This window comes from Actinophytocola xanthii, assembly GCF_001921205.1.
Classification (GTDB): Bacteria; Actinomycetota; Actinomycetes; order Mycobacteriales; family Pseudonocardiaceae; genus Actinophytocola; species Actinophytocola xanthii.
Map to the genome: position 1 here is coordinate 56,668 of NZ_MSIE01000029.1, position 92,505 is coordinate 149,172.

Here is a 92,505-nt window from a genome sequence, read left to right on the forward strand (position 1 = left end):
TCGGTGGCCATCGTCCGCACGCCCTCGGCGAGTGCGTCGGCGCTCGCCGCCGCGAGCCGGCCGTAGCCGCCCACCCAGGCGGCGTCGAACTTGATCCCGGTCACGGGCGCCCCTCTCCCCACTGGTGTGGTCAACACCTCACGTGGTGAAGACGATAGGCGCACGGCGACGGTTCCGGCCGCGACTCCGAAAGTTGTTCACGACTGCTAACCGCCGCCCTGCGGCCGGGCCTGCTCGGACTCCGTCGGGTACTCGCCCCGGTCGTAGGGCACCGAGTCGAAGCTCTGCTCGACGTCGTCGACCGACAGCGAGGCGCCGTCCGGCAGCAGCTGGATGATGTTCTGCGGGGCCGGGAGCTGGTTGTCCAGGCCGAGCGCCGCGGCCGTCGTCGCGTCCGGCACGCCGTACTTGACGCCCCGGTCGGAGATCAGCGTGATCTGCCCGGTGTCGAAGTCCGCGTTGGAGGTGGCCTGGCGCACCACCGCGCCGCGGCCCGGCGGCATGTAGAAGTAGTCGATCCGCACCCCGTCCGCGCTCGGCGAGGAGATCCGCACGGGCGTGGGCCTACCGGGGACGGTCTTGCCGATGTGGACGGCCGTGCGCGCCTCCCGGTTGTCCCCCTCACCGACGGTCCTCCAGCTCAGGCAGGCCACCGGGAAGTTCTCCGCGGCGAGCACCTCGGTGTTGCGCTCGGGGAACGTCGAGTCGTCGATGTTGTTGACCTGCCGGATGTTGGTGATCGCGTCCGGGGTGACGGCGGTGATCTCGGGCGCGCCCGGGTTGTCGTGGTAGCGCAGCAGCTCGGCAGTGGTCTGTTTGACCTCCTCGATGCCGTCCCGCTGCAGCACGTAGAAGCGCGAGGTCTCACCCGCCCGGTCGACCTGGAACACCTCGCCGTTGCGGACGATCCCGAACTCGTCCAGGTCGTCGACCCGGGAGGCGTTGCCGAGCGAGTCGATGTCCGGCGTGGCCAACGCCGCCTTCTCCGGGATGGCGTTGAGCAACCCGACGCTGATCTCCCGCGGTTCCGCGCGCTCCAGCCCGAGGGCGGTCGTCACGTCATCGCGGGACAGGTCGACCTCCGCCCGGACCGCGCTGGTGTTCGGCAGGTTCGCCGTGCCCGGCGTGCGGTAGACCAGGTACGCCCGCTGGTCGTCGGGCGACTGCCCCGGCGCCTCGACGTCCAGGCGCACGAGCAGCGACTCGTTCTGCGCCAGCTGCGCGCCCAGGTCGGACACCCCGGCCATCACCGTGGTCTCGGCGTTCTTCCGGTCCGGCTGGTTCTCGTCGGGGTCGGGCAGGTCCCGGTTCAGCTGTGCCTCGTCGCAGACCGTCCAGGGCGGGCCGACCCGCTGGTCGGCGCTGGGCAGCAGGTCCGGCCCGTCCGGGATGCCGACCTTCCGGTCCTTGGGGATGTCGCGGAGCTCGTTGTCGTCGACCACCTTCGGCGCCTCGACCTTGACCGCACCACCCCCCGAACCCGGGCCCTCCGCGTTGCCGACCGGGTTCGACTTCTCGTCGCCGCCCTCCTTGCGGGCCTGGAGCAGCAACCGCGCCGAGGCGAGGTTGAACACCGGTATCAGCTTCCGCTGCGGCTGTGCGACCAGTACGTACACCTGGCCGGACGGCTTGCCGATGACGATGCCGTCCTTGGTCGGAGCCGTCGGCTTGGGCGCGAGGATTCCCCAGATCAGGAACCCGAGCAGGCCGAGCCCGGCGAGGCACACCCCGACGATCGTCGCGCGGGTGTGCGTTCGCATCGGGTCGTGCAGCATGACCGCGTCCTTGCGGACCAGGGCGGACTGCATCCTGCGCAGCACGAAGCGATACGCCTGGACTTGGGACTTGGTCGTCGGTGTCGATGGCATTCGGGCCTCTGCAGCTCCCCACTCGCGGTACCGTTCCGCAGGATAGACCTACCGGTGTCGGCTGCAGGTTGGTTCGTACGGATCGGCACAATCGAAGGTGTCGGAGCACGCGACGAGGGGAAGTTTCGAGCGGATGTCGGTGAGCACGCCTCCACGGCAGGGCAGCACGCCTCCACCCGGCCAGCCGCCGCGCCCGCCGGGGCCGGGTGGACCCGGGGGCCATGGACCCGGCGGGCCGAACGGACCCCAGAACCCGCAGGGCCCGCCCCAGGGGCCCGCACCGGGCGGACCGGAGGCCGGTCCGCCGCCGCAGCCCCCGCGGCGCCCCCTGTCGGTGCGCCGTCGCACCAACGGCGCGAGCCTGGGCGCGCTGCCGGTGTCCAACCTCGTCGTGCTCGAGGTCGCGGTGGCGATCGGGCTGGTGCTGCTGGCCATCGACAACGGCGACGTGATGGCCTACGTGGCCATCGGCATCGCCGTGGTGGGGCTGGCCGTCGCCGCGATCCGCTGGCGGGGCCGCTGGTTCACCGAGTGGGTCAAGCTCACGCTCAAGTACGCCTTCCGCAACCACGCCAGGGTCAGCAGGCCGACCAACCCGATCAGCATCGAGTCGATCGCCGCCGAGGAGGGCACCCCGGTCACCGGCCCCGACGACCCCAGGGTCAGCCTGCTGCGGCTGGCCGTGCCCGACCTCGTCGTCGCGCACGGGGTCGACCACGAACGCCGCCCGCTCGGCCTCGCCTGGCACGACGGCACCTGGACCGCGGTGCTGCTGGTGGACCCGGCACCCGCGCTGGTCACCCAGGTCGGCGGCTCGCCCAACCTGCCGCTCGGCGCGCTCGCGCCGTGCCTGGAGGACCGCGGCGTGGTGCTGGACGCCATCCAGGTCATCTGGCACTGCTACCCCGGCAGCGCGGCGCTGCCGCCGAACTCGCCGGCGCTGGCCTCCTACATGGAGGTGCTCGGCCCGCTGCCGGCCGCGGCGCGCCGGACCACCTGGGTCGCCGTCCGGCTCGACCCGCGCCGCTGCCCGGCCGCCGTGCGCGAGCGCGGCGGCGGCGTGCTCGGCGCGCACCGGGCCCTGATCGGCGCGCTCTCGCGGGTCCGCAACGCGCTCGAGTCCCGAGGCGTCCCGACCCGCCCGCTCGATCCGGACGAGCTGCTCAAGGCCGGGATCTCGGCCGCCGAGCTGACCGCCGTGGCCGGCTCCGAGCAGCGGGTGGCGCTGCGCGAGCGGTGGACCGGCGTGACCGCGGCGGGTGTCGGGCACGCGAGCTACGCGATCACGGGTTGGTCGCGGGGCAAGGCCGCGCAGAGCCTGAACGCGCTGACCGGTGTCCGCGCGCTGTCCTCGACGGTGGCGGTGTCGATCTCCCCCGGCGGGGAGGACAACAAGGTCGGCCTGCGCGGGCTGGTGCGGGTCAGCGCCAGGACGCCCGGCGAGCTCGAGTACGCCGACGAGCGGCTGTCGGTGATCTCCGGCCGCCTCGGGATCACGCTGACCCCGCTGCGTGGCCTACAGGTCGCCGGTCTCGCCGCCACGCTGCCGCTGGGAGGCCGGGCATGAGCGGGTCCAGCCGACTCCTCGACACCCAGAACGGGACGGGTCTGAGCGAGGAGTTCCTGGTGGAGGCCGAGATGCTGGACGCGGTCAGCCCCAGCGGCGACCGCGGCGGCATGATGCTCGGCTCGGGCCTGCAGGGCGAGCCGCTCACGATCTCCGCACTGCGGCCGGCGCCCACCAGGATCGTGCTGGTCGGTGGGCTGTACCTGGCGCGCCAGGTGGCCCTGCGGGCGATGGCGGTCGGCGCGTGGGTGGTCGTGGCCACCGGGCGGCCCGCGGCCTGGCAGGCCCTGCAGAAGGCCGCCGGCACCGGCCCGGACGGCCGCCCGGCCCCGCTGGTGCAGATCCGCCGGCTCAGCCCGGTCGAGCTGCCCCGCCCCTCGGAGGACGGCCCGCTGCTGGTCGTGCACGACGGTGGTCCGACGCCCCAGGAGCTGTTCCCCCCGCGCTCACCCTGGCAGACGACCGTCTACGTGCTGCCCTACATGCACCCCCAGGCCGGCGCGACGGCCAACGCCGCAGACCTGGTGCTGCTACAGCGCCTGCCGGTCGGCCAGGCCCAGCTCGCCGCACGCATCTGGCGGCTGCCGCCGCCGATGGTGCACCAGCTGACCACCCTCGCCGACGACCAGGTCGTCGCCCTGGGACGCAACCTGTGGAAGCCCCTCCGCCTGGTCACCACCCAGAAGGAACAAGCCATCCTCGGCCCAGTCCGCCGCGGCGACTGAGAGGGCTAGTCCGCCTCCCCGCAATTCAAAGTGTTCGTTGCGACCCAGCGCGGGTGCGGGGTGGCGAGGTGGGTCGTGGCTGCGTCGCATCACGGTCCCCCGAGGTTGCTGTTGGGCAGAGGCGGGCCCCGTACAAAGACGACATGGGCTGGGCCTGTTCGGGTCGTGGCAGTTGGCGGCAGTTGCTGGGCCTGTCGGTCGATTCTGTTCCCAGTCTTGTCCCTGTTGTTCATAAGTCGCGGAGCGAACGCGCTCGACTCTCTTGCGTGACCACCGTCCAACCCGGAAGGGTCTGAGGTGTTCGCTCGCGAACACGTCCATCTCCCTCCGCATGCGACCCCTGTGAGGGCTGGGGTCCATGCGCCCTGCACACGAGGAGAGCGGTAAATGGGACAGTTCCGGGGCAAGTCGGTCAGACGTCTTGCCGGAGTTGGTTGCGCCACGGCAGCGGCCGTCGGTCTCGCGGTGCTCGCCGCCGCGCCGGCGTCGGCGGCGGAGGGTCCGGTGCTGGGCACCGACTCGGCCACCGCCATCGAGGACAGCTTCATCGTGGTGTTCAAGGACGGCAGCACGGCCCGGCCGGACAGCACCGCGGCGAAGTACGGCGCGAAGGTCGACATGCGGTACACGGCGGCGCTGAACGGCTTCGCCGGCACGATGAGCGAGCAGACCGCCAAGCGGATCGCCGCCGACCCCGCCGTCGAGTTCGTCCAGCAGAACCAGACGGTCTCGATCGCGGCGGACCAGCCCAACCCGCCGTCCTGGGGGCTGGACCGGATCGATCAGCGCAACCTGCCGCTGAACAGCAACTACACGTACGAGACCGGCGCGAGCAACGTGACCGTGTACGTCATCGACACCGGTATGGACTTCGACCACCCCGACTTCGGCACCCGGGCCACCTCCGGCTTCGACGCGGTCGACGGCGGTGCGGCCGACGACTGCCACGGCCACGGCACCCACGTCGCCGGCACCGTCGGCGGCACCGCCCACGGCGTGGCCAAGGAGGCCCGGCTGGTCGGCGTGCGGGTGCTGAACTGCTCCGGCGGGGGCACCACCGCCCAGGTCGTCGCGGGCATCGACTGGGTCACCAACAACGCGACCGAGCCGGCCGTGGCGAACATGAGCCTCGGCGGCGGCGTGGACGCCGCGATCGACGCCGCGACCTCGCGGTCGATCGCCTCCGGCGTCACCTACGCGATCGCGTCCGGCAACTCCAACGCCAACGCCTGCAACACCTCCCCGGCACGCGTGCCCGAGGCGATCACCGTCAACTCCTCCAACATCGGCGACTCCCGGTCCTCGTTCTCCAACTGGGGCACCTGCACCGACATCTTCGCCCCCGGTGAGAGCATCACCTCGGCGTGGCTGAACGGTGGCACCAGAACGATCAGCGGCACCTCGATGGCGTCCCCGCACGTGGCGGGCGCGGCGGCGCTCTACCTGTCGGCCAACCCGGCTGCCTCCCCGCAGGCCGTCCGGGACGCCCTAGTCGGCAACGCGACGCCAAACAAGATCCCCAACCCGGGCAACGGCTCGCCGAACCTGCTGCTGTTCACCACCGAGGGCGGCGGCGGACCCGACCCGGACACCTGCGCGGCCGTGTCCAACTCGACCCGCGTGTCCATCCCGGACGCCGGCAGCGCGGTGACCAGCCCGATCACGATCTCCGGGTGTGAGGGTGCCGCCTCCGGCACCGCGACCGTGGCGGTGAACATCACCCACACCTACCGCGGCGACATCCAGATCGACCTGATCGCGCCGGACGGCTCGTCCTACCGCCTGAAGAGCACCAGCACCTCGGACAGCGCGGACAACATCGTCGCGACCTACACGACCAACCTGGCGTCCGAGACGGCCAACGGCACCTGGCAGCTCAGCGTGCGAGACGTCTACTCCGTCGACACCGGCACCCTGAACAGCTGGACTCTGGACCTGTAGCGAGGAGGCCGGACGTGGACGGCGGCGTGCCCCTTGGGCACGCCGCCGTCCACGTCAGGGTGCGGTCCGGACGTTCCGGGTGAGCGCGGCTCGGGCGGCCAGGTGCTCGTCGGCGGGGTAGTCGACCTGTACGAGGGTGAGACCGTGCGCCGGGGCGACGGTGACCTCGCTGGAGCGGCTCCTGGCGGACAGCAGCGTGCGTGGCCACTCCGGCGGCCGGCGGCCCTCGCCGACGGCGATGAGGGCGCCGACGAGGCTGCGGACCATCGAGTGGCAGAAGGCGTCGGCGCTCACGTGGGCGGACAGGACACCGTCGGCGTCGCGGGTCCAGGCGAGGCGTTGCAGCTCGCGGACGGTCGTCGCGCCCTCCCGGCGGCGGCAGAACGCGGCGAAGTCGTGCTCGCCCAGCAGCCCGCGCGCGGCCTCGTCGAGGGCCGCGAGGTCAAGCGCCCTGGGCCAGGTGACCGTGTCGCGGCGGCGCAGCGGGTTCGCCGCCCAGGGGGTGTCGCAGACGCGGTAGACGTAGTGGCGCCGCAGGGCGGAGAACCGCGCGTCGAAGGTCGGCGGCGCCGGCTCGACCGAGGTGACGCGAACGTCGGGCGGCAGCGCACGGGCCAGCCGGGCACGCAGGTCGCCGGGGGGTTCGATGTCGCAGTGGGCGACCTGGCCGGTGGCGTGCACGCCGGCATCGGTACGGCCGGCCACGGTCAGGCGCACGTCCTGGCGTAGGACCATCGACATGGTGTCCTCGAGCACCCCGCAGACGGTGCGACGGTCGGGCTGGCGGGCCCAGCCGGAGAAGTCGGTGCCGTCGTAGGCGATTCCGAGGCGGAACCGGACGAGCCCGCCGCCCCCGGAGGGGACGACGGGCTCGTCGTGGGGAGCTTCGCTCAGGACTCGTCCTCCTGGGACTCCTCCTGGGACTTCGGCAGGCTGAAGCCGGCCGACTCCGCGTCCTCCTCGGTCTTGAACCACACCTCGGCGACCGTGCGGTCGTAGAACTGGCTGCCGGGCACGTGGTACAGCATCGAGTTGGCGTTGCCCTTGATCGGGAAGCCCTCCGGCTCGGAGCCGTCCTCCAGCGCGGCGTGGCTGCCGGCGCCGTAGGGGTGCTCGTCGTCGGACTCGCTCTCCTCGACCTCGACGTCGGACGCCGTCGCCGGAGTGGTGGTCTCCTCATCGACAGCGGACGACTCGGCGGGCTTGTCGGCCTTCTTCTCGTCGGCGGCGAACCGGGTCTTGCGGGCCGCCTCGGCCTCGGCCGTGACGGTCTTCTCCCGCACCAGCTCGATGATCGCCATCGGCGCGTTGTCGCCCTTGCGCGGCAGCGTCTTCATGATCCGGGTGTAGCCGCCGTTGCGGTCCTCGAAGAACGGACCGATCTCGGTGACCAGGCGGTGCACGACCTCCTTGTCCCGGATGACACGCATGATCTGCCGACGGTTGTGCTGGTCGCCACGCTTGGCCTTGGTGATCAGGCGCTCGGCGTAGGGCCGCAGCTTCCTGGCCTTGGCCTGGGTGGTGGTGATCCGGCCGTGGGTGAACAGCGAGGTGGCGAGGTTCGCCAGCATCAGCCGCTCGTGTGCCGGGGAGCCGCCCAGGCGGGCGCCCTTGGTTGGCGTGGGCATTACAGCTGCTCCGTCTCCGCGTAGTCCTGGCCATCGTCACTGCCGGCATCGCTGACCGAGTCCGACCAGCCCTCGCTCGCGTAGTCCGTGGCGGCGGTGGTGGGGTCGAACCCGGGCGGGCTGTCCTTCAGCGCGAGGCCGAGGCCGACGAGCTTCATCTTGACCTCGTCGATCGACTTCGCACCGAAGTTGCGGATGTCCAGCAGGTCGGCCTCGCTGCGCGAGACGAGCTCACCCACGGTGTGGATGCCCTCGCGCTTGAGGCAGTTGTACGAACGCACGGTGAGGTCGAGGTCCTCGATCGGCATCGCGTAGGCGGCGATGGTGTCCGCCTCCTGCGGCGACGGACCGATCTCGATCCCCTCGGCGTCCACGTTGAGCTCGCGGGCCAGGCCGAACAGCTCGACCAGGGTCTTGCCGGCCGAGGCGACGGCGTCCCGCGGGGTGATCGACGGCTTGGTCTCGACGTCGAGGATCAGCCGGTCGAAGTCGGTGCGCTGCTCGACACGCGTCGCCTCGACCTTGTAGGTGACCCGCAGGACCGGCGAGTAGATCGAGTCGACCGGGATCCGGCCGATCTCGGCGCCGGCCTGCTTGTTCTGGACGGCCGGCACGTAGCCGCGGCCGCGCTCGACGACCAGCTCGATCTCGAGCTTGCCCTTGCCGTTCAGGCTTGCGATGTGCAGGTCGGGGTTGTGCACGGTGACCCCGGCCGGCGGCACGATGTCCCCGGCGGTGACCTCGCCCGGGCCCTGCTTGCGCAGGTACATGGTCACCGGCTCGTCCTCCTCGGAGCTGACCACGAGCTCCTTGAGGTTCAGGATGATGTCGGTGACGTCCTCCTTCACGCCCGGCACGGTGGTGAACTCGTGCAGCACGCCGTCGATGCGGATGCTGGTCACCGAGGCGCCGGGGATGGAGGAGAGCAGCGTGCGCCGCAGGGAGTTGCCGAGGGTGTAGCCGAAGCCGGGCTCCAACGGCTCGATGACGAACCGGGACCGCGTCTCGTTGACCGGCTCCTCGCCGAGCGAGGGCCGCTGGGAAATCAGCACTTTTGTTGTTCCTTTCCTTGGGCGCCCGCCATATGACGCCACTGGAATGACCGGGAGGCGGCGTCGCGCCGCCTCCCGGGTCGATCACTTCGAGTAGAACTCGACGATCAGCTGCTCCTGCACTGGCACGTCGATCTGCGCGCGCTCGGGCAGCTGGTGCACGAGGATGCGCAGGCTGTTCGGCACGACCTGCAGCCAGCCCGGGATGGGCCGGTCACCGAAGGACTCCTTGGCCACGACGAACGGCAGCGTGTTCAGCGACTTCGGCTTCACGTCGATGATGTCGAACTTCGACACCTGGAAGCTCGGCACGTTGACCTTCTTGCCGTTCACGGTGAAGTGGCCGTGGCTGACCAGCTGCCGGGCCTGCCGCCGGGTGCGGGCCAGGCCCGCGCGGTACACGACGTTGTCCAGCCGCGACTCGAGCAGCTGCAGCAGCGCCTCACCGGTCTTGCCCTTGGTGCGGGCGGCCTGCTCGTAGTAGCGGCGGAACTGCTTCTCCAGCACGCCGTAGGTGAAGCGGGCCTTCTGCTTCTCCTGGAGCTGGAGCAGGTACTCGCTGTCCTTGATCCGCGCACGGCCGTGCTGGCCGGGCGGGTAGGGACGGCGCTCGAAGGAGCGGTCGCCCCCGACGAGGTCGACCCGGAGACGGCGAGACTTACGGGTGATGGGGCCGGTGTAACGAGCCATGTCTGTCTAGTCCTCCCCTTCCCCTAGACCCGGCGCCGCTTGGGCGGCCGGCAGCCGTTGTGCGGCTGCGGGGTCACGTCCTGGATGGTGCCGACCTCGAGCCCGGCGGCCTGCAGCGACCGGATCGCGGTCTCCCGGCCGGAGCCGGGGCCCTTGACGAACACGTCGACCTTGCGCATGCCGTGCTCGGCGGCCTTGCGGGCGGCGTTCTCGGCAGCCATCTGGGCGGCGAACGGGGTGGACTTGCGGGAGCCCTTGAAGCCGACGTGGCCGCTGGACGCCCAACTGATCACGTTCCCGTTGGGGTCGGTGATCGAGACGATGGTGTTGTTGAACGTGCTCTTGATGTGCGCGTGGCCGTGGGAGACGTTCTTCTTTTCCTTGCGCCGGACCTTCTTGACCCCGGCGCCCTGACGGGACTTGGGTGGCATGGGTGTGCGGTGCTCCTGTTAGCGGGAGGTCTGGGAGGGGCGGGACGGCGTGTGGACGTCCGCGCGGCGGATCGAGCCGGCGTCGCGGTAGAGGTCCCGGAGCGCCTGTGGCCGGGCGGTGCGGTGCGCCACCTGCAGGGCCACGAACTGACGGTTGCGCCGCCGCTGGGCGACGACTGGTACGACCGCGCTCACTTCTTCCCAGCCTTCTTCTTGCCGGCCACCGTCTTCTTGGGGCCCTTGCGGGTGCGGGCGTTGGTCTTGGTCCGCTGGCCGCGCACGGGCAGGCCGCGGCGCCACCGCAGGCCCTCGTAGCAGCCGATCTCGATCTTGCGACGGATGTCGGCGTTCACCTCGCGGCGAAGGTCACCCTCGACGCGGTAGTTGCCCTCGATGAAGTCGCGGAGCTTCGTGACGTCCTCGTCGGACAGATCCCTCGCCCGCAGGTCCGGGCTGATGCCGGTGGCCTCGAGCAACTCCTTGGAGCGGGTACGGCCGATGCCGTAGATGTAGGTCAGCGCGATCTCCATCCGCTTTTCGCGGGGGAGGTCGACGCCAGCAACGCGTGCCATATCTCCTCGTTCGACTACTCGTCCAGGTCTTCTCCCCCACCGTCCCGGACGTGAGTCCGGGCCCCGGCCTGGTCCGGGGGCGAACCGAGCCCGTGTGGCTCGGCAGGTATGGGGAGGGCCTCTTGTGGTACGCCGCGATCGGCGGCGGTGATCAGCCCTGGCGCTGCTTGTGGCGCAGGTTCTCGCAGATCACCATGACCCGCCCGTGACGGCGGATCACCTTGCACTTGTCGCAGATCTTCTTGACGCTCGGCTGGACCTTCACGTCCCTGTCTTTCTCTTTGGACCTACTTGTAGCGGTAGACGATTCGGCCGCGGGACAGGTCGTAGGGCGACAGCTCCACGACCACTCGGTCCTCCGGCAGGATGCGGATGTAGTGCTGACGCATCTTGCCGCTGATGTGTGCGAGGACCTTGTGTCCGTTCTCCAACTCGACCCGGAACATCGCGTTGGGGAGCGGCTCCACCACACGGCCTTCGACCTCGATGGCCCCGTCCTTCTTGCCCATGTCCTCCGCGTTTCGCTTGCTGGTCGTACGCATACCGCCACCCATGACCCTCGCGGGTGATAAGCATGGCGGAACGGGCGCAAATGACTGCGCCACCGATCTAGTGTACGCGCCTGGTCGCGGACGCCCGAATCCGGGCCACCCGATCAGGCGTCGGCGACGTGCCACAGTGACGAAGATGACCCTACGCGGGTCGGCCACTGCGCCGAACGGGCTGCTCCGCGGCCTGCCGGCCGCCGGCCCGGTCGAACCGGGTGGCCAGTACCGGTCGAACCGGGAAGCCAGTACCGAGAGCAGGTCCCTCGATTGTGCCGGACCCCATGCCCTCTCCGCGAGCGCGGCAGCGATGCGGGATCGAACCCGCAGCCCTCTCGACCAGGCGTCAGCGACGTGCCGTCGTGACGAACGTCCGCCAGGCGTGAGGCTTGAAGGTGAGCCTGGGCCCAGTCGTGTTCTTCGAGTCACGCAGGGCGACCTCGGCCGGGGCGAGTGCCACCTCCACACAGTTGCCGTCAGGCACGGAACTGAAGCTGCTCTTTCGCCAGGTGCGAGGCATCGGGAGGAACCTCCGGTCGATCGAACCTGTTCGCCATCGCGGCGAGCATGTCCCTCGATTGTCCCCAACTCAGCGCCCGGTGGGAGATGTCGACGATAGTTTCGTAAAATTTCGCCACGTGCGACTCGTGCTCGAGAAAGACTCCCAGAACGCCGTGATCCAGGTAGACGAGCGGTCGGTGGCCTTCATATCGGAACAGCACGAACTCGCCGCCGAGCGCTGAGCAGGCTCCAAGCACTCCTGGTACGACGCGGATGGCAATCAGCGGGTGTTCACTGGCCAGGACCAGCTTGAGCAGCTGATCGTTCATCACGCGGTTGCCGCCCACCGGCAATCGCAAGGCCTGCTCGTGCACGAAGAACTCGAATGGCCGGTTACGGAGCACGCTTTGCCGCTCCATCCGCAGCCGCACCAACTCGGGGCGATCGTCGCCGATCAGAGCGGCGGCATACTCCTCGGTCTGCAACAGCCCTGGCACCAACAGTGGGTCGTAACTCGTTGATGAGGTCGCCGTCGTCTCATGGAAGATCAGCGCGCTGGACCGTTCGGACAGCCAGTATCCCGAGGTGCCCGGTTCGCGGTGCAGCTCGAGCAGCCGGTCCACCTCTTTCGAGGGCAACCCGCAGTAAGCCACGTAGCGCACGAGGTCGACCTCGGTGACGCCGAGGATGCCGTTCTCGATTCGGGAGACCTTGCTGGCCGACCAGCCCAGGCGGTCCGCAAGCTGCTGGCCCGAGAGGCCGGCCGCCTGTCTGTGGTTCCGCAGTTCCTCACCCAGCTCGCGCACTCGCGCGGTGACCCTCCGTAGAACCATGGCGGGGACGGTAGCGCCGCAGCGAGGGCGGCCGCCGGAACTCTGGCCAAGACCACCCCATCTGGGGCAGGGCTTGCACGGGGTGCACGAACTCAGGGGGCGGTGAGCACCCAGGGGCCGTCCTCGGTCACCGCGACCGTGTGCTCCCAGTGGGCTGCTCGGGAGCTGTCGGCGGTGACTACCGTCCAGCCGTCCTCGAGCTCGACGGTCTCCTCGCCGCCTAACGTCAGCATCGGCTCGATGGCTATCGCCATGCCGACGCGCAGCCGCGGGCCCTTGCCCGGCTTGCCGTAGTTGGGCAGGAACGGCTCCATGTGCATGGCCCGCCCGATCCCGTGGCCGCCGTACTCGCGGATGATGCCGTAGCGCCGGCCGTCGGCACGCTCGGCCTTGTGCACGGCGGTCTCCACGGCGTGGGAGATGTCGGTCAGGCGACCGTCTGGGCGAACGGCCTCGATACCGGCGAGCATCGCCGCGCGGGTGGCCTCCGACAGGGCGCGGTCGGTGGCGGACTGGGTGCCGACCGGGACCGTCACGGCCGAGTCGCCGTGCCAGCCGTCGAGGATGGCGCCGCAGTCGATCGAGATCAGGTCGCCGTCGGCCAGGACCTGGGTGGGCGACGGGATGCCGTGCACGATCTGCTCGTTGACCGAAGCGCAGATGCTCGCGGGGAAACCGCGGTAGCCCTTGAAACTCGGCACCGCTCCGGCGTCGCGGATGGTCTGCTCGGCTATCTCGTCCAGCTCGGCCGTGCTCACGCCCGGCCGCACCGCCGCGGTCATCGCCGACAACGCCTTCGCCACCACCAGGCCGGCGGCTCGCATGGCTTCGAGCTCCGCAGGGGCCTTGAGCTCGATCATCCGACCCCGCCACGACTGGATGGACAGCCGTAGACCCCCAAGCAGACCACCGTGTGTCACGTCCGATCGCGCAGGGCGTTCAGCACGCGATCGGTGATCACCCCGACCTCGCCGACTCCGTCGACCTTCACCAGGATGTCGCGGTAGTACTCGAGCAGCGGGGCGGTCTCTGACCGGTAGACACTCTGCCGGCGGCGGATGACCTCCTCGTTGTCGTCCGCCCGGCCCCGGGAGAGCAGTCGCGAGACCACGACCTCCTCGTCGACCTCCAGCTGGACCACCGCGTCCAGCTGGCGGTCCACCTCGGCGAGGTACTTGCCCAGCACGTCGGCCTGGCCGATGTTGCGGGGGAACCCGTCGAGCAGGAAGCCCCCGTCGGTGTCCGGCTCACCCAGCCGCTCGATCACCAGCTGGTTGGTCACCTCGTCCGGCACGAGCTGGCCGGAGTCGAGGAACTGCTTGACGCTGCGCCCCAGGTCGGTCTGGTCGTTGATGTGAGCGCGGAACAACTCCCCGGTCGAGATGTGCGGGATCGCCAGCTTCTCGCTCAGCACGCCCGCCTGGGTGCCCTTGCCCGCACCCGGCGGACCAACGAGGAGAAGACGCGTCACTTGAGGAACCCTTCGTAGTTGCGCTGCATGAGCTGGCTCTCGATCTGCTTCACGGTGTCGAGACCGACGCCAACCATGATCAGTACGGCGGTTCCACCGAACGGGAAGTTCTGGTTCTGACCGTCCCCGGTGATGTCCAGGAAGAAGTTCGGCAGCACAGCGATGATGCCGAGGTAGATCGACCCGGGCAGGGTGATGCGGCTCAGCACGAAGCTGAGGTACTCGGCGGTCGGCCGGCCCGGGCGGATGCCCGGGATGAAGCCGCCGTACTTCTTCATGTCGTCAGCACGCTCGTTCGGGTTGAACTGGATGCTGATGTAGAAGTAGGTGAAGAAGATGATCAGCGCGAAGTAGGTCAGGATGTGGACCCAGTCCGACTGGCTGGTCAGGTGGTCGGCCACGAACCGGGACCACCAGCTGTTCGTGTCGCCGGCGAGCCTGGTGATCAGGTCCGGCAGGTACAGCAGCGACGACGCGAAGATGATCGGGATGACGCCGGCCTGGTTGACCTTCATCGGCAGGTAGGTCGAGGTCCCGCCGTACATACGGCGACCGACCATCCGCTTGGCGTACTGCACCGGGATGCGGCGCTGGCCCTGCTCGAGGAACACGACGCCGACGATGATCAGCAGGCCGAACACGCAGACGATGGCGAACACGAGGCCGCCGGCGTTGCCCAGGATGTTGCCGCCCTCGGCCGGGATGCGGGCCGCGATGTTGACGAACATCAGCAGCGACATGCCGTTGCCGATCCCGCGCTCGGTGATGAGCTCACCGAACCACATGATCAGCGCGGTGCCCGCGGTCATCGTGATGACGATCATCGCCAGGTTGAACGTGGTGCTCTGCGGGATGATCGGTTCGTCGCACTCACCGAACAGCTGGCCGCGGTCGGCCATCGCCACGATGCCGGTGGCCTGCAGGATCGCCAGGCCGATGGTCAGGTAGCGGGTGTACTGCGTCAGCTTGGCCTGGCCGGACTGGCCTTCCTTGTGCAGTTGCTCGAAGCGCGGGATGACCACGCGCAGCAGCTGGATGATGATGCTCGCAGTGATGTACGGCATGATCCCCAGCGCGAACACCGACAGCTGGAGCAGCGCGCCGCCGCTGAACAGGTTCAGCAGCTGGTAGATGCTCTGGTCGTCGACATCCTCGATGCACTTCTGGATGTTCGGGTAGGAAACCCCTGGCGACGGCAGCATCGCGCCGACCCGGTAGACCGCAATGATCAGGAGGGTGAAAAGGATCTTGCGGCGCAGGTCCGGCGTCGCGAGAGCCGAGCGGAAGGCGCTGAGCACGCAAGGACCTCCTCGGCGTCACCGGCATCCTGCCGATGATCGACTTTGCCGGCTGTTACCCCGGCCGGGACGTAAATCTGGTAACCGGCGTACCGGCAAGCCAGTGCCGCGTCGGGGGGCAGACCTCCCGAAGCGTGTCAACGACTCTAACAGTAGGGCGTGGTGCCCTTGCACCCCCTCGCACCTTTCCGCTGGCACCCCGTGCAACCAGTCGGGTGATGCGAACGCATTCGGCCCCCGGAGTGGGTGATCCGGGGGCCGAACGAGTGGCGAAGGTGCTACAGCGTGGTGGCGGAACCGCCGGCCGCGCTGAGTTTCTCGCTCGCGCTCTTCGAGAAGGCGTGCGCCGTGACGTCCAGCTTCACGCCCTCCAGGTCGCCGTCTCCGAGGACCTTGACGAGCTGGTTCTTGCGGACCAGCCCACGCCCGACGAGCTCCTCGACGCCCACCGAGCCACCCTCCGGGAACACCCGGGCGATGTCGCCCAGGTTCACCGGCTGGTACTCGGTGCGGAACCGGTTCTTGAAGCCCCGCAGCTTGGGCAGGCGCATGTGGATGGGCATCTGGCCGCCCTCGAACGCCGCCGGCACGTTCTTGCGTGCCTTGGTGCCCTTGGTACCGCGACCAGCGGTCTTGCCCTTGCCGGAGCCGTGACCGCGACCGACGCGGGTCTTCTCGGTCTTGGCGCCCGGAGCCGGCCGCAGGTGGTGGATCTTGATCGTCATCAGGCGTCGACCTCCTCGACCGTCACCAGGTGGCGAACCGTGTGGATCAGGCCGCGGACCTGCGGGGTGTCCTCCCGCACGGTGGTCTGGCGGATACCGCGCAGGCCCAGCGTCCGCAGCGACTCACGGTGGTTGCGCTTGGTCCCGATCGTGCTGCGGACCTGCGTCACCTTGAGCTGTGCCATGGCGCAATCACACTCCCTGACCAGCGACTCGGGCACGCAGCATGCCGGCGGGGGCCACATCCTCCAGCGGCAGGCCGCGGCGGGCCGCGACCTCCTCCGGACGCTGCAGACCCTTGAGCGCCGCCACGGTGGCGTGCACGATGTTGATCGCGTTGTCGCTGCCGAGCGACTTGGACAGCACGTCGTGCACACCCGCGCACTCCAGCACGGCACGCACGGGGCCGCCGGCGATGACACCGGTACCGGCGCTCGCCGGACGCAGGAGCACGACACCGGCGGCACGCTCACCCTGGATCGGGTGCGGGATGGTGCCGGCGATCCGCGGGACCTTGAAGAAGTTCTTCTTGGCCTCCTCCACGCCCTTGGCGATCGCGGCCGGCACCTCCTTCGCCTTGCCGTAGCCGACACCGACCATGCCGTCGCCGTCACCCACCACGACCAGCGCGGTGAAGCTGAACCGACGACCACCCTTCACGACCTTGGCGACCCGGTTGATGGCCACCACGCGCTCGATGTGCGGGGTCTTGTCCTGGGCCGCCCCGCCACGGCCACCGTCGCGCCGGTCCCTGCGGTCCCGGCGGTCACCGCGGTCGCGGTCACCGCCCTGCTGACCGCCCTGACCGCCGCCGAACTGCCGCGTACGTCCCGGCATCAGGCGATCCTTCCCGTGTTGTGCGTCTTCATGTGTCTCAGAACTCCAGCCCAGCCTCGCGGGCGGCGTCGGCGAGAGCCGCGATCCGACCGTGGTAGTTGTTGCCACCGCGGTCGAACACGACCTTCGTGACGCCCGCGCTCTTGGCCCGGTCGGCCACCAGCGCGCCGACCCGCGCCGCGCGGGCCTTCTTGTCGCCGTCCATCGCCCGCACGTCCGCCTCCAGGGTGGACGCCGAGGCCAGCGTGCGACCGGCCAGGTCGTCGACCAGCTGGGCGACCATGTGGCGGGAGGACTTGGTCACGACGAGCCGGGGCCGCTCCGGGGTACCGCTGACCTTCTTGCGGACCCGGAAGTGCCGGCGCGCCTTGGAGACCCGACGCCGGGTGGAGATGTCCTTGCCGACGGGCTTCCGCTTCGTCGCAGTCGCTTCGCTCATGTCACTTACCCGTCTTTCCGACCTTGCGGCGGATCTTCTCGCCCGCGTACCGCACGCCCTTGCCCTTGTACGGGTCGGGCTTGCGCAGCTTGCGGATGTTGGCGGCGACCTCACCGACGCGCTGCTTGTCGATTCCCTGGACGGAGAACCTGGTCGGGCCCTCGACCGCGAACGTGATGCCCTCCGGCGGGGCGACCTTGACCGGGTGGCTGAAGCCAAGCGAGAACTCCAGGTCCGAGCCCTTCATCAGCACGCGGTAGCCGACGCCGTGGATCTCGAGCTTCTTCTCGTAGCCGTCGGTCACGCCGGTCACGAGGTTGGCCACCAGCGAACGGGTCAGGCCGTGCAGCGCGCGGTTGCGGCGCTCGTCGTCCGGGCGCCGGACCTCGAGCGTGCCGTCCTCGGCGCGCTCGACAGTGATCGGCTCGGCGATCGTGTGCGCCAGGGTGCCCTTCGGGCCCTTCACGCTGATCTCCTGGCCCTCGATCTTCACCTCGACGCCGGACGGGACCGGGATCGGCAGCTTTCCGATGCGAGACATGTCGTGCTTCCTCCCGTCACCAGACGTAGGCGAGGACTTCCCCGCCCATCCGCTGCTTGCCCGCCTGGCGGTCGGTGAGCAGACCCGCGGACGTGGAAATGATCGCCACGCCCAGGCCGCCCAGAACCTTCGGCAGACTGGTCGACTTCGCGTACACCCGCAGACCCGGCTTGGAGACCCGGCGCAGGCCCGCGATGCTCCGCTCGCGGTTGGGGCCGTACTTCAGCTCCACCACAAGGTTCAGGCCCTTCTCGCCGTCCTCGCTGCGGTAGCCGGAGATGTAGCCCTCGCGCTGCAGGATCTCGGCGATGTTCGCCTTGAGCTTGGAGTGGGGCAGAACGACCTCGTCGTGGTACGCCGAGTTCGCGTTGCGCAGACGCGTCAAGAAGTCTGCGATCGGGTCGGTCATCGTCATGGTGACCTGTCAACCTTTCTCGCCATGGTTCCCAGTCCTGGAGTGGGCGGGCCTGTGGCGATTCCTTTACCAGCTGGACTTGTTCACGCCGGGCAGCTCGCCGCGGTGTGCCATCTCGCGCAGGCACACCCGGCAGAGGCCGAACTTGCGGAACACCGCGCGGGGCCGGCCGCACCGCTGGCACCGGGTGTACCCGCGGACCTTGAACTTCGGCTTCTGCGCGGCCTTGTGGACCAGGGCTTTCTTGGCCATTCGCTCAGTTCTCCCTGAACGGGAAGCCCAGCCGCCGCAGCAGCGCCCGGCCTTCCTCGTCGTTGATCGCGGAGGTGACGATCGTGATGTCCATCCCCCGCTGACGGTCGATCGAGTCGGGGTTGATCTCGTGGAACATCGACTGCTCGTTGAGCCCGAAGGTGTAGTTGCCGTTGCCGTCGAACTGCTTGGGCGACAGACCGCGGAAGTCCCGGATACGGGGCAGCGCGATCGTCAGCAGCCGGTCGAGGAACTCCCACATCCGGTCGCCGCGCAGGGTCACCTTGGCGCCGATCGGCATGCCCTCGCGCAGCTTGAACTGCGCGATCGACTTGCGTGCCCGGCGCACCTGCGGGCGCTGCCCGGTGATCAGCGACAGGTCGCGGACGGCGCCCTCGATGAGCTTGCCGTCGCGGGCGGCATCGCCGACACCCATGTTCACCACGGCCTTGACCACCCGCGGGATCTGCATCGGGTTGCCGTAGGAGAACTCCTCCTGCAGCCCGGCGGCGATCTCCTCGCGGTACCGCGTCTTGAGCCGCGGCACGGTCCTCTCCTCGGTGGTGGTCATCAGATCTCCTTGCCGGTCCGGCGCGAGATCCGCACCTTCCGGCCCTCGTCGTCGAACGTGTAGCCGACGCGGGTCGGCTTGCCGTCCGAGTCGACCAGCATCACGTTGCTGACGTGGATCGACGCCTCCTGGGTGACGATCCCGCCGGTCTGCGCACCGCGCTGGGTCTGGCTGATCCGGGTGTGCTTCTTGATCCGGTTCACGCCCTCGACCAGGACCCGCTCCGTCTTCGGGTAGGCCTGGATGACCTTGCCCTTGGCGCCCTTGTCCTTGCCGGCGATCACCAGGACGGTGTCACCCTTCTTGATCTTCATTTCAGAGCACCTCCGGAGCCAGCGAGATGATCTTCATGAACTTCTTGTCGCGCAGCTCGCGACCGACCGGTCCGAAGATGCGGGTACCCCGCGGCTCGTTGTCCGGCTTGATCAGCACGGCGGCGTTCTCGTCGAACCGGATGTAGGAACCGTCCGGCCGGCGCTTCTCCTTCTTGGTCCGGACGACGACCGCCTTCACGACGTCGCCCTTCTTCACGCCTGCACCGGGAATCGCATCCTTGACCGTGGCGACGATGATGTCGCCGATGCCCGCGTAGCGACGCGCCGAGCCGCCGAGCACGCGGATGCAGAGGATCTCCTTCGCACCCGTGTTGTCGGCGACGCGCAGTCGCGACTCCTGCTGGATCACTTTGCCCTCTCCAAGATCTCCACCAGCCGCCAGCGCTTGGTGGCCGACAGCGGACGGGTCTCCATCAGCAGCACGCGGTCACCGACGCCGGCCGAGTTCTCCTCGTCGTGCGCCTTGACCTTGGTCGTGGACCGCAGCACCTTGCTGTAGCGCGGGTGCTTCTTGCGGTCCTCGAGCGAGACCACGATCGTCTTGTTCATCTTGTCGGACACGACCAGGCCCTCGCGGACCTTGCGGCGACCACGCGCCTTCTCCCGGGCCGGCGTGGCGCCGGTCGTGCCGGTCTCAGTTGTCTCGCTCATGCGGCACCCTCATCACTGGAATCCTCGTCCGGCGACACCGAAAGACCCAGCTCCCGCTCGCGCATCACGGTGTAGATCCTGGCGATGTCGTGCCGGACCATCCGGAGCCGGCGGTTGTTGTCCATCTGTCCGGTGGCCATCTGGAAGCGGAGGTTGAACAGCTCCTCCTTGGACTCCCGCAGGCGCAGCACCAGTTCCTCGTCGTTGAGCTCGCGCAGCTCGGATGCCTGAGTTCCCGCGGCCATCAGAAGTCACCACCCTCACGCGTGACGATGCGGCACTTCATCGGAAGCTTGTGGATCGCACGGGTCAGCGCCTCGCGTGCCACGGTCTCGTTCGGGAAGCTCAGCTCGAACATGACCCGGCCCGGCTTGACGTTCGCGATCCAGTACTCAGGCGAGCCCTTGCCGGAACCCATGCGGGTCTCGGCGGGCTTCTTGGTCAGCGGCCGGTCCGGGAAGATGTTGATCCAGACCTTGCCGCCACGGCGGATGTGCCGGTTGATGGCGATACGAGCGGACTCGATCTGCCGGTTGGTCACGTAGGCCGGCGTGAGCGCCTGAATCCCGAAGTCCCCGAAGGTGACCTTGGTGCCGCCCTTGGCAGCACCACCGCGCTTGGGGTGGTGCTGCTTGCGGTGCCTGACCTTGCGTGGGATGAGCACTGCTCAGCCCTCCCCGTTTGCGTTGGAACCTGGGGCCTCGCCGGAGCCGTTGGCCGACGGGCCCTGCGCGACCGGCTCGGTGGCCTCGGCGCTGCCGGCCTCGGCCGCGGCGCGGCCGGCCTCGGTGCTGGTCGCGGTGGTGCCGGAGGAGCCGGAACGGCGCGCCCTCGTCGGACGCTCACGCCGCGGCGCACGCTCCTGCGGCGCCTGCGAGCGGGCCTCGACCTCACGGCGGCCGCCGACCACGTCACCCTTGTAGATCCACACCTTCACGCCGATCCGGCCGAAGGTCGTGCGGGCCTCGAAGAAGCCGTAGTCGATGTCGGCACGCAGCGTGTGCAGCGGCACCCGACCCTCGCGGTAGTGCTCGGAGCGGGACATCTCGGCGCCGCCGAGGCGTCCGCCGCACTGCACCCGGATGCCCTTGACCTGCGGGCTGCGCATGGCCGACTGGATGGCCTTGCGCATCGCGCGACGGAAGGACACGCGGTTGGACAGCTGCTCGGCGGTGACCTGGGCCACCAGCTGGGCGTCCGCCTCCGGGTTCTTCACCTCGAGGATGTTCAGCTGCACCTGCTTGCCGGACAGCTTCTCCAGCTCGCCGCGGATCCGGTCGGCCTCCGCGCCGCGGCGGCCGATGACGATGCCCGGCCGGGCGGTGTGGATGTCGACCCGGACGCGGTCGCGGGTGCGCTCGATCTCCACCTTCGAGATCCCGGCGCGCTCCATGCCCTTCGAGAGCAGGCGGCGGATCTTGACGTCCTCGCCCACGTACTCCGCGTACTGCTTGTCGGCATACCAGCGGGACTTCCAGTCAGTGGTGATCCCGAGCCGGAAGCCGTGCGGGTTGATCTTCTGACCCACTAGCTGGCACTCCTCTTCGCACTGGACTTGCGACCGGCCTTTGATTTCGCAGTCGCCTTCTTCGGCTCCGGCTTCGGCCGCGACTCCACCTCGACGGTGATGTGGCTGGTCCGCTTGCGGATCCGGTACGCACGGCCCTGCGCCCGCGGGCGGAACCGCTTGAGCGTGGGGCCCTCGTCCACGTACGCCGCGCTGACCCAGAGGGTCTCCGGGTCGAGGTCGAGGTTGTTCTCGGCGTTGGCCACGGCGCTGGCGAGCACCTTCGCCACGGGCTCGCTGGCGGCCTGCGGCGCATACCGCAGGACGTTCAGCGCCTCGTCGGCGCTGCGTCCCTTGATGAGCTCGACCACGCGGCGCACCTTCATCGGCGTGGCGCGGACGTAGCGAGCCCGAGCCATCGCGCGCGGGAGTTCCTCCTGCGCGAGGGCGTCGTTGCGGGCGTTCATCGCTTATCCCCTATCTCTAGCGCCTACGCGCCTTGCGGTCGTCCTTCACGTGGCCCTTGAAGGTCCGGGTCGGGGCGAACTCGCCCAGCTTGTGCCCGACCATCGACTCCGAGATGAAGACCGGGACGTGCTTGCGGCCGTCGTGCACCGCGATCGTGTGCCCCAGCATGTCCGGGATGATCGTCGACCGGCGGGACCAGGTCTTGATCACGGTCTTCTTGCCGGACTCGTTGAGCGCGTCCACCTTCTTGAGCAGGTGGTCGTCGACGAACGGGCCCTTCTTCAAACTCCTAGGCATCTGTCACTCCCTCCTGCTCTTAGCGCTTCTTGCCGGTCCGGCGACGGCGGACGATCATCCGGTCGCTCGGCTTGCCCTTGCGGCGGGTGCGGCCCTCCGGCTTGCCGGCCGGGTTCACCGGGTGCCGACCACCGGAGGTCTTGCCCTCACCACCACCGTGCGGGTGGTCCACCGGGTTCATCGCGACACCGCGGACGGTGGGGCGCTTGCCCTTCCACCGCATGCGGCCCGCCTTGCCCCAGTTGATGTTCCCGTGCTCGGAGTTGCCGACCTCGCCGACGGTGGCCCGGCAGCGCACGTCCACGTTGCGGATCTCGCCCGAAGGCATCCGCAGCTGGGCGTTGGGGCCCTCCTTGGCGACGAGCTGCACGCGGGCACCGGCCGAGCGGGCGATCTTGGCGCCGCCGCCCGGCCGCAGCTCGATCGCGTGCACCACGGTGCCGACCGGGATGTTGCGCAGCGGCAGCGCGTTGCCCGGCTTGATGTCCGCGCCCGGGCCGTTCTCGATCCGGTCGCCCTGGCGCAGCTTGTCCGGGGCGATGATGTAGCGCTTCTCGCCGTCGGCGTAGTGCAGCAGCGCGATCCGCGCGCTCCGGTTCGGGTCGTACTCGATGTGCGCGACCTTGGCCGGCACGCCGTCCTTGTCGTGGCGGCGGAAGTCGATCAGCCGGTAGGCCCGCTTGTGCCCGCCACCCTTGTGCCGGGTGGTGATCTTGCCGTGCACGTTCCGGCCGCCACGCCCATGCAGCGGGCGCACCAGCGACTTCTCCGGCGTCGTCCGGGTGATCTCGGCGAAGTCGGAGACGCTCGAGCCACGACGCCCCGGCGTCGTCGGCTTGTACTTGCGAATGCCCATCTCTACGCAGTCCTCTGGGTCTCTACTCGCCGGCTCAGGCCGGTCCGCCGAAGATCTCGATCGGCTTGCTCTCGGCGGAGAGGGTCACGATCGCTCGCTTGGTGTCCTTGCGCTTGCCGTACCCGGTGCGGGTCCGCTTGCGCTTGCCCTGCCGGTTCAGCGTGTTCACGCTCACCACCTGGACGCCGAACACCTTCTCGACCGCGATCTTGATCTGGGTCTTGTTGGCGTTCGGGGCGACGACGAACGTGTACTTGTTCTCCTCGAGCAGCCCGTAGGACTTCTCGGAGATCACCGGCGCGAGCAGGACGTCGCGGTGGTCGGGGATCACTTGTCGTCCTCCTTACGCTGCGAGTCCGCCTGGTCGGTGGTCTCGACCTCGATGGCCTCGACCTCGACCTCCACCTCGACCTCGATCTCGCCGGAGCGGGCGGTCGCCTTGACGGCGCGGCCCCTGGCCGGCCCGGCGAGGAACGCGTCCAGCGCGCTCCGGGTGAACACCACGTCGTCGTTGACCAGCACGTCGTAGGTGTTGAGCTGGTCCGGCCAGATCGTGTGCACGTTCGGAAGGTTGCGCACGGACCGGAAGCCGATCTCCTCGCCGCGGGTCAGCACCACCAGCAGGTTGCGTGCCTCGCTCACCGTGGCCAGGAAGGTGCGGGCCGACTTGGTGGACGGCGTGTCGCCGTCGATCAGGTCGCTGACCACGTGCACCTGGCCGGCGCGGGCCCGGTCGGAGAGGGCACCGCGCAGGGCGGCCGCCTTCATCTTCTTGGGGGTGCGCTGGGTGTAGTCGCGCGGGGTGGGGCCGTGCACGGTGCCGCCGCCGGCGAACTGCGGGGCGCGGGTCGAGCCCTGACGGGCGCGGCCGGTGCCCTTCTGCCGGTACGGCTTCTTGCCACCGCCACGGACCTCGCCGCGGGTCTTGGTGTCGTGCGTGCCCTGCCGGGCGGCGGCCAGCTGGGCCACCACGACCTGGTGCATCAGTGCGACGTTGGCCTGCACGTCGAAGATCTCGGCGGGCAGCTCGACGGTGCCGTCGGTCTTGCCGGCCGGGGTCCTCACCTCAACGGTGGTCACTTGGCATCACCCTCACGCTTGGCGGCGGTCCTGAGGAACACCACGCCGCCCTTGGGGCCGGGGATCGCGCCCTTCACCAGGATCAGGCCGTCCTCGGCGTCCACCCGGTGCACCGTGAGGTTCTGGGTGGTGACCCGGACGTGGCCGGTCCGGCCGGCCATGCGCAGGCCCTTGAACACGCGGGCCGGGGTGGCGCAGCCACCGATCGAGCCGGGCGAGCGGTGCTTGCGCTGGGTGCCGTGGGAGGCGCCGAGGCCCTTGAAGCCGTGGCGCTTCATCACACCGGCGGTGCCCTTGCCCTTGCTGGTGCCGGTGGCGTCGACCACGGCGCCGGCCTCGAACACCTCGGCGGTGATCTCCTGGCCGAGCTCGTAGGCGTCGGCGTCGGTCGTGCGCAGCTCGGCGAGGAAGCGACGCGGGGTCACGCCGGCCTTGTCGAAGTGGCCACGAGCCGGCTTGTTCACCTTGCGCGGGGCGATCGCACCGAAGGCGAGCTGCACCGCGGCGTAGCCGTCGTTGTCCTGGGTACGGATCTGGGTGACCACGTTCGGGCCGGCCTTGACGACGGTCACCGGGACGATCCGGTTGTTCTCGTCGAAGACCTGGGTCATCCCGAGCTTGGTGCCCAGGATCCCTTTCATCTGCCGGTCAGACATTGGTGCTCAGGCCTCACTGAATGTTGACGTCGACGCTGGCCGGGAGATCGATGCGCATGAGGGCGTCGACCGTCTTCGGCGTCGGGTCGAGGATGTCGATCAGACGCTTGTGCGTGCGCATCTCGAAGTGCTCGCGCGAGTCCTTGTACTTGTGCGGAGACCGGATGACGCAGTACACGTTCTTCTCGGTGGGCAGCGGCACCGGCCCGACGACCCGAGCGCCCGTGCGGGTTACCGTCTCCACGATCTTGCGCGCGGACGCGTCGATCGCCTCGTGGTCGTAGGCCTTGAGCCGGATGCGGATCTTCTGTCCCGCCATGGTGGCTTGCCGTCCTTGTCTTTAAGACTCGTGCCGCTCCGGTCCACGCGGTCGGGTGTGTCGCGCCCTACGCACAGACCGGCCCCTTGGACTTGAGTCCTACGGGAGTGGTCATGATGGCCCGCCGGGCGAGCCGCGGCTCGAACGCGGGTGACCGCGACGAGCAACCTGTCAAGGATGCCACACGGAGATATGGCATCCCAAACCGGGGGGCCCCAGGTACGCGACCTGGGGCCCCCCGAACGGGTGACTACTTGATGATCTTGGTGACGCGGCCCGCGCCGACGGTCCGGCCACCCTCGCGGATGGCGAACCGGAGACCCTCGTCCATGGCGATCGGCTGAATCAGCTTGACCGTCATACCGGTGGAGTCGCCGGGCATGACCATCTCGGTGCCCTCGGGGAGGGTCACCACGCCGGTCACGTCCGTGGTGCGGAAGTAGAACTGCGGACGGTAGTTGTTGAAGAACGGCGTGTGCCGGCCACCCTCGTCCTTGCTCAGGATGACGACCTGAGCCTCGAACTCGGTGTGCGGCGTGGTGGTGCCGGGCTTCACGACGACCTGGCCGCGCTCGACGTCCTCGCGCTTGATGCCGCGCAGGAGCAGACCCACGTTCTCACCGGCCCGCGCGTCCTCGAGGATCTTGCGGAACATCTCGACGCTGGTGACGGTGGTCTTCTGCGCCTTCTCGCGGATGCCGACGATCTCGACCTCCTCCATCGGCTTGAGGACACCGCGCTCGACGCGACCGGTGACCACGGTGCCGCGGCCGGAGATGGTGAAGACGTCCTCCACCGGCATCAGGAACGGCTTGTCAACCTCGCGGGTCGGCTCGGGGATGTTGTCGTCCACCGCGTCGAGCAGCTCGATGACCTTGGCGCCCCACTCGGCGTCGCCCTCCAGCGCCTTGAGCGCGGAGACACGCACGACCGGCAGGTCGTCACCCGGGAACTCGTACTCGGTCAGCAGCTCGCGGACCTCGAGCTCGACGAGCTCCAGGATCTCCTCGTCGTCAACCATGTCGGCCTTGTTCAGGGCCACCACGATGTAGGGCACACCGACCTGGCGAGCCAGCAGCACGTGCTCCTTGGTCTGCGGCATCGGACCATCGGTCGCGGCGACCACGAGGATCGCGCCGTCCATCTGGGCGGCACCGGTGATCATGTTCTTGATGTAGTCCGCGTGACCCGGGCAGTCCACGTGGGCGTAGTGCCGCTTCTCGGTCTCGTACTCGATGTGCGCGATCGAGATCGTGATACCGCGCTGCTTCTCCTCCGGCGCCTTGTCGATCTCGTCGAACGGCGTGAAGGGGTTCAGGTCCGGGTACTTGTCGTGCAGAACCTTGGAGATGGCCGCGGTCAGCGTGGTCTTCCCATGGTCGATGTGACCGATGGTTCCGATGTTGACGTGCGGCTTGGTCCGCTCGAACTTCGCCTTCGCCACTTCTCTCGTCCTCCTGGACTTGTTTCTCTCCGCCGTCTTGCTTACCGACGACAGCTTTTTGGGTCAGTTGTGCGGAACCATAGAGGGCGCTACCCACGCAGCCCGCACCGGATTGAATTACTCGCCGGTTGCCTTGGCGATGATCTCCTTCGCGACGTTCGTGGGAACCTCCGCGTAGGAGTCGAACTGCATGGAGTAGTTCGCCCGGCCCTGGGTCCTGGACCGCAGGTCGCCGACATAGCCGAACATCTCCGACAGCGGCACGAGCGCCTTGACGACGCGGGCACCGCTGCGCTCCTCCATGGCCTGGATCTGGCCACGGCGGGAGTTCAGGTCACCGATGACGTCGCCCATGTACGCCTCGGGCGTGGTCACCTCGACCGCCATCATCGGCTCGAGCAGCACGGGGCTGGCCTGCCGCGCGGCCTCCTTGAGCGCCATGGAACCGGCGACCTTGAAGGCCATCTCGGAGGAGTCCACCTCGTGGTACGCACCGTCGAGCAGGGTCAGCTTGAGGCCGACCAGCGGGTAACCGGCCAGCACGCCGTACTGCATGGCGTCCTGGGCGCCGGCGTCCACCGACGGGATGTACTCGCGGGGGACGCGGCCGCCGGTGACCTTGTTGTCGAACTCGTACAGCGCGCCGTCCGTGGTGGCCAGCGGCTCGAGCTTGATGACGACCTTCGCGAACTGGCCCGACCCACCCGTCTGCTTCTTGTGGGTGTAGTCGTACTTGTCGACCGTCTTGCGGATCGTCTCGCGGTACGCCACCTGCGGCTTGCCGATGTTGGCCTCGACCTTGAACTCGCGGCGCATCCGGTCGACCAGGATGTCCAGGTGCAGCTCGCCCATGCCGGCGATGATCGTCTGACCCGTCTCCTCGTCCAGGTTGACCCGGAAGGTCGGGTCCTCCTCGGCGAGCTTCTGGATCGCGGTCGACAGCTTCTCCTGGTCGGCCTTGGTCTTCGGCTCGATGGCCACCTGGATGACCGGCTCCGGGAAGGTCATCGACTCGAGGACGATCTTCTCGTTCGGGTCGCACAGGGTCTCGCCGGTCGTGGTGTCCTTCAGGCCGATCACCGCGTAGATGTGGCCGGCGAGCGCCTCCGTGACCGGGTTCTCCTTGTTGGCGTGCATCTGGAAGATCTTCCCGATGCGCTCCTTGCGGTCCTTGGTCGAGTTGATGACCTGGGAGCCGCTGGCGACCTTGCCCGAGTAGACCCGGACGTAGGTGAGCTTGCCGAAGAACGGGTGCACGGCGATCTTGAAGGCCAGCGCGGAGAACGGCTCGTCGGTCGACGGCTTGCGGAACGCCGCCGTCTCCCCGTCGGTCAGCGTGCCCTCGACCGGCGGCAGGTCCAGCGGCGAGGGCAGGTAGTCGATCACCGCGTCGAGCATGGGCTGGACGCCCTTGTTCTTGAACGCGGAGCCGCACAGCACCGGGTAGGCGGTGCCCTCGTTGACGATCTTCCGGATACCCTGCTTGATCTGGTCGACGGTGAGCTCCTCACCGCCGAGGTAGGCCTCCATCAGCTCGTCGTCGGTCTCGGCGACCGCCTCGATCAGCTGCTCGCGGTACTCGTTGGCCCGCTCGACCAGGTCGGCCGGGATCTCCTCGATGGTGTAGTCCTCGCCCTTCTGGACCTCACCACGCCAGGTCAGGGCGCGCATGTTCACCAGGTCGACGACGCCGATGAAGTCACTCTCGGCGCCGATCGGCAGCTGGATCGGCAGGGGCTTGGCACCGAGGCGCTCGGAGATGGTGCGGATGGTGTAGTAGAAGTCCGCGCCGAGCTTGTCCATCTTGTTGACGAAACAAATGCGCGGGACGTCGTACTTGGTGGCCTGCCGCCAGACCTGCTCGGACTGCGGCTCGACCCCCTCCTTGCCGTCGAACACCGCGACCGCGCCGTCGAGCACCCGCAGGTTGCGCTCCACCTCGACGGTGAAGTCGACATGCCCGGGGGTGTCGATCAGGTTGATCTGGTGGTCCTTCCAGAAGCAGGTCGTCGCGGCCGACGTGATCGTGATGCCGCGCTCCTGCTCCTGCTCCATCCAGTCCATGACGGCGGCGCCGTCGTGCACCTCACCGATCTTGTAGCTGATCCCGGTGTAGAACAGGATCCGCTCGGTCGTCGTGGTCTTGCCCGCGTCGATGTGGGCCATGATCCCGATGTTGCGGACCTTGGCCAGGTCGGTAAGCACGTCCTGTGCCACGGGTGTCTTCCCCTGTCTTGAATCAGCGGTGGTGCGGCCGGGAGCCTGTTTGGCCGCGGGCCGTCACCAGCGGTAGTGGGCGAAGGCCTTGTTCGACTCCGCCATCTTGTGCGTGTCCTCGCGGCGCTTGACGCTCGCCCCGAGGCCGTTGCTCGCGTCGAGCAGCTCGTTCATCAGGCGCTCGACCATGGTCTTCTCCCGGCGCTGACGCGAGAAGTTGACCAGCCAGCGCAGCGCCAGCGTCGTGGAGCGGCCCGGCTTGACCTCGATCGGCACCTGGTAGGTGGCGCCACCGACGCGGCGGCTCTTCACCTCGATGGTCGGCTTGACGTTGTCCAGCGCACGCTTGAGCGTGACCACCGGGTCGGTGCCGGTCTTCTCGCGCGCGCCCTCGAGGGCCTCGTACACGATCTTCTCGGCGACCGAGCGCTTGCCGTCCCGGAGCACCTTGTTGACCAGCTGGGTGACCAGCGGGGAGCTGTAGACGGGGTCGGAGATCAGCGGGCGCCGGGGCGCGGGTCCCTTGCGGGGCATCTCAGCTCTTCTCCTTCTTCGCGCCGTAGCGGCTGCGAGCCTGCTTGCGGTTCTTCACGCCCTGCGTGTCCAGCGAGCCGCGGATGATCTTGTAGCGCACGCCGGGAAGATCCTTCACCCGGCCGCCGCGCACCAGGACCATCGAGTGCTCCTGCAGGTTGTGGCCCTCACCCGGGATGTAGGCCGTGACCTCGATGCCGCTGGTCAGCTTGACGCGCGCGACCTTGCGCAGCGCGGAGTTCGGCTTCTTGGGGGTGGTGGTGTACACGCGGGTGCACACGCCACGCCGCTGCGGGCTTCCCTTGAGGGCCGCAGTCTTCTGCTTGGCGACCTTGTCCTGGCGGCCCTTACGGACCAGCTGCTGGATCGTGGGCATGGACCGGCTTTCTCTACTGGTGTAGCTACTGCTTGTGGTCGGTGCTGCTTTCGCGTCCCGCCGCACCTCGCCGTATCACGAGGTCGGGCGTGTCGCCCTTCCTCATAACGCTCGGGCAGGATCAAATCATCCCTACGAGGCTCGGAAGGAACTCCGCGGTTACTGCCGGGTGTCCACTCGGGTGGACCTCCGCGCACAGGCACGCGGATCGACCCGACCTGGGCCGGGCGCGAGTACCAAAGATACCCGGCGCTCCAACGAGGGTCAAAACCGGGGTACCCGGCGCTCGAGCCGGCATCGACGCCTGCAAACTACGGGCCTGCTATATCCACCCCCGTGCCGCGAACGGCGGGCTCTTCCGCCCCGTCACCGGCGCCCCGCGACCCGGCCGGTGGCCGCCTGACGCCGGTTCGTACGGTACCCGCGCCCCGGCGACGTCGCACGGCGGCGCGCTACCCGGTCGCGCCCACGTCGTGCAGGTGGTGGACGGGGTCGTGCAGCAGGTAGCGGGCGAAGGTGTCGATGGTGAAGCGGGCGCCGTCGCTGCGTGAGCCGGGGCGGGTCCAGTCGTCGACCCGTTCGAAGGCCGCGGCGAGCGTCTCGGCCGACTCGACGAGCTCGGCGGCGACCGTCGCCGGGTCCTGCTCGCCGTAGCGGTCCCGCACGGCCGTCTCGTCCTGGTCCCAGTTCGGGTAGTGCGGGTCGTCCTCGGTGCGCATGAGGTGCAGGCGTTCGGCGAACACCCGGAAGACGTCCCGGACGTGGCAGCCGTACTCCAGCGGCGACCACCGGTCGGGCTCGGGTCGGCGGCGGGCCTCGGGGGCGGCGAGCACGGCCGGCCAGGCAGCGGCGTTGCGCCGGAGCAGGGCCGGGACCTCCGGTCCGCTGACCGTGTTGCCGTCGTACCCGCACTCCGGGCACGGCCGCTCGATGACCCAGGTCCAGTCCTTGGTGTCCGGCTTCAGCACCTCGCAAGCATCCCCCGCGGCTCCGGCGGACACCAGCCAGCGTTGCTAACGCCGGGTTAAGCGTTGCTTGCCCCATCGGGATAATGGGCGCACCGGGGCCTTGCAGGCCGTAACTTGCCGACTGGGGAGGCAACACGGAGCGCCGCAACAACTTCCCGCCGCGGGTGGTGCAGATCCTGCGCGACGGCGATCGGCGGATCCGGTCGCTCCCACCGGGTGACCACCACCTGCGGTACGACTACCTCCGCGCGACCATGGCGAAGATCGCGCAGGTCGACGCGTTCTATGTCGGCTTCTACCGCGACGACGAGAACATCGCCTATCCGTACGCCTTCGACCTCGAGGAGTACGACACCCCGAGCGTCGCGACCTACGGCCCCAACGGCCTGGGTGCCTGGCTGCTCAAGCACAAGAAGACCTACACCTACTCGATGGACCAGGGGCGGCTGCTCAACGCCGGGCACCGGTTCGGGGACACGACGCGGTCCTGCCGCGACGTGGTGACCGTTCCGCTCATCGAGGAGAGCACCGGCGTGGCGGCCGTACTCGGCATGGCCTCGATGCAGTCCTACACCCCGGACGTCTACGACGAGCACGCCGTGCTGGCCTTCGAGTGGTTGTGCCGCACGATCGTCGCGCTGATCCGCCGGGAGCACGAGGACGCCCAGAACCAGCGCAACCTCGACTTCCTGCCGGCGGAGGGCGAGGGCGTCGGCCCCACGTTCGCCGACGTGGTCGTCGACTTCACCGACCGGCTGGGGGCCGTGCGCTCGGCGCTCGCCAGGGTGCGGGAGACCGCGCTGGCCGGCGGCGACGTCATCGGCGGCATCGAGGAGGTGGACCAGCTGTGCATGCGCGTGCAGCAGGAGACCTTCGCGGTGCTCACCCGCCCCTCGGTCGACGCGATGGAGCCCCTGGCCCTGCTCACCACGCGCGAGCGGGAGATCGCGGACCTGATCGGGGCGCGGATGAGCAACCAGCAGATCGCGGAGACGCTCACGATCTCCCTGCCCACGGTGAAGTCCCACGTGTACAACATCATGCGGAAGTTCGAGGTCAGACAGCGTTCGGAGATCGCAGCCAAGCTACGGCCGTTCGGCTACTCAGACTTGGTATGAGCCGGGGGGCGGACAACTCCAGTCCCCCGGCCCATGGCCCGCGCACCCCCGTGACCGAATACTGCGTACCGTCCGGTTTCCTGCCCCCTGTCGTGACGGGCGGTGAGCGTGCGTGTCGCTGTTCGGCCACCACCAGAAATGGCACGAGAGTGCCGTTCGCGACGCCGAGGCCGGCGGCAAGGTCTGCCTGGTCCGCCTCCCCAGCCTGACCGAGCAGGAGGTGGCCGCGGCGATCGCGGCCTATGAGGAGTGCGGCTGGAAGGTCGACCGGCTCGCCGCGACCGAGGTCCTGCTGCCCACCGAGGAGACCCCGGCCGACGAGCACCCCGAGGAGCCCCGCACGGCGGTGACCTACCACCTGCTGTTCCGCCGGTCCGAGGACGAACCACCGGGCACCTGAGTTCCCTCCGGGAAGGGAAAAGACGACGGGCCCCGGGAGCTGGTGCTCCCGGGGCCCGTCGTTGCCTGCGCGCCCTCGACTACCGGTAGTCGCGACCGAAGTCGTAGTCGTCCAGCGGAACAGCCGCACCGGTGCCCGTACCGAACACGTCCGGGGTGTAGTAGCCGTCGTCGTAGGACGGGATCGCGTACGCGGCGACCCTGGCCTCCTCGGTCGGCTGGACCTGGATGTTGCGGTACTTGTTGATGCCCGTGCCGGCCGGGATCAGCTTTCCGATGATCACGTTCTCCTTGAGGCCGACGAGCCGGTCGGAACGGCCGTTGATGGCCGCGTCCGTCAGCACGCGGGTGGTCTCCTGGAAGCTGGCCGCCGACAGCCACGAGTCCGTGGCCAACGACGCCTTCGTGATACCCATCAGCACCGGTCGACCCGAGGCGGGCTCACCGCCGGCCGCGACGACACGGCGGTTCTCCGACTCGAACTCGGCACGCTCGACCAGGGCGCCGGGAAGGAACTCGGCGGCGCCCGAGTCGAGGATCGTGACCCGCCGGAGCATCTGGCGGACGATCACCTCGATGTGCTTGTCGTGGATCGACACACCCTGGGCCCGGTACACCTTCTGGACCTCGTCCACCAGGTGCAGCTGGGCCTCACGCGGACCCATCACGCGCAGCACCTCGTGCGGGTCGGGCGTGCCCTCGAGCAGCTGCTGGCCGACCGACACGTGGTCGCCGTCGGACAGCGGGCCGTCCGGGGTGACCGCGAGCCGCTGACGCTTGGACAGCTTGTCGAAGATGATCTCCTCGCTGCCGTCGTCCGGGATCAGCGTGATCTTCCAGAACCGGTCGCCGTCCTCGATCCGCACCCGGCCGTCGACGTCCGCGATCGGCGCCTTGCCCTTCGGGATACGGGCCTCGAACAGCTCCTGCACACGCGGCAGACCGGTGGTGATGTCGTCTCCCGCGACGCCACCCTGGTGGAAGGTACGCATCGTCAGCTGCGTACCCGGCTCACCGATGGACTGCGCCGCGACGATGCCGACCGCCTCGCCGACGTCCACCAGCTGCCCGGTCGCCATGGACCGGCCGTAGCAGGTGGCACACACACCGACGGCCGACTCGCAGGTGAGCACGCTGCGGACCTTCGCCCGGGTGACCCCGGAGGTGACCAGCTTCTCGATCGCCGGGTCGCCGAGGTCGTCACCGCGGTTGAGCAGGACGTTGCCGTCCGCATCGGTGATCTCCTCGGCCAGCGTGCGCGCGTAGACGCTGGTCTCCACGTGCTGGTCGCGGATGACCAGACCGTCCGGACCGGCCGCGCCGATGGTCATGTTGATACCGCGGCTGGTGCCGCAGTCGACCTCGCGCACGATGACGTCCTGCGAGACGTCCACCAGACGCCGGGTCAGGTAACCCGAGTCGGCGGTCCGCAGCGCGGTGTCGGCCAGACCCTTGCGGGCACCGTGCGTGGCGATGAAGTACTCCAGCACCGACAGGCCCTCGCGGAAGTTGGACTTGATCGGCCGCGGGATGTACTCACCCTTCGGGTTGGACACCAGACCACGCATACCGGCCAGCGACCGGACCTGGGTCATGTTGCCCGCCGCACCCGACTTCACGATCATCGGGATCGGGTTGTCGTCGGGGAAGTTGGCCTCCATGGCCTCGGCGACCTCCTCGGTCGCCTGGCCCCAGACCTTGACCAGCTCGTTGTTGCGCTCCGCGTGGGAGAGCTGACCGCGCTGGTACCGCTTCTCGACGGCGTCGGCCTTCTGCTCGTAGGAGTCCAGGATCTGCTGCTTGGTCGGCGGCACCACCACGTCGGAGATCGCGATCGTGACACCGGACCGGGTGGCCCAGTGGAATCCCGCGTCCTTGAGCTTGTCCAGCGTCCGCGCCACGGTGACCATCGGGTACCGCTCCGCGAGGTCGTTCACGATCGCCGCCTGCCGCTTCTTGGGCATCGGCTCGTTCATGAACGGGTAGTCCTCGGGCAGGAGGTCGTTGAACAGCACCCGGCCCAGCGTGGTCTGCGCGAGCCACGGCTGACCCGGCTCCCAACCCTCCGGCTTGTCCGCCGAGTTCGGCGCGCGGTCGGTGATCCGCACCTTGATCGGCGACTGGAGGTCGATCACCTTGCGGTCGAAGGCCATGATGGCCTCGGCCGGCGAGGAGAACGCCTGCCCGGCACCGAGACCCTCCTCCTTGAGGCGGGTCAGGTGGAACAGACCGGTCACCATGTCCAGTCGCGGCATGGCCAGCGGACGACCCGAGGCCGGCGACAGGATGTTGTTCGACGACAGCATCAGGACCCGAGCCTCGGCCTGGGCCTCCGCCGACAGCGGCAGGTGCACCGCCATCTGGTCGCCGTCGAAGTCGGCGTTGAACGCCTCGCAGACCAGCGGGTGCAGCTGGATGGCCTTGCCCTCCACCAGCTGCGGCTCGAAGGCCTGGATGCCGAGGCGGTGCAGCGTCGGCGCGCGGTTGAGCATCACCGGGTGCTCGGTGATGACCTCCTCCAGCACGTCCCACACCGCCGGCCGGGCGCGCTCCACCATCCGCTTGGCCGACTTGATGTTCTGCGCGTGGTTGAGGTCCACGAGCCGCTTCATCACGAACGGCTTGAACAGCTCGAGCGCCATCGCCTTGGGCAGACCGCACTGGTGCAGCTTGAGCTGCGGACCGACCACGATGACCGAACGGCCGGAGTAGTCGACGCGCTTGCCGAGCAGGTTCTGCCGGAACCGACCCTGCTTGCCCTTGAGCAGGTCGGACAGCGACTTCAGCGGCCGGTTGCCCGGACCGGTGACCGGACGGCCGCGGCGGCCGTTGTCGAACAGCGCGTCGACGGCCTCCTGCAGCATCCGCTTCTCGTTGTTCACGATGATCTCGGGCGCGCCGAGGTCGATCAGCCGCTTGAGCCGGTTGTTCCGGTTGATCACGCGGCGGTAGAGGTCGTTCAGGTCCGAGGTGGCGAACCGGCCACCGTCGAGCTGGACCATCGGCCGCAGGTCCGGCGGGATCACCGGGATGCAGTCGAGGACCATGCCCATCGGCGAGTTGTTCGTCTGCGAGAACGCCGCGACGACCTTGAGCCGCTTGAGGGCGCGGAGCTTCTTCTGCCCCTTGCCGTTGCGGATCGTGTCGCGCAGGTTCTCGGCCTCGGCCTCCACGTCGAAGTCCGCGGCCAGCCGCTGGATCGCCTCGGCACCCATCGAGCCGGTGAAGTAGTCGCCGTAGCGGTCGATCAGCTCGCGGTAGAGCACCTCGTCGGCGATGAGCTGCTTGGGCTCCAGCTTGGTGAAGGTGCTCCAGATCTCGTCGAGCCGGTCCAGCTCGCGCTGGGCCCGGTCGCGGAGCTGGCGCATCTCCCGCTCGCCGCCCTCCTTGACCTTGCGGCGGACGTCGCTCTTGGCGCCCTCCTCCTCGAGCGCGGCCAGGTCGGCCTCGAGCTTCTGGGCCCGGGCCTCGATGTCCGCGTCGCGGCGGTTCTCGACCTGCTTGCGCTCGACCCCGATCTCGCTCTCCAGGGTCGCCAGGTCGTTGTGCCGCAGCTCGGGGTTCACCGAGGTGATCACGTAGGCGGCGAAGTAGATGATCTTCTCGAGGTCCTTCGGGGCCAGGTCGAGCAGGTAGCCCAGGCGCGAGGGAACGCCCTTGAAGTACCAGATGTGGGTGACCGGCGCGGCCAGCTCGATGTGGCCCATCCGCTCGCGGCGCACCTTCGCGCGGGTGACCTCGACGCCACAGCGCTCACAGATGATGCCCTTGAAGCGGACGCGCTTGTACTTGCCGCAGTAGCACTCCCAGTCCCGGGTCGGACCGAAGATCTTCTCGCAGAAGAGTCCGTCCTTCTCGGGCTTGAGGGTCCGGTAGTTGATCGTCTCGGGCTTCTTCACCTCGCCGAAGGACCACTGGCGGATGTCGTCCGCGGTCGCCAGGCCGATGCGAAGCTCATCGAAGAAGTTCACGTCCAACACGTGGGGTCTTCCCCTTTTTGTTTGTTGAAGCCTTGGTACTAGGGAGTCGAGTTCACAGTCGGCGGCTAATTCACTACGTCGTCGACGCTCGGGGACTCGTTGCGGGACAGGTTGATGCCAAGGTTGGCAGCCGCCCGCTCGAGGTCCTCGTCGTCACCGTCGCGCATCTCGATCGCGGCGCCGTCGCTGGAGAGGACCTCCACGTTCAGGCACAGCGACTGGAGCTCCTTGAGGAGCACCTTGAACGACTCCGGGATACCGGGCTCCGGGATGTTCTCGCCCTTGACGATGGCCTCGTAGACCTTCACGCGGCCGAGCACGTCGTCGGACTTGATCGTGAGCAGTTCCTGCAGCGTGTACGCGGCGCCGTAGGCCTGCATGGCCCAGCACTCCATCTCACCGAAGCGCTGGCCACCGAACTGAGCCTTACCGCCGAGCGGCTGCTGGGTGATCATCGAGTACGGGCCGGTCGACCGGGCGTGGATCTTGTCGTCCACCAGGTGGTGCAGCTTCAGGATGTACATGTAGCCGACCGCCACCGGGAACGGGAACGGCTCGCCGGAACGCCCGTCGAACAGCGTCGCCTTGCCGTTCTCGCCGACCATCCGCTCGCCGTCCCGGTTGGGCCGGGTCGAGCCGAGCAGACCGGTGAGCTCGTGCTCCTTCGCGCCGTCGAACACCGGGGTCGCGGTGTGCGTGCCGGGCGCGACGTCGTAGAGCTCCTCGGGCAGGTCCTTGGCCCACTCCGGGTTGCCCTCGATCTGCCAGCCCTGCGAGGCGAGCCAGCCGAGGTGCAGCTCGAGCACCTGGCCGATGTTCATCCGTCGCGGAACACCGTGGGTGTTCAGCACGACGTCGACCGGGGTGCCGTCCGGCAGGAACGGCATGTCCTCGGCATTGAGCACCTTGCCGATGACGCCCTTGTTGCCGTGCCGGCCGGCGAGCTTGTCGCCGTCCTGGATCTTGCGCTTCTGCGCCACGTACACCCGGACCAGCTCGTTCACGCCCGGGGGCAGCTCGTCCTCGTCCTCCCGGGAGAACACCCGGATGCCGATGACCTTGCCGGTCTCACCGTGCGGCACCTTGAGCGAGGTGTCGCGCACCTCGCGCGCCTTCTCACCGAAGATCGCGCGGAGCAGGCGCTCCTCTGGGGTCAGCTCGGTCTCGCCCTTGGGCGTGACCTTGCCGACCAGGATGTCGCCGTCGCCGACCTCGGCACCGATGCGGATGATGCCGCGCTCGTCCAGGTCCGCGAGGACCTCCTCGGAGACGTTCGGGATGTCCCGGGTGATCTCCTCGGCGCCGAGCTTGGTGTCACGGGCGTCGATCTCGTGCTCCTCGATGTGGATCGAGGTGAGCACGTCGTCCTGGATGAGCCGCTGCGAGATGACGATGGCGTCCTCGTAATTGTGGCCTTCCCAGGGCATGATCGCGACGAGCAGGTTCTTGCCGAGCGCCATCTCGCCGTTCTCGGTGCACGGACCATCGGCGATGACCTGACCGGCCAGGACCCTGTCGCCCTCGGAGACGATCGGCCGCTGGTTGACGCAGGTGCCCTGGTTGGACCGGCGGAACTTGTGCAGGCCGTAGGTGCGGCGGCTGCCGTCGTCGGCCATCACCGTGATGAAGTCGGCGGACAGCTCCTCGACGACACCGTCCTTCTCGGCCACCACGACGTCACCGGCGTCGACCGCGGCACGCAGTTCGGTGCCGGTGCCCACCAGCGGGGACTCGCTGCGCAGCAGCGGCACCGCCTGGCGCTGCATGTTCGCGCCCATCAGGGCGCGGTTGGCGTCGTCGTGCTCGAGGAACGGGATCATCGCGGTCGCGACCGAGACCATCTGCCGCGGTGAGACGTCCATGTAGTCGACGTCGAACGGCTCGATGAACTCGACCTCGCCGCCCTTCTTGCGAACCAGCACGCGGTCCTCGACGAAGTGACCCTGCTCGTCGAGCGGCGCGTTGGCCTGCGCGATGACGTGCCGGTCCTCCTCGTCGGCGGTCAGGTAGTCGATCTGGTCGGTGACCTGGCCCTCGATGACCTTGCGGTACGGCGTCTCGATGAAGCCGAACGGGTTGACCCGCCCGTAGCTCGACAGCGAGCCGATCAGGCCGATGTTCGGGCCTTCCGGCGTCTCGATCGGGCACATGCGGCCGTAGTGGCTGTGGTGGACGTCGCGGACCTCCATGCCGGCACGCTCACGGGACAGACCACCGGGGCCGAGCGCGGACAGGCGGCGCTTGTGCGTCAGGCCCGCGATCGGGTTGGTCTGGTCCATGAACTGCGACAGCTGCGAGGTGCCGAAGAACTCCTTGATCGCCGCCACGACGGGACGGATGTTGATCAGAGTCTGCGGGGTGATCGCCTCGACGTCCTGGGTGGTCATCCGCTCGCGGACGACGCGCTCCATGCGGGACAGGCCGACCCGGATCTGGTTCTGGATCAGCTCGCCGACCGTGCGCAGGCGGCGGTTGCCGAAGTGGTCGATGTCGTCGACCTCGACCGGCACCTCGTTGCCCTCGATCGTCATCGTGGTCTCGCCGGCGTGCAGGCGGACCAGGTACTCGATCGTGGTGACGATGTCTTCCTCGGTGAGCACGCCCACGTCGTTGGCGGTGGTCAGGCCCAGCTTCTTGTTGACCTTGTACCGGCCCACCTTGGCCAGGTCGTACCGCTTGTCCTTGAAGAACAGGTTCTCCAGCAGCGTCTGCGCGGACTCCTTGGTCGGCGGCTCACCCGGGCGCAGCTTGCGGTAGATGTCGAGCAGCGCCTCGTCGGTGCCGGCCGTGTGGTCCTTCTCCAGGGTGGCGAGCAGCGTCTCGGAGAAGTGGAAGCGCTCGCGGATCTGCTCGGTGCTCCAGCCGAGGGCCTTGAGCAGCACCGTCACCGGCTGGCGACGCTTGCGGTCGATCCGGACACCGACGGTGTCGCGCTTGTCGACGTCGAACTCGAGCCACGCGCCGCGGCTCGGGATGACCTTGACGCTGAAGACGTCCTTGTCGGTGGTCTTGTCCACGTTGGTGTCGAAGTACACGCCGGGCGAGCGGACCAACTGGGAGACCACGACACGCTCGGTGCCGTTGATGATGAACGTGCCCTTGTCGGTCATGACCGGGAAGTCACCCATGAACACGGTCTGGCTCTTGATCTCGCCAGTGCTGTGGTTGGTGAACTCGGCGGTGACGAACAGCGGGGCCGCGTACGTCATGTCCTTGTCCTTGCACTCCTCGACGGAGGCCTTGACCTCGTCGAAGCGCGGGTCGGAGAAGGAGAGGGACATCGAGCCGGAGAAGTCCTCGATGGGTGAGATCTCGTTCAGCACCTCTTCGAGGCCGCCAACGGGGTTCTCGTCACCGGCGTCGACACGGCGCTGGAACCACGCCTCGTCACCGGTGAACCACTGGAACGATTGGATCTGCAGGTCGAGCAGGTTGGGCGTACCCAGGGGCTCCCGGATCTTCGCGAACGAGACCCGGAGAGGCGCTCCGGGGATACCCGAGTTCGACATGGTGGAGTTGGTCGCAGCAGTGGCCTTGGTCGCGCGGGAGACTGCCAAGATGCGTCCTTCCAGGACTATGTGCGGTCGAGCAGCCTGGTTAGCAACTGTAACTAAGCTGGTCAGGGGTGCGGTCGTGCCCAACAGTCTAGGGCATGCGAAAGTGGGCAGCGCAAAGGGGCAGTCTAGCCGTGAAGTCGGCGACTGTCTAGGCCCGCACTCAACCGTCCTCCCCGCCGAAGGCGCGCTCGGTGAATAGCGTGACCCGGGGGCGACTTTGAGTCAAGATGGCGCGCCAGGAAGCCACCCTGATTCCACCGCGACGTCAGCCACGTTTCAGCACTTGGGAGCCGGTTGGCCGGTGAGCAGCTGCTGGTCGAACATGTTGAACTCGGTGATCTTCCAGCGGTTGTCCTCGCGGTGGGCCAGGACACCGAACTGTGCCTCCCCCGCGACCGACTTGTTGGTGTCGACGCGGGTGGAGCTCTGGTCGATGAAGACGAGGGCCTCGGCGCGGTCCCCGTCCAGCCGGACCAGCGCGATGCTGCGGACCGCGGTGGCCATGATGATCTTCTGCTTGGGGGCCAACTCCTGGACCTGGCCGAAGAGCTGGTCGTACTCGCAGCGGGCCTTGCCGGTGAGCACCGCGTCCACGGCTCGCTCGGTGCTGGCGAGGTCGGTGTAGTTGTAGCTGAAGGTGTCCTCGACGGCCGACGTGAGCTGCCCGATGACCTCGCTGGTGGTGGCCGGGTCGGTCAGCGCGGTGTTGGCGTCCCCGCTGGCCAGCGCGTTCGCCTCGCCCCGGAACCAGACGGCCAGACCGACCAGGACCACGGCCACGAGAGCGAGCACACCGGCGACCGCGAGCCGGTTGGCGCGGCGGCGGGGGGTGGTGGAGGTGGGGAGGGGGGCGAGCGCGGCCTCGGCCTCGGCGGCCGAGAGGTCCTCGGGTCGGGCCGTGCCGGCCGTGCGGCGCTTGCCGGCGGGGCGGGAGGGTTTGGGAGCGGTTTGGGTTTCGGCGGTGCCTGGCTCGGTGTCGGTGGTGGGCTTGTCGGTGGTGACCTTGTCGGTGGTGGGCTCGGTGCCGGCCCTGGTGGCGGCGTCGGCGGGCTCGGTGGTGGGCTCGGGACCGGTGCCTAAGTCCACGTCGGCGGTCTGCTCGGTCCAGCCCTGGGACGGTGCGCCCGCCGCGACGGTGTCATCGGCGGTGTCTCCGGCGGTGTCGTCGGCCTCGCCGGGGCGGGGCTCGGGCATCTCCTGGTCACCCGCCGACCGTCGCGGCGGCGGCAGGGTGGGCACCGGCCGGGGACGCCGGTCGCGTGGTGCCGGCAGGCTCACTCCGCTCGAAGGCTTCTCCCGGCCCTCGGCCCGCGTGGACTCATCGGCCAACGCGTCCCCAGGAGCAGCGTCCCCAGGAGCAGCGTCCCCAGGAGCAGCGTCCCCAGGAGCAGCGTCCCCAGGAGCAGCGTGGCCGTCCGCGGCGTCGGCACCAGCCGAGGTGGTCTCCTCCGGCGGTTGGGGAGAGGGGTTGTCCGCCGGGTTGGGGTGGGGGGCGTCGGGGCGGTTGCGGAGGCCGGCGACCCTGGGGCGGCGGGGCTGCGCGGACGCGGGGGTCGGGCGGCGGCGTGACGGTGGCACTGCTCGACGTCCTTTCGGCGGTGGGGACCTTCGAGGTGAGGACTGCTACTGGCCGGGCTGCGCGTAGGGGACCTTCCCGATGCCGTCCAGTTTCCAGCCGGCTTCCTCGGTGCGGACGAGGCTGGCCTCGATGCGCTGGTACTTGTCCACCGGCTCCCCGCCGCCGGTCGACACGGTGATCTTCACGGCCGCGATCACGACGGCCTTGCCCGACCGCTCGTCCAGCTCGCGCACGGCCGACGAGCGCACCTGGGCCGACGTCACCGACTTCGCATCGCGCAGCTGCTGCTTGTTCTCCTCGGAGAGCTTGCTGATCTCGGCGTGCAGGGCACCGGTCGTCGCGTCTGACCAGTCGGCCAGGCCCTGGTCCAGCTTCCGGTAGTCCAGCGTGTTCATTGTCTGGATCGCGGCCCTGGCGACGCGGTCGACCTCGTCACGGGTCCTGGAGTACTCCAGGCCGTCGTCGTTCGCCGCGTTGAACCAGGACACGCCGAACCAGACGGCGACCGACGCCGCGGCGACCAGCAGCGCCACCGCGGCACCCAGAGCGATCGTCGGCAGCCTCGGCGGGGGCTCGGGCGGCGCCTCGGCGGTGCCGGTGTCGTCGACCTCGGTCTCGGTGTCGGCCGCGGAAGTCATAACTCTCCAGGGTAGGCGGGGTCAGCCGGGCAGTCCCAGCAGGGCGGCGAGGCTCGGCTGGCGGTCGGTGCCGGGGAGCCCGAGGGTGCCGGGCAGGACCTCCGGCATCGGGCCGGTCTGGGCGGTCTGGTCCGGCGGCGCGGGCCTGGTCCCCGGGCGCTGCGGGCTCGGGGGCTGGCCGCCGAAGGGGGCGTTGGCCGAGCCGCGCACGTTGATCGGGCTGCCGGGCGGCTCGGCGCAGTAGGTGTTGGGCGGGACCGGGCTGCCGGTGCTGGTCTCGTCGGTGCCGTCGTGGCGGTCGGTCCGCTCGTAGCCGCGGGTGCACGGCGGCGGGTTGAACAGGTTGAGCACGAGCCCGAGGTGCACCTGCCCCGGGTCGTCGCCGAGCAGGCCCTGCCCCGCCGCGCTGAACAGCGGGTAGGACACGAGCATGTACTCCAGCCCGTCGGCCCGCCTGGCCAGGATGTCCGAGGTGGTCAGCAGGTTCGCGAACAGCACGGACAACCCCGGACCGGACTCGCGGAGCAGGTTGGTCACCGCGGTCGCCGCCCGCGGTGTCGCCGCCACCAGCCGACGCAGGTCCGGGTCGGAGTTCTTCAGCTGCTCCGACAGCGTCGCGAGGTCGCGGGCGAAGGAGGTGATGTTGTCCGCCTGGGCGTTCTGGGTGTCCAGCACCGTGCCGCCGTCGTTGATCAGCGCCACCGTCTGCGGCAGGTGCTCGGTGGCCATCCTGGTGAACTCGGCCGTACTGTCCAGCAGGACCTGCAGGTCGTCACCGGTGCCGGCGAACGCGAGGTCCAGCTCGTCCACCACCGTGCGCAGCGAGTCGGTCGGCACCGAGCTCGCCAGGCTGTCCAGGTCGCGGATCACCGCGTCGGTGGAGACCGGGGTGCTCGTCCGGTCCGCGGCGATCACCGAGGAGCCGGACAGGAACGGCTCGCCGTCGCGGCGGGGACGCAGGTCGACGTACTGCTCGCCGACCGCCGACCGGTTGGCGACGACCGCGTCGAGGTCCGCCGGGATCGGCGGCGCGTCCGGGTCGATCTCGAGGTCGACCCGCAGCCCGTCCTCGGTCAGCCGGATCTCCCCGACCCGACCCACGTTGAACCCGCGGTAGGTGACCTCGGCATTGGTGAAGATGCCACCGGACTCCTCGAGGTCCATCCGCGCGGTGTAGCCGTCGACCCCGAAGACCCGACCGAGGTCGGCGAACCGGAACAGCGCGTAGACCACGGCCACCACCGCGATCACGAAGAACGCGACGAGCTGCAGGCGCACCCGCTTGGTCAGCATCAGCGACCTCCCCCGAGGATGCCGTCGAGGATCCCGGCCAGGCCGCCGCCGCCGGACGAGCCACCGGAGGGCAGCTCGCCGACCGGCGGCGGGTCGCCGAGGACCGGCAGCGGCAGCTGCGGGAGCGCGGGCCCCTCCTCGCCACCGACCACGTCACCCACCACCGGCACCTCGCCCACCAGGTTGCCGATCGGGTTGTTCCGGCTGCGGGAGAGGTTGTCGAGGATCGTCTGCAGGTTGAGGTCGATCTTGGCGTAGAGGTTGAAGTAGTCCCCGTGCACGCCGTTCACGGCCTCGTCGGTGAACGGCAGGGTGAACAGCAGCTCGAGCGACTTCGGCAGGTCCGCACCGGCCTCGCCGAGCTTGCGCAGCGACGGTGTCAGCGCCTTGAGGTCGGCGACCAGGTCCTCCTGGCTCGCGTCGACGGTGCGGATCGCGACGTCGGACAGCGCCTGCAGCGACTGGAGCATCGTGACCAGCTGGCTCCGCTGGTCGGTGAGCACCTTCAGGCCCGGGCCGAGGTTGTCGATCACACCCGCGAGCCGGTCCTTCTCCTCGTTGAGGGTGCCGGCCAGCCGGTTCACCCCGTCGATGGCCCGGGTGATGTCCGACTTGCTCTCGTCGAGTGTCGACACGAGGGTGTCGACGCTGTCCAGCGTGCGCCGGAGGTCGGCCTCCTTGCCGGACAGGGCCGCGTTGAGCTCCTGGGCGATGCTCTGCAGCTGCTCGATGCCGCCGCCGTTGAGCAGCATCGACAACGCACCGAGCACCTCCTCGATCTCGGTGTTGCGGTTGGTGCGCTCGAGCGGGATCAGCGCGCCGTCGGCGAGCCGGCCGGCGGCCTTCTCCGGGGGCGGCGGGGAGAGCTCGACGTACTTCTCCCCCAGCAGGCTGGACTGGCGCAGCATCGCGAGCGCGTTGGCCGGCAGCTCCACGTCGCCGTTGACCCGCATCGTCACCTCCGCCGTCCAGCCGTCCGGGGCGAGCCGGACGTCCTCCACCCGGCCGACCGGCACCTCGTTGACCTTCACTCCGGACTGCGGGACCAGGTCGAGCACGTCGGCGAACCGGGCGCGGACAGTGAACGGGTGGTCCCCGAGGTCGGCACCGCCGGGCAGCGGCAGGTCGTAGATGCTCGTGAAGTCCGAGCACCCGGACAGCGCCAGCGATCCGGCGAGGACGGCGGTGAGAAGGGCCCTGCGCATCAGCTCCCACCTCCCTGTGGGCCGTAGAGCTGGGCCAGTGGCAGCGGAAGCGGCGGCAGCTGCCCGGACTGGAGCGCGGTCAGCACCTCGGCTGCCGAGGGCAGCGGTACCAGGCCCTCCACCACCGGCGCCAGGCCGTCGCAGGCGTCGGCGAGCACCGGCGGCAGCTGCGCTGGGGTGCCCTGGCGGACCAGGTTGCAGATCATCACGATCGGCGGTTGGGCGAGCTCGTTGAGGTCGGCCCGGGCGTCGAGCGTCCCCGAGGAGCCGTTGTAGCTGTTGATGATGTTGGACAGGGCGACCGGCGCGACGTCGAGCACCTCCGACAGGGCGGCCCGCTGGTCGACCAGCACCTGGGTGACCGAGGCCAGCTTGTCGACGTTGGACCGGAGCCGGGCCCGGTTGTCGTCGATGAACTGCTGCACCGCGCCCAGCGCGATCCCGAGCTGGCGCACCGCGGCGGCCAGGTCGTCGCGCTCGTCGGCGAGGAAGCGGCTGACCTCGGCGGCCTGCTCGTTGAACCGGCTCACCTGCTCGTCGGAGGCGGCCAGTGCCGAGGTGAACCGCTGGAGGTTGTCGACCGTCGCGAACAGGTCCTCGTCGCTGCCGGAGAGCGTCTCGGCCAGCTGCGAGAGCTGGGTGACCGTGGCGTTGAGCGAGGCCCCGTTGCCGTCGAGGTTGGCCGCGGCGGTGTCCAGCAGGTCGGACAGCGCGCCGTTGGCGTTGGCACCGTTGGGCCCGAGCGTCCTGCTCACCCGGTTGAGGCTCGCGTAGAGGTCGTCGACCTCGAGCGGGGTGGCGGTGCGGTCGGGCGGAAGCACGGTCCCCTCGGCCATCACCGGCCCGCCGGTGTAGGCGGGGGCGAACTGCACGTACCGGTCGCTGACCAGCGACGGCGCGACGATCGCCGCACCCGCCGTCGCCGGGATCCGCACCGAGCGGTCGACCAGCACCTCCACCCGCACCACGTCGCCCCGCGGCGCCACCGTGTCGACCTCGCCGACCCGCACGCCGAGCACCCGGACGTCGTTGCCCTCGTAGAGGCCGACGACGCCGGTGAACACCGCGACGTAGCGGCGCTGGTTGGCGTCGACCAGCAGCCACCACAGCGCGGCGGCGACCACCAGACCCATGACGACCGCGATCGTCGCACCGCGGGTGAGGCCGCGGCCCAGCCGGGACGCCCTCATGCCAGGCACCCCGTCGGGTTGACCGAGGCGGTCGACGGTGGGAGCAGGCCGCAGATGTAGTTGTCGAACCAGTGCCCGTTGCCCACGGCGTTGTTGAACAGCCGGATGAACGGGGCCATGTTCTGGATGCCCTCGGCGAGCGCGTCCTGGTTGCGTTGCAGCATGCCGGTCAGCTGGTCCAGGCTCGCCAGAACCGGTGCCAGCTGCTCGTTGTTGTCCTTGACCAGGCCCTGGAGCTCGGTCGCCAGGGCCTGCGTCCCGTCGAGCAGGGCGGTGATCGCGTCGCGGCGGCGGCTGACCTCGGCGAGCAGCAGGTTGCCGTCCTGGAGCAGCCGGACCACCTCCGCGTCACGTTCGGCCAGCGTCCTGCTGATCTGCTGGGTGTTGTCGAGCAGCGCGGCCAGCTGCTCGTCGCGCGAGGAGATCGTCTTCGACAGCGCCTGCAGCCCGGTCAGCGCGCCCCGCACGTCGTCGGGGGTGTCGGCGAAGGTCTCGGCGATCACCTCGAAGCTCTGCGCCAGCTGGGCGGTGTCGATCTGGTTGGTGGTCTCGGCGAGTCCGCGGAACGCCTCGACGACGTCGTAGGGCGCGGTCGTGCGCTCCCTCGGGATCCGGTCGGCGGGGTCGAGTACGTCACGGCCGGCCGGCTCGAGCGCGAGGTACTTCTGCCCGAGCACGGTCTTGATCTTGATAGCGGCCGAGGTCCGGTCCCCCACCCAGGCGTCCTTGACCTTGAACGTGACCACCACGCGGTCGCCCTCGAGCTCGATGTCGGAGACCTTGCCCACCTTCACCCCGGCGATGCGCACCTCGTCGTCCGGCTCGAGCCCGGCGGCCTCGGAGAACTCGGCGCTGTAGCTGGTGCCGCCGCCGATGATCGGCAGGTCGTCGCTGAACATCGCCACGGTGAACGCGAGGGCGAGCACGACCAGGCCGGCGATCCCGATCGGGATCGGGTTGCGGGAGCTGAACGACCTCATCGCGTGCACCTCTCCGCGCTGGCCGAGGAGATCGGCACGTCGATCGGCTGGGTGATGATGCCGGGGATGCCGACCGAGCCCTCCGCGGAGCAGAGGAAGAAGTTGAACCAGGAGCCGTAGCTCACCGTCCGGGTCAGCTTCGCGGTCTTCTCCGGCAGGAACTGGATGAAGTGCTCCACCACCTGCTCGCTGTCGTTGAGGTTGCCGACCAGCCCGCCGAGCGCGGCGATGTCCTGCTTGAGCGGCTCGCGGGCCTCGGTGAGCAGTCCCGCGGTGGTCTCGGCCAGGCCGCCGAGGGCCTCGACCGCGTCGCCGATCGGCTCCCGGTCCTGGGCCAGGCCGGACACCAGCTGCTGGACCTGGACGACCAGTGTCGACAGCTGGTCACCGCGGGCGTTGATCGTGTCCAGGGCGCTGTTGAGGTTGCCGATGACCTGCCCGATCACCTGGTCCTTCTCCGCGATCGTGGCGGTCAGGGAGGCGGTGTGGGCGAGCAGGGACTCGACGGTCCCGCCCTCCCCCTGCAGCACCTGGATGATCTCGTAGGAGAGCTGGTTGACGTCGTCCGGCGAGAGGGCCCGGAACAGCGGCTTGAACCCGTTGAACAACTCGGTCAGGTCCAGCGCCGGCCGGGTGCGCTCCAGTGGGATGGTCTCGTCGGGCTCGAGCACGTCGTTGGGGTCGCCGCCGGTGCCCTGGCCCAGCGTCAGGTAACGCTGGCCGACCAGGTTGCGGAACTTGATCTGCGCGGTGACCGACGCCGGGAGCCTGCGCCCGGACTCCACCGAGAACCGCACCTCGGCCTGGGTGCGCTCGACGATCGCGACCTCCTCGACCTGCCCGACCCGCACCCCGGCGATCCGCACGTCGTCGCCGGGCAGCAGCAGCGTCGCGTCGGTGAACCGGGCCCGGTAGCTCGTGGTCGACCCGAGGTCGACGTTGGCGATGCTGATCGCGAGCACGGCGGTGGCGCCGACCGTGACCAGGGTGAACACGATCAGCTTGACCAGCGGCGCGACGAGCCCCTTCACCGGAACCGCACCTCCGCACCGCGGTAGAGCGGCCCGACCAGCAGGCTCGACCAGGCCGGAACGCCCTCCGGCTCGACGCCCAGCCCGGGAGCCAGGATCTGGGCGAGGAAGTCCCGCTCGGCCGGTGAGTTGGGCAGCGAGTCGGACCCTGGGGCCGGCGCGGCGGACGGGCTGGTCGTGCCGGCGCCCGGCAGCAGGCCGTCCTGGGCCGTGCGGTTCGCCGGGCCGCGCGAGGTGCCGTCGCGCAGCTCCCCGTCCGGCGGCTGGTCGGGGAACGGGGTCCCCAGCTGGTCGGGGTCGTAGCAACGCGGGCCGCGGTGCTCGTCGAACTCGGGCTCGTCCTCGCCCGGCCGGTACGGGCCCTTGTCGACGACGACCTCCAGCGTGGCGTGCAGCCCTGGCTGGTCGGTGCCCGCGCCGAACACCGGGTCGGCCGCGTCGACCAGCCGCGCCATCTGCTCCAGGAAGCAGGGGTAGGACGGCGAGTACCTGGCCAGCAGCTCCAGCGTGCCGCGAGAGCTGTCGGCGAGCCGGATGAGGTTGTCGGAGTTGGCCCGCAGGAAGTTCTCCAGATCGCGGCTGGAGGTGGTCAGGTCGGCGAACAACGCACGCAGGGTGTCGCGCTGCTCGGCGATGGTGCGCGAGGTGACCGTGAGGTCCTCGAGCGCGGCCACGAAGTCGGGCACCGCCTCGGTGTAGGTGTCGCTGACCTGGACCAGGGCCCGCAGGTCGTGGGTCAGCTGCGGCACGTGCGGGTTGATCTCCTCGACCAGCCGGCCCAGCTCGACGAGGGTCTCACCGAGCCGCTCGCCACGGCCCTCGAGCGCGGTGGAGATCGCGGTCAGCGTCGTCGAGAGCTTCTGCGGCTGCACGGCCTGCAGCACCGGCAGCAGGTGGTCCAGGGCCTGGGAGAGCTCCACCGCGGGCGCCGAGCGGTCCTGCTCGATCCGGTCGCCCTCGGCCAGGTGCGCCGGGTCGGGCGCGGGCGGGATCTGCAGCGCCACGTACCGGTCGCCGAACAGGGTCTTGGGCACGAAGCGGGCGGTGACGTTGCGCGGGATCAGGTCGACCTTGTCCGGGTCCAGCGCCAGCTCCAGCTCCGAGCCCCGCTCGGTGGGTGTGATCGACCGGATCTCGCCGACGATCAGCCCCCGGACCTTCACGTCGCCGCGCACCTGGAGTTGGTTGCCGAGCTTGTCGGTCGCCAGGTGCACCCGCACGACCGGGGTGAACACCTTCGCGTACACGGCAACGGACAGGCCGACCAGCCCGGCGATCACGACGAGGAAGCCGAGGCCCAGCAGTCGGCGGCGGATCGTGGCCATGACCGGGGTCCTCATCCGCCGATCCTCACCGTGACCGTGGTCCCCCAGACGGCGAAGCCGATGAAGAAGTTCAGCAGCGCGGCGGTGACGATCGTGGTCCGGACCGAACGGCCGACCGCGACACCCACCCCGGCCGGCCCGCCGGAGGCCCGGTAGCCGTAGTAGCAGTGCACCAGGATGATCACCACGGCGAAGATCAGCACCTTGCCGAAGGACCAGAACACGTCCTCGGGCGGGAGGAACAGGTTGAAGTAGTGGTCGTAGGTGCCGGCCGACTGCCCGTAGAAGTAGACGACGATGGTCCGCGACGCGAGGTAGGAGCTGAGCAGGCCGATGATGTAGAGCGGGATCACCGCGACGAACCCGGCGATGATCCGCGTGGTCACCAGGAACGGCAGGCTCGGCACCCCCATGACCTCGAGCGCGTCGATCTCCTCGGAGATCCGCATCGCGCCGAGCTGGGCGGTGAACCCGGCGCCGACCGTCGCCGACAGCGCGAGCCCGGCGACCAGCGGTGCCACCTCGCGGGTGTTGATGTAGGCCGAGGCGAACCCGGAGAACGCGGCGGTGCCGATCTGGTCCAGCGCGGCGTAGCCCTGCAGGCCGACGACCGTGCCGGTGAACACGGTCATCCCGATCATCACGCCGATCGTGCCGCCGATCACCGCCAGCGCACCGGAGCCGAAGCTCACCTCGGCCAGGATCCGCATCGTCTCGCGCAGGTAGCGGCGCAGCGTGCGCGGGATCCAGGCGAGCGCGCGCAGGTAGAACGACAGCTGGTCGCCCAGGGTGTCCAGCCAGGTCAGCGGGGCTGAGGCCACCCGCCGTGCGGTGTCGGTGAAGGAGGGCAAGCTCAGCTCCCCTTCTGCGGGACGACCGAGAGGTACACGGCGGTCAGCACGAAGTTGACGAAGAACAGCAGCAGGAACGTGATCACCACGGACTGGTTGACCGCGTCGCCGACACCCTTCGGCCCGCCCTTGGGGTTCAGGCCGCGGTAGGCCGCGACCACCCCGGCGATGAAGCCGAAGATCAGCGCCTTGATCTCGCTGATCCACAGGTCCGGCAGCTGGGCGAGGGCGGAGAAGCTGGCGAGGTAGGCACCCGGCGTGCCGCCCTGGAGCACCACGTTGAAGAAGTAGCTGCCGAGCACACCGACGACCGACACCAGGCCGTTGAGCAGCACCGCGACCACCATCGTCGCGAGCACCCTCGGCACGACCAGCCGCTGGATCGGGTTGACGCCGAGCACCTGCATGGCGTCGATCTCCTCGCGGATGGTCCGCGCGCCGAGGTCCGCGCAGATCGCCGAGCCGCCCGCGCCGGCCACCATCAGGGCGGTCACCAGCGGCGCCGCCTGCTGGATGATCGCCAGTACCGCCGCCGCGCCGGTGAACGACTGGGCGCCGAGCTGGACGATGAGGTTGCCCAGCTGCAGGGCGACGACCGCACCGAACGGGATCGCGACGAGCGCCGTCGGCAGGATCGTCACGCTGGCGATGAACCAGCACTGCTGGATGAACTCCCGCACCTGGAAGGGCCGCCGGAAGGTGTTCACCACGACGTCCAGGGCCAGGGCGAACAGCCGGCCGGTCTCCCGCAGCGCCCCGGCACCGGGGAAGGAAGCCTGTGCCGTCCGAGCCGTCATGCACCACCACCGGACCCGTCCGGCGGGTCGGTACGCCAGTTCGACTTCGGCAGCCGGGCGATCTCGGCGGGTGCCTCGCCGGCGACCGCCTCCGGGGGATGCCATCCGTTGTCCCTGGGGCGAGGCGAGGGACTCGGCCGGCGGGCTACGCCGTAGCGCTCGCGCTCCTCGGGGGTGAGCGACTCGATGATCCCGTCGCGTGCCTGCTGGGGCAGCGCATGGATGATCCGCATGACCCGGTCCTTACGCCGGCGTACCGCCTGGCGTTCTGGCAGGCCGGGGGTGGGCTCGAGCTGGGGCACGATGCCGCGCAGATCCTCGTCGAAGCCGTCGGCATGGCCGGCCGCGGCATGCGCGGCCTCAGCGTCCGCGGTGGCCTGGTCCTTCTCCTCGCTCATCCCGATCGGGCCGATCCGGCGCCCGTTGAGGAACTGGGAGACGACGGGCTCCTCGGAGGTGAGCAGCACCTCCCGCGGCCCGAACATGACCAGCTCCCGGCGGAACAGCATCCCCAGGTTGTCCGGAACCGTCCTGGCCACGTTGATGTTGTGCGTCACGATCAGGATCGTCGCGTCGATCTGCGCGTTCAGATCGATCAACAACTGCGACAGGTACGCCGTACGCACCGGGTCCAACCCCGAATCCGGCTCGTCACACAGAATGATCTCCGGGTCCAGCACCAGCGCACGCGCCAGGCCCGCCCGCTTGCGCATGCCGCCCGAGATCTCGCCGGGGAGCTTGCGCTCGGCCCCGGCCAGGCCCGTCATGTCGAGCTTCTCGAGCACGATCCGGCGGATCTCCGCCTCGGACTTCTTCGTGTGCTCACGCAGCGGAAACGCCACGTTGTCGTACAGGTTCATCGACCCGAACAACGCACCGTCCTGGAACAACACCCCGAACAGCTTCCGGATCTCGTAGAGCTTGCGCTCCGAGCAGGTGACGATGTCGACGCCGTTGATCTCGCAGCGTCCCCGGTCCGGCTTGAGCAGGCCGATCATCGACTTGAGGAACACCGACTTGCCGGTACCCGACGGACCGAGCATGACGCTGACCTCACCGGGCGGAAGGGTCAGCGTGACGTCCCGCCAGATGGTCTGCCGTCCGAAGGACTTCGTCAGGCCTTCGATGACCACCTCGGCGCCCATCGAACCTCCTGCTGGTCGGGTTACATCCAGGTGCAACGAGCGGAGAGGACGTAGGTTACTGCCGAGTTAGGTCCGGGGTGGAACGACGTCAGGGCCGGCACCCAGCGTGGGTACCGGCCCTGACGAGGTCGTTCAGCGGGAGGTCACTTGACGCTGACCTTCGCGCCGGCGCCCTCCAGCTTGTCCTTGGCGGCCTCCGCGGCGTCCTTGGCGACCTTCTCCAGGACAGCCTTGGGAGCGGCCTCGACCAGCTCCTTGGCCTCCTTGAGGCCCAGGCCGGAGACGATCTCGCGGACGACCTTGATGACCTGGATCTTCTTGTCGCCGGCCGACTCGAGGACGACGTCGAACTCGTCCTGCTCCTCGGCGGCGGCGGCGCCACCGTCACCACCGGCGACGGCGCCGGGGGCGGCGACGGCGACCGGGGCAGCCGCGGTGACCTCGAAGGTCTCCTCGAACTGCTTCACGAAGGCGGACAGCTCGAGCAGCGTCATCTCCTTGAACGCGTCGAGCAGCTCGTCAGTGCTCAGCTTCGCCATGATGGCGTTCCTTTCTCAGGTGGGGTTTTCAGCTCTCGGCGGGGGCCGCTTGCTCGGTGGGCGCGTCCTCGGCGGACGCCCTCTTCTCCTGGAGCGCGGCGGCCAGACGGGCGACCTGCGAGGCCGGCGCGTTGAACAGGCCGGCGGCCTTGGCCAGGTTGCCCTTCATGGCGCCCGCCAGCTTGGCGAGCAGCACCTCGCGGGACTCGAGGTCGGCGATCCTGTCGACCTCGTCGACCGTGAGCGGGCGGCCATCCATGTAGCCGCCCTTGATGACCAGGCCCTTGTGCTCCTTGGCGAAGTCGCGGAGCGCCTTCGCGGCGTCCACCGGCTCACCCTCGACGAACGCGATCGCGGTGGGCCCGACGAACAGGCCGTCCAGGCCCTGCACGTCGGCGTCCTGCGCGGCGCGCTTGACCAGGGTGTTCTTCGCGACCCGGTACGTCGTGCCCGTGCCGAGAGCGCGACGCAGCGTGGTCAGCTGGGACACGGTGAGACCGCTGTACTCGGTGACAACGGCAGCCGAGCTGTTGCGGAACTTGTCCGCGATCTCGGCGACGGACTCAACCTTGCCTGCCTTCGCCATGTCGCCTCCTCTCGTGGCTTGGACCGCCGGCGAGGACCCCATGAGACGACGAACGCCCCGGCGCAGGGCACGGGGCGTGAACGAGCGCGTGAGCGCTCGAGACCTCGTTCTCCTGCGCGGGCCGCCCGGCGGTGCCGGAGCCTTCGTCCGCTCCCGGTTGCCCGGACGCGGAGACCAGCGGTCTTCGGTAGAACCGTGGACCAGAATACGTGGTGGTCCGCGGGCGGTTCACATCGCCCCCGTACCCGGTACGGCATGATGGAGTCCGTGGCCGACAACGAGCACCAGGCACCGGGTGGGCACCCGGCCCCGGGACCGGCCAACGGACCACACCTCTCCCCCGCCGGGAGCAACGGGCTGGGTGACGCGCCGACCCCGCCCAGCGGGGAACTGATCATGCCGGCTCAGCCACCGCCGGCCGTCCTGCCGCCGAACCAGGCCGCCCCGCTCGACCCGGAGCAGGTTCGCCAGTTCCAGGAGTTCCAGCAGTTCCAGCAGCTGATGCGGCAGGCCAAGGAACAGGGCTTCCCCCAGGGGCAGCCACCGCCACCCGGCTTCCTCCAGCCCTGGGGTCCCCCGCCGCCCAAACGCGGCCCGGTCCGGCGCGCGCTCAGCGCCGTCGTCGGCAAGATCGTGACCGCGGTCATCGTGGTGCTGCTGCTGGTCGCCGCCGGCTACTTCGCCATCGACTACTTCCTCGGCGGCCCGCCCGACCAGCCGAAGGCGTCCGAGATCGGCGGGGGCCAGCAGAAGACCACGCTGCTGTTCGAGGAGAGCCCGCGTGCCGCCGTCCAACGCATCTACGACGACGTCGCGCAGGGCGACCCGGAGGCGGCGTGCGGCCGCTTCACCGACGACGCCCGCGCCGAGTTCACCTCGCACTTCGGGTCCTACGGCGGCGACTGCCGGGAGATCGTCGCGGCCCTCAACGCCGAGGTGGTGCCCGGGCAGAAGTCCGAGTACGCCAACCCCGCCAACATGACCTCGGTCAGCCGCGTCCCGGCCACCGACACGGTGACCATCAGCTCCTGCACCCTCGGCGTGCGCGGCGGCCCGCTGCTCGGCCGGCTCACGGTCAGCCGGGACCGCGGCTCGCAGGGCGGCAACCAGTGGATCGTCACCGCGCACGAGCAGGAAAGCTGCACCGAGACACCGAGCGCGGCGCCCACGTCCTGAACCGCTTCCCGGATCTCCTCGTATAACGAATCGGAACCAGTTCGCCCGATTCCCATCCCGAGGAGGTCGCGAATTGCGCGCCAAACACCGACCGACCAGCCGAAAAGGCCTGATAGCAGGGGCCGGCGCGGTGGCGGCGGCCGCCCTCGTCGCCGTCCTGCTGCCGCAGGCCCAGGCCGAACGGAGCGAACCGAGAAGCACCCGCACCTCCACCGCCATGGCGACCCTGACCGAGCTGCGTCAGGACCGCATCCCCGGCACGGCCTGGGCCACCGACCCCCGCACCGGGCAGATGGTCGTCACGGCCGACACCACGGTCACCGGCGACACCTGGGACACGCTCGAGACCACCGTGCGAACCCTGGGCGAGGACGTCGCCCGGCTCCAGCGCTCCCCCGGTGAGCTGCGGCTGTTCGCCGAGGGCGGCGACGCCATCTTCGCCGGGAGCGGGCGCTGCTCGCTCGGGTTCAATGTCACCACCGAGGACGGCACCCCCGGCTTCCTCACCGCCGGGCACTGCGGCGTGATCGCCGCCCAGTGGTCCGACCAGCAGGACGGCGACCCCATCGCCACCGTCCAGGAGGCCGTCTTCCCCGGCGAGGGCGACTTCGCACTGCTCACCTACGACGACCCCGCCACCGCCCCGGAGAGCGTCGTGGACATCGGCGACAACCGGTTCGTCCCCATCGACCGGGCCGCCGACGCGGAGATCGGCCAGCAGGTGTTCCGGATGGGCAGCACGACCGGCCTGTTCGACGGCCAGGTCACCGGCCTCGAGGCCACCGTGAACTACCCGGAGGGCACGGTGACCGGCCTCATCCAGACTACCGTCTGCGCCGAGCCCGGCGACAGCGGCGGCTCGCTGTTCACCGAGGACGGTGCCGCGGTCGGGCTGACCTCCGGTGGCTCCGGCAACTGTGACAGCGGCGGTGTGACCTTCTTCCAACCGGTGACCACCGCTCTCGCCGCGGTGAACGCCCAGCTCTGAACCAACCCACCGAACGAGAACGGCGCCCCCGAGGGGGCGCCGTTCTCGTGTGAAGGTCTTGCTCAGGCGACCGGCTCGTCGGTCAGCAGGTTCCTGGTCCGCGCCGGGTCCACCGGGATGCCCGGGCCCATGGTCGTGGAGAAGGTGACCTTCTTCAGGTACCGGCCCTTCGCTGCCGACGGCTTGGCCCGCAGCACCTCGTCCAGCGCGGCGGCGTAGTTCTCGACCAGCTTCTCCTCGCCGAAGGAGGCCTTGCCGATCACCAGGTGCAGGTTGGCCTGCTTGTCGACGCGGAAGTTGATCTTTCCGCCCTTGATGTCTGCCACGGCCTTGGTGACGTCCGGGGTCACCGTGCCGGTCTTCGGGTTCGGCATCAGACCGCGGGGGCCGAGGATGCGAGCGATCCGACCGACCTTCGCCATCTGGTCCGGGGTCGCGATCGCGGCGTCGAAGTCGAGCCAGCCACCCTGAATGCGCTCGATCAGGTCCTCGGCGCCCACCTCGTCCGCACCCGCGGCGACGGCCTCGTTGGCCTTGTCACCGGTCGCGAACACGATCACGCGGGCGGTCTTGCCGGTGCCGTGCGGCAGGTTCACCGTGCCGCGCACCATCTGGTCCGCCTTGCGGGGGTCGACCCCGAGCCGCATCGCGACCTCGACGGTCGCGTCCAGCTTCACCTTGGAGGTCTCCTTGGCGAGCTTCGCGGCCTCGAGCGGCGAGTACAGCCGCTCCCGGTCGATCAGCTCGGAGGCCTGACGATAGGCCTTGCTGCGCTTTGCCATAACACTTCCTTACGAAAGCCAGTGGTAACGAGCCGCGCCCAGCTCTCCCACACGAATTGTTCTGGAGTTACTCGACCGTGATGCCCATGCTGCGGGCAGTGCCGGCGATGATCTTCGCCGCCTGGTCGATGTCGTTGGCGTTGAGGTCGGACTTCTTGGTCTCCGCGATCTCGCGAACCTGGTCCCAGGTCACCTTGGCGACCTTGTTGCGGTGCGGCTCGCCGCTGCCCTTGTCCACGCCCGCGGCCTTGAGCAGCAGCTTCGCCGCCGGAGGGGTCTTGAGCTTGAAGTCGAACGAGCGGTCCTCGTACACGGAGATCTCGACCGGCACGACAGTGCCCCGCTGCGACTCGGTCGCGGCGTTGTACTGCTTGCAGAAGTCCATGATGTTGACGCCGTGCTGACCGAGCGCCGGGCCCACGGGGGGCGCCGGGTTGGCCTGGCCTGCCGTGATCTGCAGCTTGATGATCGCGGACAGCTTCTTCTTCTTGGGTGGCATGACTTTCCCTGCTTGTTTCGTGTCTCGGCAACCGTCAGATCTTGGAGACCTGGCTGAACGAGAGCTCGACCGGCGTCTCCCGGCCGAAGATCGACACCAGCACCTTGAGCTTCTGCCCGTCCGCGTTGACCTCGCTGATCGTCGCGGGCAGCGTCGCGAACGGGCCGTCCATGACGGTGACCGACTCGCCGACCTCGAAGTCGACCTCCACGACCGGGCCCTTGGACGGCGTCGCCGCCGCGCCCTTGCCCGCCGCCGCCGGCTTGGCCTCCTCGGTCTGCGGGAGGAGGAACTTCAGCACCTCGTCGATGGTCAGCGGCGACGGCTTGGACGTCGCCCCGACGAAGCCGGTGACCCCGGGGGTGTTGCGCACCGCGGACCACGAGGGGTCGTTGAGCTCCATGCGGACAAGGATGTAACCGGGCAGCACCTTGCGCTGGACCTGCTTGCGCTGCCCGTTCTTGATCTCGGTGACCTCTTCCGTCGGCACCTCGACCTGGAAGATGTAGTCCTCCATGTCCAGGGTCTGGATACGGGTCTCGAGGTTGGTCTTGACCTTGTTCTCGTAGCCGGCGTAGGAGTGCACGACGTACCAGTCGCCGGGCGCGCGGCGCAGGGCCTCGCGCATCTCGGCGGCCGGGTCGCCTGCCTCGTCCTCGCCGTCGGCCGTGGCGGCGGTCAGCTCACCGGCACCGTCGGCAGCCGGGTCGGCGTGGCCGTCGGCGGAGTCCTCGGTCGAGTAGTCGTCCCCGGCGACGTCCTCGGCCGGCTCGGGGGTGCCGTCCAGCGTGTCATCGACGGACAGCGCCGCCTCGGCCTCGTCGTAGCTGGTCGGCTCCTGGCTGCCGGTCGCGCCGTTCTCGGAGCTCACTGTTCGGTCTCGCTTCCTTTCATAGATCACGTGTCGCAAGTCAACCTGCTGGCCCGGTCGGGCGCAGCTCAGCCGAACAGCGCGGACACGCCCTTGGCGAGCGCGAGGTCCAACCCCGCGATCAGGGCAACCATGAAGGCCACGAAAACCAACACGACAGCCGTGTACGTGATCATCTGCTTGCGGGTCGGCCAGATGACCTTGCGGAGCTCGGCCACCACCTCGCGCAGGAACCGGAAGATCCGGGCGAACAGGCCCGGGGTGTCCTTGCGGTCCCTGGTCGGCGTCGCCCGGCCCTTGTGCTCGCCGGTCTTGCTCTCGGCGGCCTTGGCCTTGGCCCTGGGCCGCGCCTTGTCACCGGCCTTGTCGTCCGCCTTGCCCGACTTCGCCTTGTCGTCGGCGGACGTCGTGTCCTTCCGCGCGGCAGGGCGAGCGGAAGCGCGGCGCTCACGCCGCGCCGCGGCGGTGACCGGACGAGAAGGGCGCTCCCGCTCCTTGTCCCGCTCCTTGTCGCGGTCGTCAACCACGCCAGTTCCTCCGCTCGATGGATCCGCACCTTGCGTCTGACGCAGGGGTGACAGGACTTGAACCTGCAACCTGCGGTTTTGGAGACCGCTGCTCTGCCAGTTGAGCTACACCCCTACGCGGTGTCGATCGCTCGACGCCACACTATTCGGACGCATTCGACCTACCCCACAGTGCAACGTGGGGTGCGGTCGGCAACTTCCAAGTCCCAGAGTCTACGACAAGGCCGGGAGCACTCTGCAACCGCGCCCGTCAGAGGGCCTCCGATGTCCGGGACTTGGCCGGTCTGGGACGATTCCAGCATGGCCGAACACAGCTCCGTCAGCAGGATCTCCGCCAGGATCGGCGGCATCGCCGAGTCCGCGACGCTCGCCGTGGACGCCAAGGCCAAGGCCCTCAAGGCCGCGGGGCGCCCGGTGATCGGCTTCGGCGCCGGCGAGCCGGACTTCCCGACCCCGCCGGCCATCGTCGAGGCGGCGGTGGAGGCCGCCAGGGACCCGCGCAACCACCGCTACACCCCGGCGGGAGGCCTGCCCGAGCTCCGCGAGGCGATCGCGGCCAAGACCGCCCGCGACAGCGGCTACCAGGTGGCGGCCAACCAGGTGCTGGTCACCAACGGCGGCAAGCAGGCCGTCTACCAGGCCTTCGCCACCCTGCTCGACCCGGGCGACGAGGTGCTGCTGCCCGCCCCGTACTGGACGACCTACCCCGAGTCGATCGCCCTGGCCGGAGGTGTGCCGGTGCCGGTGGTGACCGACGAGTCCACCGGGTACCTGGCCAGCGTCGAGCAGCTGGAGGCGGCACGCACCGAGCGGACGAAGGTCCTGCTCTACTGCAGCCCGTCCAACCCGACCGGGGCCGTCTACCCGCGGGAGCAGGTCGAGGCGATCGGCCGCTGGGCCGTGGAGCACGGCATCTGGGTGGTCGCCGACGAGATCTACGAGCACCTCACCTACGACGGGGCCCGGGCCGACTCGATGCCGGTCGTGGTGCCCGAGCTCGCCGACACCTGCGTCGTGGTGAACGGCGTCGCCAAGACCTACGCGATGACCGGCTGGCGGGTCGGCTGGATGGTCAGCCCGGCCGACGTGACCAAGGCCGCGGCGAACCTGCAGTCGCACCTGTCCTCGAACGTGGCGAACGTGTCCCAGCGGGCCGCCCTGGCCGCGGTCGCCGGGCCGCTGGACGCCGTCCACGAGATGCGCGAGGCCTTCGACCGGCGGCGGCGCACGATCGTCAAGCTGCTCTCGGAGATCCCCGGGGTCGAGGTGCCCACCCCGCAGGGCGCCTTCTACGCCTACCCGTCGGTCAAGGCCCTGCTCGGCAGGGAGATCCGCGGTGTCCGGGCGGAGACCAGCGTCGACCTGGCCGCCTTGGTGCTCGAGCATGCCGAGGTGGCCGTGGTGCCCGGGGAGGCCTTCGGCACCCCCGGCTACTTCCGCCTCTCCTACGCCCTCGGCGACGACGACCTCGCCACCGGCGTGACCCGCATGGGCGACCTGCTGCGCGAGGCGCGGTAGAGCCGCGCCGTCCGGGGCCGGTCAGCCGGTCGCGCCCCGGACGGTCGCCGGGTTCATGCCGTGCAGGCGGAGCAGGTTCCCGCCGAGGATCTTGCGCTTGGCCTCGTCGGTCAGCTGCGGGTAGCCGTAGCCCTCGCACAGGTCCTGCGGGATCTGGAAGTCCATGAACGCCCGCAGCGCCCACCGCGGGTGGAAGATCGGCGCCTCGCTGCCGTACACGATCTTGTCCTCGCCGCACCAGAAGAGCAGCTTGCCCAGGATCTCGGCGAACATCCGGGGTGCGCGCACCAGGAAGTTGATCGTGGCCGCGAGCGAGGCGTAGAGGTTCGGGTAGCGGATGAGCTGCCAGCACGTCTCGTCCAGGAACGGCAGCCCGACGTGGAAGATCACGAAGTTGATGTCGGGGAAGTTGGCCGCCGCGCCGTCCATGTCCCAGGTCTGGGTGTGCTCGATCGGCTGGGGTCCGAGCGGCACGCCCTTGTGCACGCCGATCAGGTTCACGCCGAGCTCCTGGGCGCGCTCGAAGACCGGGTAGGCGACCTGCGGGTCGTCCATCCGCCACGGGAAGGGCCGGCCGTAGTCGTAGCGGACGTTGTAGAACTTGAACGCCCGCGCCCCGAACTCCTCGACCTGCCGGGTCATCAGGTCCAGCGCCCTTTTGCCCTCCAGCGGGTTCACCGTGCCCCAGAAGACCGTCCGGTCGGGGTCGCTGCGGGCCAGGTCCGCGCACTCCTCCCAGGGTGAGAGCCCGTCGGCGAACAGGTCGGTCAGCGGCAGCGGCATCGCGACCAGCATGTCGGTCTCCGACTCGTCGAAGACCATCCGGTGGACCTCCTCGGGGGACCAGTCGCGGAGGAACCGGTCGGCCGGCAGGTGCTCCTCACCCTCCGGGGTGAGCGTCGTGTGGAAGGCGTAGAGGTGGTTGGCGAACAGCTGCCCGGGCGGCCCGAAGGCGTTGTCCGGAGCGAGGTTGAACGGGTGCGCGACACCGTCGAACACGAAGACGTCATCGATCACGGCAGGCCTCCCCGACGGTGGGTGGTGACGTACTGGTCGCGATCGCCCACCGCGACCGGGTCCGGCAGGAACCGGAGCCGGGCGCGCGCGGAGTCCGAGAGCCGGTCGGTCGTCCAGGGGGTGTGCCAGACGACCTCGACCTCCGCGCTGTCGACCTCGGGTAGTGCCTCCATCCGGTCCCGGACCTCACCGAGCACGGCGGCGGCGAACGGGCACCAGCCGGAGGTCAGCAGCAGCTCGACCCGGGCGTGCCGCCCCTCGACCGAGACGGAGTGCACCAGGCCCATGTCGACGACAGAGATGCCCTTGTCCCGGCAACAGGGATCGAACACCGCCGCCAGCTGGCGCAGGTACCGCTGGGGAATCGCGTCCATCCCCCGAACCTAGCGGGAATGTGCCCTAGATCACATCAGGCAGGCAGGCGAACGATCGCGACGGCCTTGCCGAGCACGGCCTTGCCCTCGAAGGTGGCGGTGACGTCGACCCGTGCGGTGCCGTCCTCGCGGACCTCGCGGATCTTGCCACTCAGCTCGACCAGAGCGCCGGTCTCGTCGTTGGGCACGACGACCGGGCGGATGAAGCGCGCACCGTACTCGAGCAGCGCGCCGGGGTCACCGAGCCAGTCGGTGACCAGCCGGCCGGCGATGGCCATGGTCAGCATGCCGTGGGCGATCACGCCGGGAAGACCCACCTCGTCGGCGGTCTTCTCGTTCCAGTGGATCGGGTTGAAGTCGAGCGCGGCCCCGGCGTAGCGGACCAGGTCGGCGCGGGTGACGCGGACCGACATGGGGGGCAGGGCGCTGCCGGCGGCGACCTCGGCCGGGCCGGTGCCGCTCACTGCTCACCCCGCACGACGAGCTGGGCCCTGGCGACGACGACGCGCTCGTCGTCATCGGTGTCCACGTCCACGCGCAGGTTCAGGAAGTCGTTCCCGGCGCGGTTCATCACGCTCTCGATGTGGGTGACGAGGGTCAGCCGGTCGCCGGCCCGCACGGGGCGCTGGTAGGCGAAGGACATGTCACCGTGCACCATGCGGCCGTAGTCGAGCCCGAGTGCCTCGTCCTCGACCAGAGCCGCGATCGAGAACTTCCCGAAGAGAAGAACGGGGAACGTCGGTGGGGCGATCACGTCCGGATACCCGGCTGCGGCGGCGGCCTCAGGGTCGCGGTAGACCGGGTTGGCGTCGCCAATGGCCTCCGCGAACTCCCTGATCTTGGCCCGGCCGACCTCGTACACCTCGGAACGCGGGTAGGCGTGCCCGGCGTACGCGGGGTCCAGCGGCACCTAGCGGGTTTCCTTGTGCAGGCGGTGCGTGCCACAGTTCGGGCAGAACTTCTTCATCTCCAAGCGGTCCGGGTCGTTGCGCCGGTTCTTCTTGGTGATGTAGTTGCGGTGCTTGCACTGCTCACACGCCAGGGTGATCTTCGGTCGCACGTCGCTGCCGGCCACGGCCTTGCCTCTCTCTCCTGCTTACGCGTAGCGGTGGCCGGACTTGAACCGGCGACACAGCGATTATGAGCCGCTTGCTCTACCGACTGAGCTACACCGCCCTACCCTGACCCTCGCGCACCGGTGCCAGGGGGCCTGCCCCCAGTATAATTGCGAGCCCCAATACGGAATCGAACCGTAGACCTTCTCCTTACCATGGAGACGCTCTGCCGACTGAGCTATTGGGGCGTGCTCGGCCTTCTCGCTTGAGCCGTGATGACTGTACACGCCCCCGATCGAGCCCGCGAAACCGGGCTCCTCGCCACCGAGGCACCCTGTCGCGGCGCCTGCTCGACGACACTGCTAGTCCATTGGCAGGAGGCCGATCAGCAGGTCGACCAGCTGCTCGCCGGTCGCCTGCCACTTGTGTTCCAGCAGGTGCCCGCTGATCTCCAGATGGGTGACGCCGTGCGCACTGCTCAGCAGCAGCCCGCCGTACTGCCGGGCCGCCCCCTGCCCGACGACCGCGGCGACGATCTCCAGGAACAGGTCCTGCGTGCGTTCCGCGGCCCGCACCACGACCGTCGGGTCCGCGGCCGGCGCCGCGAACATCAGCCGGTACAGGTGGGGCCGGGTGCGGCCGATCTCGACCATCGCCAGCAGCGCCTGCCGCAACGCCTGCTCGGGCCGGGCGGCCGGCTCGGCGACCAGCGCCTCCAGCGCGTCCCCGACCTCGCTCCACGCCTCGGTGGCGACCGCGGCCAACAGGCTCTCCTTGTCGGCGAAGTGCCGGTACGGCGCTGAGCGCGACACCCCCGCCCGCGCGCCGACCTCGCGCAGGGTCACAGCGTCCGGGCCGCCCGCGTCGAGCAGCGCGCCGGCGGCGTCGACGAGCGCACGTCGGGTCGCGGCCGCGGTCTCCACTCTGGTCACCATGCGGACAGCATAGAGTTGACAGTGTCAACCGGATCGGCCTACCTTGTTGAGATGACAACGTCAACTGAAACTGTCGCCCTCGCCGTCGTGACCGGGGCCTCGACCGGAATCGGTGCCGCCACCGCACGCGAGCTGGCGCGGCGCGGCTTCCACGTCCTCGCCGGGGTGCGCCGGGACGCGGACGCTGAGGCGCTGCGTGCCGAGCGCATCGAACCCGTCCGGCTCGACGTCACCTCCGAGGCCGACGTCGCCGCGCTTGCCGAACGGGTCGCCGGCGACCCCGGGCGCCGCCCGCTGCGCGCGCTGGTCAACAACGCCGGCATCGCGGTCAACGCCCCGGTCGAGGCGCTGCCGGTGGCGCAGTGGCGCCGGCAGTTCGAGGTCAACGTGTTCGGTCAGATCGCGACGACCCAGGCGCTGCTGCCGGCGTTGCTCGCCAGCTCCGGCAGGGTGGTCAACATCAGCTCGATCGGCGGCCGGGTCGCCCTGCCCGCCTACGGCGCCTACGCCGGCTCGAAGTTCGCGCTCGAGGCCGTGAGCGACGCCCTCCGGCGGGAGGTGGCCGGGCTCGGCGTCACTGTCGTCGTGGTCGAACCGGGGGCCGTGGTGACCGAGATGGCGGGGCGAGGTGTCGCCACCGCCGAGAGCCTCGCCGCCGCGATGACCGGCGAGCAGCACCAGCGGTACGACGCGCTCATGGGCGCCGTCACCAACCAGGCCAGGTCCTGGGCCAGGGACGGCGTGCCGGCCGAGCAGGCGGCGCGAGTGGTCGCCGAGGCCGTCACCAGCCCTCGTCCGCGCACCCGGTACACCGTCGGCCGCGACGCGGCGATCCTCGCCCGCCTCGCCCGCCTGCTCCCCGACCGGCTCCTCGACCGGGTGGTGCACCGCTCGCTGCGGCCGCACTACGCAGCCCGGCGACCGGTCACGAGACCAGCGTGAGCACCGTCTCGTCGCGCAGGCCGCGGGCCCGGGTGGTCCTGGCCTGCAGCCACGCCTCGAGCCGCTCCTCGGACAGCGGCCGGGAGATCAGATAGCCCTGCGCCACGTCACAGCCCATCTCGGCGAGCTGGTCGCGGGCGGCGTCCTCCTCGACGCCCTCCGCGACCACGACGAGGCCAAGGGAGTGGCCGAGCTCGACGATCGAACGCACGACGGCCAGGTCGCCCAGGTCGCTGCCCATGCCGAAGACGAAGCTCTTGTCGATCTTCACCTCGTCCACCGGCAGCTGCCGCAGGTAGGCGAGCGAGGAGTAGCCGGTGCCGAAGTCGTCGACGGCCAGCACCACGCCGAGGGTGTGCAGTGCCCGCAGCACCGGCAGGGCGCGCGCCGGGTCGGCCATCACGACGGACTCCCCGAGCTCGAGCGTGAGCAGCTCGGCCGGCACGCCGTACCGCTCCAACGAAGCCTGCACCTGGTCGGGGAAGTGCTCGTTGTTCAGGCTGCGCACGGACAGGTTGACCGCCACACCGATCCGCAGGCCCTGGTCCAACCACTTGCGGATTCGGGCCAACGCCTTGTCCAGCACGAAGTCGGTCAGCACGTCGACCAGCCCGGCGGCCTCCACTGCGGGCACGAACTCGTCGGGGGCGAGTCGGCCGAACTCCGGGTGCACCCAGCGCACGAGCGCCTCGACACCGAGCACCTCGCGGCGCGGCAGCGCGACCTTCGGCTGGTAGTGCACGCTGACCTGGCCGTCCTCGAGCGACTGGCGGAACTGGGTGACCAGCTGGAAGCGGCGGAGGAAGATCTGCCCCATGCTCGGCACGTAGGACTTGGCCTTCTCCCCGCTCGCGCGCGCCGACCGCAGGGCGACGTCGGCCCGCTTGAGCAGCTCGTCGACGTCGGGCTCGCCGACCGCGCCGTCGCGGGGCGCCCCCGCGGCGTCGGAGAACATCACGCCGTCGACGACAACCGACGAGGAGTAGCCGACGACCGCGCCGGCCTCGACGGTCAGCCGGTCGACCGAGTAGGGCGTGGACAGGCTGGCCGACAACCGTTCGGCGACCTCCTGCGCCCGGTCGAGGTCGGCGTCGACGAGCAGCGCGGCGAACGCCCCGCCCTCGAGCCGGGCGAGCGGGGTCTCCACGCCGAGCACGTCACGCAGGCGCCGGCCCGCGGCGATCGTGATCCGGTCGATCCAGGCAAAGCCGAGGGCGTCGCTGACCGCGGACTGCACCTCGAGGTCGATCCGCATCATCACCGCCCCGGGCCGGTCGGCCAGCAGCTGGGTGGCGAGCTGGCGGAAGCCGGGTCGGTTGTGCAGGCCGGTCAGCGGGTCGTGGTAGGCGTCGTGGCGCAGGGTGGCGAGCAGCCGCCGGTTGTCCAGCGCCGTCGCGAGGTGGCTGGCCGTCGTGCCGATCATGCGCAGGTCGGCCTGGCCGAAGCCGCGCCAGCGGGACAGCTTGTCGTGCGCCTCGACGACGCCGAGCAGGTGGCTCGCGCTGCGCAGCGGCACGACCAGCGCCTCCTGGGCACCGCGCCGCATCAGCGCCTGCCGGATCTCGGGCAGCGCGTCGATCCGGCGGAAGTGGCGCACGTGCGAGCCGGGCAGCCGCAGGAGCGCGTCCGCGCGACCGCCGGCGGGCTCGACGTCGACGACCTCCTCGGGCAGCTCGTCGCCGGCGACGACCGTCTTCATCGGCGCCTGTGGGTCGACCCGCAGCCGCAGCACGACGCGGGCCGCGCCGAGCTGGTCCCGGATGCGCTGGGCGACGCCGAGCCAGTCGTCGACCTTGATCGAGTTCGCCGTGTCCTGGCCGGTCGCCGGCCGAGCCGCCGCCCGCCGGCCCGAGCGGGCGACGATCAGGCTGACCTCGGACAACGCCTCGAGGTCCCGCTGCTCGCGGAGCAGGCCCGAGTAGGCGAAGTAGAGCGCCGAGACGCCGCCGAGCAGCGGCAGCACCAGCGGCCAGCCGTGCTCGACGTGGGTGACGACCTCGTAGCCGACGACGCCGACCGAGGCGTTGACCAGCCCGAGGACCAGCGTCCGCGAGACGAGCTTCGTGGCGGCGCCCAGCCGCATCCGCCGGCCGAGGACGTACACCGCGGCCAGGGCGAGCAGCGTGCTGGCGACCGGCGCGCTGAGGGCGCCGGCGAACACCGCGAACCACGGTGGGCCACCGCCCTGGACGACACCGCCGACCACGGTGAGGACGGTGAAGGCGGTGGAGATCTCGAGGATCTCGGCGCCGGTGTTGTAGAGGAGGCGGTCCTGGACGCGCCGGACGAGCAGGGTGCCGACGCCGGCGACCAGGTGCGCGGCGAGCACGACCTGGAACGGCGCGACGAACAACCCGATGGCCAGCGGGATCTCGGTGAACGAGATCGTCCAGGACACCCCGCCCCGGACGTCGATGTTGACCGAGAGCTGCTCGACGACGAGGAAGGCGAGGACGAGCAGGAGGCCGGTGCCGATGAGGTCGGCGGAGGGGGTGAGCGGGAGCCAGAACGAGACGAGCACCGCGGCCGCGATGCCGGTGAGGAGGATGAGCACCGAGAACGCGCGGAACCGCCGGTCGACCGCGGGGTCCGGGTACACGTCCGGGATGCGCTCGTGAGCCGCCGATGCCTGGTCGGGCATGCACTCTCCTCGGCCGTCGCACAGTGACGGCGCCCCGAGCGGGCACCTCACGGTCGCGCTACTGTACCCCCTCGGAGCAAGGAATCCGACTGTGCTATTAGGACATCCGGCACGAGGCGGGCCCGCCGACCCGCCTCGAACGGTCGCGACGTGAGGGTGATCACCCCTTCAGTCGGAGGTCCCGGGCCGGTCGGTCCACTCGGTCCCGGTCCCGGTCGGGGGTTCGACCCGGACTGTCCGATCTCGTCCCCGCCGACGGCCGGCGAGCAGCGCCAACGCGCCGAGCGCCAGCAGCGCGACCGCGACGGAGAACGTGCCGAGCGCCGGCACCCCGGTGGAGGCGAGGCCCGGTGCGAGGGAGCCCTGCGGGGTGGTGCCCGGGCCGCCCGGGCCTCCCTCGTCCGACGAGGACTCGACGACCGCCACCCGCGCGGACGCGAGGTCGTTGTCCGGGTTGTCGTCGGGCTCGCCGTCGGCCAGGGTTACCCGCATCTCGATCGTCGAGGCCGTACTCGGCCGGGTCCCGGAGGCGGTCACGGCGATCGGCGTCGCGCGGTCGCCCGGGTCCAGGGCCTGTTCGGTTTCGCAGAAGACCGCCTGGTCACCGCTGTCGACGTCGTCGACATCGTCGGCGAAGACGCGACAGGTCCAGCCCTCCGCGGTCACCTCTCCGACGACCAGGCCGCCGTCGAGCACGAGGAGCACCATCGCGCCGACCACCGGTTGGGTGCCCTTGTTGGTCGTCCTCCCGGTGACCGTGAACCGGTCGTCCACGCCGACCCTGGCCGGGTCCGCCGTGATCGCGGCCGAGAGGTCACGGAGCAGGCCGAGCAGGCCGGCGTCAATCTCGTCGAGATGGGTGATGTCGTCGCCGGTGACCTCGATCGTGATCGGCATGTCGACCGTGCCGTCCTCGTCGAAGTCCGAGTCGACGGGTTCGGGGCCGGCGTGGACCCGGCTCAGCGAGGCCGGCTCGGGCAGGGTGATCACCAGGTCGTAGGTTCCGACCCGCAGGTTGCCGAACCGGTACCTGCCCTCGGCGTCGGTCTTCGTGGTCCGGTCGTCCTCGACGCCGCTGAGGTCGACCAGCGTCAGGGTGACCCCGGGCACGCCGGGCTCGCCGGCGTCCTGCACGCCGTTCTCGTCGAGGTCGGACCAGACGAAGTCACCGACCGAGCCCAGCTCCTCGCCGAAGTCGATGCAGTCGTGGTCGCCGACGCCGACGTCGACCGGGAGGACGTTGGGCGTCGTCGAGCCGTAGCCGGCGGGCTGGGTCTCGTACACCCGGTACTCCCCGGCGGGCATCGTGGGGAACTCGTAGTACCCGTAGTAGTTCGTGATCCGGACGAACAGGACGTTGTCTTCGGCGTCGGTGAGGGTCACGGTCACGCCCTCGATGCCGCCCTCACCCTCGTCGAGCTGGCCGTTGGCGTCGGTGTCGAGGTAGACGTAGCCCTCGATCAGGCTGCCCAGCTCGGCGAACAGGTACCCGCTCCCGGTGCCGCCCACGGGGACGACGATGCCGGTGACGGAGTCGGGGTCGACAGGGGTGCCGCCGAGGGTGCCGGCGCTGTCCTCGCCGTCCTGGTAGGCCTCTGGCTGGGTCTCGGTCAGCGTGAAGGTGCCGCCGGGCAGCCCGGCCAGCTCGAACTCGCCGTCCGAGGTGGTCACGGCGGTTCTGGTGACAGGATTGCCGTCGAGATCGGTACCGGTCAGGGTGACGGTGACGCCGCCGATGCCCGGCTCGGCCGTGCTGTCGGCGTTCGGCTCGCCGTTCTTGTCGCGGTCGAAGAAGACGGTCCCGGACAGCGTCGCGGCGATGTCGACGAAGACATGTCCGGTCGAGCTCTCCCCCGCGGCGAGCACGATGTCGCCGATGACGTTGGGGTTGACCACGGAGCCCTCGTCGCCCGCGATCGCGCCGACGTCGGTGAAGGCGGTTCCGGAGGCCTGGGTGAGGGTGTAGCTGCCCGGGCGGACGTCGGCGAAGGCGAAGCCGCCGCTGGCGTCGGTGGTGGTGGTCCGGTTGACCGCGCCGAGGTCATCGGTGCCGGTTAGCGTCACCTCGACGCCGGGGATCGGATCGCCGTCCGGAGTCCGGACGGTTCCGGCGATGCCGTTGGGCAGGACGTCGCCGAAGAGGTAGCCGGTGCCGGCGGTTCCGGTGAGCACGATGCCGGACACCGAGTCCGGCGGGGCGAGGGCTCCGCCACGGGTGCCGACGCGGTCCTGGCCGTCCAGGTAGCCGGTGGGTTGGATCTCGGTGAGCGTGTAGGTGCCCGGCGGCAGGACGTCGAAGGTGTAGTCGCCGTTGGTGTCGGTGGTGGTCGTGAGGGTGGTCGGCCCGGTGAGGGTGAGGGTGACCGCGGGGATGCCGGTCTCGCCAGGGTCGGTCACGCCGTTGCCGTTGTCGTCGGCGAAGACCTGGCCGGACAGGGCGGAGGTGCCGCGTTCGGTGAAGTCGTTCCCGGCGCTGACCGCGTTCGGGGCGAGGACCACGGTGAACGAGCTGGGCGTCAGTGCCGTCGCCCCGGGGCCGGCGACGAACTCCCCCTCCGCGAACCCGGAGGGCTGGGTCTCGGTGACCGTGAAGGTGCCCGGGCCGAGGGAGGTGAAGGAGTAGCGGCCGGCGCTGTCGGTGTTGGTGGTGGCGACGGCGTCCCCGCTGACCGCGACGGGCACGCCGACGACCGGGCTGTCACCGGGGTCGAGGACGCCGTTGGCGTTGCGGTCGTTGTAGACGGTCCCGGAGATCGTCTCGCCGGCAGCCTGCCTCGGCGCTGACGTGGCGGCGGAAGCCGCTCCCGCTCGCTCGACCGCGTGGGCGACGGACAGGCCACTCACGCAGATCGAGGCGGCCAGAACCGAGGCCAGCAGGGGGCGGGACAGGGATCCGGCCATGGGTCTCCTCGAATGAGACGGATAACCCTCACCGTGGTGCCCCCGCCCCGACCCCGCACAGTGGAACCACCGCCTTCACCGAATCGTGTTCGGCGCGATCTCTGTCCTGTCTGGACTATACAGTGTCCAATGCAGATTCCCGTGCGCTTTCCCGACCTGCTTGCTTTGGTTCTCGTGCTACCGTCGATTTCGGTCGTGTCGGCACGGCCCCGGACGAGCGCGTCGTACCCGGTCAGGCGAAGACGGCGCAGTGATGCACCTTCATTGCTGCCGAGGAGTCGTCATGGCGTGGTTGGCGCTTGTCCTGTCCGGTCTGTTCGAGGCGGTGTGGGCCGCGGCGCTCAGCGCGTCACGCGGACTTTCCCGGTTGGGGCCGAGTGTCGTGTTCGGCGTCGCCCTGGTCATCAGCATGGGCGGGCTGGGTTTCGCGCTCCGAAGCGTCCCGGTCGGGACGGGCTACGCGGTCTGGGTGGGGATCGGCGCGATCACCACCGCGCTCTACGGCATGGTCGCCCTGCACGAGCCGGCGTCGGTGGGGCGGATCGTGTGCCTGGTGCTGATCGTCGCGGGTGTCGTCGGACTGAAGGTGTTCCAGTGACCGCGGGGCTCCCCGTGCGAACGTGGCGCCGTCCAGGGCGAGGGTGCCTCTGACCTCGGTGCGGTCGAACCGGGCGTCCTCGCGGAAGTGGGCACCCTCGAACCCGGCGCCCCCGCCGAACCGCGTCCCGCTGAACCGAGCGGCCCGAACGAATTCGGCCCGCTCGAACCGCGCCCGCTGAGCGAGAACCGCCCCGCCGAACCCGGCGTCGCCCCCGAAGACGGCCTTGCCGAAGTCGGCGTCCCCCCGGAGCTCCGCCCGGCCGAACCAGGCCACCCGCGCGAACCTGACCTTCGCGAACTCGGCCTCCCGCGCGAACACGGTCCTTCCGAACTGGGCGTCCCCGTCGAACGTCGCCCCGCCGATCCGGGCGTCCCCGCGGAACTCGGCGGCGCCGAACCGCGCGACGCCGCCGAAGGAGGCTCCTCGAAACCGCGCCTCCCGTCCGAAGACGGCCTTGCTGAACCGAGCGGCACCACCGAACCCGACGCCGCCGAACCCCGCGAGACCGTCGAACGTCACCTCGCCGAACCGCGCGACGCCCGCGAACTTCGCGCCGCCGAACCGGGCGTCCCCACCGAACCGCGCCCCGCCGAACTCCGCGTCGCCGCCGACCACGATGCCGCCGAACTCGACGTCACCCCCGAACTCGACACCGCCGAAGTCGACGTCACCGACGAACTCGGCACCTCCGAACGCCACGGTGTGGCGGAACTCGGCACCCCCGAAGCGGGCGGCACCACCGAACACGGCCTCGCCGAACTCCGCCTCGCCGGTGAACTCGGCGCCCCCGAAGTCGACGTCGCCGTCGAAGGTCGCCCTTCCGAACCGCGCCACACCCCTGACCAGCGCGCTCGACATCCGGACGTCCTCGAAGCGGCACCCCTCGAAGTCGGGCGCGTCCAACACCGTCCCTGACAGGTCGAGCACGAGCCCCGCCCAGTACCCGTCGCCCGGCGCACCGACCCGCGAGTGGCTGGCGAGGATCCGCTGAACCGCGACCCGGACCTCCCGCTCCTGAACCCACTCATCCTGGCCAGCCCCCGGCAGCGTGAACGGCATCCGGAGGTAGGCACACAGCAGGTTGACGATCGTCTGCCGCTGCCCCGGGTTGTCCTGCGCGACCCGCTCGAGTGCGAACAACCCCGCGAGCCGCACCGGCGCCCTGTCCGACCCGAGCTGGTCGGCGGCCTTCGTGTAGAGGTCGGTGATCCTTCGCTCCGCCGCATCCCTCTCGGTCGAGGCGGCGACCCGCTCCTGCTGAGCGAGCGCGTCCTCCGTCGACCGCTGCCGCCGCCACGCGAGATACAGCGCGACGACGCCCCCACTACCCACCCCGACGCTGAGCCCGATCCGCAACGCGTCGAACCGCGCCGTCACCAGGTCCCGCCCGGACAACCCGCTGGTGCCCGGCCACCACAGCAACACCACCACGACGGCCGTGAGGACCACGACTCCCGCGGCGGTCGCGACCAGCGCCCTGCCGGACAGGCGCTTGCTCGACGGTGGACGGGCTCCAGGTTCGACCACGACGTGATCATTACCCATCCCGCTCACGCTGTCACCGATCCGGGGCCTCTCTCCACTGCGCCCTCGGCTCTCCCGTCTCACGCTGCTTGCTGTGTTTTGGCGCTACTCCTCGGCAGAGGGGACGCCCCGGATGATCCGTGTCCCCGGCGCCAGGGGTGTCACCAGCCGCGGGTGGTGCAGCCGTTCTTCCCGGTACAGCACTATCCGGTCGCCGAACTCCCTCGACACGTCCGCCTCGAGCGTCCCCTCGACCACCGTGACTCCGACCGCCACCCGGTTGTGGCGGGGGTCGATTGACCAGGACGTGCGCGTCCCGGCGGTCCGGGAGACCCAGTGCTCGCTGGTCGTGAACTCCACCATTACCGCCCGCAGCTCAGCGGTGCTGTACGGCACCTCGTGCACCACGACGTTCACCGCGTTCCGCGCCCCGGAGTCAACACGGATCGCATTGCGAATTTTTTCCAGCGCGGAATCCTTGGCGTGATCCACCACATTGACGTGCAGCAGGTCCGCGTCTTCGTCGAAGTAAACGCCGCCGAACGCGTCGTCGTCGCCCTCGACCACATTCACGAGCTCATCGACGGTGGACACGTCGTCCTGCCGCAGAATGACTGGATAGTGGTACACGCCTACTCCAGCTCTCGACCAAGTCGAAAAATTTTACCGGACAGAGTCAACAGATGCAAGAGACTTTCGAGACCTGGCGGCGAGCCGCAAAAATTCACCCATCCGGAGGTATCGCCCGCTCCTGAGAGTTGCCAGAGTGGCGTTCGCGCAGACCGTGCGTCTGCAGCACTGGGGAAGCAATGTTATTGGGGGATAACATGCGAAGAGTTAATCGTCGTGCTCTTCTTCTGTCTCTCGGAATGCTCGTTCCATTGTCGTCATTGGGGACGCCCGCCATGGGCGAACCGGCCTCCGCGACCTCCGTCGCGGACGTGGCCCTCCAGCGACTGGTCGAAGAGCACCCGCGGGACTTCGGCGGTCTGTACCTGGACCTGCCCAGCGGCACGGCGCATGTCAACGTCGTGGGTGAGGCCACGTCCGCACCCGTCGAACGGGCTCGCGAGATCGAGCAGGTGACGACCCGGTCCCTCGGCAGGTCCGCCGGCGGTCTGGACGTGCGGGTGCACGAGGTGAAGCACAGCCTGGCCGACCTGCAGGCCGTGGCGAGCCGGATCAAGGTCGCGCAGCCGTGGGCCGAGGTCACCGAAGGCCTGCTCACTTCCTGGGCGGTCGACCCGATCACGAACAGCGTGCGCGTCGGGCTCACCACGATCACTCCGGAGGTCCGCGCCGCCGCGCGAGGCGCGTTCGGCGACACGGTCACGCTGTTCGCCGAGGAGCGGTTGCAGGCGATGACGAAGGTCACGCCGCTGCCCGAGGGCGCCAGGGTCCCAGTCGACGTCTCGAGAGACGCCAAGGCGGTGACGCCGGCCGAGAGGTCGCGCCTGCCGGGACCACCGCTGATCGACTTCGCGCCCTACGTCGGGGGTGACCGCATGTGGCGGCTCGTCCGACAGGAGACCGCCGTCATGCAGTGCACGGCCGGGTTCATGTGGCACAACGGCGGCACCGTCTACTCGATGTCCTCTGCCGGTCACTGCGGCCGGGTGAACTACCCGTGGACGCAGGGGTACTTCGACCAGGCGGCGAACACGTTGTACGAGACCGGCCCGATGGGCACCCCGTATGTCTCCGCGCACGTGGGCAACGGCGGCGTCGACGCGATGCTCATGGACAACGGCGAGTGGATTCCCTACATCTGGGAGAACACCTTCGGCGGGAGCCACAACCTGACACCGGTCACGTACCTGCACAACGCGATCGTGGGGCAGCGAGTGTGCTTCAACGGCTCGTTCACCATGACCAAGTGTTCCGGAACGGTGCGGAACAGCGACGCCTGCTACGAGATCCTCGACACCAACCCGGACACCGGGCAGTCCTACACGGTGATCAGCTGCAACCTGGTCAGGGTGGAGTCCCCCGAGCGGATCGTCCAGTGGGGTGACAGCGGAGGCCCCGTGTTCTACGGCGACCCCCGCGACGGCGGCGTGGGGGCCACCGGAATCATCAGCGCGGGCAACTCCGCCGGAACCGTCGGGTTCTACGCGAACCGCAATGGGATCCGGAGCCACTTCGCGGGCGACTTCGCCCGGGCGAACCAGGTCGGAGCGCCAAGCAAGACCGGCTGACCGAGCTGCCACTTCCTGAGGAAACAGCTGTCCTCTCTTGGCCGTTGCCGAGAGAGGACAGCTGTTCACGTCTCTGACCAGGTGCCCAGGGCGGCCATGGCGGCGTCGATGAGGGTGGAGTCGATCGGAGCGCGCTCGATGGTGCTGCGGTAGTACATCGGTCCGATGGCCATGGCTGCCGCCTCCCGGCTGGGGAGCGTGAGGACGATCTCGCCACGTGCTTGGGCGTCGTCGAGGGCGGCCGCGAGTCGGTCGGTGAGGATGCCGGCGAACCGCGCACGCCGGGCGTCCATGGTCTCGTCCCACAGGGCGGCGTTGGCCAACGTCGTGGACACGGCCCGGACGTCGTCGAGCTCGAGCTGGCTGGCGATCGCGGTCAGTTCTCGTCGTAGCCAGTCCTGGGTGGGCGCGGTCGGTTTGTCGAGGAACGGCATCGGGACGGTGGCCATGGCCTCGAGGAGGAGAGGTTCGGTCTGGGGCCAGTGGCGATAGACCGTCGCGCGTCCCACTCCCGCGCGTTCGGCGACCTGTGCGTGCGTCACCGCGGTGGGGCCGCTGCCCAGCAGCAGCTCACGGGCGGCGTTCAGGATCGCTTCTCGGCTTCGCAGGAATCGGGGGTCTGTCTCGCTGGGCACGCCGCCATTCTATGAGACAACTTGACTCGTAGCGAGGTCCGTGTGCATCCTGGAGATATGAGACATGATGTATCACAGAAGAGGGTGGCGGTCCTCGGCGCGACAGGCGCCACCGGACGCCAGGTGGTGTCCGAGGCTCTCCGGCGCGGACACAATGTGGTTGCGCTGGTCCGCCGGCCGGGGACGTTCGCGCCGAGGGAACGCCTCAACGAGGTGACCTGGACCGAGGTCACCGACGTCTCGGCCCTCACGCGTGCCGTGACGGGCACGGACGTGGTGATCAGCGCGCTGGGCGGAGCGGACAGGGGGCCCACGACGGTCTGCACCGACGGCATCCGGTCCGCGGTCACCGCGATGACGGCGGCCGGCGTGTCCCGCCTGATCGCCGTCAGCGCGCACGGCGTGCTGGAGACGCGCGACAGGTCGCTGTACTCCCTGGCGGTGTGGGCGAACGTGGCCGAGCGGATGCGCGACAAGGAGACGATGGAGCCGCTCATCACCGCCTCCGGTCTGACCTGGACGATCGTGCGGCCACCGAAGCTGTCCGGCCACAAGGCGATCGGGAAGTACCGGGCGGGGACTGACCTGCCGATTCGTCTGTGGAGCTCCGTCGGACGAGCCGATCTCGCCGCGTTCCTGGTCGACGAGGCCGAGAGCCCGCGGTACGTCCACGCCCACCCGCGGATCACCCGATGAACGGCAACGTCCCCGAGCTGACGGGGAAAGTCGCCGTCGTCACCGGCGCGACCGGCGGCATGGGCCAGATCATCGCCGCCGATCTCGTCCAGGCGGGTGCGCGAGTGATTACCGTTGTCCGCAACCCCGCTCGCGTGGACGCTCTCCGCGCACGCGTCGGCGCACGGGCGGCGGACCGGCTCGACGTCATCACCGGAGACCTGTCCCAGCGCGCCGACGTCATAGCGGCCGCGAAGACCATTGTGGACCGTCACGACCAGATCCACATCCTGATCAACAACGCCGGCGCGCACTTCTCCGAACACCGCCTCACGGCCGACGGCATCGAGATGCACATCGCCCTCGACTACCTAGCCGCCCATGGCCTCCTAACTCTGCTGGGCAAGCCACTGCGACGCGGCCGGGCCCGCGTGGTGAACGTCGCCAGCGACACCCTCAACGACACCCGGCAGATCAAGCTCGCCGGCAGACCCCGTCCGGCGACCCTCGACCTGAGTGGGATCACCGATCTCGCGGAACTCAATCCCGCCGCCGGCTTCGCGCCGTTCGAGGCCTACGCCCGCGCCAAGCTCATGACGGTCACCGCCGGCTACGCCCTCGCCCGCGACCTCGCCGCCGACGGGGTGACCATCAACGCCCTGCACCCGGGGATCGTCGCCACCAACATCATCGACGACCTCGTGCCCCCACTGCTGCGTCCCGTGCGGCCCCTCATCCGCCGGGCCATGCTCACCCCCGCCGAAGGAGCGAAAAGCGCGACGCGCCTTGCGACCGATCCCGAGGTCGCCGGTGTCACAGGGCGGTACTTCCGCCGGGACAGGGAATCAAGCACTCCCCCGGTGTCCCACGACCTCAGCACGCAGCGGAGACTCCTCGCCCTGAGCCAGACCCACTGGTCGAGCCCGGCGTGACCGAACGACGCGGAGATGGGCGTCTCGGTCTCGTCCGCTTGAACAGCACCAATCGCCCAAGAAATCGGCTAACAGGATCGCTCGAGGCGACTTGCGCCTGGAGCTCCCAATGCGCGGCGTCCGGCCAAAGCTTCCGGCTTCCTGTCCGATCCCGAGGCCGCGGTGCACATCGGCATTGCCAAAAGCAGGTGGCGCCAGCAACTCGCGGGGCATCGGCCGGCGCCCTCGCCGTGGAGATGGTGACCCGTTCCCTGCCGACGACGAGCCACCGGAACAATAGCGAAGCTCCTTTCGCGACGCTCAGCGACTAATCGGTGGCAACAAGATCGACAGCGCGATGCTCCAAGTTCGCAAGGCGCTCAAAGAAGTCACGGCGTCCAGTAGCTGGAGCTAACCGAGCAGCAGAAGGGCAAATGACCGTCCCGCCGACTAGCACCTGGGCATGGATCCCCTCGGCACTGGAAGGCCAGGCCGGCGGTACATTGCACGAGGACGCGGGCATCTGCGCCGAGGCGCAGTATGGAACGGCTGGAGACGAGGATGGTCGATGTGACAGAATCGTGCCAGACTGTAGCCACGATCGATGGTCGGGTGCCGTAGGGGACTCTGCACTGGGGCAAGGGATGTGATGGCGCTCGCGAGCCTGTACGCGGATGCATTTACTCGGGCGCAGTTGGGACCTTCCGGGCTGGTGGAGGTCAGCCGGAACTTGTGGGCGCGGCAGTGCCAGACCTGCGGAGAAGAGTTAGGCGAGGAAACGCCCGCACTGGTGGTATTTGAACAGCCCGAGGTTATCGAAGCCACCCTCCACCATCCACGGTGCTGTCCACCCCAATGGACACATCTTCCCCAGCCGCTGAAAGCATCGCCGACGACCGACAGCATCCGGATTGTGGGGCTCCCACAACCCCTGGGCGGCATGTTGCCGGTGTTGTTGATCAATCCCGCACTCGAGCGCGTTGGGCTGCGTTGCGATCCACAGTTGGGATGGTCGACAACCACTATCGACATCTGGACGGCCCAGGGGCTGAGCCCGCCTGATTCGGAGGGCGAGGTCGAATTCACGGCACGGGCCAGCCGTGTGGACGCCTGGCACGTCGACGGCGACCTGGTCGTGCGTGCGGGAACGACGCTCTGGACGCTGTCCGTCAGAGATGAGCGCCCCGAGATCACTGACGCGCTGGCTGAGCTGGGTGGTGTCGCTGTTCTGGTCTCCACTGCGCTCGACCCAGCAGCTCTCGTTGACCTGTTGCCGGTGAATCGCGTGGTGACCACAGGCGACGCTGCCTGTGGCTTCGCCCCGTTCAACACCACTGATCCCGTACCTCGCGGCAACGATCCGCGCTACGCACAGGGCCTGTTCCGCAGCAAGCAGGAAGATGAGATACCGGTTCAGCCCTACCAAGGCCCCAGCTACGACGTCACGACTGGCGGATTCAGCTTCGGCCAGGATGCCTATGGGAACCACGGTCACTGGTGGCTGCATGCCCCGGAGGGACCACTGCGCAATGGCTTGGTGGCCGGACCTCCCGAGTGCGGCAAGACCAACTCGCTAAGACTGGTGGCAGTAGAGGCCGCCGCCTCTGGACGTATCGTGCCGATGCTCGCCGACCCCCAGGACCGCAACGGTCATGCGGAGGGTATCGGGATGCACCTACCTCCCGAGCAGTTTGCCAATGATGTCGCCGGCACCGTCGACCTGCTACACCGGTTGTCCAGCATGATCGAGCATCGCCAAGGCGGCGAAGGGTTCACCACGCCCACTGAGGAGGAGCCAGGCGTCCTGTTGTTACTGGAAGACGCGCACACGATCTTCAACGATCCTGTACTGGCCGAACTAGGCGAACGGATCGCGACAGTCGGTCCGTCGGTGTGCATAGCGATGGTGGTGACTACTGAAACGATCAGTCAGGAGGCGTTCGGTGGGCACAGCAGGCTCATCGTCGCTCTCGCCGAGCACAATGCACAGCTGTTCTCCGAACAGGTGTTTGCACAGCTACGCATCTACCGCAGCCGTACCTGAGGGTCCGCACGGGTGGCTGGCGGTTTCGGTTAGCGACTCACGGATTCCTGAAGATGTCATGCGTGCCGACACGACGCCAGTACACGTGGGTTTCACCCTGGCGTCGCTCGTCGCCGTATTCGAACGTAGCGCGGCCATCTTCTGCCCAGGACATCTCCCAGACTCCTTGGACGGACCTCACTCGCTTTACGCGCAGATGCGGTGGAAACTGTCGGGTATTGACCGCCTCGATGAACACCTTGAGTGCACGCTTCCACTGCGTGTATTGCTCCTGCGTAAGCTTCGCAACATCACGTTCGAACCGAGGGTGGGTCTCGAACGTCGGCATCACGAGGAACCGTGAAGCTCATCCATCCGAGCCAGGAAGTCGTCACCTGACTCGTATACCGTCGTCTCGCCAGCCGCACGCGCACGGGTGGCTTCGCGCTCTCCCTCCTGCCACTCCTCAGTCCAGAACCATTTCTGATCAGCTGGGATTGTGGTCATCCCGCGGAGCACTACGTTCCCGTCCTCTAGGACGGTGAAAGTCACCTCATCGCCTTCCTCGATGTGCAGCACGCGTCGAACCTCGGCAGGCAGCGTCAGTTGACTCTTGCCCCGCACCTGGGCGCGACCCACCACAGTCCCCTCGTCCCCCGTGTCCTGCGGCGTCATGTCCCAACCCTCCTCAGCCCCTGGTCGGAGCGCCTCTACCCCATCATGACGGGCGTGGTAAGAAATTCCAACTTTCAGAGGCGCATACCACACCGGCAGTGATGAACTGGCCGAAGTTGGACACGCAGCGTAACAGGAGCCGGCTTGTTCAGCGGCTGTCTATCCAGCGGTACCTGTCAACGTGGAGCCGGGTAGGGCGGTCCCGGCTGCGCGGCTCCAGTCAAATACGTGCTGGTCAGTGCGCCTCAACACGACTTGTTCGGCCCATGCGCGCGCCTCGGGCTCGGTGGCAAAGCCGTCACCACTGATGCGGGAGAGCACCGCTAGAAGCTTCCAACCATCCTCGTGCTGCCGGACGAAATAGAACCGCGCTGCCAACGGGTCGAGCAGATACCAGGCGGCCGGATCCTCCTCAACTGGGCGCCACTCCACCGGCCACTGCGGCGTCTCGGCGAACAACTGCTCCGTGGCCCAGTCGAAGGCCCCAGATTCGCTCAACGCGTGGTCGGTGATCGCCAGTACCTGCGCGATAGAGGCGTGCCGTTCACCCCAGTGCAACAGGTAGGACGTCACCGAGTCCGGCACGGTCACCGTGTCCAGTGGCTGACGGTCCTCCGTGCCGGCTAGCGGAATCCAGCCGAACAGTAATTCACCCGAGAGGATCAAGGCGAACAGTTGGTCGTACTGGGTCAGCTCGTCTGGATTGATCGCCGTGGTCACGCCCACGATCAGCCCTCCGAGCTCATGGATTCGGTCTTGCACCTCCCGGGTGGCAGTGCCGGTCCAGGCGTCGGCCCATCCCTCGAGCTGCACCGTGACCTGCGCCCGATGTATGTGGGCTTGCGCCCCGGCGATGGGGGCGTCGACGATGAAGTCCTGCCGGGGCGTGCGCAGCCCCAGCCGTCGGAGATGGGGCACCGTGGCTATGTCCCAGCCCGTCTCGGTTGCCGCCAGCGGGACCTGCTCAAGGAACGGATTCACCACCATCAGCGGCCGATCATCACGCTCGCCCGGCGAGCGGGCCCCAAACAGCATCAACGTGTTCGTCTTCCACGACACCTGCCCCGCCCCGGCGAGAAGTGGTTGTTTCGACCACTCCGGCACCTGGCACGCCCTGTGATGCAAGGTCGCCGACGCGAACACCAGAAGGTCCGCCACATGCAACGCTGGCCGTTCCGACCCCAATGGTCGTCCACATGTCTGGCAATCCACCGGCCACAGGTTGTTCAACACCCGTTCGAGTACATGCGGGCCAAGCGAATTTCTCGTGGTGTCATCCACCTCGAACTGCCTCAGAACCGGCGGCGCCTCAGCCGGTGCTGCCGTCCGGCCCGCTCGCTTACGACGCCATCGTGCGCGCTTACCCTTCCCCACCCGTGCGCAACTCCCTCAACATCCGCAACCAAGACATTCATTTCCTTGGGTAATGATGCCTGGATTCCTCGTGTACGTCTAAGCCACTTGAACCGCATCCAGGAGATGGGCAGGTAGCAGCAGCCCCAAGTGACCGAAGAGGGTCCACCCCATGATCGGTGTTTCCGGCGTTGTTGGTCAGTAGGTCTCGGCCCCTGTGGAGTCGTGAGTTACACCCGTCAGACAGCACCAAGGTCTATCTCCTCGGAGCAGGCGTCACATGCGTCCCACCGAGCTGTCCAGTGGAGTGGCCCACAAATGGCCCTCGACGACCGCAACCCTCCGGCGTCAGCCGAACAGAGCCGGACAACGGCGAACGGCCCGCCAACCTGGTTTGCGCAGGTGACGGGCCGTTTCGGCATGTGGTGGCGGGTGCAGGGTTCGAACCTGCGTAGCTTGCGCGACAGATTTACAGTCTGCTCCCTTTGACCGCTCGGGCAACCCGCCGGGAGTGACCGGCCGCGACCGGTCGGGCGAAACCATACCCAACGGTCCCGGGGCGGGGCCAACCGGATACTCCCTCGGGCTCTGACCGGCGGCGGTACCATCCGGCGGGGGGATCCAGCTGGCGAGGTGGAGGTGCGTTTCCGGTGGCGGACCCGTCGTTCGACGTGGTGAGCAAGGTGGACCGGCAGGAGGTTGACAACGCGCTCAACCAGGCGGCCAAGGAACTGTCGACCCGCTTCGACTTCCGGGGGACGGGTGCCTCAGTGAAGTGGGCCGGCGAGGAGGCCGTCACCATCGAGGCCGAGACCGAGGAGCGGTGCCGCGCCGCCATCGACGTCTTCAAGGACAAGCTGGTCAAGCGGCAGATCTCGCTCAAGGCGTTCGACGTGGGCGAGCCCGCCTCCTCGGGCAAGGTCTACAAGGTCACCGGCAGCATCGTGCAGGGCATCTCCTCGGAGAAGGCCAAGCAGATCGCCAAGAAGATCCGGGACGAGGCCCCGAAGGGCGTCCAGGCGCAGATCCAGGGCGACCAGCTCCGCGTCTCCGGCAAGAAGAAGGACCACCTGCAGGACGTCATCACCCTGCTCAAGAACTCCGACTTCGGCATCGCGCTCCAGTTCACGAACTACCGCTGACCTGCACCTTGAGTGCGGGTCGCATGGGTGAGCGCACTCGGGACCGGGACGGCTAACGTGTGCGAGTCCCCACGAAGTCGAGCGAACGGCGCAGCTGGCGCCGGGTTGGAAGGCCGATGAAGGGCATCATCCTCGCGGGTGGGAGCGGCACCCGGTTGCATCCGATCACCCAAGCGGTGTCGAAGCAGTTACTGCCCGTGTACGACAAGCCGATGATCTACTACCCGATGTCCGTGCTCATGCTGGCCGGCATCCGGGAGATCCTGGTCATCTCCACGCCGACCGACCTGCCCAACTTCCAGCGGCTGCTCGGTGACGGCAGCCAGTTCGGCATCTCGCTCAGCTACGCCGAGCAGCCCCAGCCCAACGGCCTGGCCGAGGCGTTCATCATCGGCGAGGACTTCATCGGCGACGACGACGTCGCGCTCGTGCTCGGCGACAACATCTTCTTCGGCGCCGACTTCTCCAGCGTCATGCAGGAGTACGTCAACGGCATGGACGGTGCCGTCCTCTTCGGCTACCCGGTCAAGGACCCGCAGCGCTACGGCGTCGGCGAGGTGGACGCGGACGGCAGGCTCATCTCGATCGAGGAGAAGCCGGCCAAGCCGAAGTCCAACCGCGCGATCACCGGGCTCTACTTCTACGACAACGAGGTGGTCAAGATCTCCAAGTCGCTCGAGCCGTCGGCGCGCGGCGAGCTGGAGATCACCGACGTCAACCTGCACTACCTGCGCCAGGGCCGCGCCCGGCTGCTCGACCTGGGGCGCGGGTTCGCCTGGCTGGACACCGGCACGCACGACTCGCTCCTCGAGGCCGGCCAGTTCGTGCAGGTGCTGGAGCATCGGACCGGTGTGCGGATCGCCTGCCTCGAGGAGATCGCACTCGACCGCGGCTTCATCGACGCCGACCAGTGCTACGAGCTGGGCCGCAAGCTGGCCAAGTCGGGCTACGGCGACTATGTGATGTCGATCGCCCGGGCGGCCGGCGCCACGGGTTAGAGCCCGCGGCGGGCCATTTCCTCGAGCCGGCTGATGCGGTCGGCGATCGGCGGGTGCGTGGAGAACAGCCGGGCCGCGCGCTCGCCGGGCCGGAACGGGTTGGCGATCATCAGGTGTGACTGCGACACGACCCGCGGCTCCGGCGCCAGCGGCGCCAGCCGGGTGCCGTATTCGAGCTTGCGCAGCGCCGAGGCCAGGCCGATCGGGTCGCCGGTGAGCTCCGCACCGGACGCGTCGGCCTGGTACTCGCGCGACCTGCTCACCGCCATCTGGATGATGCCGGCCGCGATCGGCCCGAGCAGCGCCAGCAGGAGCAGCGCGATCGGGTTCGGCCGCTCCTCGTCCGAGCCGCCGAACACGCCCGCGAACATCGCCAGGTTGGCCAGCACGCTCACCACGCTGGCCAGCGCGCCGGCGACGCAGGAGATCAGGATGTCGCGGTTGTAGACGTGCGACAGCTCGTGACCGAGCACCGCCCGCAGCTCGCGCCGGTCGAGCAGCTCCAGGATGCCGGTAGTGCAGCAGACGGCGGCGTTGCGCGGGTTGCGGCCCGTGGCGAACGCGTTCGGGGCCTGCGTGGGGCTGACGAAGAGCCGGGGCATCGGCTGGCGAGCCGCCGTGGCCAGCTCACGCACTATGTTGTACATCTCGGGCTGCTCGGCCTGCGACACCGGGCGGGCACGCATGGCGCGTAGGGCCAGCTTGTCGGAGTTGAAGTAGGCGTACCCGTTCATCAGCAGCGCGATCGCCAGACCGATGAACAGCGCGGTCTGCCCGAAACGCGAGCTGATCAGGACGATCAGCGCGCTCATACCGCCGAGCAGCAACGCGGTCTTCAGTCCGTTGTAGTGCTTGTGCACCTCAGGCGCCTCCGTGAACTCTCGTGACTTGTCACGAACTCCCTTGTGTAGAACGTCGTTCCGAGCCACCGAGTTCCGATTCGTACCGATTGCGCAGGTCAGCTGCCTACCTCTCCGCGGCGCCAGTACGTCGTCGGCCGGACCGCGCGCCGGTCGAATCCCCGCTGGTCGAGCAGGTGCGCGCGGAGCGCGACCATTGCGGACCGCTCCCCCGCGAGCCAGGCGTCGACCCGGCCGGTGGGCAGCTCCGCGGCCGCGACGGCGTCGGTGAGGGAGCCCCCGGCACCGCGGTGCACCCAGGTCACCGGGGCACGGAGGGGCTGCTCCTCGGCGGCGTCCTCGACCTCGACGAACACCCTGGCGTCGGCGGTGGGCGGGAGCGCGTCGAGGATCGCGGCGATGGCGGGCAGGGCGGTCTCGTCGCCGGCGAGGAGGTGCCAGTCGGCGCTCGGGTCGGGCTGGTAGGCCGGCGACGGGCCGACGAAGATCAGCTGGTCGCCCGGGGTGGCGTGCTTGGCCCAGTCACAGGCCGGCCCGGCGGCGTCGTGCAGCACGAAGTCGAAGTCGATCTCGTGAGCGACGGGGTCGTGCCGGCGGATGGTGTATGTCCTGGTCAGCGGGCGGACGGTGGACCACCTGGCACGTGCCGCCTCGAGCGTCGCCGGGAGCTCGACGCCGTCCGGGTAGAAGTACAGCATCACGTTCTGGTCGGTACCGGCGCTCACGAACCCGGCGAGCTCCTCGCCGCCGACCGTGATCCGGGCGAGCCGCGGCGTCACCCGCTCGACCCGGCGGACGGGGGCCCGCCAGAGCGCCGTCTCCTGACGACGGGAACGCCTGGGCGCAGTGTTGGTACTCATCCCGGTCATCATCGCACCCGGTCCGCCGAGCACAGCGGCGCCGGACAGCGCTCCAGGCCATGGGGTCGATCGCCACCGGCCGATGAGTTTCGGCGGCGGCGGTGGTCCAACGTACGGACGACCGAGAGGAGTGGGCCCCAATGGACCTGCACTGCGTAATGTGCGTACGAGACGTGACCAGGGCGCTGGAGTGGTACGAGGCGCTCTTTGGCCGCCCGGCCGACGAGGTCATCGGCGAGGAGTACCTGTGGCAGGTCGGCGAGAACGCCTGGGTGGTCGTCGACGACCAGGACGTCCGGGCTGAGCGGGTAGGCGGCGCGATGGTCACCTTCGGCGTGACCGACTTCGACGCGATCCTTGGCCGGCTCGCCGAGCACGGCATCGAGCACGAACCGGTGGAGACGTACGGGAACGGGGTTCGCCACGTCACGGTGCTGGATCCAGACGGGAACAGCCTGTCGTTCGCCGGACTGCCTTCCGAGTAGCCGACGCCAGGCGCGGTTCCCGGCTGTCAGGAAGCGCGCTGCTGGCTGTGGGCGTGCCTCGGAGCACCTGGCAGGACGCGGGAATAACGTGCTGCAGCCGCGGGGCGTCGGAGGTCATACTGCGTCGGTGACTGACGTCTTGCCCGAGGTGCTGATCCGGAGCGAGGACGATCCTGACGACGTCGTGTCGATTGGTCGCCCCATCGGTGGTGTGGACGGCTTCTATGTCGTTCCCGTGGGAATCCACGCTGACGGCCTGTCCTGCACTCGGGATGCCGTGATACGCGGGGACGACGGAATCCGCGCGTTCTTCGCTGGGTTGGCACGGGATTGGCGCGGCTGGAGGGGCGTGCGCAAGTGGGACACGATCGAGCACGACCTCGCCATCAAGGCAAGACACACAGGTCGCAAGATCCGTCTCAACTTCACGCTGCGCCCTGGCTCCGACCGGGACTACTGGATAGTGACGCTTGAGATGGTGATCCCGCCTGACGAGTCGCTCGACCGACTGGCGAGGGACATCGGCGAGTTGTTCGGCGACCTGTAGCCGCGGGAGCAGTAGGGCAACAACGGCAGCGTGCGGAGCGGTAGCCGGCCGTCCCGCAATGGATGCGGTCCACGTTGCGGCGTTCCGTAATGGTTCTTCGGGCACCGTACGACTCCGCCAGCGCCGTTTGCCGATACCGCTGTTGAGCTCGGCGATTGTCGACGGGTGCGCCAACATAGACGGTTTCACCGTGTGCGGGCTTACTACCGCTCAAGCGCCTGCGGGCGTACGACTGGTTCAGGCGGTGACAGCGGCGGGCGGGTATTTCGCCGCGACGTCAACAGTCGCGCCATCACACTAGGAGTAATCAGCGCCGGAAATATTGGAAACGGAGGCCCTGGAGACCGCATGTTGTACACCGAAGCCTCCCGAGTGTGCCAGATAGACATCTGCCGAGGTGATCGCCGTCTGCTGTTGTCCGGTGCCGTAACGTATTAGGTCCGGACGGCGGCGGAATGAGGTGTCCCCGATGCGAGGAGAATCCGTGGTGGTCACTCTCTTGACCGGCACGCTGGCGTCAGCCCTGGCCGGGTGCAGGGAAGACAGCGACGTTCGTATCGTGCCGCCCGTCACGGAGAGCGTGTCCACCCTGGAGTCCGTCCCGGTGCCCCCGAAAGACGAGCCGGGCAACGGAACCACCACAGGTGGTGGGTAGCGACCGGAGCCTGGGCGGAGTACTGGTGCACGAGTGGCGGGGCACCCGGGACCGGTCTAACCGGCGGAGCGACGACCTCTTCGGGTGAGTATCAGTGCAGGTAGAGCGGTGGACGGCTCCCGGGTGATCTTCCTCGGGAGCCGTTTCCGTTCAGTGCTGGTTCCGTGGACACCGCCAAACGACGACAATCGTCGACAGAGGGTCACAGATGGCTTGGCCAGCGCCGGTATTCCGAAACCGGGGTTGAGCTGTGGTTTCGGGCATGACGCTGGCCGAGAGTGATGGTTCCGCGCTGTCTACTTCTCCCCCGCTCGCTCGTACAGGCCGTCTCGTAGCGCCGGGTCGGGTTGCCAAGGGTGGCGAAGCCATGGATCTTGTGTCGAAACGATGACATTGCGCTGGCACTGTGTGGACATTCACCGGAGATGCTTGGTGCATGCGAAGTCGTTCAGTCCTCGTCGCGGCTGGCGCGGTGCTCGCGCTGGCCGCGAACGTCCTGACCACCTACAACGCGCAGGCCATCGTGGGCGGCAGTCAGTCCACCGAGGTGTACTCGTTCATGGGCTCGTTCCAGCCGTCCTACCCCAGACCGCCACGCGCTGACGGACACGGTTGCGGTGTGGAACTCCTCGCGCCGCAATGGGTACTGACCGCCAGTCATTGCGCGGGCAAGAACCCGACCAATGCGAGAAACGGCGTTCCCAAAGGCTGGAAAGTCCGGATCGGATCGCTCGACACCACCTCCGGCGGCAAGGTCGTTGATGTCGACCACTACTACCGGCTCGCGACCGGTCATGACGAAGGCGGCTTCTGGGGCAAGGATCTCGCGTTGATGCACCTGCGCACGCCCGTGCACGCGCGGCCCGTGCGGATCGCCTCCAGCACGCCCACCGACGGTACCCCGACTCGTATCCTGGGCTGGGGCATGACCTGCGACGACGCCCTGCCGGAGTGTTATCCGAACAGGCTGCGCGAAGCCGACACCGCGGTGCAGCCGGTCTCGACGTGTACGGTCGCCTCTCCAGGCGAGTTGTGTATCGGGAGTCTCGATGGCACCGTCGGTGCGCGGAACATGGACTCCGGCGGGCCCGCGCTGGTCCGCCAGGGTGACGGCTGGGCGCTGGCCGGCGTCGTCAGCGGCCCCAGTTCCGACGGTGAGCCGGTGCTTTACACCGACGTCACCAAGCACGCCGACTGGATCAACGGCATCATCAGCGGCGCCTCCGTGCCCGCCGATGACGTGATCCCGAACGTGGAAGGCGCGGTGGACCTCGCCGACTGCGTGGGCTCGGTGATCCGCACTGCCGCCTCCCGCCCGAACGATCCCGCGCTGATGCTCACCAACGGCCATTGCGTGCAGGGACACCGTCCCGCGCCGGGCGCCGCGCTCGTGGATCAGCCCGCCGACCGCGCTGTGTCGATCGCCGACGCCCAAGGCTACCCACGTGCCTCTGCCCGTGCGGATCGTCTGGTGTACGCGACCATGACCGGTACCGACATCGCGCTCTACCGTCTGGACCGGACCTACGCGCAACTGGCAGCGAAGCGTGCCAAGGTCTTCAAGCTCGCCTCCACGCCAGTGCGGGCGGGCGACCCGTTGACCTTGGCCTACACCAGCAGCCGGCTGAGCTGCACCGCCGAGACGGTGGTGCCGCACCTGAAGGAAGGCGGCTATCAGCTGGAGAACTCCATCCGCTACGCCACCAGTCCGCAGTGCCAGCCGTTCCACGGCATGTCGGGCTCGGCGCTCCTGGCGGCCGACGGCTCCACAGTGGTCGGGGTGCACAACACGCACAACGACGGCGGGGAGCCGTGTAGCAACAACAACCCGTGCGAGGTCGGAGCGGATGGGAGCACGACCTCGGTGCAGGGACGCTCCTACGGCCAGCAGGTCGATGGGATCGCGGCCTGCCTGAGCGCCGGTTCACGGCTGGACCTGACCCTGCCGGGTTGCGCGTTGACCAAGTGACCAGCCCTTCACCTAACGGCCTCGTGCACGGTAGTTGATCTTTCTGGTACATCGTGGAGCTGGTTGCGGAGGTCGGTCCGGTGGGGCAGGCGCGGCAGGACGCCCGCCGGGCCGGCCGCGGCGACGTGCAGTGGGTGCGTGCGGACAGTATCGCCCGCTGCTGGCTCGGCTCGGGAACATCTCGGCGCGCCAGGGTGCCGGGTACGCCACCCAGACGTACTGGATCACCACCTGTGTGCGTCCTGGCAACAAACCTCGACCTGCGGTTGCCCGGAATCCTGCTGGCTGGCTAGCCGGGGCAGCCGACCGGCCCTCGGGTGTGCCCGCCTCCTCGGAGCGTGACAGGCCCGGGAGCCGCCGCAGTGCAGGCGATCTGCGTCATAGCCACAGTGGACAGTGTGGTCACGTCGATGGGCAGCGTGACCGTCGTGTCCTCGATGGTCATCGGCTCGGCCTCCCGAGGAACCTCGCTGCGGTAGCCGTTCGCCTGCTCCACCTCGCTGGGACCCTCCGCCAGCAGCCGCAACGCGGCCGAAGGGTCGGTCTGGTGCCGGGTGGCCCGCAGCACCGGCTCGACGGCGTCGTTGCGCACCAGGAAAACCAACGCTCCGGTCGCGGGAGAGCCGGCGATCGGGTCCGTCGGCCGCACGCCACATCCCGTGACCAGAAGAACCACCGCGACGACCAGGCGCCTCACGGTGGACCTCCTGACGGGAGGCGAAGCGTGAACACGGCACCCTCGCGGCCGTTGCCCGCCTCGAGGGTGCCGCGGTGCAACCTGGCGTTCTCCCACGCGATCGCCAGGCCAAGGCCGCTGCCCTCGGACCGCGGTCGCGCGGTGTCCGCCTTGTAGAACCGGTCGAAGACGTGTGGCAGCACAGCGGGGTCCAGGCCGGGCCCGTGGTCGGTGACCTGGATGACGAGCCAGCCGGGCTCGCCACGCAGCACCACCGTCACCGGAGGAGAGCCGTGCCTCTGGGCGTTGCCGACCAGGTTCGCCACGATCACATCCAGCCGGCGCGGATCGACCCTGGCGCGCACCGGCAGCAGCTCGGTGACCACATCGGACCACCGGCGGGCCCGCAGCGTCGCGAGCACGGCGTCGGCCACGTCGATCTCCTCGAGCTCCAGCGCGGCCGCGCCGGAGTCGAACCGGCTCACCTCCATGAGGTCGTCGACCAGGCGGGTCAGGTTGCGTGTCTCCTGGCTGACCAGACCGGCCGCCGTCCTCGCGTCCCCGTTCAGGTGGGGTGCCTCCTCGTCGAGCACGTCCGTGACCGCCGTCATCGCGGCAAGGGGAGTGCGCAGCTCGTGCGACACGTCGGCGACGAACCGCCGCGCGTCCGAGACCTGCTTCTCCAGTGCCGCGGCCGTGGCGTTGAACGTGTGCGCCACCCCGGCCAGCTCGTCGGCGCCGCGGACCCGCACGCGGGTACGCAGGTCGCCCTCGCCCAGCCTGCGCGCGGCCTCCCGGAGCTCCCGCACTGGGCGGAGCACGCTCCTGGCCGCGAACCACGCCAGGAGACCACCGAGGGCGAGCGAGCCGACGGCGACGACCCACGCCACCCTGGCCAGCTCGCCGATGCTCTCCTGCTCGGGTAGCAGGCTGCGCGCACCGTAGATCTCCATATCGGCCACCCGCATACCGATGACCAGCTCGACCTGCCCGCCACGGGCCGTCCGCTGCCAGGCGACCAACCCGGTCCGTACCTTGTCGCGCAGCTCGAAGGGGATGTCCTCGACCCGCAGGCTGTTGCCGTCGCCGTAGGGCCGGCCCCGGTAGAGGATCACCCCGGAGTCGTCGCGGTCGGACAGCTCGCCCGCGTCCGGGACGGTCATCGTCATGACCTTCTCTGTGAACGCCCGCACGGCCGCGACCTGGGCGCCCTCCAGGAGCACGTTGCGTGCCCGCACGTACATCGCCCCGGCCACCGCGGCGGCGGTCACCGCGCCGAGCAGGACGAACGCGATCAGCAGCCGGGTACGCAGGCTCCTCACAGCGGCCCGAAGCGGTAACCGAAGCCCCGGACGGTCTGGATGTGACGCGGCGCCGCCGGGTCGGTTTCGATCTTGGACCGTAACCGCTGCACGCACGCGTCCACCAGGCGTGAGTCGCCGAGGTAGCCGCGGTCCCACACCGACTCCAGCAGCTGCTGGCGGCTGAGCACGCGGCCGGGTGCGCTGGACAGTTCGAGCAGCAGTCGCAGCTCGGTCGGCGCGAGGCCGACCTGCTCGCCGTTCTTGCTGACCACCAGGCCGGCGCGGTCGATCGTGAGGTCGCCGTGCAGTTCGGCGTCGGCGTGCTGGACCGGGTCGCCCGCGCGGCGCAGCACCGCCCGGATGCGTGCCTCGAGCACCCGTGGCTGGACCGGTTTGACGACGTAGTCGTCGGCGCCCGCCTCGAGACCGGCCACCACGTCCATGTCATCGCCGCGGGCGGTGAGCATGATGATCGGCAGGTTGCCGACCGCCCTGATTCGTCGGCACACCTCGAACCCGTCGATACCGGGCAGCATCAGATCGAGAACGACCACGTCGGCGTCCGCCAGCCCGCTGAGTCCCTGCTCGCCGGACTCCGCCGCCCGCACGACATGTCCCTGCCTGCGCAGCGCCAGCCGCAGCCCTTCGCGCACAGCCTGATCGTCCTCGATCAACAGCACCCGTGACATAACATCAACTATCGCAAGGCGATGCGGCGTCCGCCCGTCCACTCGACACATGGTGCCGTGCCCGTGTCATGGCGGCTTCCGCCGAATGTCATGGTCGTGTCACGGCTGTCCGGGCCGTCAGGAAGTCGCTGTACATGTCCTCGACGGTGCCGGACAGCTTGGCGCCGGCACCTTCGGCAGGTCGAACCGGCGGATCGACGACCTCTTCGAGTGAGTATCAGTGCAGCTGGAGTGGGCGGAACGGCTCCCGAGGTGAAGCAGGGATTTCGGCCCTGATATGGCCGGAAGACTGTTACTCAGTGTGGCTGAATTAACCCCTGAGTTCCATCGTGCAGCATTTGGGGCCGCCGCCGGACTTTCGGAGTTCGGAGATGTCGAGGAAGGTGGGGTCGTAGCCGTGGTGGAGGAGTTGGTCGGCTAGGTGGGTGGCTTCCATGGGGAGGACCACGTTGCGGCCGTCCGATACGGCGTTGAGGCCAAGGCATTCCGCGTCCGCCTCGGTCGCGATGATGGCGTCGGGGAAAAGGCGGCGTAGGACGCGTTGTGAACCCACGGAAAACGCCTCGGGGTAATAGGCGATGTGGGCGTTGCGGGTCGCGTTTGCCTCGGTCAGGACACACAGCGCCGTGTCCAGGTGGTAGTAGCGGGGGTCGACCAGGCTGAGCGACACCACGGGCACCCCCAGGAACTCCTGGGCCTCGGAGTGCGCTCCCGGGTCGGTGCGGAAGCCGGTGCCGGCCAGCAGTACCGCCCCGGTCCAGGTGAAGTCGCCTTCGGCCTCGTTGGTTCTCGTGGGCATGAACACGTCTCGGTAGCCGTGGTCGAGGAACCAGCGGCGGTAGTGATCGGCCTCGGGGGCGCGTTGGGGGGCCCGGAAGCGCGCACCCAGGACCCGGCCGCCGATGACGGTGCCGGAGTTGGCGGCGAACACCATGTCCGGCAGGCCGGGCTGGGGCTCGATGAACTCCACGCGGTGGCCCCAGCGACGGTACGTGTCCGCCAGCTCCGTCCACTCCTTGACCGCCAGCTCCGTGCTCACCGGCTGGCTCGGGTCCATCCACGGGTTGATGGCGTACTCGACCGTGAAGTACTTGGGCTCGCACAGCAGGTAGCGGCGACGGGTGGAGACTCGGGCCTCGGTCATGAACCAAATGTAAGCGCGGCCGTTCGCGGCGATCAATGTCGCACAGGCGCCCCAGAACATGCAGTATGTTGCGTGTGGACGCCTTGGATCAGCGAATCATTTCACGGCTCGTCGCCGACGCGCGTTCGAGCTACTCGGAGATCGGCAAGGCGGTCGGGCTGTCGGCGCCGGCCGTCAAGCGGCGGGTGGACCGGCTGCTCGACACCGGTGTGCTCCGCGGCTTCACCGCCGTGGTCAACCCGGAAGCACTCGGCTGGGGCACCGAGGCCTTCGTCGAGGTCCACTGCATCGGCAACGTCACACCCGACCGGATCCGGGCCCGGCTGCTGCCGCTGCCCGAGGTCGTCGCTGCCTACACGGTCTCGGGGGCGGCGGACGCGATCGTGCACCTGCGCGCGGGGAGCATCCACCACCTCGAGGACGCCCTGGAGCGCCTCCGGGCAGTCGACATGATCGACCGCACGGTGTCGACAGTCGTGCTCTCGCGGTTGCTGGACCGGCCGCCGGCCCCGGAGCTCAGCTAAGACCTAGAGTCATGCGGCATGAACGAGGTCCTGCTCGAGCGGCGCGACGGGGTCGCGGTGCTCACACTCAACGTTCCGGATCGTCGCAACTCGATCACCCTTTCGATCGCCTCGCGGATGGCGGAGCTCGTCGGCGAGTGTGAGCAGGACGACACTGTTTCGGCGCTGGTCGTGACCGGCGCACCGCCGGCCTTCTGCGCCGGTGCCGACCTCACCGCCCTCGGGGAAGCTCGGGAGGAGGGGCTGCGAGCCATCTACGAGGGGTTTCTCACGGTGGCCCGCTGTCAGCTGCCCACGATCGCCGCCGTGGGCGGCGCCGCGGTCGGGGCCGGGTTGAACCTCGCTCTGGCCTGCGACGTACGACTGGTGGGGCCCCGCGCCCGGTTCGACGCCCGCTTCCTCCAGCTCGGCATCCACCCCGGCGGGGGCATGACCTGGATGCTCCAGCGGCTCGTCGGACCGCAGACGGCCACGGCGATGACGATCTTCGGGGCTATCCTCGACGGGAGTGAGGCAGTACGGACGGGCCTGGCGTTCCAGCAGGTGGACGGCGACCACGAGGACCTGGTCGCGGCCGCGGTCGACCTTGCCCAGCCGGCCGTTCGAGCACCGCGCGAGCTGGTCACGACCACGAAGCGAACGTTGCGCACCACGGCCGCCTACGATCGGCACGACGATGCGATCGAGACCGAACTGGCAGCGCAGCTGGCGTCCATGGAGACGCCCGCGTTCGCCGAGCTGCTCGCCGCGATGCGAGCACGGATTTCCCACCAGCCGTAACGCTCATCCCAGCATCTGGGAGATCCTACTGTGATGTGGGACGCGAATACCCTGGAGACCAGGGAGACACCAGTGCCCACGCGGCTACGCTCGTAGGTAAGGCACACCTGTGCAGGAGAGGGATCAGCAGAGCATGAGCACCAGCGTCAACGGGGGGAACGGAACCAGGGCCACCCAGGTGACCAAGCTGGACCGGGTGGTGATTCGGTTTGCTGGTGATTCTGGTGA

101 protein-coding genes, 4 tRNA genes, 1 pseudogene and 1 riboswitch (1 of these 107 only partly in view) are annotated in these 92,505 nt (G+C 69.1%); of the genes and pseudogenes, 21 read left to right on the top strand and 85 right to left on the bottom strand.

Annotation, left to right across the window (positions count from 1 at the left end; genetic code table 11):
* Both BU204_RS16415 and eccB read right to left on the bottom strand, forming a co-directional pair.
* Window positions 1-104, bottom strand: partial view of a hypothetical protein gene (locus BU204_RS16415; protein WP_075126549.1) — the 5' end (the start) only. 208 nt of this gene lie to the left of the window's left edge; only the first 104 of its 312 coding nucleotides appear in the window; its start codon is at window positions 102-104; its stop codon lies beyond the left edge, outside the window.
* A gap of 102 nt (window positions 105-206) precedes the next feature.
* The gene (eccB, locus tag BU204_RS16420) at window positions 207-1,868 is read right to left on the bottom strand and encodes a type VII secretion protein EccB (RefSeq protein WP_075126550.1); all 1,662 of its coding nucleotides are present in this window, start codon (window positions 1,866-1,868) and stop codon (window positions 207-209) included.
* A gap of 376 nt (window positions 1,869-2,244) precedes the next feature.
* On the opposite strand from eccB, the gene eccE reads away from it, so the two are divergent.
* The 3 genes from eccE to BU204_RS16435 all read left to right on the top strand — a co-directional run bounded on the left by eccE (window position 2,245) and on the right by BU204_RS16435 (window position 6,101).
* Window positions 2,245-3,435, top strand: coding sequence for a type VII secretion protein EccE (gene eccE / locus BU204_RS16425; protein ID WP_075126651.1), 1,191 nt, complete (start codon window positions 2,245-2,247; stop codon window positions 3,433-3,435).
* On the top strand, window positions 3,432-4,160 hold the full coding sequence (locus BU204_RS16430; RefSeq protein WP_075126551.1) for a hypothetical protein: 729 nt from the start codon (window positions 3,432-3,434) through the stop codon (window positions 4,158-4,160). Before eccE ends, BU204_RS16430 begins: the two co-directional genes overlap by 4 nt.
* A gap of 387 nt (window positions 4,161-4,547) precedes the next feature.
* Window positions 4,548-6,101, top strand: coding sequence for a S8 family peptidase (locus BU204_RS16435; protein ID WP_075126552.1), 1,554 nt, complete (start codon window positions 4,548-4,550; stop codon window positions 6,099-6,101).
* A 54-nt stretch (window positions 6,102-6,155) separates the two neighbouring features.
* Here the strand turns inward: BU204_RS16435 and truA are convergent, their stop codons facing one another.
* The 40 genes from truA to BU204_RS16630 all read right to left on the bottom strand — a co-directional run bounded on the left by truA (window position 6,156) and on the right by BU204_RS16630 (window position 30,610).
* Window positions 6,156-6,923: a tRNA pseudouridine(38-40) synthase TruA gene (truA, locus tag BU204_RS16440; protein ID WP_233160368.1), complete on the bottom strand. Its 768-nt coding sequence runs from the start codon at window positions 6,921-6,923 to the stop codon at window positions 6,156-6,158.
* Window positions 6,924-6,991: 68 nt separating this feature from the next.
* Complete coding sequence (gene rplQ, locus BU204_RS41295) at window positions 6,992-7,729, bottom strand: 50S ribosomal protein L17, sunset domain variant (protein WP_075126553.1); 738 nt, start codon at window positions 7,727-7,729, stop codon at window positions 6,992-6,994.
* Window positions 7,729-8,781, bottom strand: a complete 1,053-nt coding sequence (locus BU204_RS16450) for a DNA-directed RNA polymerase subunit alpha (protein ID WP_075126554.1) — start codon at window positions 8,779-8,781, stop codon at window positions 7,729-7,731. The genes rplQ and BU204_RS16450 overlap by 1 nt, the downstream gene beginning before the upstream one ends.
* Before the next feature lie 84 nt (window positions 8,782-8,865).
* Window positions 8,866-9,471, bottom strand: coding sequence for a 30S ribosomal protein S4 (rpsD, locus tag BU204_RS16455; RefSeq protein ID WP_075126555.1), 606 nt, complete (start codon window positions 9,469-9,471; stop codon window positions 8,866-8,868).
* Window positions 9,472-9,494: 23 nt separating this feature from the next.
* A complete protein-coding gene (gene rpsK, locus BU204_RS16460; RefSeq protein ID WP_075126556.1) occupies window positions 9,495-9,902 on the bottom strand; it encodes a 30S ribosomal protein S11 in 408 nt (135 codons plus the stop codon).
* A gap of 18 nt (window positions 9,903-9,920) precedes the next feature.
* On the bottom strand, window positions 9,921-10,097 hold the full coding sequence (locus BU204_RS40105; protein ID WP_158073470.1) for a hypothetical protein: 177 nt from the start codon (window positions 10,095-10,097) through the stop codon (window positions 9,921-9,923).
* Window positions 10,094-10,474: a 30S ribosomal protein S13 gene (rpsM, locus tag BU204_RS16465; protein WP_075126557.1), complete on the bottom strand. Its 381-nt coding sequence runs from the start codon at window positions 10,472-10,474 to the stop codon at window positions 10,094-10,096. The genes BU204_RS40105 and rpsM overlap by 4 nt, the downstream gene beginning before the upstream one ends.
* 151 nt (window positions 10,475-10,625) lie before the next feature.
* The gene (gene rpmJ, locus BU204_RS16470) at window positions 10,626-10,739 is read right to left on the bottom strand and encodes a 50S ribosomal protein L36 (RefSeq protein ID WP_010148647.1); all 114 of its coding nucleotides are present in this window, start codon (window positions 10,737-10,739) and stop codon (window positions 10,626-10,628) included.
* Between the two features lie 22 nt (window positions 10,740-10,761).
* Window positions 10,762-10,983, bottom strand: coding sequence for a translation initiation factor IF-1 (gene infA / locus BU204_RS16475; RefSeq protein ID WP_005166804.1), 222 nt, complete (start codon window positions 10,981-10,983; stop codon window positions 10,762-10,764).
* Window positions 10,984-11,365: 382 nt separating this feature from the next.
* Window positions 11,366-11,539: a DUF397 domain-containing protein gene (locus BU204_RS16480; protein ID WP_075126559.1), complete on the bottom strand. Its 174-nt coding sequence runs from the start codon at window positions 11,537-11,539 to the stop codon at window positions 11,366-11,368.
* Entirely contained in the window at window positions 11,496-12,326 is an 831-nt protein-coding gene (locus tag BU204_RS16485; protein WP_158073471.1) for a helix-turn-helix domain-containing protein, read from the bottom strand. The genes BU204_RS16480 and BU204_RS16485 overlap by 44 nt, the downstream gene beginning before the upstream one ends.
* A 119-nt stretch (window positions 12,327-12,445) precedes the next feature.
* Window positions 12,446-13,213: a type I methionyl aminopeptidase gene (gene map / locus BU204_RS16490; RefSeq protein WP_075126561.1), complete on the bottom strand. Its 768-nt coding sequence runs from the start codon at window positions 13,211-13,213 to the stop codon at window positions 12,446-12,448.
* Window positions 13,214-13,269: 56 nt separating this feature from the next.
* On the bottom strand, window positions 13,270-13,824 hold the full coding sequence (locus BU204_RS16495) for an adenylate kinase (RefSeq protein ID WP_075126562.1): 555 nt from the start codon (window positions 13,822-13,824) through the stop codon (window positions 13,270-13,272).
* Entirely contained in the window at window positions 13,821-15,122 is a 1,302-nt protein-coding gene (secY, locus tag BU204_RS16500) for a preprotein translocase subunit SecY (protein WP_075126563.1), read from the bottom strand. The genes BU204_RS16495 and secY overlap by 4 nt, the downstream gene beginning before the upstream one ends.
* Before the next feature lie 278 nt (window positions 15,123-15,400).
* Window positions 15,401-15,850, bottom strand: coding sequence for a 50S ribosomal protein L15 (gene rplO, locus BU204_RS16505; protein WP_143229539.1), 450 nt, complete (start codon window positions 15,848-15,850; stop codon window positions 15,401-15,403).
* On the bottom strand, window positions 15,847-16,032 hold the full coding sequence (gene rpmD / locus BU204_RS16510) for a 50S ribosomal protein L30 (RefSeq protein WP_075126565.1): 186 nt from the start codon (window positions 16,030-16,032) through the stop codon (window positions 15,847-15,849). The genes rplO and rpmD overlap by 4 nt, the downstream gene beginning before the upstream one ends.
* Window positions 16,033-16,039: 7 nt before the next feature.
* Complete coding sequence (gene rpsE, locus BU204_RS16515) at window positions 16,040-16,684, bottom strand: 30S ribosomal protein S5 (RefSeq protein WP_075126566.1); 645 nt, start codon at window positions 16,682-16,684, stop codon at window positions 16,040-16,042.
* A gap of 37 nt (window positions 16,685-16,721) precedes the next feature.
* Window positions 16,722-17,123 carry a 50S ribosomal protein L18 gene (rplR, locus tag BU204_RS16520; protein WP_075126567.1) on the bottom strand — a complete coding sequence of 134 codons (402 nt, stop codon included), beginning with the start codon at window positions 17,121-17,123 and terminating at the stop codon, window positions 16,722-16,724.
* Window position 17,124: 1 nt separating this feature from the next.
* Window positions 17,125-17,664 (bottom strand): 50S ribosomal protein L6, encoded by a 540-nt coding sequence (rplF, locus tag BU204_RS16525; RefSeq protein ID WP_075126568.1) that lies wholly within the window; start codon window positions 17,662-17,664, stop codon window positions 17,125-17,127.
* A gap of 16 nt (window positions 17,665-17,680) precedes the next feature.
* On the bottom strand, window positions 17,681-18,079 hold the full coding sequence (gene rpsH, locus BU204_RS16530; RefSeq protein WP_075126569.1) for a 30S ribosomal protein S8: 399 nt from the start codon (window positions 18,077-18,079) through the stop codon (window positions 17,681-17,683).
* Between the two features lie 66 nt (window positions 18,080-18,145).
* Complete coding sequence (locus BU204_RS16535) at window positions 18,146-18,331, bottom strand: type Z 30S ribosomal protein S14 (protein ID WP_075126570.1); 186 nt, start codon at window positions 18,329-18,331, stop codon at window positions 18,146-18,148.
* Window positions 18,332-18,335: 4 nt separating this feature from the next.
* A complete protein-coding gene (gene rplE / locus BU204_RS16540; RefSeq protein ID WP_075126571.1) occupies window positions 18,336-18,902 on the bottom strand; it encodes a 50S ribosomal protein L5 in 567 nt (188 codons plus the stop codon).
* Window positions 18,902-19,216, bottom strand: a complete 315-nt coding sequence (rplX, locus tag BU204_RS16545) for a 50S ribosomal protein L24 (protein WP_075126572.1) — start codon at window positions 19,214-19,216, stop codon at window positions 18,902-18,904. The genes rplE and rplX overlap by 1 nt, the downstream gene beginning before the upstream one ends.
* A 1-nt stretch (window position 19,217) precedes the next feature.
* Window positions 19,218-19,586 carry a 50S ribosomal protein L14 gene (gene rplN / locus BU204_RS16550; protein WP_075126573.1) on the bottom strand — a complete coding sequence of 123 codons (369 nt, stop codon included), beginning with the start codon at window positions 19,584-19,586 and terminating at the stop codon, window positions 19,218-19,220.
* The gene (gene rpsQ / locus BU204_RS16555) at window positions 19,583-19,888 is read right to left on the bottom strand and encodes a 30S ribosomal protein S17 (protein WP_075126574.1); all 306 of its coding nucleotides are present in this window, start codon (window positions 19,886-19,888) and stop codon (window positions 19,583-19,585) included. Before rpsQ ends, rplN begins: the two co-directional genes overlap by 4 nt.
* On the bottom strand, window positions 19,885-20,133 hold the full coding sequence (gene rpmC / locus BU204_RS16560; protein ID WP_075126575.1) for a 50S ribosomal protein L29: 249 nt from the start codon (window positions 20,131-20,133) through the stop codon (window positions 19,885-19,887). Before rpmC ends, rpsQ begins: the two co-directional genes overlap by 4 nt.
* Window positions 20,133-20,552 (bottom strand): 50S ribosomal protein L16, encoded by a 420-nt coding sequence (rplP, locus tag BU204_RS16565; RefSeq protein ID WP_075126576.1) that lies wholly within the window; start codon window positions 20,550-20,552, stop codon window positions 20,133-20,135. The genes rpmC and rplP overlap by 1 nt, the downstream gene beginning before the upstream one ends.
* A gap of 3 nt (window positions 20,553-20,555) precedes the next feature.
* Window positions 20,556-21,416 carry a 30S ribosomal protein S3 gene (gene rpsC / locus BU204_RS16570; protein WP_075126577.1) on the bottom strand — a complete coding sequence of 287 codons (861 nt, stop codon included), beginning with the start codon at window positions 21,414-21,416 and terminating at the stop codon, window positions 20,556-20,558.
* A complete protein-coding gene (gene rplV, locus BU204_RS16575) occupies window positions 21,416-21,862 on the bottom strand; it encodes a 50S ribosomal protein L22 (protein WP_075126578.1) in 447 nt (148 codons plus the stop codon). Before rplV ends, rpsC begins: the two co-directional genes overlap by 1 nt.
* Before the next feature lie 16 nt (window positions 21,863-21,878).
* Window positions 21,879-22,160 (bottom strand): 30S ribosomal protein S19, encoded by a 282-nt coding sequence (rpsS, locus tag BU204_RS16580; protein WP_075126579.1) that lies wholly within the window; start codon window positions 22,158-22,160, stop codon window positions 21,879-21,881.
* 19 nt (window positions 22,161-22,179) lie between these two features.
* On the bottom strand, window positions 22,180-23,016 hold the full coding sequence (gene rplB, locus BU204_RS16585; RefSeq protein ID WP_075126580.1) for a 50S ribosomal protein L2: 837 nt from the start codon (window positions 23,014-23,016) through the stop codon (window positions 22,180-22,182).
* A gap of 34 nt (window positions 23,017-23,050) precedes the next feature.
* Entirely contained in the window at window positions 23,051-23,347 is a 297-nt protein-coding gene (rplW, locus tag BU204_RS16590; RefSeq protein ID WP_075126581.1) for a 50S ribosomal protein L23, read from the bottom strand.
* Complete coding sequence (gene rplD / locus BU204_RS16595) at window positions 23,344-24,096, bottom strand: 50S ribosomal protein L4 (protein WP_075126582.1); 753 nt, start codon at window positions 24,094-24,096, stop codon at window positions 23,344-23,346. Before rplD ends, rplW begins: the two co-directional genes overlap by 4 nt.
* A complete protein-coding gene (gene rplC / locus BU204_RS16600) occupies window positions 24,093-24,752 on the bottom strand; it encodes a 50S ribosomal protein L3 (RefSeq protein ID WP_075126583.1) in 660 nt (219 codons plus the stop codon). The genes rplD and rplC overlap by 4 nt, the downstream gene beginning before the upstream one ends.
* Before the next feature lie 13 nt (window positions 24,753-24,765).
* Window positions 24,766-25,071, bottom strand: coding sequence for a 30S ribosomal protein S10 (gene rpsJ, locus BU204_RS16605; RefSeq protein ID WP_003938093.1), 306 nt, complete (start codon window positions 25,069-25,071; stop codon window positions 24,766-24,768).
* A 250-nt stretch (window positions 25,072-25,321) separates the two neighbouring features.
* The gene (gene tuf, locus BU204_RS16610; RefSeq protein ID WP_075126584.1) at window positions 25,322-26,515 is read right to left on the bottom strand and encodes an elongation factor Tu; all 1,194 of its coding nucleotides are present in this window, start codon (window positions 26,513-26,515) and stop codon (window positions 25,322-25,324) included.
* 117 nt (window positions 26,516-26,632) lie between these two features.
* On the bottom strand, window positions 26,633-28,732 hold the full coding sequence (gene fusA, locus BU204_RS16615) for an elongation factor G (RefSeq protein ID WP_075126585.1): 2,100 nt from the start codon (window positions 28,730-28,732) through the stop codon (window positions 26,633-26,635).
* Between the two features lie 63 nt (window positions 28,733-28,795).
* Window positions 28,796-29,266 carry a 30S ribosomal protein S7 gene (rpsG, locus tag BU204_RS16620; protein WP_075126586.1) on the bottom strand — a complete coding sequence of 157 codons (471 nt, stop codon included), beginning with the start codon at window positions 29,264-29,266 and terminating at the stop codon, window positions 28,796-28,798.
* 1 nt (window position 29,267) lies between these two features.
* Window positions 29,268-29,642 (bottom strand): 30S ribosomal protein S12, encoded by a 375-nt coding sequence (gene rpsL, locus BU204_RS16625; protein ID WP_030473471.1) that lies wholly within the window; start codon window positions 29,640-29,642, stop codon window positions 29,268-29,270.
* A gap of 452 nt (window positions 29,643-30,094) precedes the next feature.
* Window positions 30,095-30,610, bottom strand: coding sequence for a DinB family protein (locus tag BU204_RS16630; RefSeq protein ID WP_075126587.1), 516 nt, complete (start codon window positions 30,608-30,610; stop codon window positions 30,095-30,097).
* Window positions 30,611-30,774: 164 nt separating this feature from the next.
* On the opposite strand from BU204_RS16630, the gene BU204_RS16635 reads away from it, so the two are divergent.
* Complete coding sequence (locus BU204_RS16635) at window positions 30,775-31,728, top strand: response regulator transcription factor (protein ID WP_075126588.1); 954 nt, start codon at window positions 30,775-30,777, stop codon at window positions 31,726-31,728.
* A 112-nt stretch (window positions 31,729-31,840) separates the two neighbouring features.
* Complete coding sequence (locus BU204_RS16640; protein WP_075126589.1) at window positions 31,841-32,128, top strand: hypothetical protein; 288 nt, start codon at window positions 31,841-31,843, stop codon at window positions 32,126-32,128.
* Window positions 32,129-32,207: 79 nt separating this feature from the next.
* On the opposite strand, the gene BU204_RS16645 is transcribed toward BU204_RS16640, so the two are convergent.
* From BU204_RS16645 to rplJ, 15 genes are all read right to left on the bottom strand, one after another.
* The gene (locus tag BU204_RS16645; RefSeq protein ID WP_075126590.1) at window positions 32,208-36,107 is read right to left on the bottom strand and encodes a DNA-directed RNA polymerase subunit beta'; all 3,900 of its coding nucleotides are present in this window, start codon (window positions 36,105-36,107) and stop codon (window positions 32,208-32,210) included.
* A 65-nt stretch (window positions 36,108-36,172) separates the two neighbouring features.
* Entirely contained in the window at window positions 36,173-39,664 is a 3,492-nt protein-coding gene (rpoB, locus tag BU204_RS16650; protein WP_075126591.1) for a DNA-directed RNA polymerase subunit beta, read from the bottom strand.
* A gap of 276 nt (window positions 39,665-39,940) precedes the next feature.
* Window positions 39,941-40,858: a hypothetical protein gene (locus BU204_RS16655; RefSeq protein WP_143229540.1), complete on the bottom strand. Its 918-nt coding sequence runs from the start codon at window positions 40,856-40,858 to the stop codon at window positions 39,941-39,943.
* A gap of 429 nt (window positions 40,859-41,287) precedes the next feature.
* Complete coding sequence (locus BU204_RS40110; protein WP_083661374.1) at window positions 41,288-41,881, bottom strand: hypothetical protein; 594 nt, start codon at window positions 41,879-41,881, stop codon at window positions 41,288-41,290.
* Between the two features lie 21 nt (window positions 41,882-41,902).
* Window positions 41,903-43,174 carry an MCE family protein gene (locus BU204_RS16665; protein WP_075126593.1) on the bottom strand — a complete coding sequence of 424 codons (1,272 nt, stop codon included), beginning with the start codon at window positions 43,172-43,174 and terminating at the stop codon, window positions 41,903-41,905.
* Complete coding sequence (locus BU204_RS16670) at window positions 43,174-44,379, bottom strand: MCE family protein (protein WP_075126594.1); 1,206 nt, start codon at window positions 44,377-44,379, stop codon at window positions 43,174-43,176. Before BU204_RS16670 ends, BU204_RS16665 begins: the two co-directional genes overlap by 1 nt.
* Window positions 44,379-45,569 (bottom strand): MCE family protein, encoded by a 1,191-nt coding sequence (locus BU204_RS16675; RefSeq protein WP_075126595.1) that lies wholly within the window; start codon window positions 45,567-45,569, stop codon window positions 44,379-44,381. Before BU204_RS16675 ends, BU204_RS16670 begins: the two co-directional genes overlap by 1 nt.
* Window positions 45,566-46,549: an MCE family protein gene (locus BU204_RS16680; protein ID WP_075126596.1), complete on the bottom strand. Its 984-nt coding sequence runs from the start codon at window positions 46,547-46,549 to the stop codon at window positions 45,566-45,568. Before BU204_RS16680 ends, BU204_RS16675 begins: the two co-directional genes overlap by 4 nt.
* Window positions 46,546-47,580 carry an MCE family protein gene (locus BU204_RS16685; RefSeq protein ID WP_075126597.1) on the bottom strand — a complete coding sequence of 345 codons (1,035 nt, stop codon included), beginning with the start codon at window positions 47,578-47,580 and terminating at the stop codon, window positions 46,546-46,548. The genes BU204_RS16680 and BU204_RS16685 overlap by 4 nt, the downstream gene beginning before the upstream one ends.
* On the bottom strand, window positions 47,577-48,920 hold the full coding sequence (locus BU204_RS16690) for an MCE family protein (protein WP_233160366.1): 1,344 nt from the start codon (window positions 48,918-48,920) through the stop codon (window positions 47,577-47,579). The genes BU204_RS16685 and BU204_RS16690 overlap by 4 nt, the downstream gene beginning before the upstream one ends.
* The gene (locus BU204_RS16695; protein WP_075126598.1) at window positions 48,917-49,756 is read right to left on the bottom strand and encodes an MlaE family ABC transporter permease; all 840 of its coding nucleotides are present in this window, start codon (window positions 49,754-49,756) and stop codon (window positions 48,917-48,919) included. The genes BU204_RS16690 and BU204_RS16695 overlap by 4 nt, the downstream gene beginning before the upstream one ends.
* A 2-nt stretch (window positions 49,757-49,758) precedes the next feature.
* Complete coding sequence (locus BU204_RS16700) at window positions 49,759-50,553, bottom strand: MlaE family ABC transporter permease (RefSeq protein WP_075126599.1); 795 nt, start codon at window positions 50,551-50,553, stop codon at window positions 49,759-49,761.
* Window positions 50,550-51,698 carry an ABC transporter ATP-binding protein gene (locus tag BU204_RS16705; RefSeq protein WP_075126600.1) on the bottom strand — a complete coding sequence of 383 codons (1,149 nt, stop codon included), beginning with the start codon at window positions 51,696-51,698 and terminating at the stop codon, window positions 50,550-50,552. The genes BU204_RS16700 and BU204_RS16705 overlap by 4 nt, the downstream gene beginning before the upstream one ends.
* A gap of 143 nt (window positions 51,699-51,841) precedes the next feature.
* Complete coding sequence (gene rplL, locus BU204_RS16710; RefSeq protein ID WP_075126601.1) at window positions 51,842-52,237, bottom strand: 50S ribosomal protein L7/L12; 396 nt, start codon at window positions 52,235-52,237, stop codon at window positions 51,842-51,844.
* Between the two features lie 28 nt (window positions 52,238-52,265).
* Window positions 52,266-52,823: a 50S ribosomal protein L10 gene (gene rplJ, locus BU204_RS16715; RefSeq protein WP_075126602.1), complete on the bottom strand. Its 558-nt coding sequence runs from the start codon at window positions 52,821-52,823 to the stop codon at window positions 52,266-52,268.
* Between the two features lie 255 nt (window positions 52,824-53,078).
* Here rplJ and BU204_RS16720 point away from each other — a divergent pair, with 255 nt between their 5' ends.
* Entirely contained in the window at window positions 53,079-53,999 is a 921-nt protein-coding gene (locus tag BU204_RS16720) for a nuclear transport factor 2-like protein (RefSeq protein WP_075126603.1), read from the top strand.
* A gap of 130 nt (window positions 54,000-54,129) precedes the next feature.
* Window positions 54,130-54,987, top strand: a complete 858-nt coding sequence (locus BU204_RS16725; RefSeq protein WP_198942894.1) for a S1 family peptidase — start codon at window positions 54,130-54,132, stop codon at window positions 54,985-54,987.
* 62 nt (window positions 54,988-55,049) lie between these two features.
* On the opposite strand, the gene rplA is transcribed toward BU204_RS16725, so the two are convergent.
* The 5 genes from rplA to BU204_RS16750 form a co-directional block, all read right to left on the bottom strand.
* Window positions 55,050-55,769, bottom strand: coding sequence for a 50S ribosomal protein L1 (gene rplA, locus BU204_RS16730; RefSeq protein WP_075126604.1), 720 nt, complete (start codon window positions 55,767-55,769; stop codon window positions 55,050-55,052).
* Between the two features lie 67 nt (window positions 55,770-55,836).
* Window positions 55,837-56,268, bottom strand: coding sequence for a 50S ribosomal protein L11 (gene rplK, locus BU204_RS16735; protein WP_075126605.1), 432 nt, complete (start codon window positions 56,266-56,268; stop codon window positions 55,837-55,839).
* Between the two features lie 34 nt (window positions 56,269-56,302).
* Window positions 56,303-57,139, bottom strand: coding sequence for a transcription termination/antitermination protein NusG (gene nusG / locus BU204_RS16740; RefSeq protein WP_075126606.1), 837 nt, complete (start codon window positions 57,137-57,139; stop codon window positions 56,303-56,305).
* Between the two features lie 68 nt (window positions 57,140-57,207).
* The gene (gene secE, locus BU204_RS16745; protein ID WP_075126607.1) at window positions 57,208-57,666 is read right to left on the bottom strand and encodes a preprotein translocase subunit SecE; all 459 of its coding nucleotides are present in this window, start codon (window positions 57,664-57,666) and stop codon (window positions 57,208-57,210) included.
* Between the two features lie 42 nt (window positions 57,667-57,708).
* Window positions 57,709-57,781: transfer RNA gene (locus BU204_RS16750), tRNA-Trp, on the bottom strand.
* A gap of 185 nt (window positions 57,782-57,966) precedes the next feature.
* Between BU204_RS16750 and BU204_RS16755 the strand changes: the two genes are divergently transcribed.
* Complete coding sequence (locus BU204_RS16755; protein ID WP_075126608.1) at window positions 57,967-59,184, top strand: pyridoxal phosphate-dependent aminotransferase; 1,218 nt, start codon at window positions 57,967-57,969, stop codon at window positions 59,182-59,184.
* A 21-nt stretch (window positions 59,185-59,205) separates the two neighbouring features.
* On the opposite strand, the gene BU204_RS16760 is transcribed toward BU204_RS16755, so the two are convergent.
* The 8 genes from BU204_RS16760 to BU204_RS16795 all read right to left on the bottom strand — a co-directional run bounded on the left by BU204_RS16760 (window position 59,206) and on the right by BU204_RS16795 (window position 62,565).
* Window positions 59,206-60,201: an amidohydrolase family protein gene (locus BU204_RS16760; protein ID WP_075126609.1), complete on the bottom strand. Its 996-nt coding sequence runs from the start codon at window positions 60,199-60,201 to the stop codon at window positions 59,206-59,208.
* Window positions 60,198-60,575 carry a metal-sulfur cluster assembly factor gene (locus BU204_RS16765; RefSeq protein WP_075126610.1) on the bottom strand — a complete coding sequence of 126 codons (378 nt, stop codon included), beginning with the start codon at window positions 60,573-60,575 and terminating at the stop codon, window positions 60,198-60,200. The genes BU204_RS16760 and BU204_RS16765 overlap by 4 nt, the downstream gene beginning before the upstream one ends.
* 35 nt (window positions 60,576-60,610) lie before the next feature.
* Entirely contained in the window at window positions 60,611-60,988 is a 378-nt protein-coding gene (locus BU204_RS16770; protein ID WP_143229545.1) for a MaoC/PaaZ C-terminal domain-containing protein, read from the bottom strand.
* 47 nt (window positions 60,989-61,035) lie between these two features.
* On the bottom strand, window positions 61,036-61,485 hold the full coding sequence (locus BU204_RS16775; protein WP_075126612.1) for a MaoC family dehydratase N-terminal domain-containing protein: 450 nt from the start codon (window positions 61,483-61,485) through the stop codon (window positions 61,036-61,038).
* Window positions 61,486-61,650 (bottom strand): 50S ribosomal protein L33, encoded by a 165-nt coding sequence (gene rpmG / locus BU204_RS16780; protein ID WP_075126613.1) that lies wholly within the window; start codon window positions 61,648-61,650, stop codon window positions 61,486-61,488.
* 28 nt (window positions 61,651-61,678) lie between these two features.
* Window positions 61,679-61,751 (bottom strand) — tRNA-Met (locus tag BU204_RS16785).
* A gap of 54 nt (window positions 61,752-61,805) precedes the next feature.
* Window positions 61,806-61,878: transfer RNA gene (locus BU204_RS16790), tRNA-Thr, on the bottom strand.
* A gap of 114 nt (window positions 61,879-61,992) precedes the next feature.
* A complete protein-coding gene (locus BU204_RS16795; protein ID WP_075126614.1) occupies window positions 61,993-62,565 on the bottom strand; it encodes a TetR/AcrR family transcriptional regulator in 573 nt (190 codons plus the stop codon).
* 51 nt (window positions 62,566-62,616) lie between these two features.
* Here BU204_RS16795 and BU204_RS16800 point away from each other — a divergent pair, with 51 nt between their 5' ends.
* Window positions 62,617-63,507, top strand: coding sequence for an SDR family NAD(P)-dependent oxidoreductase (locus BU204_RS16800; RefSeq protein ID WP_075126615.1), 891 nt, complete (start codon window positions 62,617-62,619; stop codon window positions 63,505-63,507).
* Here BU204_RS16800 and BU204_RS16805 read toward each other — a convergent pair.
* Both BU204_RS16805 and BU204_RS16810 read right to left on the bottom strand, forming a co-directional pair.
* The gene (locus tag BU204_RS16805) at window positions 63,491-66,148 is read right to left on the bottom strand and encodes a putative bifunctional diguanylate cyclase/phosphodiesterase (protein ID WP_075126616.1); all 2,658 of its coding nucleotides are present in this window, start codon (window positions 66,146-66,148) and stop codon (window positions 63,491-63,493) included. The two genes, BU204_RS16800 and BU204_RS16805, sit on opposite strands and share 17 nt — an antisense overlap.
* Before the next feature lie 168 nt (window positions 66,149-66,316).
* Window positions 66,317-69,049 (bottom strand): SdrD B-like domain-containing protein, encoded by a 2,733-nt coding sequence (locus BU204_RS16810; RefSeq protein ID WP_075126617.1) that lies wholly within the window; start codon window positions 69,047-69,049, stop codon window positions 66,317-66,319.
* A 188-nt stretch (window positions 69,050-69,237) separates the two neighbouring features.
* A riboswitch (guanidine-III (ykkC-III) riboswitch) is annotated at window positions 69,238-69,301 on the top strand.
* 31 nt (window positions 69,302-69,332) lie between these two features.
* Here BU204_RS16810 and BU204_RS41300 point away from each other — a divergent pair.
* The gene (locus BU204_RS41300; RefSeq protein WP_075126618.1) at window positions 69,333-69,647 is read left to right on the top strand and encodes a DMT family transporter; all 315 of its coding nucleotides are present in this window, start codon (window positions 69,333-69,335) and stop codon (window positions 69,645-69,647) included.
* 132 nt (window positions 69,648-69,779) lie between these two features.
* On the opposite strand, the pseudogene BU204_RS41305 reads toward BU204_RS41300, so the two are convergent.
* Window positions 69,780-71,195: pseudogene (locus tag BU204_RS41305) on the bottom strand (pentapeptide repeat-containing protein); the annotation flags it as partial.
* A gap of 84 nt (window positions 71,196-71,279) precedes the next feature.
* Window positions 71,280-71,804, bottom strand: a complete 525-nt coding sequence (locus tag BU204_RS16830) for a hypothetical protein (protein WP_075126619.1) — start codon at window positions 71,802-71,804, stop codon at window positions 71,280-71,282.
* Between the two features lie 275 nt (window positions 71,805-72,079).
* Between BU204_RS16830 and BU204_RS16835 the strand changes: the two genes are divergently transcribed.
* On the top strand, window positions 72,080-73,372 hold the full coding sequence (locus BU204_RS16835) for an alpha-lytic protease prodomain-containing protein (protein ID WP_075126620.1): 1,293 nt from the start codon (window positions 72,080-72,082) through the stop codon (window positions 73,370-73,372).
* A 65-nt stretch (window positions 73,373-73,437) separates the two neighbouring features.
* Here the strand turns inward: BU204_RS16835 and BU204_RS16840 are convergent, their stop codons facing one another.
* Window positions 73,438-74,007, bottom strand: a complete 570-nt coding sequence (locus tag BU204_RS16840) for a TetR/AcrR family transcriptional regulator (RefSeq protein WP_083661376.1) — start codon at window positions 74,005-74,007, stop codon at window positions 73,438-73,440.
* Between the two features lie 57 nt (window positions 74,008-74,064).
* Here BU204_RS16840 and BU204_RS16845 point away from each other — a divergent pair, with 57 nt between their 5' ends.
* From BU204_RS16845 to BU204_RS16855, 3 genes are all read left to right on the top strand, one after another.
* Window positions 74,065-74,703, top strand: coding sequence for an NAD(P)-dependent oxidoreductase (locus tag BU204_RS16845; protein ID WP_075126621.1), 639 nt, complete (start codon window positions 74,065-74,067; stop codon window positions 74,701-74,703).
* Entirely contained in the window at window positions 74,700-75,614 is a 915-nt protein-coding gene (locus BU204_RS16850) for an SDR family NAD(P)-dependent oxidoreductase (protein ID WP_075126622.1), read from the top strand. Before BU204_RS16845 ends, BU204_RS16850 begins: the two co-directional genes overlap by 4 nt.
* Before the next feature lie 628 nt (window positions 75,615-76,242).
* Complete coding sequence (locus tag BU204_RS16855) at window positions 76,243-77,637, top strand: hypothetical protein (protein WP_143229544.1); 1,395 nt, start codon at window positions 76,243-76,245, stop codon at window positions 77,635-77,637.
* 37 nt (window positions 77,638-77,674) lie between these two features.
* On the opposite strand, the gene BU204_RS16860 is transcribed toward BU204_RS16855, so the two are convergent.
* The 4 genes from BU204_RS16860 to BU204_RS16875 form a co-directional block, all read right to left on the bottom strand.
* Window positions 77,675-77,965, bottom strand: coding sequence for a hypothetical protein (locus BU204_RS16860; RefSeq protein WP_075126656.1), 291 nt, complete (start codon window positions 77,963-77,965; stop codon window positions 77,675-77,677).
* A complete protein-coding gene (locus tag BU204_RS16865) occupies window positions 77,965-78,291 on the bottom strand; it encodes an AbrB/MazE/SpoVT family DNA-binding domain-containing protein (protein WP_198942895.1) in 327 nt (108 codons plus the stop codon). The genes BU204_RS16860 and BU204_RS16865 overlap by 1 nt, the downstream gene beginning before the upstream one ends.
* Before the next feature lie 159 nt (window positions 78,292-78,450).
* Entirely contained in the window at window positions 78,451-79,449 is a 999-nt protein-coding gene (locus BU204_RS16870) for a hypothetical protein (protein ID WP_075126624.1), read from the bottom strand.
* Between the two features lie 618 nt (window positions 79,450-80,067).
* A tRNA-Tyr gene (locus BU204_RS16875) sits at window positions 80,068-80,151 on the bottom strand.
* 143 nt (window positions 80,152-80,294) lie between these two features.
* On the opposite strand from BU204_RS16875, the gene BU204_RS16880 reads away from it, so the two are divergent.
* Window positions 80,295-80,786: a YajQ family cyclic di-GMP-binding protein gene (locus BU204_RS16880; RefSeq protein ID WP_075126625.1), complete on the top strand. Its 492-nt coding sequence runs from the start codon at window positions 80,295-80,297 to the stop codon at window positions 80,784-80,786.
* Between the two features lie 116 nt (window positions 80,787-80,902).
* A complete protein-coding gene (rfbA, locus tag BU204_RS16885; protein WP_075126626.1) occupies window positions 80,903-81,784 on the top strand; it encodes a glucose-1-phosphate thymidylyltransferase RfbA in 882 nt (293 codons plus the stop codon).
* Here the strand turns inward: rfbA and htpX are convergent.
* Together htpX and BU204_RS16895 are read right to left on the bottom strand one after the other, a co-directional pair.
* The gene (htpX, locus tag BU204_RS16890; RefSeq protein WP_075126627.1) at window positions 81,781-82,644 is read right to left on the bottom strand and encodes a zinc metalloprotease HtpX; all 864 of its coding nucleotides are present in this window, start codon (window positions 82,642-82,644) and stop codon (window positions 81,781-81,783) included. The two genes, rfbA and htpX, sit on opposite strands and share 4 nt — an antisense overlap.
* Before the next feature lie 98 nt (window positions 82,645-82,742).
* Window positions 82,743-83,504: a siderophore-interacting protein gene (locus tag BU204_RS16895; protein ID WP_075126658.1), complete on the bottom strand. Its 762-nt coding sequence runs from the start codon at window positions 83,502-83,504 to the stop codon at window positions 82,743-82,745.
* A gap of 158 nt (window positions 83,505-83,662) precedes the next feature.
* Between BU204_RS16895 and BU204_RS16900 the strand changes: the two genes are divergently transcribed.
* From BU204_RS16900 to BU204_RS16910, 3 genes are all read left to right on the top strand, one after another.
* A complete protein-coding gene (locus BU204_RS16900) occupies window positions 83,663-83,989 on the top strand; it encodes a VOC family protein (protein ID WP_269844648.1) in 327 nt (108 codons plus the stop codon).
* 127 nt (window positions 83,990-84,116) lie between these two features.
* A complete protein-coding gene (locus BU204_RS38320) occupies window positions 84,117-84,536 on the top strand; it encodes a DUF6228 family protein (protein WP_083661377.1) in 420 nt (139 codons plus the stop codon).
* 1,091 nt (window positions 84,537-85,627) lie between these two features.
* On the top strand, window positions 85,628-87,160 hold the full coding sequence (locus BU204_RS16910) for a trypsin-like serine protease (protein WP_075126629.1): 1,533 nt from the start codon (window positions 85,628-85,630) through the stop codon (window positions 87,158-87,160).
* Between the two features lie 289 nt (window positions 87,161-87,449).
* On the opposite strand, the gene BU204_RS16915 is transcribed toward BU204_RS16910, so the two are convergent.
* The 4 genes from BU204_RS16915 to ddaH form a co-directional block, all read right to left on the bottom strand.
* On the bottom strand, window positions 87,450-87,857 hold the full coding sequence (locus tag BU204_RS16915; RefSeq protein ID WP_075126630.1) for a hypothetical protein: 408 nt from the start codon (window positions 87,855-87,857) through the stop codon (window positions 87,450-87,452).
* On the bottom strand, window positions 87,854-89,158 hold the full coding sequence (locus BU204_RS16920; RefSeq protein WP_075126631.1) for a sensor histidine kinase: 1,305 nt from the start codon (window positions 89,156-89,158) through the stop codon (window positions 87,854-87,856). Before BU204_RS16920 ends, BU204_RS16915 begins: the two co-directional genes overlap by 4 nt.
* A complete protein-coding gene (locus tag BU204_RS16925) occupies window positions 89,155-89,829 on the bottom strand; it encodes a response regulator transcription factor (RefSeq protein ID WP_075126632.1) in 675 nt (224 codons plus the stop codon). Before BU204_RS16925 ends, BU204_RS16920 begins: the two co-directional genes overlap by 4 nt.
* 310 nt (window positions 89,830-90,139) lie before the next feature.
* Complete coding sequence (gene ddaH, locus BU204_RS16930; RefSeq protein ID WP_075126633.1) at window positions 90,140-90,973, bottom strand: dimethylargininase; 834 nt, start codon at window positions 90,971-90,973, stop codon at window positions 90,140-90,142.
* A 74-nt stretch (window positions 90,974-91,047) separates the two neighbouring features.
* Between ddaH and BU204_RS16935 the strand changes: the two genes are divergently transcribed.
* Window positions 91,048-91,497: an Lrp/AsnC family transcriptional regulator gene (locus BU204_RS16935; protein ID WP_075126634.1), complete on the top strand. Its 450-nt coding sequence runs from the start codon at window positions 91,048-91,050 to the stop codon at window positions 91,495-91,497.
* Between the two features lie 18 nt (window positions 91,498-91,515).
* The gene (locus tag BU204_RS16940) at window positions 91,516-92,277 is read left to right on the top strand and encodes an enoyl-CoA hydratase (RefSeq protein WP_075126635.1); all 762 of its coding nucleotides are present in this window, start codon (window positions 91,516-91,518) and stop codon (window positions 92,275-92,277) included.
* Window positions 92,278-92,505: the final 228 nt, after the last annotated feature.

Bases quoted from the DNA above. Each gene is read 5' to 3' on its own strand.
- eccB (WP_075126550.1), bottom strand. From the start codon at position 1,868: ATGCCATCGACACCGACGACCAAGTCCCAAGTCCAGGCGTATCGCTTC.
- BU204_RS16430 (WP_075126551.1), top strand. From the start codon at position 3,432: ATGAGCGGGTCCAGCCGACTCCTCGACACCCAGAACGGGACGGGTCTG.
- BU204_RS16435 (WP_075126552.1), top strand. From the start codon at position 4,548: ATGGGACAGTTCCGGGGCAAGTCGGTCAGACGTCTTGCCGGAGTTGGT.
- rplQ (WP_075126553.1), bottom strand. From the start codon at position 7,729: ATGCCCACGCCAACCAAGGGCGCCCGCCTGGGCGGCTCCCCGGCACAC.
- rpsD (WP_075126555.1), bottom strand. From the start codon at position 9,471: ATGGCTCGTTACACCGGCCCCATCACCCGTAAGTCTCGCCGTCTCCGG.
- rpsK (WP_075126556.1), bottom strand. From the start codon at position 9,902: ATGCCACCCAAGTCCCGTCAGGGCGCCGGGGTCAAGAAGGTCCGGCGC.
- rpsM (WP_075126557.1), bottom strand. From the start codon at position 10,474: ATGGCACGCGTTGCTGGCGTCGACCTCCCCCGCGAAAAGCGGATGGAG.
- infA (WP_005166804.1), bottom strand. From the start codon at position 10,983: ATGGGCAAGAAGGACGGGGCCATCGAGGTCGAAGGCCGTGTGGTGGAG.
- BU204_RS16480 (WP_075126559.1), bottom strand. From the start codon at position 11,539: ATGCCTCGCACCTGGCGAAAGAGCAGCTTCAGTTCCGTGCCTGACGGC.
- map (WP_075126561.1), bottom strand. From the start codon at position 13,213: ATGATCGAGCTCAAGGCCCCTGCGGAGCTCGAAGCCATGCGAGCCGCC.
- rpmD (WP_075126565.1), bottom strand. From the start codon at position 16,032: ATGGCACAGCTCAAGGTGACGCAGGTCCGCAGCACGATCGGGACCAAG.
- rpsE (WP_075126566.1), bottom strand. From the start codon at position 16,684: ATGCCGGGACGTACGCGGCAGTTCGGCGGCGGTCAGGGCGGTCAGCAG.
- rplR (WP_075126567.1), bottom strand. From the start codon at position 17,123: ATGAGCGAAGCGACTGCGACGAAGCGGAAGCCCGTCGGCAAGGACATC.
- rplF (WP_075126568.1), bottom strand. From the start codon at position 17,664: ATGTCTCGCATCGGAAAGCTGCCGATCCCGGTCCCGTCCGGCGTCGAG.
- rpsH (WP_075126569.1), bottom strand. From the start codon at position 18,079: ATGACGATGACCGACCCGATCGCAGACTTCTTGACGCGTCTGCGCAAC.
- BU204_RS16535 (WP_075126570.1), bottom strand. From the start codon at position 18,331: ATGGCCAAGAAAGCCCTGGTCCACAAGGCCGCGCAGAAGCCGAAGTTC.
- rplE (WP_075126571.1), bottom strand. From the start codon at position 18,902: ATGACCACCACCGAGGAGAGGACCGTGCCGCGGCTCAAGACGCGGTAC.
- rplX (WP_075126572.1), bottom strand. From the start codon at position 19,216: ATGAAGATCAAGAAGGGTGACACCGTCCTGGTGATCGCCGGCAAGGAC.
- rpsQ (WP_075126574.1), bottom strand. From the start codon at position 19,888: ATGAGCGAGACAACTGAGACCGGCACGACCGGCGCCACGCCGGCCCGG.
- rpmC (WP_075126575.1), bottom strand. From the start codon at position 20,133: ATGGCCGCGGGAACTCAGGCATCCGAGCTGCGCGAGCTCAACGACGAG.
- rplV (WP_075126578.1), bottom strand. From the start codon at position 21,862: ATGAACGCCCGCAACGACGCCCTCGCGCAGGAGGAACTCCCGCGCGCG.
- rpsS (WP_075126579.1), bottom strand. From the start codon at position 22,160: ATGCCTAGGAGTTTGAAGAAGGGCCCGTTCGTCGACGACCACCTGCTC.
- rplB (WP_075126580.1), bottom strand. From the start codon at position 23,016: ATGGGCATTCGCAAGTACAAGCCGACGACGCCGGGGCGTCGTGGCTCG.
- rplC (WP_075126583.1), bottom strand. From the start codon at position 24,752: ATGTCTGACCGGCAGATGAAAGGGATCCTGGGCACCAAGCTCGGGATG.
- rpsJ (WP_003938093.1), bottom strand. From the start codon at position 25,071: ATGGCGGGACAGAAGATCCGCATCCGGCTCAAGGCCTACGACCACGAG.
- rpsG (WP_075126586.1), bottom strand. From the start codon at position 29,266: ATGCCCCGCAAGGGACCCGCGCCCCGGCGCCCGCTGATCTCCGACCCC.
- rpsL (WP_030473471.1), bottom strand. From the start codon at position 29,642: ATGCCCACGATCCAGCAGCTGGTCCGTAAGGGCCGCCAGGACAAGGTC.
- BU204_RS16655 (WP_143229540.1), bottom strand. From the start codon at position 40,858: ATGCCCGAGCCCCGCCCCGGCGAGGCCGACGACACCGCCGGAGACACC.
- BU204_RS40110 (WP_083661374.1), bottom strand. From the start codon at position 41,881: ATGACTTCCGCGGCCGACACCGAGACCGAGGTCGACGACACCGGCACC.
- BU204_RS16665 (WP_075126593.1), bottom strand. From the start codon at position 43,174: ATGCTGACCAAGCGGGTGCGCCTGCAGCTCGTCGCGTTCTTCGTGATC.
- BU204_RS16670 (WP_075126594.1), bottom strand. From the start codon at position 44,379: ATGCGCAGGGCCCTTCTCACCGCCGTCCTCGCCGGATCGCTGGCGCTG.
- BU204_RS16675 (WP_075126595.1), bottom strand. From the start codon at position 45,569: ATGAGGGCGTCCCGGCTGGGCCGCGGCCTCACCCGCGGTGCGACGATC.
- BU204_RS16680 (WP_075126596.1), bottom strand. From the start codon at position 46,549: ATGAGGTCGTTCAGCTCCCGCAACCCGATCCCGATCGGGATCGCCGGC.
- BU204_RS16690 (WP_233160366.1), bottom strand. From the start codon at position 48,920: ATGAGGACCCCGGTCATGGCCACGATCCGCCGCCGACTGCTGGGCCTC.
- BU204_RS16700 (WP_075126599.1), bottom strand. From the start codon at position 50,553: ATGACGGCTCGGACGGCACAGGCTTCCTTCCCCGGTGCCGGGGCGCTG.
- BU204_RS16705 (WP_075126600.1), bottom strand. From the start codon at position 51,698: ATGGGCGCCGAGGTGGTCATCGAAGGCCTGACGAAGTCCTTCGGACGG.
- rplL (WP_075126601.1), bottom strand. From the start codon at position 52,237: ATGGCGAAGCTGAGCACTGACGAGCTGCTCGACGCGTTCAAGGAGATG.
- rplJ (WP_075126602.1), bottom strand. From the start codon at position 52,823: ATGGCGAAGGCAGGCAAGGTTGAGTCCGTCGCCGAGATCGCGGACAAG.
- BU204_RS16720 (WP_075126603.1), top strand. From the start codon at position 53,079: ATGATGGAGTCCGTGGCCGACAACGAGCACCAGGCACCGGGTGGGCAC.
- rplA (WP_075126604.1), bottom strand. From the start codon at position 55,769: ATGGCAAAGCGCAGCAAGGCCTATCGTCAGGCCTCCGAGCTGATCGAC.
- rplK (WP_075126605.1), bottom strand. From the start codon at position 56,268: ATGCCACCCAAGAAGAAGAAGCTGTCCGCGATCATCAAGCTGCAGATC.
- BU204_RS16755 (WP_075126608.1), top strand. From the start codon at position 57,967: ATGGCCGAACACAGCTCCGTCAGCAGGATCTCCGCCAGGATCGGCGGC.
- BU204_RS16765 (WP_075126610.1), bottom strand. From the start codon at position 60,575: ATGGACGCGATTCCCCAGCGGTACCTGCGCCAGCTGGCGGCGGTGTTC.
- BU204_RS16770 (WP_143229545.1), bottom strand. From the start codon at position 60,988: ATGTCGGTCCGCGTCACCCGCGCCGACCTGGTCCGCTACGCCGGGGCC.
- BU204_RS16795 (WP_075126614.1), bottom strand. From the start codon at position 62,565: ATGGTGACCAGAGTGGAGACCGCGGCCGCGACCCGACGTGCGCTCGTC.
- BU204_RS16800 (WP_075126615.1), top strand. From the start codon at position 62,617: ATGACAACGTCAACTGAAACTGTCGCCCTCGCCGTCGTGACCGGGGCC.
- BU204_RS16805 (WP_075126616.1), bottom strand. From the start codon at position 66,148: ATGCCCGACCAGGCATCGGCGGCTCACGAGCGCATCCCGGACGTGTAC.
- BU204_RS16810 (WP_075126617.1), bottom strand. From the start codon at position 69,049: ATGGCCGGATCCCTGTCCCGCCCCCTGCTGGCCTCGGTTCTGGCCGCC.
- BU204_RS41300 (WP_075126618.1), top strand. From the start codon at position 69,333: ATGGCGTGGTTGGCGCTTGTCCTGTCCGGTCTGTTCGAGGCGGTGTGG.
- BU204_RS16835 (WP_075126620.1), top strand. From the start codon at position 72,080: ATGGGCGAACCGGCCTCCGCGACCTCCGTCGCGGACGTGGCCCTCCAG.
- BU204_RS16845 (WP_075126621.1), top strand. From the start codon at position 74,065: ATGAGACATGATGTATCACAGAAGAGGGTGGCGGTCCTCGGCGCGACA.
- BU204_RS16850 (WP_075126622.1), top strand. From the start codon at position 74,700: ATGAACGGCAACGTCCCCGAGCTGACGGGGAAAGTCGCCGTCGTCACC.
- BU204_RS16855 (WP_143229544.1), top strand. From the start codon at position 76,243: ATGGCGCTCGCGAGCCTGTACGCGGATGCATTTACTCGGGCGCAGTTG.
- BU204_RS16860 (WP_075126656.1), bottom strand. From the start codon at position 77,965: ATGCCGACGTTCGAGACCCACCCTCGGTTCGAACGTGATGTTGCGAAG.
- BU204_RS16865 (WP_198942895.1), bottom strand. From the start codon at position 78,291: ATGACGCCGCAGGACACGGGGGACGAGGGGACTGTGGTGGGTCGCGCC.
- rfbA (WP_075126626.1), top strand. From the start codon at position 80,903: ATGAAGGGCATCATCCTCGCGGGTGGGAGCGGCACCCGGTTGCATCCG.
- BU204_RS16895 (WP_075126658.1), bottom strand. From the start codon at position 83,504: ATGAGTACCAACACTGCGCCCAGGCGTTCCCGTCGTCAGGAGACGGCG.
- BU204_RS16900 (WP_269844648.1), top strand. From the start codon at position 83,663: ATGTGCGTACGAGACGTGACCAGGGCGCTGGAGTGGTACGAGGCGCTC.
- BU204_RS16910 (WP_075126629.1), top strand. From the start codon at position 85,628: ATGCGAAGTCGTTCAGTCCTCGTCGCGGCTGGCGCGGTGCTCGCGCTG.
- BU204_RS16925 (WP_075126632.1), bottom strand. From the start codon at position 89,829: ATGTCACGGGTGCTGTTGATCGAGGACGATCAGGCTGTGCGCGAAGGG.
- ddaH (WP_075126633.1), bottom strand. From the start codon at position 90,973: ATGACCGAGGCCCGAGTCTCCACCCGTCGCCGCTACCTGCTGTGCGAG.
- BU204_RS16940 (WP_075126635.1), top strand. From the start codon at position 91,516: ATGAACGAGGTCCTGCTCGAGCGGCGCGACGGGGTCGCGGTGCTCACA.